We start from the raw sequence: 115,343 nt of genomic DNA, 5'->3' as shown, positions 1-115,343 counted from the left end.
GGGCTACGCGGTCGCGGCGCGGCAGGCAATCTGCTCGCGTCTCAAGACCGCGATCAAGGAACGCCCGCAAGTCTTCGCCGCGCTCCGTCAGGCGAAATATTTTGTCGCCCATAGACGTCTCGCCGGTGCATCCTCGCTCAGCCCGAAGCCGAGCCCCGAATTGTCGCATTAACTTCCAAGACATACGACAAGCACCGATGCTGCCGGGCGCGCATCGCGCAATAATCGCGCGACCTTGACCTTCCATGAACGCTACGACCCCAGCCGTTGGAAGACGTCGAGCCTGATCGCTCGCCCGGCACAAAGTAAAGCGTGCGTCGCAACACAAGTCGTTCGAAGGTTCGATTGACCGAAAGCTTCTCCGGCGCATAGATTTTCGGCGCGTTCACTTGAATCGCCCCTCGAGGAGGCAAAATGACAAAAGTATTTTCACTCGTTCTGGCACTGTCGTTTTGTGCAAGCACCGCCATGGCCGAAACCTGTCACTCCCGCGCGACCGATAAGAATTTGCACGGCGCCGCTCTCACAAGCTTCATGAAGAAGTGCGTGCGTGAAACGGGTGGCACGTGCAGCAGCCTGGCTGCAGACAAAAAGCTGCATGGCGCTGCCAAGACAAGCTTCGAGAATAAATGTCTTCGCGATAACATTGGTAACTAAGTCTCGCAGGCATTCAGGGGCAGTTCATCGGCGCAATCTATGTTGCGCCAAAATCATTTTCCGCGGCGCGGCGGACTTGCGCGCTCATCATGAGGAGGAATTTATGTTGCATCATGTTTGGCGCCCGGCTGCCGCTTTGGCTGGCCTCGCCTTTGCCGCCGGACTCGCCTTTGGCGGTACCGCGCAGGCGGAATCCGTCCAGAAGGAATGTAGCGTCAAGTATCAGGCGGCGAAATCGTCCAATTCGCTCAACGGCGAAACCTGGAACCAGTTCTACAAGCAGTGCGCGGCCGAACTGAAAGGCGGCGGCAGTGCCGCTGCGCCGGCCCCTACCACGACAACCTCGGCCCCGCCGCCGGCAACCACGACGACACAAGCTGCCCCAGCTCCGAAGAAGCATCATTGGTGGGCGGGCGGCGGCAGCAACGGCCAGGCCGGTACGGCTTCGGCGCCCCCGCCTGTGAGCGCGGGTAATATTGTCTTCCCACGTGCCGTTTCATCGCAATATTCCAACCTCAAACCCGGCCGCGCGCGCATGGAGACCTGCGTCGAGCAATATCGTGCCAACAAGGCCAATGGCGGCAACGGCGGCCTGAAATGGATCCAGAAAGGCGGCGGCTATTGGAGCGAGTGCAACAAGCGCCTGAAGGGCCTGTAAGCAGCCGCTTCATTGCAAGGGAAAAGAATTGGCCGGGTTTTTCCCGGCCATTTTTATTTTAGGGAATGAGCACCGTCGAGCCGGTCGTCGCGCGCGACTCGAGCGCCTCATGCACGGCAACGATGTCGGACAGCGGACGCGTTGTGTATGGGATTTTCACGAGTCCATCGGAAATGACGCGGATAAGATCGCGCGCCATCTTCTGCAAGTCCTCGTCCGCACCCGCGTAGGTGTTGAGCGTCGGACGCGTGACATAGAGCGAGCCTTTCTGTGCCAGCAGACCGAGATTGAAATTCTCGATCTGGCCTGACGAAGCGCCATAGCTCGCAAGCAGCCCCAAGGGCCGCAGACAATCGAGCGAGCCCGGATAGGTATCCTTCCCGATGCCGTCGTATACGACGTCGCAGAGCTTGCCCTTGGTGATCTTCTTCACCGCTTCGACAAAATTTTCCTGACGGTAGAGGATGACCTGTTTGGCGCCCGCCCTCTTGGCGAGTTTCGCCTTTTCGGGCGATCCCGCCGTGCCGATGACATGCGCGCCGAGAGCCTTGCCCCATTGGCAAAGGATGAGCCCCATCCCGCCCGCCGCCGCGTGGATGAGGATTGTTTCGCCTTTTTTGACCTTGTGCGTCTGCCGCAGCAGATATTGCGCCGTGAGCCCTTTCAACAGCATCGCAGCGCCGGTCTCGTAGGAAATCGATTTCGGCAATTTGACGAGACGGCTCGCCTTGACCGCGCGGGCTTCGGCATAGCCGCCAAGATGTGTGAGATAGGCGACGCGGTCGCCGATCTTGACGTCTTTCACGCCCTTGCCGAGCTCGATCACTTCGCCGGCCGCCTCATTGCCGGGAACGAACGGCACCTGCGGCACCGCATAAGCGCCCGAGCGAAAATAGGTGTCGATGTAGTTCAGGCCGACGGCGTGATTACGCACCAGAGCCTCACCCGGCCCGGGCTTCGGCATCTCAATTTCCTCAAGATGCATGACGTCGGGTCCGCCAACTTCATGCACGACAACTGCTTTGATCATTGCACTCTTCCTCGAATTTCCGGCCCGACCTTCCCGCTCAAAACAAGATTCGGCAAGACGATTGAGCACGCGGAATGATCGCGACCCCGGATATCCAGCCACGATAATTTGTATGGGCCCGCGGCCACTCTCACGCTCGGTCCGGCGCGCCCCCATGCAAACAAATCAGAAACCACATGCCTTCGCGGTTGATTCACCAAGCGCCGAGAGCGGCCGAAAATTCCAGCCGATCGATAAAATTCTAGCTTTTTGTTTCTGAGGCCAGCAAAGGGCCGCCCGTCAAATTCGACCCATGAAAGCGCGGGGAACGCCCCGCCTTCGGTGGGGCTGATAATGGGCATTAACAAGATCATCCGGACGTTCCGGGTCGCTGTGGCTCTTGCGGGATTGACATTTATCCACTCGCAGAGCCAAGCTATGGACCTTCGCGCGAGCACCGCGACGCTGACCGGGCCCACGTCGGTTCCTTATGGCTGGGTCGATTTTTGCGGTCGTGAGCCCCAGGAATGCAGCCAGCCAGTCCTGGCCGCCGCCGACCTCGATCTCACGCCCGCCATGTGGCGCCTGCTGAATTCCGTCAATCGTCACGTCAATGGTGCGATCGTCCCGATCTCCAATCTCGATCATTGGGGCACGCTGCTCGATCACTGGGACTATCCGAAAGACGGCAAAGGCGATTGCAAGATTTACGCACTATGGAAGCGCAAGCTCCTCATGGATGCCGGGCTGCCGCGTCAGGCGTTGCTGATGACTATAGTTCGCGATCTCGACGGCGAAGGTCACACGATCCTGACCGTCAAGACCAACCGCGGCGAGTTCATTCTCGACAATCTGCGCGACGACATTCGCCCCTGGGATACGACCGGCTATCATTTCCTGAAGCGCCAGTCGCAGGAAAATCCCAACATCTGGGTCGGCATCGCCGCAGCGAACGCGCGGGTTTCCAGCCTCAACTAATCGCGGAGGCGCGAGTTACTTCGCCTTCGCCGGCTCGTCGAGCACGAGCATGGCGGAAATCTCCGCCTCGCAGACAAGCGCGCCATCGACCAGCGCGCGGCCGCTGTACCACCAGATGGTGCGACGCCGATTAAGCTTCTGCATATGATACTCGATCCGATCGCCGGGCAGCACCGGCTTACGGAACTTCGCCTTTTCGATCGTCATGAAATAAACCAGCGGCGGCTTCACGCCGCCGCCGATGGCGTTGATGCAAAGCGCGCCCGCGGTCTGCGCCATGCCTTCGATCATCAACACGCCAGGCATGACCGGCCGTTCGGGAAAATGGCCCTGGAACTGCGGTTCGTTCACGCTGACGTTCTTGATCCCGATGCAGGACTCGTCGCCATTGGCTTCTATGATCCGATCGACCAGCAAAAACGGGTAGCGATGCGGCAGCGATTTCAGCAGTCGCTCAATATCATAGGCTTCGAGAACGCTTGCCACCTTCTCATCCATCGGCTGGTTTCACTCCGTTGAACCATGCCTATGCCGCCCCGCGGCTTCCCGCGCAAGCCAAGTCTCGCCCCGCAACCACATGCGAAGCGGGCGCGCCGGTGTCCCCCCCACGCGCGCCTTGGCTGGAAGGTCATCGTTGACGCCCGATTGCGCCGCGATCTGCGCACGGTTGCCGATTTCGAGATGTTCCGCAAAGCCCGCCTGGCCCCCGACACCGACGAAATCGCCCAATTCCGTCGAACCGGAAATTCCAACCTGAGCGACAATCAAACAATGCCGGCCGATCCTCACGTTATGGCCGATCTGAACAAGATTGCCGATCTTCGTGCCCTCACCGACAACCGTGTCGCGCGTCGCGCCCCGATCGATCGCGGAATTGGCGCCAATCTCGACATCGTCCTGCACGATCACCCGGCCGATCTGCGGCACTTTCAGATGGCTATTCGGCCCGGCGATAAAGCCGAACCCGTCCTGACCGATCTTGACCCCGGCGTGGATGATGACCCTGTTGCCGATCAGCGCGTTGGCGATCACCGCGCCGGGCCCGATGGCGCAGCCGCGCCCGATCCGCACATTCGGGCCGATGACCGCATTGGCGCCAATCATTGTGCCCGAGCCAATTTCGGCGTGCGGCCCAACGACGACGCCGGGATCGACGACGACGTCCGGCTCAAGCCGCGCCTCGGGATGAATATCCGCGCCGGGGCTTTCGCCTTTCGAATCGAACATCGTGCCGGGGGTGAGCGCGTCAGGATAAAGTTGTGCCAGCACGCGCGTCAGGTCGCGCGCTGGCGCCGACGTTAACAATGCGAGAGTCCCAGATGGTACAAGCGCGGCGAACCGCGGCGGCACAAAACATGCCAAAGCATGTGTGAGGGCCAGATCGTCGAGATATTTGGAATTGTCGCAAAATGTGAGCGACCCAGGGCCAGCTTCGTCAAGCGGCGTAACATTATCGACGAAAAGCGTGGCGAGATCAGCGGCAGTCGCCGGTGCGGCGCCGGTCCAGGCGACAACCTCGGCCAAGCTTGGGCGGATTGCGGGGCGAAAGAAAACTGGATCGGTCATAAGGTGAAAACCAACGAAGGCCCCGCCAGAGGCGGGGCCAGACGTGACACCCTAAACGATTTCGACGCGGACGTCGCGGCAGCAATCAGAACGTAGTGCCGCCGGTGAAATTGAAGATCTGTGTCTGATCGAATTGGTTCTTCAGCACAGCCTTGGCGAAGTCGAAGCGAATCGGTCCCATCGGCGAAGACCAGATGAGCGAGACACCCACTGAGGCACGGATATCGGTCGAATCGCCGCCGACTGTGATTGCGTCACCTTGGAACGAACAGCCAGCTCCGCAACCAGCAGGCGCACCCTTACTGACGATCGGGCTGGAAGCAAACTGCGGGAAGACAGTCGGCCCATTATAGCCCCAGAGCGCACCGAAATCGGTGAAGACGGCACCGCGCAGCCCAACCTCTCTCGGTAGATACGGGATCGGGAAGTCCGCTTCAGCCGAAGCACCCCAGAACTTGGTGCCGCCCAACGGGTTGCCTTCCGGATCGACGCCCGACGACACGTCGCGAGGACCGAGACCATCTGGCTGGAAGCCGCGGACCAGCTCGGGGCCCATATTAAAGTTGTCGACAATCTTGGTGCCATTCGAACCGAACGCGTTCAGGATACCACCTTGGAAATGCAGCACGCCGACGATTTCGTCGTAGATGGCATGATAATAACGCAGATCCGCGGTCGAACGGACATAGCGTTCCGTGCCGCCAGCCCCGGCGATGTCTTCACGCAATTCCGCATGAATGCCATCCGTCGGGCTGCGATTGTTGTCGAGCGAATTGTACGACAGCGTGAAGCCCGGCATCGACGTGAGCGTCGTGCCCTGCGCCTGTTTCAAAGCCAGCGAAGCTTCGCCGTTCGTCAAGCAGTTGAAGGTCGAAGAGGCTGTCGGAAAACCAATGACCGACGACGGACTCGGCGTAATGCCGGGGATTGGGTTTTGACAGTCGTTGTACGGGAACCAAGAATTGTTCGGGATCGAGATATACGATGAATAGATCGAATACCGCGGCGCAAAGGTGATCTCGTCCGTCACCGGCACACCACCGCGCAACGTGCCGCCGACCATGAAGTCGTTGTAGAAGGCGTATTGCGAGACAGAGCTGTTCTTGGCGAAGACATCGAAGCCCGCGGCGATGCGATGGCCGAGGAAATATGGCTCGGTGAAGGAGAAGGTCGCACCTTCAGCATACTGACCTAACTGCACGGATAAGCGGGCGAACTGGCCACGGCCCATGAAGTTCGATTCCTGCACCGCGACTTCGCCGATGATGCCTTCTGCCGTCGAATAACCGCCGGAGACAGAGAACGAACCCGTCGGTTGATCTTCAACCGTGACAACGACGACAACACGATCAGGCGCAGAACCCGGCTCGTTGGTGATCGTCACCTTCTTGAAGAAGCCAAGATTGTTGAGCCGGCGTTCGGCGCGGTCGACCAAAGCCTTGTTATAGGCGTCACCTTCGCCGATATCGAATTCGCGGCGGATAACATAGTCGCGTGTACGGGTATTGCCGCGGATATCGATGCGCTCGATATAGACGCGCGGCCCTTCGTCGATGACGAAGGCGACGCGCACAGTGCGCGAGACCGGATCGCGGTCGCCACGCGGGTGCACTTGAGAAAAGGCATAGCCGCGACGCAAAACCTGAGTCGTCAAAGCGTCGACGGTTTTTTGTACCTGGTCGCCGTTATAAATCTGGCCGGGCGAGATGCGCAGATAGGAATGCAGAGCACCGCCGTCGATCGCCGGGATATGGGATTCGATATCGACACCGGCGACGTGATATTGCACGCCTTCTTCCACGGTGATCGTGAGGATGTAGCCCTTCTGCGACGGATCGTAGTGGGCATCCGAACCGGTGACGTGGAAGTCGGCATAGCCGTTCTTCAGATAAAAGCGGCGGATGGTCTCAAGGTCCGAAGCGATCTTGTCCGGATCGTACACGTCCGACGACTTGAAGAACGACAGCCAGTCCATTTCCGTCGTCTGCATCAGGTCGCGCAACTTGCCTGATGAATAGACGTGATTGCCGACAAATTCGATCTTCTTCACGCCGGTTTTCGGGCCTTCGTCGATCTTGAAGACGACATCGACGCGACCGTTCGGCAAGTTGACGATTCGGTAAGTGACGCTCGCGGCGGCTTCGCCGGCGCGACGGTAAAGGTCCTTGATGCGCTCGACGTCGGCATCAACGATCGTCTTGTTGAATGGGCCGTGATCCTTGGATTGGATTTCGGTCGTGAGCTGGTCGGATTTGACCTTGCTATTGCCCTCGAAGGCGACGCGATTGATGAGGTTGTTCTCAGAGACGCGGATGATGACGCGGCCGCCCGCGTGCTCCACGTCAACGCTGGAGAACAGGCCGGTCGCATAAAGCGCCTTGACGCCGGTATTGACCGACGCCGGGTCCGAATTCGGAAAATAGGATGCGATCGTTTCGGCGTCGATGCGATGGTTGCCCTCAACCTCAACGCCAGCGGCAAGAGCAGGAATCGACGCCAGAAGCGGCGCCACAAAAACAACGGCGAGAAACCACCGGAACAGTTGACCCCGAATAAATCGCATCTACGCCCGGTCCCCGCGTTATCGACCTAACTTCTGCTGCGGAATCGGCTTCTTGAGCCCAGAAACCCGCAACACCCCACCCCAAGTCAGTTCTTCGGACGACCTCCGGCTCGCCAAGGGTCAGTCCCGGATTCGACCTCAGGCCGGACCCGCCGCGCCGGCGGCGCTTTCGCCGCCAGTCCCGCCAACCCAGGCTTCGCTTCTACAGGGTTTGATTTACCCTGCAAATGGCGTTTGCCAGAGCTGCGTCGTTTTCGGAACCGCGTGACGAGTAAGACACGCTTAATCCCGTGAGCGTCGCGTTAAGGGCAATGGTTAATTGCGCGTTTTGGCGCATGTATCCATTTACCGGCCGAGCATGGCCGGAACACCCCCATTTGGGCGCGCACCGAGGGGTGCGCGACGCGGCCTGGAATCACTTCGTCAGCCGCAAGATATCGTTGTACGTCGCCAAAATCATAAGGCCCAGCACGAAGGTCAGTCCGATTCGGAAACCGACTTGCTGGATCTTTTCGTTCAGCGCCTTCCCCCGCACAGCTTCGATTGCATAGTAAACCAGATGGCCGCCATCGAGCAGTGGGATCGGCAACAGGTTGAGAATTCCAATCGAAATTGACAAAACCGCGGCAAGATTAAGGAGAGCTGCGAATCCGACCTTGGCCATCTCCCCCGAAACTTCCGCGATTCGGATCGGCCCGGACAATTGTGCGGTCGATTCCCGGCCGAGAATCATACCGCGTACATAGGCACCAGTCTGTTCAACGATGTACCAGGTCTCGCTATTGGCGAGCTGAAATGATTTCACGAGACCGTAGCGTTGGATGTGCCAATTGGCTTGAACAGCTTTGGCTTCGACGCCGAGCACGCCGACGTCCGAGAGGCCCCCGCCGGAAGCGCCGCTGTGCTGCTGGGGTGTCGCAATGAGCGTAATGTCTTTGCCCTGCCGCAACACGGCGAAGCTCAACGCCCTACCGCTTGAGGCCTGAACCACCCGCTGCACATCCTCGAAGCTGTCGACTTTGTTGCCGTCGATCGAGAGGATGATGTCGTTGGGCTTGAAACCGGCGGCCTCGGCGGCACTGTTGTGACTGATCTTCTCGACCTCTGGCAGCAGGATGCCGCGGCCGTGGACGGTGAAAATTCCGGTGAAGATCACAATTGCGAGAATGAAATTGGCAATCGGCCCGGCGACGACGATCGCGGCCCGCTTCCAGACGTTCTGACCGAAGAAGGTCACCTTTCTCTCGGCGGCAGGCATGGCCGCACTCGCGGCATCGTCCGTCATCGACGCACCGTTGGCGTCGCCATGAAACTTCACATAGCCGCCAAGCGGCAGGAGTGCGAGGCGCCAGCGGGTGCCCCAGCGGTCGCTGAAATGCGCCAGCTCGGGTCCGAACCCCAGTGAGAACGTATCCACCTTCACGCCGCAGAGGCGGCCGACGAGGAAATGCCCAAGCTCATGGAAGAAGACGACGACGCTCAGAACGAAAAGAAAGGGCACGATCGTGCCGGCGGCAGAAGCAAGATGGGCGGAGATCGACATTTTACTCCTTTTTTGCGCCACAACGACCCGACAGACCGGTCAAAGGCGCAACAACACGAACTCGATGGCTAACCGATTTGGTTAGCGAGTCGTTAACATGCCGAAACCCTGCCCCTCCGCCAAGAGGGTCGCGGCGCTTTCTCTTGCAATATGGTCAACGGCCAACGCGTCCTCAACCGAGACAGGCTCTCTTGCGGTCCCGTCGCGGAGCGCGGCCTCGCAGCAGGCCTCGACGACCCGGGCGATATCGTGGAAGGAAATCAGCCGATCGAGGAACGCTGCGACGGCCACTTCATTCGCGGCATTGAGCACCGTCGGCAGGCCTTGCCCGGTCCGCAAGGCCTCTAGCGCCACGCGGAGGGCGGGAAACCGATCGAAATCCGGCCGCTCGAAGGTCAATTGGCCGACCGCCGCGAGATCAAGCCGGCGCGCCCCGGTCGTCAGGCGTTCGGGATACCCAAGGCAATGGGCGATCGGCACCCGCATATCCGGCGCCGCGAGACCCGCCGTCACCGAGCCGTCCTTGAAGGCGACCAGCCCGTGCACCACAGACTGGGCATGAACCAAAACATCAAGACGGTCCGCATCAATTCCAAAAATATGATGCGCTTCAATGACTTCCAGACCTTTGTTCATGAGTCCGGCTGAATCGATCGTCACCTTTGGCCCCATCGCCCAATTGGGGTGTTTCAGGGCCTGCTCCGGCGTCGCCTTGGCGATGGCTTCGGCCGTCCAGGCGCGAAATGGGCCACCGGAAGCCGTCAGCGTCATCATTTCGATTGTGTCGGATTCGGCGTCGCCCAAAGCCTGAAAAATCGCATTATGCTCGCTATCGACCGGAAGAAGCCGCGTTCCCATCGCCTTGGCCTGGCGCATGAAGGCGGCCCCGGCGCAAACGAGGCACTCCTTGTTGGCGAGCGCGACCGTGCGGCCCGCTGATAGCGCCGCATAGGTCGGCTCGACCCCGGCAGTCCCGGCGATGGCGCCCATGACAATGTCGGCGGGCCGCAGCGCCGCCTCGATGACAGCCTTGCGCCCTGCTGCGGCCTCGATGCCGCTGCCCTGCAACGCGTCCTTCAGGGCGCCGTAGCCGGACTCATCCGCCAAAGCGGCAAAACGTGCGCCCAGTTCGCGTGCGACCTTTGCAAGCGCCAGCGCGTCGCGGCCGCCAGCCACGGCAACCACTTCAAAAGCGCCGCCAGAATTGCGGATAATGTCGGCGGTCGAAGTTCCAATCGACCCTGTCGCGCCGAGCACGACTACGCTCCGCGGCGTCCGAGACGACGGGCGCGGAAGGCGCGTGTTTTCGAGTTCAAATCCGAGAGTCATTCTTTACATCCAATGAAACAGGCCTTCGGCTGGCGACGGAAACGCCCGCAACACGCCGAGAATGGCCGCGAAGACCGCGGTCGCGATGAAACCGTCGACACGATCCATGAGACCGCCATGGCCCGGAATCAAATGGCCGGAATCCTTGGCGCCGAAGCAACGCTTCATCCAGGATTCGAAAAGGTCGCCAAGCTGCGAAACGGCGGCAAGGATCAGTCCGAGAAGCAACAGGGCAAAGCTCGGCGCGATCGCATCGAACTGACTGAATCGTGCCGCGACTGCGAGAAAGCCGAGGCCGACGAGCGCACCAGTCACGATGCCGACGCCGGTTCCGGACCACGTCTTCGAGGGCGAGATGAGCGGCATAAACTTCGGGCCGCCGATCAGCCGCCCGGCGAAATAGGCGGCCGCGTCTGTTCCCCACACAATGGCGAACAGCAAACCAACCGCCCAACGTCCGAACGGAAATGAGCTGCGCAACGTCAGGACGGCGATGATCAGCCCGCCGGCATAGATCAGGCCACCCCCAAACCACGCGCGTCGCCCTGGCCCGCCCAACTGGCCGACCACCAACGCCATGACCAGAAGAATGAACACCCCCAGCGCCGGAATTTGGGAGCGGACCGCAATCGCTGCAGCGACGAGAGTCACCGAACCAAGAGCAAGTCGCGCCGTAAGTCGCTCGCCGCCGACGATACGTTGCCATTCAAAATGCACGACCAGCGCGGCGACCAGCCAGACAAAGAAAAAAACAATGCCGCCGAGCCACCAGGATATTACGGCAATGGCAATGAGCCCGGCGGCGGAGCCAAGCCGCGGGCCAAGATCCGCCAGCCGCGCATTGAGCGAAGACAGTCCCCGCCCAGCCGCCGCTTCCTCCCCGGTGTGCGGGGCGGATGGCCCCGACGCCTCTTTAGAATAGGTCATCGGCCGGATTTAGCATTGGCCGGTGATAAGGTCACGCCGCCGAAACGGCGCTCGCGGGCGGCAAACTCGTCGAGCGCCGCCGCCAGGGCCGCACGGTCAAAGTCCGGCCAATGGATCGGCAGAAAGACGAATTCGCTATATGCCGCCTGCCACATCAGGAAATTCGACAGGCGCTGCTCGCCCGAGGTGCGGATGATGAGGTCGGGGTCAGGAATTCCCGCGGTATCGAGATGTTGCGCGATGACCTCCGCATTGATCGATGCGGAATCGAGCGTGCCGGCGGCAACTTTCTCGGCGATGAGGCGCGCGGCTTCGGCGATTTCCTGGCGGCTGCCGTAGTTGAACGCGATAACAAGATTGAGTCCTGTATTTGCTGCCGTCGCAGTCTCGGCTTCCGCCAGCAGGGCCAGGATATCCGGATTGAGGTTGGCGCGGGTTCCAATGACCTTGATCTTCACGCCCGCATGGCCGAGTTCGGCAAGGTCGTTGCGGATGAAAAGTTTCAAAAGCCCCATGAGATCGCTGATCTCTTCGACGGGCCGGCGCCAGTTCTCCGACGAAAAGCTATAGACCGTCAGGTAATCGAGGCCGAAATCAATCGCCGCACGCACCGCCGCGCGCAAGGCCTCGACACCGCGCCTGTGTCCTTCAAGCCGTGGCAGGCCGCGGCTCGACGCCCAACGGCCGTTGCCATCCATGATGATGCCGACATGTCGGGGGACGCGGCCAAGCCGCGTTCCGACATCCGGAGCTTTGACTTGCGAAGACGCCGCTTTCGGGGTCGCCGCCTGGGCCGGCTTGACTTGCGCCGCAGTCTTCGCCCCGATCATCTCCGCATCATCCTGGCTGCAATCCATTGTGTTTTATCGATATGCGCTCGTCTCAGAACCGCACTGCATTTCCGATCGTAAGCGTAGAAATCCTTTTTATGTCCAAACGTGCAGCGCTCGCCAAACCAGCCGCTAAATCTGCATGATTTCTTGTTCTTTTGTCGCAAGCGCGACATCGATCTCGCCAACATGCTGATCGGTGACTTTCTGCACGTCCGTGGCGTGACGCTTTTCATCGTCTTCGCTGATCAGCTTGTCCTTCAAGAGACGCTTCAGATGGTCAATGCCATCGCGGCGAACATGGCGCACCGCAACCCGCGCCTCTTCCGCATAGCGGTGGGCGACTTTCACCATTTCCTTGCGGCGCTGCTCATTGAGTTCCGGGATGCGAATCCGCAGCGTCTGACCTTCGGTCACCGGTGACAGACCGAGATTCGAATCACGTATGGCGCGCTCGACGGCGCCGACGACGCCCTTGTCCCAGACCTGGACCGACAACATCCGCGATTCTGGCACGCTGATTGTCGCAACCTGATTGATCGGCATCGACTGACCGTAGACATCGACGTGAATGGGCTCGAGCAAGCTTATCGAAGCGCGACCCGTCCGCAGGCCGCCGAGCTCATGCTTCAGCGACGCGATCGACCCTTGCATACGCCGCTTCAAATCAGAAAGATCGAACCCGTCGCTCATCTTGAACCTTGCCTGAGGGAATTTCGCCGCCGGCCGGCGCGCCGGCATTCCGGCGCATCCTCACCTCCAGCACCTCTAATACGGTGTCTTTCCGGCGAGATTTGGCGATGGCGGCGGATATGATCACAGAATCTTTCGCTTTGCTATGCCATTTCAAGGGCCGCGCCAAGCCCACGTCCAAGTCCGCTAAGGCGTAACGAGGGTCGCGCGGCCAACGCCCTTCAGAACGGCGCAAATGGCCCCTGGCTCCTTGATAGAAAATACCAAAATCGGGATTTTCGTCTCCCGCGCCAGCGCAAAGGCGGCGGTGTCCATGATCGCGAGATTCTTGGCGATGGCCTCGTCATGCGTCAGCGTTTCATAGCGCTGCGCGTTGGGATCGAGCTTCGGATCGGCGGAATAGACCCCGTCCACCTGCGTCGCCTTGAGAATCACATCTGCCGACAGCTCCGCTGCCCGCAGCGCCGCGCCGGTGTCGGTCGTGAAGAACGGATTGCCCGTGCCGCCCGCGAGCACGACAACCCGGCCCTTACCGAGATGATGCAGCGCGGCCTGGCGCGAATAGGGCTCGCACAGCGAGGGCATGGCAACAGCGGATAGCGCACGCGCCGGCTGGCCCTGCTTTTCGATCGCATGTTCCATCGCAAGTGCGTTCATGACGGTCGCCAACATGCCGATCGAATCGGCGCGGGCGCGCTCGATACCGGTTTCTGCGCCGGCGATGCCGCGAAAGAAATTGCCACCGCCGACGACGACAGCGGTTTCGACACCGAGCCGGGCCGCACCTGCGAGATCGGCGGCGATCGCCTCAACTGTGCGGGCATCAAGGCCGTGACTCGCCTGCCCCATTAAGGCTTCACCAGAGAGTTTGACGACGATCCGCCGCCATTTCGATTTGCTGTCGCTCATGGATCGTCCATCTGCTGGTTTTCGCGGCGCCGTTCTAACGTAATGCAGCTTCATCCCGAAGCCGAAAACCGCGGAGTCCACCACACTTTCCAAATGGACGGGAAGTTATGCGCAAAGAATATGCGGGCACCGTACGGCAGACGGGCGGGCCAAGGAACCCTTCCCGCTTTGCCAATTTTGTTTGCTTTTTTATCCCGACAATATTGAGAATAATTCCCGCATCGATTGGATTTTTTCGTGCAATTCCAAAGTTTTAGGAAGTCTCTGTTGCCAACTTGCACTAGAGAGGCTGCCGATCATGTCCTATCGTTACAGATATAGTGAAAGACGAATCGGGCGAAATCGGCAAAAGCCGGCGACCGAATTTTGAGCATATCCGGGGGGACTGATGCTGCTAATTTCCAAGCGTTCTCGCATTCCGTGTCTATCGGCGTTTTGGATCGCCCTATCCTCCACGGTTTTCTATGCCCCGTATGCCGCCGCACAGCAGGCGGCGAGCGGCGAGCTTCCGACGGTCGATGTCGTTGCAACGACGCCCCTCGGGGCAGGTACGAGCGCGCTGGATGTGCCGAGCGAAACGCAGACGCTTACGAGCGAAGAAATCAGCACGGTGAATCAAACGACGCTGCAAGATGCGTTGGCGCGCCGGACGCCCGGCGTTTCGGTCACTGACGAGATCGGCAGCCCGCTCTCCGAATCGGTCGATTTCCGCGGTGAAACCGCGACGCCGGTGCCGGGCACGCCCGAGGGTCTGGCCGTCTATATGAACGGGGTCCGTATCAACGAATCCTACGGCGATGTCGTCAACTGGGATCTGATCCCGCCATCGGCGATCAGCACGGCGGACATCGTCACCGGCAATCCAGTCTTCGGTCTCAACGCCCTTGCGGGCGCCGTCGTCATGAAAATGAAGAACGGCTTCACCTGGCAGGGTACGGAAGTCGATCTCCAGGGCGGCATGGATTATACCGCCCAGGGCTCGGCCCAATACGGTGTCAACAAGGGCGATTGGGCCTATTACGTCGATGTCGATGGGGTTCGCACCAATGGCTTCCGCTATTTCGGCCAATCGGATGCCGAGCGCGCCTATGGCGACATCGGCTACCGTGCCTGGAACAGCGAACTCCATTTGAGCATGACAGGTGGGGCCGATGGGCTCGGCGTTGCCGGCACGACGCCGCTCGAACTCGCCAATGAAAATCGGTCCGCCGTCTTCACGACGCCGCAGACAACCAACACGACGGCGGAGATGATCACGCTGTCGGATGAAACGCATATCACCCCGACGCTGACGTTCAACGGCAACGCCTATTTCCGTAGCTACGCGCAGGCGCATCACGACGGCAACATCAGCGATTTCTACCATTGCACAGCCTCCTCCGGGGAGGCTGGCGATCACGTCTGTAACGATGGCGACCTTGTACCCGATCTCGCCGATCCGCTCGCGGGGACCGGCGCGCCTGACGGCCAGCCCTTGGGTGAGATCGACAGCAACTGGACGCGCACGCTGAGCACTGGCGCAACCGGGCAGCTCACCGACACCGACAAAATCTTCGGTCATAACAATACGATCACCGCCGGCGTCAGCGTCGACAATGGCTGGACGCATTTCACTGGCAGCAGCACGCTCGGTACATTGCCTGCCAATTTCGTCGTTCCGTTCACGAACGAATCCATCAACGAGCCGGACGACGACATTTCCCCCGCGGATGTCAGAACGCAGAACACCTATATCGGCATCTATGTGCTCGATAACTTCGACATCACCGACAGATTGAGCCTCCATGCCGGGGCGCGGTTCAACGATGCGATTATCTCATTGACCGACGAGTCCGGCGAAAACCCGGACCTGACCGGCTCGCATAATTTCAACCGTATCAACCCGGTCGTCGGCGCGACCTTTAAGATCACACCGGATATTTCGGTCTATGCGAGCTATTCGGAAGCCAACCGCACTCCGACACCGCTCGAACTCGGCTGCTCCAGCCCGGATCATCCTTGTCAGATCGACAATTTCCTCGTTGCCGACCCGCCGTTGCAGCAGATCGTCGCGCGCACCGTCGAAGCGGGCTTCAAGGGCAGCAACGCGATCAACTGGTCATGGGCACCTGGTCGGCTTGACTGGAGCATCGCCGGCTACCACACCGAGAATCAGAACGACATCTACAGCGTTCCGAGCCTTGTCACGGGCTTTGGCTCCTACACCAATGCCGGCGATACACTGCGCGAGGGTGTCGATGTCGGCGCCACCTATACGACGGCCCGCTGGGACGTTTACGCCAACTATTCCTACATTCAGGCGAAGTTCCTGACGCCGGTGCTCTTGTCCTCGCCGAACAATCCGTTCGCCGATGGTAACGGCAATATTCAGGTGGAATCGGGCGACAACCTCCCAGGCATCCCCACCAATAAGTTCAAGTTCGGCATCGATTACGAGGTTCTGCCGGGCTGGAAGGTCGGCGGCGACGTGGTCTATCGCTCGAGCCAGTATTATTTTGGCGACGAGATCAACGCGCTGCCGAAAATTCCCGGCTTCGCAACGCTCGATCTGAGGACATCGTACCAAGTCAACAAAGACGTCCAGATCTACGGTCTGATCAACAACGCGCTTAACTTCCGCGGCGCGACCTACGGGTCGCTGTACGAGACCGATTCGACCCAGAATCAGGTGAACGGCGCAGCGCCCGGCGTTTGCGACGCTGGCCTGTTCTGCTCCGCGGACGCGCGTGCGATCACGGTCGCGCCGCCGTTCGAAGCGATGGTCGGGCTGAAGATGACGCTGAACGACGCGCCGCCACCGTCCCCACCGCTCGTGGCCAAATACTAAGCCACGCTTATTAGACTTTAGGACTGGCGGACAACCCACCAGTCTTTCTTTAAGACGCCCGATGACGTGTTAAATTGACGAGCTGCCGCGCGCTGCGGCGGCTCGTTTGCTATATCGGGACGCGATGGCTTTCTTCTTCACCAGCGACACACATTTCGGCGACGCCCGCCGCATTCGCGTCGACAAGCGCCCGTTCAAGTCGATCGGCGAGCATGACGCCGCGCTGATTGCGCGCTGGAATGCCGTGGTCGGCCCCGACGATGACGTCTATCATCTCGGCGATTTCGCGGTGACCATGGACGCAACAGCCGTCGAATCGTGGCTCGCAGCGCTGAACGGCCGCAAACATCTCATCATTGGCAATAACGATTCGCCCGCGGTGACTGCCAGCAAGACGTGGGCGAGCATCTCACATTACGCCGAACTCGTAATCGACAACCGCTTCCTGGTGCTCTGTCATTATCCATTCCGGACATGGCACCGCAGCGCCAAGGGTGCCATCGACATTCACGGCCATTCGCATGGCAAGCTGAAAGAATTGCCGCGTCAATATGATGTCGGAATCGATGTCTTTGATTACCGTCCGGTCTCGCTCGCCGAGATTCTGGCGAGCCGCCGACGCGGCAAAAAAGCGATGATCGTTAAAAAGGTTGTGGCGGCAACACCGACGAAAACGCCGCGAAAGGTCGCGAAGAAAACGATCAAGCCTGTGAAGAAAAGGCCTGCAAAGAAAAAGTAAGGCGCGAACGCCTTACCCTTGGCCCGAAGCAGCGGCGACTTCAGCAGCAAAGTCCGATTCCTGCTTCTCGATGCCTTCGCCAAGCGCATAGCGCACGAAGGCCTTCAGCATCACTGGCGCAGCGGCCGCACCCTCCGCCTCTTTCAGCACCTGACCAATGGTCTTGTTGCTATGCTCGGCATGGATCGAGGGCTGTTCGAGCAGCGTGACCTCTTTGTAATAGGTCTTGAGGCCCGATTCGACGATCTTCTCCAGCACATGCGCAGGCTTGCCGGCATTCTTTTCGGCCAGCACCTTTTTCTCGCGCGCGACGACTTCGGGATCGATGCCCGATGCATCAACCGCGAGCGGGCTCGCCGCGGCGACATGCAGAGCAATCAGGCGCGCGAGCGGCGCCAGAACATCGGTCTTGCCGGAGGATTCGAGACCGACGAGCACGCCGATCTTGCCAAGACGGTCGGCAACCGGCGTATGCACGTAGGAACCGATGACGCCCTGGCCGACCTCGACCGCGGCGGCACGGCGCAAATTGATATGCTCGCCAATCGTTGCGACACCAGTGGTGATTGCCTCGGCAACGCTGCCGCCATCAGGATAGGCCGCCGCTTTCAACGCCTCGACATCGGTCAGGCCGCTCTTAAGCGCGACCTCGGCAATGTTGCGCGCGATCTTCTGGAAGTCCTCGTTGCGGGCAACGAAATCGGTCTCCGAATTGACCTCGACCGCAACGCCCTTATTGCCATCGACGGCAAGAGCGATCAGACCCTCGGCCGCGACGCGGCCGGACTTCTTCGCGGCCTTCGAGAGACCCTTCTTGCGCAGCCAATCGACTGCAGCCTCAAGATCGGCATTCGATTCCGAAAGCGCCGTCTTGCAATCCATCATTCCGGCGCCAGTCTTTTCGCGCAGCTCTTTCACCAGTGCCGCCGTGACATTCGCCATTGGCTTCATCCTTCAATCAATTCGATAAGAGCGAAGCAGACACGGAACACCGCATCTGCCTTGGTTGAAAGGGTCTCTTATTCCGCAGCGGTCAGGCTCTTCGCCTGCTCAATCCAACCGTCGCGCTCGATCTTGCCACTTAGCTTCAGGTCTTGATCGAGCTTCTTGGTCTCGTCCGGCGTGAGCGCGGCAATCTGCCAATAATGGAAAACGCCGGCGTCATTGAGCTTCTTGACCACCTGCGGGCCGACGCCATGGAGTTTCGCCAGATCGTCCGGCGCGCCGCGCGGGGCGGCGAGCAATTCGAAATGCTCGGTCTTCACATCGGCATCCGACGCGACGGGCTCCGGCAAATCCTCGGCGATCGGCGTCACTTCGGCGCCGATATCGAGACCCGACTCGCCGCGGCTGCGGGAAATGCCGTCGATAGCCGCGCGCGCGACGAGATCGCAATAAAGGGTGATGGCGCGCCCCGCGTCGTCGTTACCGGGAATCGGGAAGGTGATCCCGTCCGGATCGGAATTGGTATCAAGAATAGCCGCGACAGGAATATGAAGCCGCGCCGCTTCCTTGATCGCCAATTGCTCCTTGTTCGTGTCGATGACGAAGATCAGATCCGGCGTGCCGCCCATATCCTTGATGCCGCCAAGCGCCTTTTCGAGCTTGTCGCGCTCGCGCGACAGCATCAGGCGCTCCTTCTTGGTAAGGCCCTGCCCGCCCGTCTCAAGCGTCTCAGTGACCTTGCGCAGACGCTGGATCGAACCCGAGATCGTCTTCCAATTGGTCAGCATGCCGCCGAGCCAACGCGAATTGATGTAATATTGGGCCGAGCGCTTCGCTGCATCGGCGATGGCATCCTGCGCCTGGCGCTTGGTGCCCACGAAGAGCACACGGCCGCCGCGGGCTACCGTGTCCGACACCGCCTTCAGCGCCTGATGCAGCAACGGCACCGTCTGCGCGAGGTCGATGATGTGGATGTTATTGCGGGCGCCATAAATATAGGGCGCCATTTTCGGGTTCCAGCGATGCGATTGGTGGCCGAAATGAGCGCCGGACTCAAGGAGTCCACGCATGGAAAAATCAGGCAACGACATAGGTCTTCTTCTCCGGTTGAGCCGCCGCGGAAAGTCAGGCTGGCCGGCGTTGCCGCCGGAAGCCACCGGGTGCGGACCTTAAGGCAGGGCCGCGAATTCCGCGTGTGGAATGGGGGTGCTTATAGTGTCCCCGATGTGGGAAGGCAAGGCAGCAAACGCCAGAGCCGCTGCCGTTTTCCGTCTGCCCAAGAAAAGCAGCAGCCGCGGGGGGACGACCCGCGGCTGCGCGCCGCCATAGGCGGGCGGCTCACGCCGGTGGACTTCGGCAAAGTCCGGTCCAGCGTGGGGGCTCGTTGGCTACCCTTACGGGCGACCGAAATCAGGCAAGGTCAAAGCGATCGGCATTCATCACCTTGTTCCAGGCCGCGACGAAGTCATGCACGAACTTCTTCTGCGCGTCGGCGCTGGCATAAACCTCCGCAAGGGCACGCAGCTGCGCGTGCGAACCGAAGACCAGATCGACACGCGTGCCGGTCCACTTGACGTCGTGCGTCCTCCGATCGCGTCCTTCGAACACGTCGCTGGCGTCCGATACCGCCTTCCACTGCATGCGCATATCCAGCAGGTTGACGAAGAAGTCATTGGTCAGCAGGCCCGGCCGATCAGTGAAAACGCCGTGAGTGGAGCCGTCGACATTGATGTTGATCGCGCGCAGACCGCCGATCAGCACGGTCAGTTCGGGCGCGGTCAGGGTCAGCAGTTGCGCCTTGTCGATCAGAACCACCTCGGCGGGCACCGCAAGCCCGGCCTTCTCATAGTTGCGGAAGCCATCCGCGGCCGGTTCAAGTCCGGCGAAGGAATGGACATCCGTCTCCTCCTGCGAGGCGTCGGTTCGGCCGGGCGCAAAGGGAACCTTCACATCGTGTCCGGCATCCTTCGCGGCTTTCTCAATCGCAGCGTTGCCGCCGATAACGATCAGGTCGGCGAGCGAAATTTTCTTTCCGCTGGCCTGTGAGGCGTTGAACTCCTTTTGGATCGCTTCGAGCGCATGCAGCACCTTTGTCAACTGGGCCGGCTGGTTGGCCTCCCAGTCTTTCTGCGGTGCAAGGCGGATGCGCGCACCGTTCGCCCCGCCGCGCTTGTCGCCGCCGCGGAAGGTGGAGGCCGAGGCCCAGGCGGTACCGACCAGCTCGGACACGGTCAGACCCGAGGCAAGCACCTTGACCTTGAGTACGGCAGCGTCGGAGTCATCGATCAAGGGATGATCGACGGCGGGTACCGGATCCTGCCAGATCAGCACTTCCTTGGGCACTTCCGGGCCGAGATAGCGCGTACGGGGCCCAAGGTCGCGATGCGTCAGCTTGAACCAGGCGCGGGCAAACGCTTCGGCGAAGGCCTGCGGGTTCTCCAGGAAGCGGCGCGATATCTTCTCATAGACCGGGTCGACGCGCAGCGACAGATCGGTGGTCAGCATGGTCGGCTTGCGCTTCTTTGACGGATCGTGCGCGTCGGGAATGACCTCCCCGGCGTCCTTGGCCTCCCACTGGATGGCACCGCCAGGACTGCGGGTCTGAACCCATTCGTACTTGAACAGATTCTCGAAGAAGAAGTTGCTCCACTGCGCCGGCGTCTGCGTCCAGATGACTTCCAGACCGCTCCCGACGGCGTCTGCGCCGGACCCGGTGCCGTAGTCGCTGATCCAGCCCAATCCCTGCGCCTCCAGGCCGGCGGCTTCCGGAGCTGGCCCCTTGTGGGACTCGGGCGCGGCGCCGTGGGTCTTTCCGAAGGTGTGGCCGCCGCCGATCAGCGCGACGGTTTCCTCGTCGTTCATCGCCATGCGCTTGAAGGTTTCGCGGATGAATGCCGCCGCAGAAAGCGGGTCGCCGTTGGCGTTCGGACCTTCCGGATTGACGTAGATCAGGCCCATCTCGGTGGCGCTGAGGGGGTCCTTGAAGCTATCGAGCGGCCGGTGAGCCAGCCAGGTTGTCTCGGAACCCCAGTTGATGTCCTGATCGGGTTCCCAGGTATCTTCCCGACCGCCGGCAAAGCCGAACGTACGAAAGCCCATGGTCTCCAGCGCCACATTGCCGGTAAGGACCAGCAGGTCCGCCCAGGAAATCTTCTGCCCGTATTTCTGCTTGATCGGCCAGAGCAGCCGGCGATACCTGTCGATCAGCACGTTGTCCGGCCAAGAATTGAGCGGCGCGAAACGCTGCTGGCCGCGACCGGCACCACCACGGCCGTCACTCAGCCGGTAGGTGCCAGCACTGTGCCACGCCATACGGATGAAGGCCGGCCCATAATTGCCGAAGTCTGCCGGCCACCAATCTTGCGAGTCGGTCATCAGTTTGCGCAGATCGTTCTTCAGCGCCTCATAATCGAGCTTTTTGAATTCCTCACGGTAGTCGAACGTTTCGTCCAAGGGATCGGACGATGGCGAGTTCTGGTGAAGGATCTTCAGGTTCAGCTGATCCGGCCACCAGTCGCGATTGGACCTCTGCCGAGGCGTTGTGTGCGGGTACGGGCATTCACCCGCGCTGCTTTGAACTTTGTCGTCCATCTATCCCTCCGGCCTCGTTCGATAACTGTGGCGTAGCGCGAAACTAGGCGCTCGGAAGATATTGATCCAATCGATAATTCCATTTAATTTGATAGGCAGTGCCAATGGCGGTCAAAATAACTTCAAACTTCGTGGGGACACATGAACCTGCGTGATCTTCGCTACATCGTTGCCGTTGCTGACTTTGGCCATTTCGGCCGCGCCGCCGAGGCGTGCAACGTCAGTCAACCAACACTCTCGGGACAAATCCGCAAACTCGAGGAAGAACTCGGCCTCGCCATTTTCGAGCGTGTCGGCCATACGGTGCGCCCGACCGCGCCGGGCGGCCAAATTCTCGATCATGCCCGGCGCGCTCTGGCCGCCGCGGAAGACATCGTCTCTGTCGCGGCATCGGCACGCGATCCGCTGGCCGGGCCGCTGCATCTAGGCGTCATCCCGACGCTCGGGCCCTATCTCATGCCCTACGCGTTGCCGGCCGCGCAGCAGGGGCTGCGCGCGCTACGTCTCGTGCTCGTCGAAGACTTGACCGTCCGGCTCATCGAACTCGTCTCGGCAGGCAAGCTCGATGCGGCGATCATCGCCTCCGACCCTGAGACCCCTGCTCTCCAGACCGAGACGTTGTTCGACGAGGATTTCTGGCTCGTGCTCGACCAGGACAATCCGCTCGCCGCGCGAAACAAGATCGGCATCGCCGACATCGATCCGCAATCTTTGCTGCTTCTGACCGATGGCCATTGTCTGCGCGACCAGGCACTCGAACTTTGCGGACCACCGCGCGATGCCGAAGCCGCGATCGCCGACATGCGCGCGACGAGCCTGAAAACGCTGCTGCATATGGCGGCCGCCGGCTATGGCATGACGTTGTTTCCGGCACTCGCGCTGCGGCAGGAAGAGCCCCTGCCCGGCAACCTTGTCGCGCGACGGTTGAGCGGCACCAAGGCGCGTCGCCGCGTGCGCCTTATCTTCCGGCCAAGTCACCCGCGCCGCGCCGCGATTGCGGCGCTGTCAAAATTGATCCGTGCAAGCGTGAAAGACGTACTGGAAAAAGAAAATGAACCGGCGCTCGCCAGCGCTGAAAGTTAGAATTCCGAAACTATGTACGTATTGATCGTCTTGATAAGACGCGTATGTCGCTCAAAGATGCGGCATGCGCCATTTTACCAACATCGCGCGGGCGAAGGCCTTGGATTCGGAGTTCGATATTCAATGCCGACTGACAGGAAATATCGAAATCTACGATCTTTTACGAAAGTATTCGTCGAGCTGTGAGTTATTTAGGAACGAGAATCCCAAAAGAAAAAGATCTTTTTGGATCATGAAACCCTTTGAGACCGAGATAAAAGAAGAGAAAGGCATCAAACTTATTGTTAATGTTCTCGGTGGTCCCAAGGGGTGTCCCCTTCCCACCGCCTTGAAGCTTAAGGAATTTTGCGAATTCACCGAAGGGGACTTTGCATTTCTGCGATATCTAGGAAGTGCAGTGGTGAATCTCGAGCAGGAATTTGTTCCATATCGATCGTTTCTAGTGGCGCCGAGGCGCGTGGTGCAGGAAACGCTCGGAATGGTTCAAGCGGAAGAGTACGAGCTTGGCATGGTGCTGTTAGGAGATAGCAGCGACGCTTTTATTTGAGAAGCAAGATTGCAATATCAGCTACACGAATAATTTCGCTGAAGACTTCCGCCGACTTCTTCTCGTCAGTCACCATTTCGCGCGCATAGACAGCACGCGCGCGAATGTCGGAAAGGTGTACGATCTCGCCCTTGTCGTTCGCCCATTGCAATTGTGTTTTGAGAGGCAAAGTTAGCGGCAGCAATGCGCCATCGGCGGCTTCCCTCGCGTAATCGGCTTCGAAACTGTGACCTTGATTGCCGTAGACCTCCGGCGAGTCGCCCACGAGACTCTGAAAGACGACGCCGCCTGCCGCAATCGTCTGGTCTTCACCCCACGGCGCCATAATGACGAAATCCTCTTCCTGAAAGATCGCGCGGCCAAAATTCTTCGATCGATATTCGTTGGAATTACCGGGGTTGATTTCGAAATTGTTACTGAACTTCTTGGGAATGTAGGAATCGCCCGCGCTGCGGGTCACAATGGCGTCCCCAAGCTGGGCGATATTGATCGTCTCTGCGAATTGTCCGGCCGCTCCCGATTGGAGCGTGACGACTTTTTCGCCGCCCTTCCCAAACACGACACTCGCGACCGGGATCGTCGCGGTTTTCCGGAAAAGCGGCGCGCCCGTGAAATCGAAATCATTCGCCGTGACACGCTTCAAATCTAACCTCCCGAGAAAATTTTCTCGACAAATATATATTTAGAAACTCTTTCCGAGTCATTGCGATGCGGCCTAGCTTGGCCGCGCCATTATACTTCGTTAAAAAGTAGCGGACCCTCGCGAGACGAATTGCCATGCTCGATCTCACGGTCGCCATCGCGCATCATCTGCTCGTCTTCAGTCTCTTCGGCATCGTCTTTGCCGAATTTTTCGTGTTGCGCCCGGGCCTCGGCGGCGACGGCCTGACGCGTCTCGCGAGGCTCGATCTGATTTACGGGATCGTCGCCGGTCTGATTATCCTCGTTGGCTTCAGTCGCGCGATCTTCGCGGCGAAGGGCTGGCATTATTACGCGCACAACGGATTCTTCTGGGCGAAAATCGGCACATTCGCGTTAATCGGCTTGGCGTCGATTCCGCCCACCCTCGCCTATCTGCGCTGGCGCAAGGCCGGCACGCCGCCAAACGATGAGGAGATCAAGCGAGCGCGTTTCTACCTCCATCTCGAACTCGCGCTTTTTGTGCCGCTGCTCGGTTTCGCCGCGGCGATGGCCCGCGGCTACGGCGAATTCGGCTGATCATTTGAGCTTGTCGATCAACGCGCGCAGCCCGGCCGAGACGTAGTGGCGGCTCGGATAATAAAGAAACAGGCTGTCATCCGTCGCGCACCAATCCTCCAGGCATCGGATCAATGCGCCTGAGGCGAGATGCGGCTCGATGCGATAATCGAAAACAAAAGCGAGGCCACAACCTTGCAGCGCCGCTTCGATCATCAAATCCTGACTGTCGAGCGTAAGCGGCCCGTTCACTTCGACATGAACGAGTTCGCCGTCGCGTTCGAATTCCCAATTGAAGATTGCGCCGCTCGGGAAACGATAACGGATGCAGGAATGATCCTTGAGATCGGCCAGCGTATGCGGTTTCTTGCGGCCATTAAAATAATCCGGCGACCCCACAACAGCGAAGCGCAGCCGCGACTTGATCCGGACCGCGATCATATCCTGGCTTAGATTTTCGCCGAAGCGGATGCCGGCATCGAATCCATCCTTGGCAATGTCGACGAGCCTGTCGGTCGCAACAATATCGAGATTGAGGCCGGGATTTTCCTGAAGCAATGGGCCGATCACATCCTGCAACACGAAGGGCGCGATGGAATTGGGAATGTTCAGCCGCACCGTTCCGAACGGCGTGCCGCGGAAGGCGTTGAGACCTTCGAGCGCCGCATCGATCTGCTCGAACGCCGGTTGCAATTCTGCGAGAAAGCGTGCGCCTGCATCCGTGAGCGAAACGCTGCGCGTCGTGCGATGAAAGAGCCTTACACCGACCCGCGTTTCAATATTGCGGATGGAATGGCTGATAGCCGACGCCGCGACCCTGCGCTCGACGGCCGCCTTGCGGAAGCTGTTATGGCGCGCCACCGCCAGAAAGGCGGCAAGTTCGGCGAGTTCTGATCCGTGCATGGGTCGGAAATTGCTGTTCTAGGTTCATCACTATAGAGATGATTATGCATCTTATCGCATTTATCTGATGGCGCTAGATCGTACGCCAGCCGGCGGGAGCTTCCGCCGATCCACAATGTGGAGAACGCGATGAGCAACAATCCCCTGAGAACGCTCGACGGCAAAGTCGCCCTCGTCACCGGTGCAAGTTCCGGCATTGGACGCGCGACGACGCTCGAACTCGCCCGACGTGGCGCAAAGGTCGTCGCCAGCGCGCGACGCCGCGCCGAAATCGAAACGCTCGTCGCCGAGATCAAGAAAGACGGCTTCGAGGCGACCGGAATTGTCGCCGACATCAATAAAGAAAATGACGTGATCGACCTCGTCGCCAAGGCGGTCGCGACTTATGGCCGGATCGATGTTGCCTTCAATAACGCCGGCACAGAAGGCGCGTTTTCGCCGTTCGTCGATCAGACGAATGAAACCTATGACACGATCTTCAACGCTAACGTGCGTGGCGTCTTCTGGTCGATGAAACACGAAGCTAGGGCGATGCTCGCGCAAGGCCGTGGCTCGATCATCAACAATGCCTCGATGGGCGGTGTCATCGGCTTCGCCAATGCTGCGCTCTATATCGCCAGCAAACATGCCGTTCTCGGCCTGACCAAGACGGCCTCGATCGAATGGTTCAGACAGGGCGTGCGTGTCAACGCGCTCTGTCCGGGCCTCATCGATACGCCGTTTCAGGATCGCATCTGGCCATCCGAACAAGCCAAGAAAGATTTCGGTGCGGCCTCCGTGCCCGGCCGCACGGGAACATCCGAAGAAATGGCGAAGGTCGTGGCGTTTCTTGCCTCGGATGATTCAACGTTCGTGTCCGGTCACGGCCTTTTGGCCGATGGCGGCTATGTCGTTTCCTGACGAGCCAACGTCATCCGAGCGATCACGTCGCCGTGTGACGTCTGAAAAGCCGCACAATTGCTTCTAAGTTCGTGACAAGAGCGCAAGGTCAAAGGAGTTACCGATCATGCAAAAGCGTACCTTGGGAAAAAGCGGCCTCGAAGTCTCGGCGCTGGGCCTCGGCTGCATGGGGATGACCTGGGCCTATGGCGCCCCCGGCGACCATGCCGAGCTGGTCGCACTCATCCGCCACGCGGTCGAGATCGACGTCACCTTTTTCGATACGGCTGAAGTCTATGGCCCACTCACCAACGAAGAGCTGGTCGGCGAGGCTCTGGCGCCGCTGCGCGACAGAGTGAAGATCGCGACAAAATTCGGCTTCGCGCTCGATCCGCAAAGCGGTCGCCCCGTCGGGCTAAACAGCAAGCCCGCGCATATCAAGGAAGTCGCCGACGCGTCGTTGAAGCGCCTGCGCACCGATCATATCGATCTCCTTTACCAGCATCGCGTCGATCCCAACGTGCCGATCGAGGATGTGGCGGGCGCCGTTGCCGATCTCGTCAAGGCCGGCAAGGTGAAGCATTTCGGCCTTTCGGAGGCGGGCGCGGCGACGATCCGCCGGGCGCATGCGGTGCATCCCGTCGCGGCGGTGCAGAGCGAATATTCGCTTTGGACACATGGGCCGGAGAAAGAGGTACTCCCGACGCTCGAAGAACTCGGCATTGGCTTTGTGCCCTATAGTCCGCTCGGCCGCGGCTTCCTCGCCGGTACATTTTCCGCCGACACGCAGTTCGCCGATGACGATTGGCGCAAGACCAATCCGCGCTTCCAGGCTGATGCGCTGCGCAAGAATGCGCCGCTTGTCGATAGTCTCAAAGCCATCGCCGACGAGAAAGGCGCAACGCCGGCGCAGATCGCGCTGGCCTGGCTACTGGCGCAAAAACCCTGGATCGTGCCGATCCCCGGCACGACCAAGCGCACGCGGCTCGAGGAAAATATCAAAGCCGCCGACATCGCGCTGACACCGGCCGATCTCAAAGCCATCGAAACCGCCGTCGCTTCACATGCGGTCGCGGGCGACCGCTACGACGAGCGCGGCATGGCGATGGTCAATTTGTGACAGACGGATATGATGAAGTTGGCTTCCGTTGGCGGTCGGGCATGTCCTTCCGCAACGCAGCGTCGCGATGCGCCTTGCAGCGAAGTTTCTAAAAACTTTGTGGGACGAGTTTATCCAAACTTGAAGCTTTGAGCACGAAGAAATCCCTCATTTCGCTCCCGGCCGCTTTCCTCGAAGCCGCCGCCATCCCCTAGCGGCCCCTAAGCTCCCGGGCGGCTTCTAAATCCTGCGACAGCCCGGAGAATAGGCACTCACTCATACATATTGAGTGTAAGGTGTACTCACCGTGCCGCGCAGTCCTATTTGGGCGCGACAACAGCGGGAGTATGGGATGTATGCAATCCTTAAATTCGCCGTCGCCTTGACACTTGGCGCGGTGGCCATCGGCCCCGCCTGTGCTTACGAACAGTCTTCAGCAAAGTACGCCGCAAAAGTCCCTGCGTACATCACGACACCGAACACGGTACAGACGCGCATTGGAACGCTGAAATTTTTCGACGGCTTGCCCGACGCGCCGACCGTGCAAAAGGTCTATGACAACCTCGATTTTACGCGCGGCGTTGAGACGTTTCTGTCCGGCATACCTGCCGCGTCCGCTTACGCATTCTGCGAGGGCCTGAGCCAAGCAGGCATCAAGCGTAACGGTGGCATTTCCATTACGGAAAACCTGCTGGATGCACGCACGCTTATGCTGACACCGAATTCGACGACTGTGTATGTTTTCTTATGCATGGACCTTAAGGACAGTCCGGTTGTCGTTGACATACCGCCCGGCGTGCTCGGTCCTGTGAATGACGCTTTTTCCCGCTACGTAACGGACGTGGGATTGGTCGGACCGGATAAGGGCAAAGGCGGCAAATACCTGTTCGTTCCGCCTGGCTACACAGGTGAATTGCCGTCGCAAGGCTATTTCGTCGTAAGGCCGCGCACCTATGGCAACTTCATTTTCTTTCGGGCTTTCGTCAAAAACGGTGACATTGCGGCCGCTGCGCAAGGCGTAAAGGCAAAGGCGCGAGTCTATCCGCTATCCGAGGCAAGCAGTCCGCCGTCCGCAACCATCGTCAACACATCAGGGATGCAGATCAATACGGTTCACGCCAACACGTTTGAGTTCTACAATGAGCTGGATGCCGTCATCCAGCATGAGCCTGCCGATGCGTTTGACCCCGAACTGGTGGGTTTATTCGCATCAATAGGCATAAAAAAGGGTGAACCTTTCGCGCCGGACGCTCGAATGAAAGACATTTTGACCGGTGCTGTAGCGGTCGGCAACGCGACCGCCCGCGCAATTGTTTTCGCGCCTCGCGACAAAAGGGTGATGTTCTATCCTGATCGGCAGTGGGGAACACCGTTCATAGGTGGCGCATACGATTTCATGAACAATGGTGAGCGTATGCTCGATGCTCGGGCCCTCTTCCACTATTACGCCGCTGGCATTACGCCCGCGATGGCCTATTCGAAGCCTGGCACCGGATCGGCCTATGCATACGCGACGCGAGATTCTAAGGGCCGTTATCTGGATGGGGGCAAGACCTACAAGATCACCTTGCCAGCGCCGATCCCTGCCGCGCAGTTCTGGTCGTTTATGGTCTATGACGGACAAACCCGCTCAATGCTGGAGACCGACCAGAAAACCTCTGGCCTCGACAGCAATCAGAAGGGCATCATTAAAAATGCAGACGGATCGGTGACTGTCTGGTTCGCCCCGAAAGCGCCAGCAGGTCACGAAAACAATTGGGTGCAGACGATGCCGGGCAAAGGCTGGAACAGCCTGCTACGGCTCTACGCGCCCCTCGAACCTTGGTTCGACAAAACGTGGAAGCCGGGCGATTTCGAGTTGGTGGAATGAAGCGGCAAGGAGTGGGGCATGGCGGCGCGTTCAGCGCCCGCCAGTCCCCGGTATCCAATCCGTTCCGGCCAACGGCACACCGGCCATAGCGGCAGCCTCGACCGTCAACGCCACCAAGTCTTCCGGCTCGAGGTTATGGACGTGGCTCTTGCCGGCAGCGCGGGCAATCGTCTGCGCTTCCAGCGTCAGTACCGACAGGTAATTGGCGAGCCTGCGGCCGGCCGCGACCGGATCGAGCCGCTTCGCAAGATTCGGGTCCTGCGTCGTGATGCCCGCTGGATCGCGCCCCTCGTGCCAATCGTCATAGGCGCCCGCGGCGCTTCCCAGCGCCTCGTAATCGCTTTGCCAATGTGGATCGTTGTCGCCCAGCGCAACAAGCGCCGCAGTGCCGATCGAGACCGCGTCGGCGCCGAGCGCCAAGGCCTTCGCCACATCGGCACCGTTGCGGATGCCCCCGGAGACGATGAGTTGCACCTTGCGATGCATGCCGAGGTCCTGCAGCGCTTTCACAGCCGGACGGATCGCCGCGAGGATCGGGATGCCGACGTGTTCGATAAAGACTTCCTGCGTCGCCGCCGTGCCACCCTGCATGCCGTCGAGCACGATGACGTCGGCGCCCGCTTTCACCGCCAGCGCGATGTCGTAATAAGGCCGCGAGGCGCCGACTTTCACATAGATCGGCTTTTCCCAATCGGTGATCTCGCGCAATTCCTCGATCTTGATTTCAAGATCGTCGGGGCCGGTCCAATCCGGATGGCGGCAGGCTGAGCGTTGGTCGATACCCTCGGGCAACGTGCGCATCTGCGCGACACGCGGTGAAATCTTCTGGCCGAGGAGCATACCGCCGCCGCCAGGCTTGGCGCCCTGCCCGACGACAACTTCAATCGCGTCGGCCTTGCGAAGATCATCGGGATTCATGCCGTAGCGCGACGGCAGATATTGGTAGACAAGAATCTTGGAATGGCCGCGCTCTTCCTGCGTCATGCCGCCGTCGCCCGTCGTCGTCGACGTACCAACCGTCGAGGCGCCGCGCCCCAGTGCTTCTTTCGCCTGCGCCGACAGCGAGCCGAAGCTCATGCCGGCAATCGTGATCGGGATTTTGAGCTCAATCGGCTTTTTCGCGAACCGCGTGCCGAGCGTGACCGCCGTGCCGCATTTCTCGCGATAGCCTTCGAGCGGATAGCGCGACATCGACGCGCCGAGAAAGAGCAGATCGTCGAAATGCGGCAGATGCCGCTTCGCACCCGCGCCACGAATGTCATAGATACCAGTCGCGGCGGAGCGCCGAATCTCGGAAAGTGTGTAGGCGTCAAATGTCGATGAAAAACGCGGCATCGTACGTGGAGCTTTAACCTGCTCGTTCATCAATAAGCTCCCGCATTGTCGACATGGAAATGATAAAGCGTCCGCCCCGAGCCGTAGCGTTTGAATTCGCCGACATCGACTTCGCCCGCGAGGCCGAGCTCTTTGAATTTTTCGTAGAGCTCAGCGCGATGCTGATCGTCCATCTCCTTCTCGATGCAATCAGCGCCGAGGCTCGCAACGTTCCCGCGCGCATAAAGCTTCGCCTCATAGAGCGAGTCGCCGAAGGCTTCGCCAACATCGCCGAAGACGGCGAGCGTGCCCGCTTGCGCCATGAAGGCTGACATCGGGCCGATGGAGCCTTTCACGATAATATCGACGCCCTTCATCGAAATGCCGCAGCGCCCCGATGCATCGCCATCGATAATGATCGAACCGCCATGCGCCGTCGCGCCGACGGAATCGCTGGCATTGCCGCGAACGTGGATCAGGCCCGACATCATATTTTCGCCGAGGCCGATGCCGGCGCTGCCTTCGATGAGGATCGTCGCCAGCTGGTTCATGCCGCCGCAATAATAGCCGACGTCACCATCGATCTCGATCGTCACGTCCGCATCCACACCCGCCGCGATTGCATGAACGCCACGCGGATTGAGCACGCGAAATAAATTCGCATTGCTGCCTGGGTGGATCGCGTGCAGTGCACGGTTCAACTCGCGCACAGAATTCGTCGCGAGATCAAACGTGCGGGCATGGCCGAGATCGGTTTTGCCCGCAGCTTTCTTCACGGTTTGCGATTGAATGTTCATGCCGCGCGGTTCCAGAAATAGACGGTGGCGGGATTTGGCTCGAAAATCTTCGCGTTCTCAATGCCGGGCAGTGAACTCAGGGCGCGAAACTCGGTGCCGAAGGCGACGTATTGATCGGTCTCGGCCATAACGGCGTGTTTGCAGCCGATCGGATCGCGCAGAACGCCGAAGCCCGTGTCGGTGCCGACGACGAAAGTATAGAAACCGTCGAGGTCTTTCAGCGAGGATTCGAGCGCTTCGCCAAGACTATCACCCTGCGCAAGGCGCCAGGACACATAGCCGGCGGCCACTTCCGTGTCGTTCTCAGTCGCGAAGGGAATGCCTTCGCGGATCAGCTTGCGGCGCATCTGATTATGGTTCGACAGCGAGCCGTTGTGGACGAGGCATTGATCCTTGCCGGTCGAGAACGGATGCGCGCCCGCGGTCGTCACCGCCGATTCGGTCGCCATGCGCGTATGGCCGATGCCATGCGTGCCGCTCATTTCAGCAAGGTGGAATTTCTTGGCGACGTCGGCCGGCAGGCCGACCTCTTTATAAAGCTCCATATGCGTGCCGACGGAGCTGACCGTGAGCGTCGGAGCCTCGTGCTTGATCTTCTGCAGAACGCCTTCGACATCGGTTGTCGGCACGGAGACAACAATGTGGGTGCCGCGGCGCGTGACGCTGGCACCTGGCTCAAGCGCCTTTTCCAGGGCTCCGTAGCTTTCAAAGTCCGCCGGCGCGCGCAGAGTGATCTTGGTGCGGCTTTTCTCGCCCTCGCCATAGACGGCGAAACCGGCGCTGTCGGGGCCGCGCGCCGTCATCGTCTCCAGCATGACCGAGAGATGCTTGCCGAGATCCGGCTCCAGAGCTGGATCTTTAAAGAAGAGTCCAACGATGCCGCACATCCCACTGCCTCGCGTGTTTCCTGAACCTAAAGCAATTTTCCTATAAAGAAAATAGCAGTCGCGTGAAGAAACTGGAAGGGGATTTTGCGCTTTTCGTCAAAAAAATTACGTTGCGCTGCGGCACAGGCGGCCTTGCATAAATCCGGCCAAGCCTGGGCCTAGGGGCGCGCGTCGTAGCTGCGCTGGGCCGCCACAACTTTGACCATGCTGGTTTCGGCCCAGTCGATCATCGATCGCAACGCCGACAGCAGCTCCCGGCCGAGCGGCGTGATGCCGTAGGTGACCATAACGGGCATCGTCGGCGTGACCTCGCGTGTGACGAGACCGTCCCGCTCGAGCGAACGCAGGGTCTGACTGAGCATTTTCTGCGAAACGCCTTCGACGCGCCGCTTCAGACCGCCGAATCGCATGTCACCATCGCCCAAAATCAGGAGCACGAGCACGCTCCATTTGTCGGCGACACGATCCAGCAATTGCCGCGTCGGGCAATTGGCGGCGAACGCGTTTCCGCGATCAATCGGAGTTTCTTGCGAGGTTTCCTGGCGGTAATCAGGTGTCGAAAAAGTGCCGTCTTGCATGACTGGTTTCAATAATACACATGGTTGCCAATGGAAACCATGGAGGTGCAAATGAATGTCAGCGTCCTCGGCGCCAGCGGCCAGGCAGGTTCGGAAATCATCAAGGAGCTTGCCGCACGAGGCCACCACGTGCTCGCCATCGCCCGCAAGCCGGAAGCCATCCCGAAGGCGCCGGGCGTGATCGCGAAAGCGAGCGACGCCTCCGATCCTGCCGCGCTGGCCGCATTGATTCGCGGGACGGACGCCGTCATCAGCGCGCTGCATTTCGATATCCCCGCGGCGACCTTGCTTTCGGCGCTCAAACAAGCCGGAGTCAAAAGACTGCTGGTGACTGGTGGCGCCGCGAGCCTTGAAGTCGCGCCCGGCAAACTATTGATCGATACGCCCGACTTCCCCGAAGAATGGAAACCCATCGCCCGACCCGGAATCGTCTTCCTCGATGCACTTCGCAAAGAGAAAGAGATCGATTGGACGTTCTTCTCGCCTGCGGCACTCCTCTTCAAGGGTCCGCGCCTCGGCCATTTCCGGTTGGGTCGCAATCAACTCGTCACCGACGCCGCCGGCGAAAGCAAAATCAGCTTCGCGGATTATGCCATCGCAATGGTCGACGAACTGGAGCAACACCGGCACAGCCGGGCGCGTTTCACCGCGGCCTATTAGGGCCCGGTCTCAGCCTTCGCGCCAGACGAGTTCGCCCGCGACGATTGTCAGCTTCACCCGCCCCTGCATCCGGGCCTCGTCGAAAGGCGTGTTCTTGCAGCGCGAATGCAGCGTCACCGGATCGAGCACATAGGGCTCATCAGGATCGAAACGGATGAGATCGGCCGGCGCCCCAATCTCAAGCCGTCCCTGCGGCAGACCGAGGATTTCCGCCGGCCGCGACGACATCGCCGCGAGCAATCGCGGCAGTTCGATTTCCCCCGCATGGACGAGCCGCAAGCCGGCCGACAGCATCGTCTCCAGGCCGATGGCGCCCGGCTCGGCTTCCGCAAACGGCAGCCGCTTCGTCTCGACGTCCTGCGGATTGTGATCCGAGACGACGACATCGATCAGCCCTTCGGCCAGCGCCTCAACGAGCGCCAGACGCTCATCCTCGCGCCGCAGCGGCGGCGAAAGCTTCAGGAAGGTGCGGTAATCGCCGATATCGTTTTCGTTCAACGCGAGATGATTGATTGAGGTGCCGCAGGTGATTGGCAGGCCCGCGGCCTTTGCCGCGCGAATGGCATCGAGCGAGAGCGTCGTCGAGATGAGAGCGGCGTGATAGCGCGCGCCGGTCAGCGCAACGAGGCGAATGTCGCGATCGAGCATGATCGTTTCGGCCTCGCGCGGCACGCCCGGCAGGCCAAGGCGTGTGGCGAATTCGCCTTCGTTCATCACGCCGCCGGTGGCGAGGTCGGGATCCTGCGTGAAATGCAGGATCAGCGCATCGAAATCCTTGGCATAGGCCATCACGCGTCGCATGACGCGCGCGTTGCGCAGGGATTGCGGCCCATCGCTGAAGGCGACCGCACCCGCTTCCTTCAAAAGACCGATCTCCGCGATCTCTTCGCCGTGCAGGCCCTGTGTCAAAGCGGCGATCGGCAGAACCCGGACGATGCCGGTATCGCGGGCGCGCCGCTGTAGAAAATCGACCACGGCCGGTTCGTCGATCGGCGGATTGGTGTCGGGCCGCGCCAGAATGGTCGTGACGCCGCCCGCCGCCGCCGCCGCTGTCGCCGTCGCGATCGTCTCGCGATGCTCCGCTCCCGGCTCGCCGACAAAGGCGCACATGTCGATGAGGCCCGGCGCGACGACATCGCCGGCGCAATCGATGATATGCGCATGCGGCGGCAGTGACGCAGCCACGACCTGCGGCCCGAGATCGCGAATGATGCCGTCGATGATGAGGACGCCGCCGCGCTCCTCGGTTTCGCGCGCGGGATCGATCAGCCGTGCATTGACGAGCGCCAGCGGCTGGTGGGCGATGGCGCCGGTCGGGGCGTGTTTCATCGCGCCTCACTCATTGGGCAAATGCTCGGCGAGCGCCGCGAGAACGGCCATGCGGACCGCGACGCCCATTTCGACTTGTTCGCGGATCAGGCTCTGCGGGCCGTCGGCGATATTCGAATCGATCTCGACGCCGCGGTTCATCGGCCCCGGATGCATGACCAGCGAATCCGGCTTGGCGAAGCGCAGCTTCTCCTGGTCGAGGCCGAAGAAACGGAAATATTCGCGCGATGACGGCATGAACCCGCCGCTCATTCGTTCGCGCTGCAATCGCAGCATCATGACAATATCAGCGCCGGCGAGCCCGGCCTTCATGTCGTGAAAGGTCTCGACGCCCATGCGCTCAATGCCGACCGGCATCAGCGTCGAGGGGCCGACGACACGCACCCGCGCGCCCAGCGCCGAGAGCAAGATGATATTCGAGCGCGCGACACGCGAATGCATGATGTCGCCGCAGATGGCGACCGTGAGACCTTCGATCGGACCTTTGTTGCGACGGATCGTCAGCGCATCAAGAAGAGCCTGCGTTGGATGTTCATGCGCGCCGTCGCCAGCATTGATCACCGCGCAATCGACCTTGCGGGCGAGAAGATGCACCGCGCCCGCCTGGGCATGGCGCACGACGATAAGATCCGGGCGCATTGCATTGAGCGTCACGGCCGTGTCGATCAGCGTCTCGCCCTTCTTCAGGCTTGAGGTCTGGACCGACATGTTCATGACATCGGCGCCGAGCCTTTTGCCGGCGAGTTCGAAAGACGATTGCGTGCGCGTCGAGGATTCAAAGAAAAGATTGATGAGCGTCCGGCCGCGCAGCGTCGTGCGCTTTTTCTCGATCTGCCGCGAGACTTCGACTGCCTCTTCGGCACGGTCGAGAAGAATCATAATGTCTTCGGCCGAAAGCCCTTCGATCCCGAGCAAATGGCGGTGCCGAAATTTTTGGCGGGGCTGGGGAGCGGACATTAAAGTGGTTCTATACGGGTGAACCTGCGGCGTCGGCAAGCCGCGCTCGAGGGATTTCCCGGCCTTTTCGATGCACTGGTTACCGCGATTTGGAGCCGGACGTCTGAGGCCGGGATTTGGGCCGGGATTTGACACCACGCCTCCCCTACCCCATGTTCCGCCACAATGAGCGGCGGCCCAGAGACGCGCCGGGAGCTCTTCACGGCTTGGCCGATTTCCAAAAAATGTAGCGTCTTCAGCCGCTTAGCACGGAGCTAAGAACGCATGAATCTCGTCATCGTCGAATCGCCCTCCAAGGCCAAGACGATCAACAAGTACCTTGGGCGTGACTATGAGGTCATCGCCTCGTTCGGCCATGTGCGCGATCTGCCGCCCAAGGATGGGTCAGTTGATCCGGAGCAGGATTTCACCATGCTCTGGCAGGTCGACGCCAAGGCCGCCAAGCGGCTCAACGACATTGCCGCCGCCGCGAAGACGGCCAAGAAGCTGATCCTGGCGACCGATCCGGACCGCGAAGGCGAAGCTATCTCCTGGCACGTTCTCGAAGTCCTCAAGAACAAGAAGGTCTTGAGGGACATTCCGGTCGAGCGTGTCGTCTTCAATGCGATCACCAAGACGGCCGTGCTCGACGCGATGAAGCATCCGCGCCAGATCGATGCGGCGCTGGTCGATTCATACCTCGCCCGCCGTGCGCTCGATTATCTCGTCGGCTTCAATCTCTCGCCGGTGCTGTGGCGCAAATTGCCGGGCGCGCGCTCGGCGGGCCGTGTGCAATCCGTCGCTTTGCGTCTGGTCTGCGACCGCGAGCTCGAAATCGAGCAATTCGTCACGCAGGAATATTGGACGCTGCTGGCGCATCTGAAGACCAAGGCCGGCGCGCCGTTCGTCGCCCGGCTTGTCGGCGCCGACGGCCAGAAGATCGGCCGTCTCGACATCGCGACGGCGGACGAAGCCGCCAGCCTCAAGACCGCACTAGAGAACGGGCAGTTCTCGGTCGTCAGCGTCGAGTCGCGTCCTGCCAAGCGCCATCCCGCCCCGCCGTTCACGACCTCGACGCTGCAGCAGGAAGCCTCGCGCAAATTGGGGTTTGCCCCGGCTCGCACGATGCAGATCGCGCAGAAGCTCTACGAAGGCATCGATATCGACGGCGATACAGTCGGCCTCATTACTTATATGCGTACAGACGGCGTCGACGTGGCGCCGGAGGCCATCGCCGCCGCGCGCAAGGTGATCGGCAAGGAGTACGGCGAGCGCTACGTGCCGAAAGTGCCGCGCAAATATACGGTGAAAGCCAAGAACGCGCAGGAAGCGCACGAGGCGATCCGCCCGACGGATATGTCGCTGCTGCCGCCGCGCATCGGCCGCTCCCTCAACCACGACGAAGCGCGGCTTTACGAATTGATCTGGACGCGTGCTGTCGCGAGCCAGATGGAATCGGCCGACCTCGAACGCACGAGCGTCGACATTTCAGCGGTCGCCGACAAGCGCAAGCTCGATCTGCGCGCCACCGGCCAGGTGATCCGTTTCGACGGTTTTCTGAAGCTTTATCAGGAAGGCCGCGACGACGAAGAGGACGATGAGTCCAGCCGCCTGCCGCCGATGGCAGCGGGCGAGCCGCTGACCAAAGACAGGATCGAATCCTCCCAGCATCGCACCGAGCCGCCGCCGCGCTTCACCGAGGCGAGCCTCGTCAAGCGGATGGAAGAACTCAGCATCGGCCGGCCCTCGACCTATGCTTCGACGCTCGCGGTCTTACGCGAACGCGATTACGTCAAACTCGAGAAAAAACGGCTTTATCCTGAAGACAAAGGCCGCGTCGTCACCGCCTTTCTCGAAAGCTTCTTCACCCGCTACGTCGGCTATGACTTCACCGCCGGCCTCGAGGAAAAGCTCGATCACGTCTCCAATCATGAGCTCGATTGGAAGCAGGTGTTGCGCGACTTCTGGGCGGATTTTTCGAGCGCGATTGATGCGACCAAGGATCTGCGCACAACGCAAGTTCTCGATTCGCTGAACGAGTTGCTCGGCCCGCACATCTTCCCGACGAAGGAAGACGGCTCCAATCCCCGCGCCTGCCCGTCCTGCGGCAATGGCCAATTGTCGCTGAAGCTCGGCAAGTTCGGCGCTTTCATCGGCTGCTCCAATTATCCCGAGTGCAAGTTCACCCGTACACTCGCCGATACCAAGGCCGAGAGCCTTGGCGACAGCGACCGGCCTGGTGTGAAAGTTCTCGGTCAAGATCCGGAAACCGGCGACGAGATCACGTTGCGCGACGGCCGTTTCGGCACCTATGTGCAGCAAGGCGAAGGCGAGAAGCCGAAACGCTCGTCCCTACCGAAGACGCTAAATCCGTCCGATTTGACGCTCGAGCAGGCGCTGGCGCTGTTGAGCCTGCCGCGCGAGGTTGCAGTCCATCCCGAAACCAAAGCGCCGATCGTTGCCGGCATCGGCCGCTACGGGCCTTATGTGCAGCACGGCAAGACCTACGCTAATATCGGCAAGGACGAGGACATTCTTTCGATCGGCGGCAATCGTGCCATCGATCTTATCGTCGCCAAGGAGAGCGGTCTCTCGGGACGGCGCTTCGGCGCGCAGGCATCGAGCGCGAGCCGCGAATTGGGCGATCATCCGCAAGGCGGCGCCGTGGTCATCAAGGCCGGCCGGTTCGGGCCCTATGTCAATTGGGGCAAGATCAATGCGACGCTGCCACGCGAGTCCGATCCGACGACCGTAACCCTCGACGACGCGATCGCCCTGCTCGCCGCCAAGGCGCAGGGCGGCGGCGGCGGCGGTGGCGGGACGCAGGGCCGCGTGCTTGGCCAGCATCCGTCCGGTGGTGATGTCGTTCTGCGCGAGGGACGCTTTGGTCCTTATGTCAGCCTCGGCAAGATCAATGCGACGTTGAAGAACGGCGTGGCAGCGGATTCGATCACACTCGAAGACGCGATCCAATTGATCGACGCCAAGGGCGGCGTCCCGACGAAAAAGAAGACTGCCGCGAAAGCCAAGCCCGCCAAAACTACAGCGAAGGCCGCGCCCAAAAAAGCTGCGGCGAAGAAGGCCGCGACCAAGGCGCCCGCACGGAAGGCGAAGAGAGCGTGATCAAGAAAGCCGGCTCGGCAAAAGCCGGCCCGCCCGGCGCGAAAGCCGAACGACCGAAAGGCGCTTTGCCTTCGAAGGCAGAGATTCTCGCCTTCATCGGCCGCGAACAACCAAACAGCCCCACCAAAATTGGCAAGCGGGAAGTCGCCCGCGCCTTCTCGATCACCGGGGCGGATCGCATAGGATTAAAGAAAATACTCAGAGAACTCGAAGCGGAAGGCGCCGTTGGGCGCAACCGCAAACAATTACATAAGGCCGGTCAATTGCCGGCTGTCGTCCTCGCCGATATCGCCAGCCGCGACCCAGACGGCGAATTGATTGCCCAGCCCGTCGAATGGGACAATGAACAAGGGCCGATCCCGAAAATTCTCATCCAGGTTGGCAAGCGACGCCCCGGCCAGCCGGTGCCCGGCGTCGGCGACCGCGGGCTGATTCGCGTCGAACCGGCGCACGAAGCGGGCCCGAACGATCCCGCCTATAACGGCCGCGTCATCAAACTTTTCGACCGTGCCAAGACACAAGTGCTCGGCATCTATCGCGCCGATCCATCGGGCGGCGCGCGTGTCGTGCCGATCGACAAACGCAACGCGCGCGTCGGTGAATTCACGGTCGCCGAAGGTGGCCACAATGGCGCGCAGGAAGGCGATCTCGTCGCCGTCGATGTTTTGCGCACCGGACGTCTTGGTCTTGCACCCGTGCGCGTACGCGAAAAGCTCGGCAGCCTCGCGAGCGAAAAGGCGATGAGCCTCATCGCCATCCATTCGCACAGCATTCCCAATGCTTTCAGTTCGGACGCTTTGGCGGAAGCCTCCCACGCAAAGCCGGCGACGCTCGCCGGGCGCGAGGATTGGCGCGACATTCCCCTGATCACCATCGACCCGGCCGACGCCAAGGATCACGACGACGCGGTGTTCGCGCAACCTGATCGCAACCCCGATAACGACGGCGGCCATATCATCCATGTCGCTATCGCCGATGTCGCGGCCTATGTGCGGCCAGGCTCTGCGCTTGACCGCGATGCACTCCAGCGTGGCAATTCGGTCTATTTCCCGGATCGCGTCGTGCCGATGCTGCCCGAGCGCATCTCCAACGACCTTTGTTCACTGCGGCCCAATGAAGATCGCGCCGCGCTCGCCTTCCGCATCATCATCGCCAAAGACGGGCGCGCGCTCTCGCACAACGTGCATCGCGTGCTGATGCGATCGGCGGCGAAGCTTGCCTATCAGCAAGTGCAAGCCGCCTGGGACGGAACGCCCGGCGAAGAAACGCAGGCGCTGTTAAAGCCGGTGCTGAAGCCGCTCTTTGCCGCTTATGAATCATTGAAACTCGCGCGCGAAAAGCGCAACCCGCTCGATCTCGATCTGCCGGAACGCAAGCTTCTGCTCAAGCCCGATGGGACCGTCGATCGCGTGATCGTGCCGCCGCGGCTTGAAGCGCATCGGCTGATCGAGGAATTCATGATCCTCGCCAATGTCGCCGCGGCAGAGACGTTGGAAAAAGTGCATCAGGCCCTGATCTATCGCGCGCATGGCGAGCCGACATTCGAGAAGCTTAATGGGCTCGCTGAATTCCTCGCCTCGATCGACATCAAGATCGCGAAGGGCCAAGTGCTGACGCCGCGCCAGTTCAACGGCATCCTCGCGCAGGTCAAAGGCACCGAGCACGAGAACATCGTCAACGATGTCGTGCTGCGAACGCAAGCGCAGGCGGAATATGTCGCCGAAAACTACGGTCATTTCGGCCTGCATCTGCGCCGCTACGCGCATTTCACATCGCCGATCCGCCGCTATGCCGATCTGATCGTTCATCGCGGCCTGATCCGCGCGCTACGTCTTGGCAATGACGGTCTGCCGGACATGACGGGCGAGCAATTGGCAGAGATCGCCGCGCAAATTTCCGCGACCGAGCGGCGCGCCATGGCGGCGGAGCGCGAAACCGTCGACCGTTTGATCGCGCAATTTCTGAGCGAACAGGTGGGCGCCACGTTTGAGGGGCGGATCTCCGGGGTTACGGGCGCAGGGCTTTTCGTCAAACTTGCCGAGACCGGCGCCGACGGATTTATCCCGATCGCGACACTCGGCGACGATTATTTCAACTATGACGAGAGTTCGCATGCGTTGATTGGTCGCCGCAGCGGCGTGACGCATCGCCTTGGCGACGAAATTGCGGTGAAACTTGTCGAAGCGGCGCCCTTCGCAGGCGCGCTACGCTTTGAATTGATGTCCGGTGCGGGCGGCGCCCGTTTACGTAACGTCAAAACTCAGGGGAAGCGTGGGGGACGCCGCGACAACGGGTCGGATGGCCCCCGCGCGTCGGCACGTTTAAAAAAACTGCGGAAGTCGAATAATTAAATCTAACGACGACTAGGTTCGGCATGGCTATCGACACGGCAAATATGTCCATTGTGCCCCTCTCTGGCGGCAAAGCCTCGCTCGACGATAGCTTCGCACGGCCCAAGCGAAATGCATGGCTCGCAATCCGGCGCGGATTTTCCGGCCATTGCCCCTCCTGCGGCAAGGGTGCGCTCTACAGCAAATATCTCAAGGTCAACGACCGGTGCGCGGTCTGCAACACCGAATTGTTTCATCAGCGGGCTGACGACGCGCCACCCTATCTGACGATCCTCGTCGTCGGCCACATCATCGGCGCGATGATGCTTTCGGCCGATACAATGTTCCCGGATTTTCCGATTCTCTATCAGATGATCCTGTGGCCGCTACTGACCGTCGCCATGTCGCTGATCCTGCTGCCGGCATTCAAGGGCGGCCTCATCGGCTATCAATGGGCGTTGCGCATGCACGGATTTGACTCAGCGCCGGACGCATCTTCGGCGGGCGCCGTGCCGAATGGCTGACGGCGTCTCTGCGCCGATTATTTCGTCCACGCGATCCGTCAAGCCGAAAGCGGCTTCCAGTCTCATCCTTGTCGATACGACCCAATCCGTTCCGCGCGTCCTGATGGGTCGGCGCAATGCCAGCCTGCGTTTCATGCCGGACAAGTTTGTCTTCCCCGGTGGCCGCGTGGAGCGCGAAGATCGCGACATCACGGCAGCCGATACCCTCAACGAGTCCGTTGCCACCCGGCTCGGCAAACGCAACCGTCGCGATGCGCCGGAGCCCCGCACGCTCGCCTTGGCCGCCATTCGCGAAACATTTGAAGAAACAGGCCTCCTGATCGGCGAGAAGGCCACGCCTTCCAAGACCCCGGTGCCTCAATCCTGGCGCGCTTTCGTTGAGCTTGGCTTTCTGCCGAGGATCGGCGATTTGCGCTTTCTCGCCCGCGCCGTGACGCCGCAACATCTGCCGCGCCGGTTCGATACACGCTTCTTCATCGCCAATGCGGCTTCCATCGCCTACCGCGTCGAGGGCGTAGCACATGCGGATGCAGAGCTTGTCGAACTTCGCTGGCTGCCGATCGCCGAGGCATCGGAACTTGACGTCGGCAACATCACCAGTTCGATCTTGCGCGAGGCCGCGCAACGCATTACCGCAGGGCTGACAGCCGATCCGCCTGCGGCGTTCTTCACTTATCGGAATCGCCGCTTCTCCCGCGACGAACTTTGAAAACACCTTCAGAAACGCGCGTATTCGTCGTCGCCGCGGCCATCACGACGGTAATGATCGCCGCTATCGGCCTGTCGCTGTCGGCGACTTTGATCGCGGTGCGGCTGGCGCAGGCCGGCTATTCCGCACGCGCTATCGGCCTCCATCCCGCCGCGAGCAGCCTCGTTGGCCTCGTCACGGCGGTTTATGTGCCTTGGCTCGCGCACATCATCGGCGTCCGGCGGCTCCTGATCTCCGCACTATTGCTGGGCGCCGTCTGCCTTGCCGGCCTCGCGCTCACGCACGGCTATTGGCCCTGGCTTGCGATGCGGTGCATCTATGGCATCGCGCTGACCATCCTCTTCATTCTTGCCGAATTCTGGATCAGCGCGATCGTCTGGCCGCGCCGGCGCGGTCTGGTGATGGGGATTTACGCGACAGCCGTTGCAGCTGGATTCACAGCGGGACCTTTCGTTCTCGCCGCGACCGGTCCCTCTGGCGCGACGCCGTTTATGATCGCCGCCCTGCTCTCACTGGCAGCCATCGTGCCGATCGGGCTTACAGGGGTGGAGGCGCCGGCTCTGGAAGAAGCGCAGCCGCTACCCTTCAGGGCGATCCTGCGCGCCGCGCCCGCAGCAACGGCGGCGGCTCTCATCTATGGCGCGATCGAAGCCGCGGCCTTTGGCCTATTTCCGGTCTTCGCCTTGCGCGAAGGCTGGGGCGCCGGCGCGGCCGCTGTCGCCACCGCGATCTTTGCGCTGGGCAACGCATTGTTCCAGATCCCAACCGGCTTCGTGGCCGACCGTTTTGGCCAGCGCCGGCTGCTGATCCTGATGGGCGCGCTTGGCACCATCGGCGCACTGATTTTGCCGCTCGCCGCGCGCTCATCCTACGCAAGCTATGTCATGCTGCTGTTCGCCTGGAGCGGGATTGTCGGGGGCCTTTACGCAGTAGGCCTTACAAGCCTCGCCAGCCGCTATCCGGAGGCCGGAGCGCTGGCACGTGCCAACGCAGCTTATATCCTCCTGTATACTGCGGGGAGCCTCGTCGGGCCGCCGATTTTCGGCTTCAGTCTCGACCTCGCACCCTCCGGTCTCTTCTTCAGTTTGGCTGTCGTTCTGGCGCTCTTCTTCACATTGGCAATGAAGCGCGATGCCAATCCTTGACAAGCCAATCCTTGACAAGCGAAGGCCGATCCTTAAGGTGCGCCCACTTTCGCGCATCGTCAGCATTTAACGCGTCGGCGCTTTTCGCCACGCGACGCGCTCAGGTTTGAAGGAAGCCGCAGATGGCCAAGGCCGCAATGATCAAGATTAAGCTCCAGTCCTCGGCAGACACGGGCTATTTTTACGTGACCAAGAAGAACGCCCGCACGAAGACCGAAAAGCTGTCGTTCAAGAAATACGACCCGGTCGCGCGCAAGCACGTCGAGTTCAAAGAAACCAAGATCAAGTGATTCGGAGCGGACGCGATTTAGCAGTCCGCTCAATAAGATAATCTATTTTCTTAATTTAATTTATGAGGCGTGCGACTCACCACCACCCTTGTCCTTCGACAGGAAGAATGGTGGCCGGCGGCAAATGGTATCTCGAGGAGGCCACTCCTAACCATCTGCGCGCCGGCCGACCCCACGGACCCAGGAGATGCGGCGGACCTGAGCACTCCGTAGGGTATTCTGTTGAAATATTTAGTATTCGCGACCGAGGCGTCATTCGCGTAACGCAGCGGAGCCGTCACCGAGGTGTTTAAGTTAGCGTGCGGCTCGCGAAAAGAAAACTGCTTAATTGTAGAGACGTCCCGCCTCCGTTTATTTACCTAAATATCTAATCTTTTTGGCCGCGGGCTTGCCAAAACGATTCAGGCGGCGTCCGCCGAAACGCGGTTGCGGCCGTTGGATTTGGAGCGATAGAGCGCCCGGTCCGCGCGGCTGAAAAGGCCGTCCGGAAGGTCATCGTCACCCCGCTCAGCCAAGCCGATCGAAACCGTGATGCCAACTGCCGCGCCGCTATGGGGCACGACGAAACGCTCCTGCTCGATCTCGGCGCGGACGCGCTCGGCGATGCGCGCGGCAACCTCCATATTCGTATCCGGCATAACGACGACGAATTCCTCGCCGCCAATACGGCAGATGACGTCAGGAATGCGGATCACCTTGCGGACGCGCTTCGCGAAGCCCTTCAGGATCTGATCGCCCGTCGCGTGTCCGTAGGTGTCGTTGATGCCTTTGAAATGATCGATATCAAGGATCATCATGGAGAGAGGCCGGTCGCAATCAACCGCCTGCTTTACGAGAATCGAAAGATGCATCTCGAAATACCGGCGGTTGTTGAGCCCGGTCAGCGGATCGACCACCGCGAGTTCGAGCGAAGCTTGCACGTTGTCGCGCAGCTTGTCGGCATAGCGCTTGCGCCGCAGATTGCTGCGCACGCGCGCGATCAACTCGTTGCCGTCAACGGGCCGCATGAGGAAATCGTTGACGCCGAGATCGAGCGCGCGAAGCACGCGCGTGCGGTCTTCCATCTCGGCCAGACACAAGATCGGCAATTGGCGCGTGCGCTCCTGCGAACGGAGTTGGCCGCACAGGCGTAGAGCGTCGAAGCCCTGAAGCCCGAGACTGACGATCAACAGGTCATACGCGCCGCTGGCAACTTTCGCCGCGACGTCATTCGGATTGGGCTCGATTTCGACGATATATTTGTCGCGCAACATAAAGGCGAGTTGCGCTGCTGACGCGGGACGGTCGTCAACAAGCAGAATGCGGCCACCGAGGCCGTCTTCCGCCAGGGCTGCAGTGAAGGGGTCAGGCATACCCAAAGCTACGGCGGTCGAAGCGCGATTACGCAGATCGTCGAGCACCACCTTTAACCGGGTGAGCGAACGTACGCGCGCGATGAGCGCGATTTCATCAATCGGTTTTGTCAAAAAATCATCTGCACCGGCCTCGAGGCCCTTAACCCGGTCGCTTGGCTGATCGAGCGCCGTTACCATGACGATTGGCAGATGCGTCGTCGCCGGATTTTTTTTGAGCCGTCGGCAGACTTCAAATCCGTCCATGCCCGGCATCATCACGTCGAGAAGAATGAGGTCGCAATCATCCTGCGCGCAAACCGCGAGCGCCTCGGCGCCATTCATCGCCGTCGTCACATCGAAATATTCCGCCGTAAGCCGCGCTTCGAGAAGCCTCACGTTCGGCAAAATATCATCGACAACGAGAATCTTGGCCGTCATCAGAAACGTTCCCCCGCCGGATTATTCGGCGATGTAACTGCGCACCGTTTCGAGGAATTTCACCACCGAAATCGGCTTCGACAGGTAAGCCTCGCAGCCGCCCTGACGAATCTTTTCTTCATCCCCCTTCATCGCGAAAGCCGTAATAGCAATCACCGGAATGTGGCGCAGATTTTCGTCGTCTTTAATCCACTGAGTCACTTGCAGCCCGGAGACTTCCGGCAACTGGATATCCATGAGAATTAAATCGGGACGATGCGTTCGGGCGAGTTCGACTGCTTCCACACCGCTTCTCGTTTGGACCGTCCGGTAGCCGTGTGCTTCCAAGAGGTCGTTGAAAAGCTTCATGTTAAGCTCATTATCTTCGACGATCAGAACGCTCTTTTGCATTTGTTGGGAACCTATAGCCTCCAAGGGCGCGGACGTTCCTGCCGTGAGACCCAAGCATGAACGTAACTATTACCAGATAGAAATTTACGAAATGAAAATTGGATCGCAGAAACAAGAGCGCATATGACGTAAGTCACCGTCCTCTGGAGCGCAAAATTTGGGCGTGCCAAAGGGATAGGCACAGACCATAGGCGGAACAGGTTCTTCGCGCTATTTTGTGCAGGGCGGCGTGGGCAACAGTTTCAGGCTAACCATCTGCCCGGCGAGAACAAAATCGCCGTAATCAAGCCGCAGCGCGCGTGAAATGCCGTTCTCGTAAAGGTCGAACGCGAGTGTGTAGTTCGGCGCCTCGTCCTTCCGGCCGTCGTCGAAATAGCTGATCGATACCGGCCAACGGCGCATATGTTGGAGCAGCGGAATTTGCGCCGCGGCATCGGGCGCGGGCGTGTCGATCGCGTGTCCAATGAACGTCGTCGTGTCGTAGATTTTATCGCCGCTGTCAGAGCCGTCGTAGACTTTGACTTCGAGCGCATTTTCGCCGGCTTTCGCCGCCGCCAGAATGTATTTTATGTGCTCTGTTGGGAAGAGAACATCGCGTCCGAGCGCGATCTGCTCAGGCTTCGGCTTGACGAGATCGACACCCACGACGCCGCGCTTCATCCGCTCGGCGCGGCCATCCACCTGATCGGATTGCGCATCGTCGACATTGGTTTCCATCTTGAACGAAAAGTTCTTGCCACCGCCATCCTCGAACGTCGCCGAATGCATATCGGAAATCCGAGTCGGCCCTTCCGCCGGCTGCAGCTCCGTCAACTGACGAAAATTCTGCACATAGCCATCGCACGCCGAACCCGAAAAATCGAAGGCGATACGGCCGCGCGCGCCCGTTGGGCTTTTGGTGCCCACCGCCTTGAGCAAAGTGAGGTCATAAACGGCGCGATGTGAAGCGAGCGGAATGGCGTCGACAACGCCCTGCAGAGACGCCGGCGTCGCCTGCAAAAGGCCACCTGGATCACTCGCCGCATCCGCGGGCGAAAACGCCAGACCAAAAGCAGAAATAGCTGCCAAAAGCCCTACCCGCCGCGCCGCCCGCAGGCCCGCAGCCTCGAAAGGGTATTTGACCATGAATCAACGCTCCTTGCGCGCCGCCCGCCATTAAACTGTTAGAATGAGGCCGCGCGGCTGGCAATAAAAATGGTAAAAGCCGCCCGTCCGCCACCCGCGGACGACTTTAAGTCCAAGCACAAATTGGAGTTTTGGTGTGGGCGCTATCGAAGACCGTTTGAAACATTTGAACATCGACCTGCCGGCCGCGGCGGCGCCTATCGCCAATTACGTGCCTTGCGTCATTTCCGGTTCCTGGCTCATCGTTTCCGGCCAGCTCGCCTTCGGCCCTGACGGCAAACTCGACCCCGGCCATACGGGTAAAATCGGCGCCGGCGTGTCGGCGGAGGCAGGCCGCGCGGCTGCACGGCGCTGCGCAATCAACATTCTGGCCCAGGCCAAAGCGGCCTTGGGCGATCTCGACCGCATCCGACGCTGCGTCCGACTTGGCGGCTTCATCAATGTTGCGCCGGGCTATTCGCAAATTCCGCCGATCATGAATGGCGCGTCGGATCTTATTGTCGAGGTTCTCGGTGATGCGGGGCGTCACGCGCGCTCGACCGTCGGCGTCGCCGAATTGCCGCTCGACAGCGCGGTCGAAGTCGAGGCTCTATTCGAAATCGCGCCTTAACCAAAGACGCAAACCACAATTCAAACAGCGGCTTGCCGTCGGGTCTCGGCGCGCGCATGAATCGCGCCGAGATCATGTGAGGTGGCTTTGATGCTGAAGAAACTCGTCCTCGCCTTCGCCGCCGTGAGCGCGTGGGCAAGCCCCGCGGCGGCGCTGAGCCGCGATTATTATGGCCAATATCATACCTATTGGCGCCCCTGGCACGCGTACCCGAACGACGTCACCCGTGTGCCCTATGGCTGGCCGATGATCGCGTATTCGCGCGCCTATTCCTATGTGCCGGGTGCGTCTCACCCCGTAGCAGTCAGGGTCTATTACATCCCGCAGACGGAACCGCGCTACAACGTGCCGCCTTATGCGGTCGTCGCGCCTTACTGAGCGCGTTTTATTGAGCGCGTTTTGGCCGGGCGTTGCGGACGCGCGGCCGTTCCTCGACCTTGTCCCAGCGCGTCGCGAAAACCGTGTCGCAAATGCCGGGACTGCCGAAGCCGTCGCTGAAGCTGACAACGCCGCGCGTATGATGCTGGCCGTGCGCGTGGCTCGAGACGAGCGTCTCCAGAATCGCACCGAACCAAGGGACCGATTTGAAGAAGCGCGTTTGCCGCAACGGCGCGGCAAAATCGTAGCCCGAATGTTCGTAAAGCCCCCCAAAAGCCCCAAGACCGGCGACGAGCAGATGAAATAAAATATCGCTGCCGCCGCCACCGAGGACGACCAGCGGCAAAAGATAGGGCAGCACGATCTCAAGGAAAAAGTCCGCCGGCGCCATGTAGAGCGCGCTGATCGCCTTGCTCGCCCCCGTCATGTGATGGACGGAATGGCCTAATGGCCGCAACAACCGCGGATTGTGCAGCACATAGCGGTGCGTGACATATTGGACGACGTCGTGGCCGATCGCCATGCCGACCAGCATCCCGAGGAAGCGCCAGACGCTGAGATGCGCGGGCCCGACAAAGGCCCATCCGAGCCATTGCACCAGCACCATCGCCGGCAGCAGCACGAAAACCTGATTGAACAACGCCCGCGGCAAAAGCTGCTGATAGGTGAGCTTATCGGCCTGGCGCACCTTGGCGCTTTTGAAAAGCCCGACACGGTCGCAATATTCGAACCCATAACCGATGCCGTGGAAGACCACCATCACGACGATCCAGGTGAGGACCGAGAGTGGCATCCATGCCGGCAAGGAGGCGTTGGTCATGCAAATTTACCCGTTCGCGGCGAACCGCACTGCATTCCTATGGCCGCTTGCCGCCCGGCGGGCAAGCCATAGAACGACGCCGATTGAGGATAGCCGATCACGAATGATTTTCGACTGAAACACTTTAGAATCATCATGATCTGCCGCAAGTTTTGTCAAATTCGGTCGGCCGCCCGGCGTCTTCCAGTTTCCCGACCATGCCCTTCGCGCGGCGATATCCGCTGGAAATCGCCATTTCGGGGTTGACGCTCCGCCCTGCAAAAGCGACGACGATTTTCCCTCTTTGGAATGGTCTCAAGCATGTCGCTGGTTTCGCCGGAAAAGCAAAATATGGCCCGCCAGACCGCGCGCCTCCTCCTCGAAGTGGCGGCCATTTCGGTCAATACCGAAAGGCCCTTCATTTTCACGTCGGGCTGGGCGAGCCCCGTCTATACGGACATGCGCAAAATCATCGCCTACCCCCGTCTGCGACAGACCCTGACGGAATTTGCCGCCCACACCATTATCGCCGAGATCGGCTGCGAAAGCCTCGACATCATCGCCGGTGGCGAGACGGCGGGCATCCCCTTTGCTGCGTGGCTGGCCGACCAGCTGATGCTGCCTATGCAATACGTACGCAAGAAGCCGAAAGGCTTCGGGCGGCAAGCGCAGATCGAGGGCAATCTGATCGACAACGGCCGGGCTTTGCTCGTCGAGGATCTCGCAACTGACGGGCGCAGCAAGGTCAATTTCTGCGAGGCCTTGCGGAACGCCGGGCAGCGCTGCGACCATGCCTTCGTTTATTTTTTCTACGATATTTTTCCGCAGGCCCGCTCGCTGATGCAGGAGATCGGCGTCAATCTGCATTACCTCGTAACCTGGTGGGACGTGCTCGAAGCGGCGCACCGCGACGGCTCTTTACCGCCGTCGGTCCTCAGCGAAGTTGAAAAATTCCTGCACGAACCGGCGGCCTGGTCGGCCGCGCATGGGGGCGTTTCCGAATTCAAGCCAGCTTAGGCTGAGGGATTCCTGCAACAGCCGGGGCAGAATTTCTTGCTGCCCTTTTTCGGCATCGGTCTTGCCTAGGTCTTGACGCAATATTTGCGTTCCATTCTCGCGTCGCAGAAATCTGGCGAGACTTTGATGGCCGAAACTTCGAAAATCTTCTCGTTTTTTGGACCGGGCGTGACGCAGCGTGGCGTTCTCATCTCGGGCAGTCTTGCTTTGGCAGGCATGGTTTTAAGCTTTGCGCCGATTTTGCCGCAGCCAAACCTCTGGCAGGTTTTGGGCACGCCCGCAGTCGCGCCCGCTCATGCATCGACGCCGAATTCAACCTGGGCCGGCCATCTCGAAAGCCCCGGCACGAGCGGCGCGGATGTTGGCGCGAGCCATGCGCTGACCTCGGCCTCTTACACGACTGGCTTCGATAGTGCCGCTGCCGCTCCGTTGCCGGCCCCCTCGCTCAAGATGGCGGCCGTCGATCCCAGCGCCTGCCCCAACGATCTCAACTGCACCTTCCGGTCCAAGGCTGGCGCGACTTTGCCCCCGCCGCACGCACGGATGGCGTCTATCGGATCGTCCCGCACACACGCTGGCGCCGCTCATCAGGATTTGAAGAAACCCACGGGTCTCGCGGCCCTGCTGCCAAGCTTGCCCTCGACGCATACGCTCCTGAAGCCGTTCGCCTTCGTCGCGAATACGTTCGGCGGCCTGATGCACAGGCTCTGAGTTCAGCCGGGAGATTTCAGGAATGGTCTCTCGGCGGCGGTCCAGCGTCGATCTTCATCTTGTAGATAAAGACGGGATAATGGACCTTCTGGCGCCCGGCATTGAGCCCGGGCGTCAGATTCAACTGCGTCGCGGGAATCCATAGGTAGCCATCGCGGTCGATCCACATGGCGTCGACCCAGATAAGCCGCGGGTCGGAGATCAGGGTTGAAACCTTCCCGTCGGGGCTGATCGTCAGAATACGCCGCTTATTCACGTCGCTGAGATAGATCGTGCCATTGGCGTCGATCGCCGTACCGCCGGTCGTCGGCGTATCGACCCAGTTTTTCTCAACGTGCGAAGCGAGGTCCTTTGCCGAAAAGTGCGGATCGTCAAGATAGCGCGTATCGACCCGCGCCAGCGGCCCGGACGCAGGCTGGAAATAGAGATATTGGCCGTCGGGCGAGACTTCGATCTGGTCGGCCTGGATATGCAGCGGCTTGCCATCCGCGGTGCGGATCAGTTTGCCATCGGCGTACATCGGCCGCTTGTCGGTCACCGAAGAATCGCCGTCGAGCACACGCCGCGCTTCGCCGCTTTCGAGATCGAGCACGATCAACGCCGGCGCGCCGGCATCGGTGAGATAGGCCATGCGGCCATTGAAGCGGATGTCGTCGATATAGCTTTGCGGGGTGACGGCAGCCGCGAGCGAATAGACCCGCGCAGGTTTGTTATCGTTGAGCGTGAAACGGAAGATGCGTGCGGCGCCTGGAACGCCAGGTTTGCCGAAGCCGGGCGCGCCAGCATCGACGATCCAAAGCGCGCCGTCCGGCCCGATCCGGAGCGCGTTGACGTGGACAAAGACGTTTGCGGGATCTTGCCCCGGCTGCCAATTGTTCCAAGCGGCATCGGGATAAGGTTTGCCTTGCCCGTCCGGGCTTAGCTCCTCGACCTCCGTGCCAGGACCGTCCGCGCCGGGGAAGCCGACGAAGGCGCGCCCATCATGCGTTGTCGTAACCGCATTCCATACGCGGTTCGACTGGAAGATCGGCTGCAGCCGGGCATCTTCCTTCGTCGGCAAGTTTGCCGCCATGAGCTGCACGAACGCGAGCGATGACGCGACGATGGCCCAGAAGAAATAGATGCGGCTGCGCATCCTCACGTCCCCGATTGCATGACTATAAGGTGCACTATCACAATGCAGATGAACCGCGCCCATCTGGCAAGCTGGGCGTCATCTGAAATTTTGGTGAGGGCCGTCTCCTCGGCTCACCGCGTCAAGTTCTCACGGCGCTGCAACAAAAAGCAATAACAAGCTCAAATACAACATAATATTTGATTCTTCGTATGACTGGCGTGGCTCTTATCCGAAGCCCGGCTCTGGCCTGGCAGCACGAGCACATCCCGCCTTCGGCACTATCAGCCGAATCGCCCATGCGATATGGTCAATCATCGAGTCACAGGCGGCCATATTCACAATGACGAACAACACGCAGATTAAAGTCCACGTCGACGTTGCCAAGCTCAACATCGTCTTCGAAGCTTGGCTAAATGGCGCCCCCACAGGCAGCGTGACGCTGTCCGCAGCCGACACCGACACCCTCATCCGTGAACTTGGCAAAAACCGGGCGCAACTTGTTCAGCCCGTCGCGTCCGACCTTGACGAAGCTGCGATCGAGCCGGTCATCGACCCGGCCTGGCAAACGCCGGAAGTTCGCTACCAAGAGGGTCGTATGCTCTCCATCCGCGATCCGGGATTGGGCTGGCTCAGCTATATTTTCCCGGATCAAGAAGCGGCGGACGTCGCCGCGTGGCTCACCAAAGATTTGCCGCTCCAGCAGGGCTGACGCACCCCGGTGAAAACCGCAACGACAGCGCATCGACCTAGTCGATGTGAGGCTTACTCGTTCGCGCTCGACGACCAACTGGCGAATGAGACGAGCGGCGATGTCTCCAACTCATTCGCGACGGCATCGAGTTCAAGCGGATCGACCGCCGTGCTGACGAGCGTCGCAATAATTTCCGTCGCATCAGGCGAACGATCTTCGACCTCGATCTGCCGGATCGGATAACTCGCTTTTTCAAGCGCCTCCGTCAGGAGATCGCGCACTTCGCCGACTGTGTCAGGTCCGGTGACGACATGAATCTCATAGACCGCCTCCGAACTCAGCTCATCCACCGGGGCCCGATTGATGGCGTTCACGAGAGGACGCAGGAGCGTGTTGCCAGCGAGAACGGCGACAGTGAGAACCGTCGCCTCCGCCGCATATCCCAGACCCGATAAGGCGCCGACCGCGGCCGAACACCAGAGCGTCGCCGCGGTGTTCAATCCCTGGATTCGCGTGCCATCCTTCAAGATGACGCCGGCGCCGAGAAAACCGATCCCGGACACGACATAGGCCGTGACCTGTGCCGCGCCCGCCTGCCCGTTGATACGCATGCCCAAAGAGACGAAGGCCGCAGCGCCAACGGCAACCAGCACATTCGTCCGCAGCCCTGCACTTCGCTGCCGCCATTGGCGCTCGGCACCGATCGCTGTGGCGAGTACAAAGGCGACGAAAACCCCTATCGAGAGATCGATCAGCTGAGCGAGGTCGAAATGCTTCATGACGAGCATTGAACAACCTCTGCCAAGATAGCGCCCAAGCCAGCTTCTGATCTCACGAAAGGGCGGTTAACGACGCTAGTGGTATTGGCCCAAGCCAATCCCAAGGATGCCAGCCCGACGGCGAAGCGCGCCGACCGTGCGTTTCATCTCCTTGGAGATTTTTGCAACTGGCGTCCGTGCCTTGGAATGAGCCTTGAGGCTCCGGACATCCTCTTTCGTCCACGGCTTGATGACGCGACGTGCCGCCTTCTTCGCCACAGTCTTCTTTGCGACGGCCTTCTTCGCCGCGATTTTCTTCGTTGCCACCTTCTTCACCATTCTCGATCCTCCTATTGAAAGATCGGTATATAGACACTTTGTGTTAGTATCAAACTAACGTCACAACCTTTTGGTCGCGGACGCTCAAAGGACATTTTTGATATCGCCGTGAAGTTCGCTCCATCCCTGAGGAAAATGAATTTTGGTAACGCGCGCCGTGCGGATCGCTGAATTTACGACAGATAAAGAACCGGAGCCCGGCATAGCTTTGGAATTGCTGTGCCAGGACCACAATGGCACTTACACGCTTCCGTTTCCGTGCCGCCGTGTGGGAAACGAATGGCACAATCAGGACACCGGGGAGGTGATCGAGGCTGAAATCCTTGGTTGGCGCGTCTGGAAGGGCCGTTGAAGTTTGCACCCGCTATTGCTTGTTGCTTGCAGGTTGAAGAGAGAAAATCATGCAGATCACGCGAACTGGATCGCGATCTATTACAAAGGGTTCGGCCGATTATTTCAGCGGTAGCGTAAATGTTGAGCCGCTTGTTCAGGCGACGCCACCTGCCACCGTCCGCGCTGCAAACGTGACATTCGAACCGGGGGCGCGCACGGCCTGGCACACACACCCACTTGGCCAAACCTTGATTATCACGTCAGGTCTCGGATGGGCGCAATGCGTTGGCGGCCCCGTTGAGGAACTTCGACCCGGTGACGTGGTCTGGTTTGCACCGGGCGAAAAGCATTGGCATGGCGCAACGCAAAAGAGCGCAATGACCCATATCGCTATTCAAGAGGCACTCAACGGCGAGGTCGTTACCTGGATGGAACAGGTCAGCGACGAGCAATATCGTGCGGGGCCTTAGGCCGACAGCTTTAGAGGATTGGCACTCATCCCCGCGGCGCAAACCCGGTTTCGGCCGGAGGCTTTGGCGGCATAGAGGGCCCGATCAGCTTCATGGAAGAGCCGCATTGGCTCGCCACCCTCCCGCGGACGCGCGGTGGCCGCACCTATGCTGATTGTTACTTTTGACGCCGCACGCGACGTAGCAGCAATATCGAGAGTCTCAATCATCAAACGCATCTGTTCGGCGACATAGAGCGCGCCGAGTTCGTCCGTATCAGGCAGCAACGCCGCGAACTCCTCGCCGCCGTAACGTGCGATAAAATCCGGCACCCTCATCTTTTTTGACTGGAGGCACTTTGCGACCCCCGAAAGCGCGATATCGCCTGCCTGATGGCCAAAACAATCATTGTAGGACTTAAACGCATCGACATCGATGAGAAGGACGCTAAGGGCGGACGAGTCCCTGACTGCACGAGACCATTCAGTGCTAAAACGCTCATCGAATTGGCGGCGATTGGGGATACCTGTGAGCTTATCGGTCGTCGCCAAAGCCGCGAGCTCTGCTTCGAAGCGCGTGCGCTGCTGGAGTTCTTGATAAGTGCGCGCCGCCAGAATGAGGATGACAGTCGAGAGCGCGGCGAGGCTGAGGCAGATAATAAGACTGTGAATTTCCCAATCTGCGAAAAGGTCTCGCGCGGAAACACCCGCTGTTATGACTAGCGGCAAGCCGCCTATTTTATAAGACGAATAGATTCGTTCCATGCCGTCCAAACCGCGCGCTCTAAATGTTCCAAGGTCGTAGCTCGAGCCCACATGAAGGTTCTTGAGCGACGGCAACGCGTGCCCGACGAACGATGGCAGCGGTGGATAGCGGGCTATAAGCACCCCGTATTCATTCGTCAGCATGATCGAGGCATTCTGCGCCCACCTCGCATTCGCCAGAAGCCGGTCGAAATAAGAGAGTTGAATTGAGCCAGCGACAACGCCGGCGAAGGCCCCATCTGGCTTCGATAGGCGGCGGCTTATCGCGATCATCCAGACGCCGGACGCAAGCCGGCTGTGAAACGGACGGCTGACGTAAAGCCCCACATTGGAAGCGTTTTTATGGACCTGAAAATAATCTCGATCGGCGAGATTTATCTTCGGTGGCGGCGTCCTGCGGGAGTCAAGGACGACGGCGCCGTCCTCATCGAGAACGAGTATCGAGCCAAGCCCTTGCGCGGTGGCGGACCTGTCAAACAACGTCTCCTGCCGTAGAGACGGCTCCAGAGCCATGATCTTCGGATTATGAAAGCCGTCGACCACCGCCTGCAGCGAGAGATTAAGGGCGTCTATCTCGCGCGAAATATCCTCATCAATAAGTGCTTCTAGGGTTTCCGAACTCTGAATCGCGAGGCTTTCAGTTGAGCGATATGAGTCATAGATCGCAAAGCCGACCAGCCCGGATATGCAAATGATGCAAAGAATGGCGCTCGCGAATATCCATCGCCCCCTGTAAAGTAGCGGGAGCGCGGGCGGCCGGACGCTTTGGAGCGGGCGAGTAGCCAATTTAGTGGGCCTTCAATGTCTCCTTGGACATTTGCGCGCCTCTCTTTACAAAGCGTTGCCTTCAGCCAGACTCGGGGCCGGCGGCGCCCCTCGAAGTCAAAAAATCTTGGCCTGTCGGGTCTCTTTTGCGGCGCGGGATTTTCCCTGGTCTGACCACAAGTTTCTCTTTGTCGCCTTCGTCGGCCGCCTATTCTTGACGATCACGCTCATGCGTTTCGCCCGGTGGCGGGTCAAAGGACCTAGAATTGCGGTCAAACCTGAGATTGCGCCAAATCAATGTACGGTTGAGTAGATCGATGCCTCATTTTACCTAATTATTGGTATCCAAAGTTGGCTCATCCGGTCCATGCCCCGCGCGCAAGCTTTAAAAGACATGATAAAATCAAGCGATCGGATCGCACCGCTTCCAATGCGTGAACGCAGGTTCTTTGAGAATGTCCTTACAAACGACAATGCAGGGCGATCGATTGAACGTCGTTGCCGAGGGATCTTGGACCGCCGGACAGGCCGCCACGCTGGAGCCGCTGATTGATGCGATCGCGACTCCGGCCACCGCCAGCGGCATATCGCTCGATCTGCACAACATCGCGGAGATCGATACATTCGGCGCCTGTTTGCTCGCGCAATTGATGCAAAGCTGGCGGGATAGCGGAAAAGAGGCGCAGGCGAGCGGGCTGCCGGAGCGTTTTCGCGGATTGGTCGCTGAGGTCGATCGGGCGGAGCATGAGATTTCCAGGCCAATTCCCAAAAAGGTGGCCCGATTCGTCTATTTGGAAACGATGGGCCGCGCCATCATCGATTCGGGCCGCTACATGGTTACGTTTACGGCCATGCTCGGCGCGGTTGGTGACGCGCTTTTTCGCGTCTGCGCCGACCCGCGCCGCTTGCGCCTCACGTCCTTTGTAAGCCAGCTCGATCGCGTCGGGCTGCGCGCGGTGCCGATCATTCTTCTGATCACCTTCCTCATCGGCGGCATCATCGCGCAGCAAGGCATATTCAATTTTCGAAAATTCGGTGCCGAAAGCTATGCCGTCGATCTCGTCGGCATTCTGGTCCTGCGTGAAATCGGCGTCCTCATCGTCGCCATTATGGTCGCGGGGCGCTCCGGCAGCTCATATACGGCGGAGCTCGGCTCCATGAAGATGCGTGAGGAGATCGATGCCTTACGCACGATGGGGCTCGATCCGGCAGAAGTGCTGATCCTGCCGCGTGTGGCGGCGCTCATCTGTGCCCTACCGATTTTGACCTTCCTCGGGTCGCTGGCCGCCCTCTTCGGAGGCGGAATCGTGGCGTGGCTTTATGCCGGCATGAGCCCCGCAATATTCATTGCACGCTTGAAGGACGCGATTTCAATTACGCATTTTGAAGTCGGCATGATCAAAGCACCTTTCATGGCGCTGGTGATCGGCATCGTGTCCTGCGTCGAAGGATTGAAGGTGAAGGGCAGCGCCGAGTCGCTCGGCTTCCAGACGACCTCCTCCGTCGTTAAATCTATTTTTCTCGTGATCGTTCTCGACGGATTCTTTGCCATCTTCTTCGCCTCGATAGGAATGTAATGGATGGAAGCCGCGAACGGTCCTGTCGTGATCGAGGTCAAGAACCTTACAGTCGGATTTGGCGATCAAGTCGTTCTCGACAATCTGTCGCTCGACGTTCGGCGCGGCGAAATCCTTGGCGTCGTCGGCGCGTCCGGCGGCGGCAAAACAGTCCTGATGCGAACGATCATCGGGCTCATCCATCAACGCCGGGGGAATATCAAGATTTTAGGCGTCGACCGCGACACGGATTCTGCGGATGCTGTTCGCGAGATCGAGCGCCGCTGGGGCATTCTGTTTCAGCAAGGCGCCTTGTTTTCTTCGCTGACGGCGCGCCAAAACGTTGAATTTCCGATGCGCGAACATCTGCACATTTCGGAGAAGCTGCGCGAGGAAGTCGCGAAAGCGAAACTCGGCATGGTCGGTCTGAGCGCTGAGGACGCGGAAAAATATCCGGCCGAACTCTCCGGCGGGATGACCAAACGCGTCGCTCTAGCGCGGGCGCTCGCTCTCGATCCCGAAATCGTCTTTCTCGACGAGCCGACCTCTGGGCTCGACCCAATCTCAGCAGGTGATTTCGACAGCCTGATCCGGACGTTGCAGCAAACGTTGGGGCTGACGGTCTTCATGGTTACGCACGATCTCGACAGTCTCCACGCTGTCTGCGATCGCATCGCGGCGATCGCGGACGGAAAGGTCGTCGCGGAAGGATCGATGCCGGTCATGCTTGCGTGCGAGCATCCGTGGGTAAAATCTTATTTTCAAGGTAAGCGCGCCATCGAGCGCGTCGCCAGCCTGTCCAAACAATAAGGCCACGCAAATGGAAACGAGAGCGCGTTACATTCTGGTCGGGCTGTTCGCGCTCGTCGCCATCGCCGCGGGTTTTGCGTTCGTCTACTGGCTGAACAACACAAGCGGGCTTGGCAAGCGCGATGTCTATCAGATTCGATTTCTCGGCGCCGTCTCCGGATTGCAGATTGGCGCGGCAGTTCAGTACAACGGCATTCGTGTCGGCGAGGTTACGAGTCTAGCGCTCAACCGCGATAATCCGGGAGAGGTCGATGCGACGATTGCGATCGAAAGAGGCACGCCGCTTCGCTCGGACACAAAAGTCAGCGTCGATTTTCAGGGCTTGATGGGCTCACCCCTCATTTCCCTCAAGGGCGGCACATCAGCTTCTCCCGTTTTGACAGGTTCGCAAGGATCACCGCCGACACTTGTGGCGGACCCGTCAGCAGGTGAGGATCTGACCCAGACCGCGCGCGGCACCTTGCGCCAGGTCGACGAAATCCTCGCCGACAACAAGCAGTCGCTGAAGGAAACGATCGATAATTTGAAAGCATTTTCGGGCGCGTTGGCGCGCAACTCCAATCGCGTCGACGGGATCATGGCCGGGCTCGAGCGCATGGCAGGCGGCGGCCCCGCCGAAAAACCAAAGCCGGTTTACGATCTGACGGTGAGCCTTCCCGCTTCCAGCAAGCTCCACGGCCAACTCGCAATTGTCGAGCCGACGACTGTTGTCGCTCTCGATACGCAGCGGATGCTTTCGCTTTCGAGCGACGGCCAAATATCCCAAATCGGCGACGCGCAATGGAGCGATTCATTGCCGAAACTTGTTCAAGCGAAGATTGTGCAGAGCCTGGAAAACGCTGGGCTGAACGCAATATTGGCAGAAGCAGCGGACGGCCCCGCGACGGGCAACCAACTTCAGATCGATCTTCGGAATTTCGCGATGACGGGCGGCGTTTCGCCGGTCGCGGACGTTGCATTCGCCGCCAAAATTGTCGCCGCCGACGGCCATGTCATCGGCATGCGGCTGTTTCATGCGACAGCGCCGGCAAATGGAAGCGATACGCCAGCCCTCGTAGCAGCCTTCAGCAAGGCCTTTAGTGAAGCCGTTGGGAATCTCATTACCTGGATGGCAGCAACGATCTAAAGCTCCGCGCCGCCACTCGCACTCAAGCGGCGAGATGCTGTCCGCCATCGACCGGAATGATCGTGCCCGTGATCCGACGCGCAGCATCGCTGACAAGGAAGGCAGCGAGATTTCCGACATCCGCGATATCGACCAGTTGATGCTCCGGCGCGCGCGCGGCCGCAGAGGCCAGCAAATCGTCGAACCGGTCGATTCCGCTCGCCGCGCGTGTGCGAATGGGGCCCGGCGAAATGGTGTGCGCGCGAATGCCCTTCGGCCCAAGTTCGGCCGCGACATAACGCATGCTGCTTTCAAGCGCCGCCTTCACCGGCCCCATCAAATTGTAATTCTCGACGACGCGCTCCGAGCCGTAGAAGGTAACGGCAAGGAGGCAACCGCCGCCCTGCATCAAAGGTTCGGCCAGATGCGCCATCCGAATGAACGAATAGCATGAGATGTTCATCGCGATGTCGAAACCCTCAAGCGAGCAATCCGTGACACGCCCCTGCAGATCCTCGCGCGGCGCGAAAGCAATCGAATGCAGGAGAAAATCGAGCCCGCCCCACTTGGCCTTGACCTGCGCGAACACATCCTCGAGCTGCCCAGGCTCCCGCACATCGCATGGCAGAACAAGTTCGCAGCCGAGTTTATCCGTCACCGCACGAACGAAAGGTTCTGCCTTGGCGTTCAAATATGTCGCGGCTAAACGAGCGCCAGCCTTCGAAAACGCCTCGGCGCAACCTGCCGCGATACTATGCTCATTGGCGATGCCGATGACGAGGCCACGCTTTCCACGCAAATCAACGAGCGGCGCGGCCGCCGGTACTACGGTTGCATTTTCCATTTCATATTCCTCTGAGCTTGATGTCTGATCCAATCACGCGACGGACGCGGGCACGCCGATCGTGTCGAGCGCGTGCTGCGCGATCATCGCCTCTTCGTCGGTCGGGATCACATGGACGGAGACACGGCTGCCGGGACTGCTGATCAACGCGGTGTTGCGATCGTTCGCTTCCATATCGATCTCCACCCCGAGCCATTTCAGCAATGCGCAGGCGCGGGCGCGAATCTCAGGCGCATGCTCGCCGATCCCCGCTGTAAACACGAGACCGTCGAGACCACCGAGCGAGCTTGTCAACGCGCCGATTTCACGCGCGATGTGATACACGAAAAGATCGACCGCTTCCTTTGCGTGCAAATCTTCGCTGGCGAGAAGAGTTCGCATGTCGCAGGAAATCCCGCCCGAAACAGCTAAAAGGCCGGATCGGCGATAGAGAATATCTTCGACCTCTTTGGGGCTTAATCCGCGCTCTTCTTCGAGATAGAGGACGACGCCGGGGTCTATGCTGCCACAGCGCGTTCCCATCACGAGCCCATCCAGGGCGGTGAACCCCATGCTCGTGTCGATGCTGCGTCCGTCCCGCATAGCGCAAACGCTCGCGCCGTTGCCGAGATGCGCGGCGATGACGCGGCCCTGCGCAATCTCGGGCGCGACGGCGCGTAACTGACGCGCAATATATTCATACGACAGACCGTGAAAGCCGTAGCGTCGCACGCCCGCCGCCTCGTATTCGCGCGGCAGCGCGAAGCGCGTCGCGACAATCGGCATCGTGTGATGAAAGGCGGTATCGAAACACGCCACTTGCGCGAGTTTCGGCCTCACAACGGCAATGGCACGGATGGGCGCGAGGTTGTGCGGCACATGCAGCGGCGCCAGCGGCGTCAGACGATCGAGCGCGGCGAGGAGATCGGGCGTCACCAATTCGGGCCGGTCATGGTCCGGGCCGCCATGCACTATGCGATGGCCGACGGCGATAAGTCGGTCATTTTCGAGATAGTTTTCTGTCCAGCCGATCACCGTCTCAAGAAGCGCCTGAAAGTCGGGCTGCGCGCCCGTCCAACGCCGCTCGGCCAGAACATCGCCCTTGGCTCCATGTACAAAAAAATGCGGCGCCGAATCGATCCCTTCGACTTCGCCTTTAAAAGCAAGGCTCAGGCGATCCGGGCTCGAAAGTTCAAAGAGCGAGAATTTGATGCTCGATGACCCGGCATTGAAGGTCAAGACAGCATCCGCCACGGCTCAAACTCCAATCGCTTTCTGCGGTATGGCCGCTTGGCTCCTGGCGATCAGCACTGCAACAGCGCAGGATGCCATGCGGGTGCGCTCGGCATCGGCGCGGCTCGTGAGGATGATCGGCACGCGCGCGCCAAGCACCACGCCGGCAGCGTCGGCGCCGGCGAGAAACGTGAGCTGTTTGGCCAGCATATTGCCCGCCTCAAGATCCGGGACAACCAGAATGTCAGCCTGCCCTGCGACTTTGGAGACAATCCCCTTCTCCGCAGCCGCGGCAGGACTGACAGCGTTGTCGAAGGCAAGCGGCCCATCCACAAAACCGCCGGTGATCTGGCCGCGATCCGCCATCTTGCAGAGCGCCGCCGCATCGAGCGTCGAGCGAAGTTGCGGACTTACGGTCTCCACGGCCGACAGGATTGCCACCTTGGGACTTGCAATCCCCATCACATGGGCAAGATCGATAGCGTTTTGTATGATGTCACGCTTCTGTTCGAGGTCCGGACTGATGTTCACTGCAGCGTCGGTCAGCAGCAGCGGGCGCGGATAGCCTGGCACGTCCATCAAATAAACATGGCTGAGGCGCCGCGCCGTGCATAAACCGCTACCCGGTGCGAGCACGGCATGCAAAAATTCGTCGGTATGCAGCGATCCCTTCATCAAAAGCGTCGCCTCGCCCGAGCGCACGAGCGCAACGGCTGCCGCGGCGGCGGCATCGCTGTGCGGCGCATCGACAAGCCGAAAGGATGAAATGTCGAGCTTGGCGTCTTCGGCCGCCTTGAGAATTTTTGCCCTCGGTCCCACGAGAATCGGCGCGATGAGCCCGGCGTTTGCTGCTTCGACTGCCGCACCAAGCGCATTCGCATCGCAAGGATGGGCGACAGCGGTCGGCAGAGGTTCTTGGCCCGCTGTCTCAGTGAGAAGCGCATTAAACCGGGCATGACGCGTCAACCGAACCTCGGGTAGTTCGACACGCGACACCCGCACCTTCTCTTTGGGCGCGCGCACATGGGCCGTGCCGCTGATGACCTCCACCCCGCTCTGGTTGCTGCAATTGCAATCAAGCACCAGATCGCCCTTCTCGGGATGCTTTTCGGTTACGGTCAACGTCGCGGTAATCGTGTCGCCGATGTCTACCGGACGCAGAAATCGTAATTCCTGGCCGAGATAGATCGTGCCGGGGCCTGGGAGCTTCGTTCCAAGCACGTTCGAAATCAGACCGGCACCCAACATCCCATGCGCAATGACCCGGTGAAAAATGTCGGTCTTCGCATAGACCGGGTCCATATGTGCCGGATTCACATCGCCCGAAACGACTGCGAAGAGGTCGATGTCTTGCTGCGTCACGGTGCGAGAGAGGGATGCCTTTTCGCCGACCGCGATCTCGTCGAACGTCCGGTTTTCGATCACCGAATCAGGTGAGGCTATCTTGCCAGCATACATGCGCCATCCCTCCGCTTAGGTCTCGCGCACGTAAGTTCCTGGCGCGTCGGCAAGCGCCGGATAGCCTTTCGCCGGATCGGCAAGAGGCGGCGGCGAAACCCAATCGCCGGACCGCTCGCCCAGCCATGCAGCCAAAGCCGGCCACCAGGAGCCTTCATATTCCGGCGCCGCGGCCTTCCAATCCTCCGGCGCCATATAGGGACCCTGGCTCGGACGGCGCGCGAGGCGATAATGCCGGCGCGGATGGCCCGGCTCGCTGACGATTCCCGCGTTGTGGCCGCCGGATGTAAGGACCAGAGTGATATCGCCTTGGTTCAGCAGAAGGATTTTGTAGACTGATCGCCACGGCGCAACATGATCCGTCTCGGTCGTCACGGTAAACATCGGCGCATGGATCTCGGAGATCGCAATCGGCCGACCGTCGACACGATAGCGTCCCTCCGCCAAATCATTGTGCAGGAACATCGCGCGCAGATATTCGGAGTGCATCCGAAACGGCATCCGCGTCGCATCCGCGTTCCACGCCATGAGATCGAACGGCTTTTCGCGTCCCCCGAGAAGATAAGTCTTGATGAGACGCGACCAGATGAGTTCGTTGGACCGAAGAATTTGAAAGGCGCCGGCCATCTGGGTGCTATCCAGATAGCCTTGCTGCCACATGACATCGTCGAGCAGCGCCAGCTCGCCCTCATCGGTGAAGAGTTGCAGCTCACCCGCTTCGGTAAAATCGGTTTGCGCGGCGAGCAAAGTTACGGTCGCAAAACGATCGTCTTTGTCGCGCGCCATCGCCGCTGCGGCGATCGAAAGCAACGTCCCGCCGAGGCAATAACCGCAGGCATGTACCTTCTTGGCGCCCGAGATGGCAGTGACCGCATCGAGCGCGGCCATCACCCCAAGACGCCGGTAATCGTCAAACGACGTATTGCGAAGCTCCGGACCAGGATTGCGCCAGGAAACGCAGAAGACGGTAAAACCCTGGGAAACGAGATAGCGGATGAAGGAATTGTTCGGCGACAGATCGAGGATATAATACTTCATGATCCAGGCAGGGACGACCAGGATTGGTTCCGGCCGAACCTTCCCGGTCGTCGGCTCATACTGAATCAATTCCATCAGTTCGTTGCGGAACACCACCTTGCCGGGCGTGACCGCAACTTGTTCTCCGACCGTGAAGCCTTTGACTTCGTCCATGGGAAGACCGCGTGCGATCCGCTGCGCGTCCTCGTTGAAATTCCGATAGCCCCTGATGAAATTCCAGCCGGACTCCGCCGCCGTTGCCCGCAAGACTTCCGGATTGGTCCAAGGAAAATTGGAGGGCGAATAAAAATCCAAAATCTGACGCGCCGCGAAGGATACAACGGCACTGTGCGACTTCGCCACGCCCGGCAGGCACGCGGTCGCCTCATTCCACCATTGCTCAGCCAGGATTGTAGCCTGCGCGAAAGTATTGAATGGCGGATGCGCCCAACTTTCGTCATCGAACCGATGATCCCCAGCTGTCGGCTTCGCCCACAAATCCTGGCTCAACAAACGCGCCCACTGACGCGAAGCGCTTTCGGCTAAGGTGATACGCCGCCCCGGCGCATTAGCGAGGTGCAGACCCCAATCCAAAAACGCCAGCGTCAACGATTCAAGCGATTGCGAGAAAGTGAAACGCGCCTCACGTGCATGCAACAGACGATCGAGCGAATCTTCCGTTTCGCACGGCGCCTCAGCGACGCCGGCGACCTTGCTCATTTGAGTTGCGTTTTCGTTTGCCACGGCGATCGCGCTCCGGGTTCTTTCCGGATTTTCTTCCGGGTTTTTCGTTGAGGCATCAGTCGTGCCGCTTTTAGCAAGGCCTGTTCTCAACATGCGTAACTCCTTCGACGTCGATGCCCCAAAGCCATGACAACGAGATGAACATCTCAAACCGGCTTTTCAACCGCATTGGATGATATTCAGGAACCGTCGCGAGCGAATTGATGCCGATCAATCGAGGGGGTGCCCCCTGCGCCAAACGACCTCGGTAATATCTCCAAGACACTTGATCGAGATCAAAGCCTTCTATTCATGTTCGCCTATGGTTTCATCAGGCAACTAAACGCCTCACAATCTTGGAGGACGACATGCTCGACAAAGCAAAATCTGAAACCGGGATTACGGAGTCCAGGGAACAAGCACAATTTCCCGTCAACTTCGTCGAGGCTCAAAAGAGAACGGCAAGATTATTCGCCGAGACGAGCGAACTCGCGGCCAAGGCTACGCGGGAGATTATCGAGCATCAGACCGAATTGTTGAGACTCGAGACCGAACAGATCGTGGAGGCCTTTGCACCGCAAAAGATCGGAGAAGATTCGGGCGCGACAGCAGTCGCTCGTTTCGATCGATGGCAGGAGCAAACCGATCTCATGCTTGCTCAAGCGCGGCAACTCAATGACATCGTTCGCGATTACGGTTGGCAGATTCTGAAACTATATGTCAGCGGGTATCATAAAGGCGCGCGTTCGCTTTGGGAAACGCGGTAGTAGCCGTTTCTCTTAACCTCAATCTACGGCCAAATGTCTTCGGTCGGTCCACGCACACCAAAATGCACCGCGAGATGCCGTCTATCATGATGCTGAGTTAGCAAGACAAGTTAGCAAGCACATGCACTTTGGACTATGTATCCAGATTAAAATGTATATATTCTAATGACGATCTTAGAAACTGGTGCGTCGTGGCAGCGCGGGGGCGCGATATCATGATCATGAGGGGAATATCCGCCTTCTTATGCGCCATTTCCGTATGCGCGACTGTGATGATTGTCGCGACGCAGGCTGAGGCCGGAACGGATCCGGTAGCAGAGCGAGTTTTGGCCTGCGCATCCTGTCATGGCGCGCAGGGCCAGGGAACAGATGACCAGTATTTTCCTCGGCTCGCCGGCAAACCTGCTGGTTATCTCTATCATCAATTGGTCGCGTTTCGGGACAAGCGGCGCAAATATCCGCCGATGAATTATCTGCTTGAATTTCAGCCTGACGAGTCGCTCAGGCAGATGGCGGATTATTTCGCGTCCCAACATCCGCCACTTCCGCCGCCCGCGGCGCCCACCGTCAGCAACGAAGTTCTGGACCAAGGCCATGCGTTGGTTACGCAGGGCGATCCGCAGCGGGGAATCCCCGCGTGTGAGCGCTGCCACGGCCCGTCCTTCACCGGCATGGAGCCGGCCATTCCGGGTCTCTTGGGACTGCACGCCCGTTACATCGCCGCGCAGCTTGGCGCATGGCGTTATGGCACCCGGACTGCGGCCGCGCCCGACTGTATGCAGATTGTCGCCGGACATCTGACCGAAGCCGACGTTACAGCGGTCGCCGCCTGGTTATCGTCCTTGCCCGCGCCGGCCAACGCACTCCCCGTGCCCCAGGGCAGCCTTGCGATGCCGCTGAAATGCGGAAGCGAACCGAACTGAGGGCCGACCTTTGGACAGGATGTATTCACTCATGAAGCCGCGCTGGACTTGGGCTTGGTTCGCCCTTCTGATTGCTCAGGCGCAATTCAGCTTCGCCGAGACGCCGACACCGCCGCAAACATCACTCGTGGCAAAAGGCGAATATCTCGCACGCGCCGGAGATTGTATTGCCTGCCATACGACGCCTGGCGACAAGCTGTTCGCCGGCGGACGCGCGATGCTGACGCCGTTTGGCACTCTTTATACCTCGAACATCACGCCAGACCCGGAAACTGGAATCGGCAATTGGACAGCCGACCAATTCTATGGAGCGATGCACACCGGCCGGTTTCCCGACGGCGGCTTGATGTATCCTGCGATGCCCTTCGGCTCTTACACAAAAGTCACGCGCAGCGACAGCGATGCGATCTTTGCCTATTTGAAGACAATTGCGCCCGTGCAGCGCGCCAACCGACCGCACGATCTGACGTTTCCTTACAACAATCGCTCGCTGATTCTCGGATGGCGGACCCTCTATTTCAACGAGGGAACGTATCAGCCCGACTCCACCAAATCCGCCGATTGGAATCGCGGCGCCTATCTCGTCAAAGGTCTGGGGCATTGCGCGATGTGCCACACCGCCATCAACGCGCTGGGCGGCAGTTCCGATTCGGAGGCCTTTCAAGGTGGCCTCATTCCGATGCAGGAATGGTACGCACCTTCGCTCACGTCGAATAAGGAAGCGGGTCTCGGCGACTGGACCATCAAGGATATTTCAGATCTGCTACGGACCGGCGTATCCAGCCGCGGCGCCGTCTATGGACCAATGGCGGAGGTCGTCTACAACAGCCTGCAATATCTCTCCGAAAGCGATATTCGCGCGATGGCCATTTATCTCAAGAGCCTCGCTGAAGGCAGCCCGTCGCGAACCTCTACGGTGGCAGTACCGACCGATGAAAGCAGTCTGCTGATGAGCCTCGGCAAGACAGTCTATGATTCCCGCTGCGCTTCCTGTCACGGCGCCGAGGGCGCGGGCAAGCCACCGAACTACCCTCCGCTTGCCGGCAATCAGTCGATCGAAATGGAATCCGCCGTCAACCCGATCCGCATGGTGCTTAACGGTGGCTTCCCCCCGGGCACGAAAGGAAATCCCCTGCCCTATGGCATGCCGCCCTTCGCGCAGATCTTGTCCGACGACGAGGTCGCGGCTGTCGTCACCTATATTCGCCAATCCTGGGGCAATAGCGGCAGTGCCGTCTCCATCCAACAAGCAAACCAACTGCGTTCGGCTCCCCTCAACTGAGTTCATCGCATGATCAATTCGTTCCCTCCCCCCGAGACCTCATCAGCGTCAGAGGAAGAATCCGTCGAAACCATCCTGCGGGCAGGTCCTAATGGTGCGCTTGTCGTTGCGGGGATTGCCTCGCTTATCGTACTCGCACTGTGGTTCGCGTTTTACTTCCTTGTTTTCTTGCCGCGCGGGGGACTGCAATGACGCTGGCGCCTGAACCGGATCATGGTACCGGCGCGGCCACGGCGGCGCGTGTCGAGCGCAGATGGGCCGTGGTTGCTGTCGGCATCGTCACGCTGATGATCGTCGTCGCTGCATTCTCCGGCCTTCACTACACAATCATGCCACAGGCGCGGGTGGAGACGGCCAATCCGACCACTTTGCACCTTTCGGGCGAGTTCATCGAAAGCAACCTCGGCAGCGCTGTCGAGCCAGGCGGGTCCGTCACGGTGCGCGCCATCGGGCAACAATTCTCCTTCACGCCGCAGTGCATCGTGGTCCCGACCGATACGACGATCACACTGCGCGCCACCAGCGCCGATGTCGTGCATGGGCTTTTGATCGAAGGAACGAACGTCAACACAATGCTGGTACCCGGCTACATATCCGAACTCCAGATGCGCTTCGACAAACCCGCCGAACGTTTGATGCCCTGCCAAGAGTTCTGCGGGATCGGCCACCAGGGCATGTGGGGCAAGGTCAAAGTGATCGACAAGGCAGCCTTCCTCGAACTGGCGTCTAAACAGCGGAGACTGACCTGTGTTGACAAATAAGCGGCTTATTCTCGCGCATTTTTCGCTGGCGTTTGCGCTCTTCGGTCTCGCGTTGCTGCTCGGCGCCTGGCAAATGTTCGTCCGCAGCCCTCTGAACATCTGGGACATTCCGCCGGAGCTTTATTATCGTTCCGTCACCGCGCACGGTTCGGTCATGGGGTATGTCTTCCCGACGCTCGTTGCGATGGGCTTCGGCTATGCAATCACCGAACTCGCGCTTGAGAAGCCGCTGGTCGGGCTGCGCTGGGCCTGGGCTGGTTTCATTCTTGTGGCCGTCGGCGCCGTGACGGCGATGATTCCCGTCTCTCTGGGGCTCGCCTCGGTCCTTTACACCTTCTATCCGCCGATGATCGGCCATCCGCTCTACTATATCGGCGTCGTCCTCGTCGTGGTCGGTTCGTGGGTCTGGGTCGGTCTGATGTCGGTCAACCTCGCGATCTGGAAGCGGGACAATCCCGGCAAGCTCGTGCCGCTCGCAATGTTTGCCAACGTCGCGGGCTCATTGCTGTGGGGTTGGACTGCCGTCGGCGCTGCGATTGAGATTCTCTTCATGATTCTGCCGGTCGCGCTTGGATGGCGCTCGACGATCGACGCCGGCCTCGCACGCGTTTTCTTCTCATGGACGCTGCATGCCATCGTCTATTTCTGGCTGATGCCCGCCTATATCGCCTATTACACGATTTTCCCGCGCGCGATCGGGGGCAGGATTTACAGCGATCCGATGGCGAGAATCTCGTTCATCCTGTTTCTCGTCGTCGCCATGCCGATCGGCGTGCATCATCTCTTCGCCGACCCCCAGGTGGGCGCCGGTTTCAAATTCATGCATTCCGTGTTCACGGCGCTCGTTTCGGTGCCGACGCTACTGACGATTTTCACGATCTGCGCTTCGGCGGAAATCGCTGGCCGGCTGCGCGGCGGAACCGGCACATTTGGATGGGTCGCAGCTTTGCCGTGGAAAAACCCGATCATGCTCGCGACCGTGCTGTCGCTTGTCATGTTGGGGTTTGGCGGCGTCGGCGGCCTCATCAACATGACCTACCAGCTCAACACCAGCATTCATAATACCCAATGGGTGACGGGCCACTTCCATCTGATCTTCGGTGGCGCGATCGTCATCATGTATTTCGCGATCGCTTACGACCTCTGGCCGCATTTGACAGGGCGCGCACTCGACGACGGCGGTTTGATCCGCACGCAATTGTGGCTGTGGTTCATCGGCATGATCGTGACGACCTTTCCCTGGCACTACGTCGGCATTCTCGGAATGCCGCGCCGGATGGCCTTTTTCGACTATTCAAATCCCTTGCTGGCGGCAGATGCCCTCGCGGTTGAGATCTCGACCGTCGGCGCGTTGATCCTCGTCATATCGGGCTTCCTGTTTCTCGCCGTGCTGATCCGGAACGCAAGCGGACGGAAGATCAATCCTGGCATTTATCGCTTCAGCATCGCGGCGCACCAGCCGACTTCATTGCCGATCGCGCTGAATAGCTTCGGGCTTTGGGTTGCCCTGATGATCGGCCTGACCGTCGTGAATTATGGCTTTCCCATCGTGCAGTTGATTTCGAAAGGGTCGGCGGTGCCTGCCGTTTATGCCGGAGAGGAGCAATGAGCGACGAGCGTCTTTTTTCCCTCCGCAATAAATGGTTCACGACGAGCGTCAGTGCGACGATCTTTGTCGTCCTGATATCGGCGTTCGCCGGCCTGATTTGGTTTCCCTTGGCGCAAACAAATCTGAAACTGAACGGCATCTGGGATGCGATCTGTAGTGCTGCGGGCGTTGCGCGCGCGCCGTCGAGTACGGCGCCCGTATTGTCCGCGTTTACGACATCTGGCGTCATCGTCACGACACATGTGCTGGAACATTTGAGCGCGTCCGCCATCGGCGAAGGTGCGACGCTTGCGCAGCGTTGCGCGATCTGCCATGGGCCGGAAGGCATGAGCGGCGCCAACGCCCCCAACCTTGCAGGCCAGCATGCGATCGTGATCTACAAGGAACTGAACGATTTCCAATCCGGTGCGCGGACCAATGGCGTCATGACGCCTTTCGCGGGCCTTATCAGCAAGCCGGAAGTTCTGGAATTAGCGGCTTACTATTCGCAGCTGCCACCGCCTGCTGTAGCCGGTACGCCACTTCCCCCGCCGAAGATCGTCGTCGAAGGCGAGCCAATGCGCGATATCGCGCCCTGCGAAGCTTGCCACGGCGGCATGGCCGAAAAAGTCGGTGCGCCGCGGCTTGACGGACAGCCGGCCGCTTACATTAAGGAGCAATTGCTCGCCTTTGCATCAGGCGCCCGCCATAACGACATCAGCGAGCAAATGCGCAATATCGCCCGTCAGATGACGCCCGATGAAATGGATATTGCTGCGCATTATTACGCATCACTGCGCTGAGCGACTACCACATACGCTGTCGCTCAGCGCCTGCTCTGTGAGCGGGCGATCGGCTAGTCGATCCACTGAAGAAGCGGAGGATTGCGCGGGACAGGTGGTGGTGTTTCGCGCGCATAGCCGACGATAATCGGTGCGATCGGGATATAGATCGAGTCGAGTTCGACCGCGCGCTTGCCTTCAGGCGTTTTGAGCCAAGGCTGTGCAAATCCGATCCAGCACGTCCCCAACCCAGCGGAATGAGCCGCGAGCATAAGATTTTCCGCCGCGAGGCCGACGTCCTCGACTGCCCATTCGCTTTCTTTTCCCGAGATCAGGATCATTGCCGGCGCATGATAAAAGACATGGAAGTCGGGATTACTTAGATGTTCGCGGATTCCATTCGGCGTTGATTTAGGATTCAGCATACTCAGCATGTAAGGTTTCGCGGCGGCCGATATGCGATCAAGAAGCGCCAGATTTCGTATAATTGTAAAATGCCATGGCTGGGCGTTGAACGCACTCGGTGCCTGGATCGCGGCATCAACAAGCTTCGTCAGAATATCGGCGGCGACGGGCGCGGTCGTAAAATTACGTGTTGCCCGCCGCCCATAGATGGCCTCCGTGACGTCCATTGAGAGGCCCTGCTCCGGGGCGTGTGACAAGTTGCTCATGCATTGAGCTCCCTAAGGGCGGACGGATTTTTGAGACGAATCTGGCGTGCGGCCGGAATTTCGATGAGCGCATCGCGCTCCAGTTGCGACAAGGTGCGCGAGACGGTTTCGATCGTCAGCCCGAGATAATCGGCGATGTCTTGCCGCGTCATCGCCAAGTTGACGATTTTGCCACCGTTTGATTCATCGATGCCATCGATGAGAAACGCAGCGACCTTCTCGGTTGCGCTCCGGCGCCCAAGAAGCAACGCGTGTTCCTGCGCCCTTGCCAAGCTCTGCATCGCGTAAGAGAAAAGCTGGGCGAGCAGCCCTTCGTCATTTGCTGCGAGCGCTTCAAGCCCGCGACGACGATAGGAAATCAATGTGCAATCGCAGACGGCCTCGGCTGAGAAGCCATGCGAGCCGCCCGGTTCGAAACCGAACACGCCGCCAGCCTTATAGAAAGCATCAATCTGCCGGCGGCCATCACTCAGGAATTTGCAGGTCCGCACGACGCCCGAGACAACTTTGAAGAAGAGATCGGGCTCAGCACCTTCGCTATAAATCTCCCGATCCTGCCCAAAATGCAGGACTGCTCCAGCCATGCCCAGCGCAGAACCTCGCTCCGACCGTTCGCCTGGCGTCTTCGTCCAAGGGCTACGTGCCACCACCGCGGGAGGAAACGGCGTGGCATGATCAACCGAATAGGCTAACTGCGTCGACATCGGGAAGCTCCATCTGCGAGAACGTTCCTTATGTCTATCGGCCGGTTTACGGGCCGGATATTGAGTTACCTCCTAGGGGATTCTACGTAGAGAAACGGATGGGATCGAAGATCACCTACGACGAAATGCCTAAAACGTCGTGGATGTTCTCTAGCAGGACACTGTCCGAGAGCGGCTTTTCCACGACGTGGCGGACGCCAGCCTTCGACGCACGCTTACGAAGCGCGTCGGTTGCAGCGCTCGTGATGAGAATGACCGGGAGCGCGACTTGTAAGGCGTTGAGGCGCTCCATCACCTCAAATCCGTCGATCACCGGCATTCGATAATCCAAAATAAGACAACGCGCTCGCGAAAGATCGGGATGCTCCAAGAGTTCCATGCCGCTGCCGCAGGCATGCACCACGAGTCCCTCAAGCTCGAGCACAAACTTGAGCGATTCGCGCACGGCCAAATCATCGTCGACCACTAAAATAATATCCGACCCACTATTCATTTCACGGAAACTCCGCCCGGTAAATGAAATGTGAGCGCCACGTCGCACCGGCGCCTTGATGTAGCGCAAGGGGCGCCAAGCTCGATCATCCCGTGGCAGTTTCGGAGGATCGGGCGCGTTCAGCCGGTGGGCAGCACCTTTGCCTGCACGGCCATCCGCACAAGGCCGGAGAGGCTGTCCGCGCCCATTTTCATCATGACGTTGGCGCGATGCACTTCAACGGTCCGCGGGCTAAGCTTCAGGTCATAAGCAATCGTCTTGTTGGGATGCCCCGCCAGCAGGCCGTCCAGCACCTGCCGCTCCCGCGGCGAAAGAGATTGCAGTTTTGCTTGAATCTGGACGACTTCCGTCTCGTGATGGCCAAGCTCGTTGTAACGGTCGAGCGCGACGCGAATAGCAGAGAGAAGCAGCTCATCGTCAAACGGCTTTTCGATAAAGTCGACGGCGCCAGCCTTCATGGCTTCCACGGCCAGCGGAACATCAGCATGGCCGGTCATGATGATCATCGGCAGATGAACGCCGAGAGTCTTCAGGCGGCGTTGCAATTCCAGCCCGTCGATGCCCGGCATCCGTACGTCACTGACGATGCATCCCGGTTGTAAAGTGCCGAGCGCGGCAAGAAATGCGACACCCGATTCATAGACGCGGACCGCCAAGCCGGCGGTCGCCAAGAGAAATGCCAACGACTGACGCACGCCATCATCGTCATCGATCAAATGCACGACCGAATTACTCATCACCGAGATCCTCCCCGGCGATGGTCTTGAGCGTCAGATGGAAGACGGTCCCGCCATCCGCATCCGGCTCCGCCCAGAGGCGACCGCCATGCGATTCGACAATCGTCCTCGAGATTGACAGCCCCACGCCCATGCCTTGGCGCTTTGTGGTTATGAACGGTTGAAAGAGCTGATGCACAATCTCCGGAGCGATACCGGGGCCTGTATCAAGGACATCGATCCTCACGGTCTCGTTGTCTTCCTTATATGTGGAGACGGTCAATTCACGCCTCTCAACCTCTTGCATTGCCTCGACCGCGTTGCGCATCAAATTGAGCAAGACTTGCTGAATCTGAATCTTGTCGGCAAGGACGAGCGTCGAACGCGATTCAAAGAGAAATGAAACGCGTACCCCGGTTTCCTTAATACCCACAAGCGCAAGCGCGCTCGCCTCCTCAATCAGCCTGACGAGATTTTCGATCCGCCGCTCGCTTTCGCCGCGCGCAACGAATTCCCGCAGGCGTCGAATGATCTGCCCAGCTCGCAGCGCCTGGTCCGCCGCACGATCCATGGCCTCACGGGCCATCGGAATGTTATCGCTATTGCCACTCTCCAGGAGCCGTCTGCCGCCCCTTAAATAATTCGCGACTGCGGTGAGCGGCTGATTGAGTTCATGCGCCAGGGTGGAGGCCATCTCCCCTAGCGCCGTAAACCGCGACATGTGGATGAGTTCAGACTCCAATTCCTGCAACCGTAGCTCCGCCTCTTTGCGCTCGGTAAGGTCGCGCACAAAGCCAGTGAAAAAACGCCGCTCACCCGAGCGCATCTCGCCGACGGACAGTTCCATGGGGAACGTCGATCCATCTTTCCGGCGCCCGACGACCAGCCGACGAATACCAATGATACGGCGTTCGCCCGTCGTAAGATAACGGCCGAGATAATTATCATGCTGCTCCTGATACGGCGGCGGCATCAGAATTTTAACGTTTTGGCCAATCGCTTCCGCGGCCGAGTAACCGAAGAGCCTTTCCGCGGCGGTGCTGAACGATTGCATGATCCCTTGGACATCGATGACGACCATCGCATCTGGAACTGTATCGAGGACGGATTGCAAATGAGCTTCGCGTTCCGCAAGCGCGGTCTGCGAACGTTTGGAGGCGGTAATATCACGCGCGACCTTCGAGGCCCCGACGAGCCGCCCCTGGCCATCATGCAGAGGCGCCGCGCTCAGGGATACATCGAAAATCTCGCCACTCTTACGCCGACGGTACGTTTCGAAATGTTCGACGCGTCCGCCCTCCTTAAGGCGTGCCAGAATTTCGTATTCTTCGTTCTCGCGACCACGAGGCAGGATGAGAGAGATGGATTTGCCGACGATCTCGCCGGCAGAATAGCCAAAGATGGTCTCGGCGCCTCGGTTCCAATCTGTGACGATTCCATCCAGGGTCAGGCCCACGATAGCGTCGTCGGAGGACGCGACGATGGCGGCGAGGCGGCCGTTCGTCTCGTCGGCGGCGCGAAGAATGACGTCGACGAGAATGCCCGTGACAGCAGTCGGCGCCCCTTCGGAAGGGCATGCCCCGCCCCGCATGCGAAACCAGCGATCTTTGCCATCGACGGGAATGGTGCGGAAGGCAATATCGTGCGCGTCGCCCGTGAGACTCCGGCGTAGGGCGCGATCAGTCCTCTCCCGATCGTCAGGGTGGAGCCGTGCAAGGAATTCGGAATAATCGAGGGAATCGCCTGGCGCATCGAGAAGCTCACATGCGCGTGATGACAGGCTTAAAGCATTCGTCCCAATATCCCAGCGCCAAATCCCGATGCGCGCGGCTTCAATCGCGAGCAAGCGGTCGTTCGCAGACGCGGCAGTCGCATCAAGACGTATTGCCATTCGAACAATATAACCTTGTAACAGCCTAAGTATAACTGCCACGCCGGATCTTTTGGAAAAAATATTAGCCGCGCTCGGAATTGCACGAGCTGCGATCTCACGCTGGGTCCATCAGTGGCCGAACAGCATCGTCGTTCTCCGGATGCCCCATCATTTGTCGCCGATTGTCATCCGGCCTGACTGAGATGGTTACGAACAGCTATTGCATAAGAACTCAGGACGGCTTGTCTTTACAAAGAACATGTCAATCTGCCAAAGCGAATCGTCCCTCTGCCGCCATAACGGCTCCGACATATCAATGACGCGGAAACCTCGCTCCGACATGTAATTAATCATCTCAATGAACAGCGGGGCTGTTTCGTGGAGTTTGAAAAAGTACGTCTCGATGATGACCAAATCCGTCATCCCGAGCGTTGCCTTGGCACCGTTTAGAATTTCGCGCTCAAAGCCATGCGTATCGAGCTTTATGAGACACGGACCGCGCAAATTCCGATTTAACACTTCATTGCCGAAAATGTGGCCTGCTCCGGGGTCGGATCAACTCGGGATTCCGGTTTTGCGATGACCCGACACACAGATGCACGGGCCGAACGGACACAAGAGCTCGAACATGGCGGGCGTGTATGCGAAACCGATGCTCGATCAGCGCCGCGATTCGAGAACGGAAAAAAGAGCATTTGTCGGAATGGCTTCGATTGACGGCTTATAAGTCTTTGAGATGATTGGTGAGCGCGTCGGGGATCGAACCCGAGACCTCCTGATTAAAAGTCAGATGCTCTACCGGCTGAGCTACGCGCTCTCAAAGGAAGGTTGCTGCACCTAACCGCATCGGCCGGGCGGGTCAATAGAGCGAGGCGGGATTTGGCGCCGCTTATGCCGCGCCCCAGCCGCAAAGCCACAGCACGACCATCAGGACACCAAAGACGATCAACGAGGCCACCGTCGTCAAAAGCGCTTTTTTTAACAATTGCGGATTGACCGGCGCGCCGGGATCGGTGCCTTCGACATAGGTGCCGGACTCCCGTTGGGAGTGAATTCCTATCGGCAGAATCGCAAACAGCACGACGAACCAGATCGTGATGAACATCGGCACGGCAAGCTCAAAAGAAACCGGCATCTCGAACCTCCTGAAATGGGGCGTTCGCGTCAGTATAAGCTATATATCTCGATGTATAGCTCGCGTATTCCAAAGATATTATTTCTCGCCGGGGCGGTCTCGACTGAGGCTTTTGGCGTCGAGTTCAGCAAGATATTGCGCCCATTTTTCGGTCTGCCGCGCGCCAAGTTCGTAGAGATAGTCCCAAGTGTAAATGCCGGAGTTATGCGAATCGTCAAAGCTGAGCCTGACAGCATAGCTGCCCACTGGCACGATCTCGGTGACGGCAACATTCCGCTTGCCGCCCAAGGTCTTACGCTCGTCCGGCATATGCCCCTGCACCTCGGCGCTGGGGCTCATGACGCGCAAATATTCCGCCGGCAGATCGAAACCGCGGCCGCTCTCGAACGAAACCTTGAGCACCTTCCCGGCCCCTCCCAGGCGAAGCTCACGCGGCCATTGCCGCGGCGCTAGAGGTTGGCGAAGCTCTGACGTCATTGCACCAAACTTTCTTTGGTCCTATTCAAGCTTTTACTTTCGTGGACTATATCAAACCAATGAACCAGTCCTGCACTGATTTGAAACCGGCGCTGCTCCCGCAAAAGCTTGAAGCGCAAGCGCGGCCGCTGGTCGATCCGTTCGGACGGGCAATTTACTATCTGCGCGTCTCGGTGACGGATCGGTGCGACTTCCGCTGCGTCTATTGCATGTCGGAAGATATGAGCTTCCTGCCAAAAGGCGATTTGCTGACGCTTGAGGAACTGGACCGGCTCTGCAGCACCTTCGTCGCGCGCGGGACGCGAAAACTGCGGCTGACCGGCGGCGAGCCGCTCGTGCGGCGGAATATCTTGCAGCTTTTTCATAATCTCGCCCGCCATCTCGATTCGGGCGCCCTCGATGAATTGACACTGACGACCAACGGCTCGCGCCTCGCCTTTTTCGCGCCGGAGCTGGCGGCCTGCGGCGTGCGGCGCATCAATGTCTCGCTCGACAGCCGCGATCCGGAGAAATTCAAGGCGATCACCCGGCGTGGCGACCTTGCGCAAGTGCTGCGCGGGATCGACGCGGCGCAGAGCGCCGGCATCGACGTCAAGATCAACATGGTTGCGCTCAAGGGCGTCAACGAAGGCGAGATCGTTCCGATGATCTCCTGGGCGCATGCGCGGGGCATGGATGTCACGCTCATCGAAGTGATGCCGATGGGCGCTATCGAGCCGGATCGGCTCGATCAATATCTGCCTTTGAGTGACGTGCGTGCCGAGATTGCCCGGCATTTCACCCTGCGCGACCTTGCCTATCGCACCGGCGGCCCAGCGCGCTATGTCGAAGTCGCGGAGACCGGCGGCCGGCTCGGCTTCATCACGCCGCTCACACACAATTTCTGCGAGAGCTGTAACCGCGTCCGGCTCACCTGCACCGGCACGCTTTATATGTGCCTCGGCCAAAACGATGCCGCCGATCTGCGCGCACCGTTGCGTGAATCGGCCAGCGACGATGCGTTGAATGCGGCGATCGAGGAAGCCATCGCCCGCAAGCCCAAGGGTCATGATTTCATGATCGACCGCGCTCACACCGCCCCCGCCGTGCCGCGCCACATGAGCGTGACGGGCGGCTAGGCCTCTACTCGATCACAATCTTTGGCGCGGGGCGTACTTGCGCGCCGACAAGCCCTGCTTGCACCCGTGCAGCGATGTCGCGATAGGCGGCGGCATAGGCGCTTTCCGGCGCTGCGACGACGATCGGCCGGCCATCGTCGGAATGGGCGCGAATATCAAGCGCCAGCGGCACCTCGCCGAGAAACGGCACGCCCAGCCTTTCCGCCTCATGCCGCGCCCCGCCATGGGCGAAAATATCTGAGCGCTCGCCGCAATGCGGGCAGAGAAAATAACTCATGTTCTCGACGATGCCGAGCACTGGCACGTTGACCTTGTTGAACATGGCGATGCCGCGCCGCGCGTCGATCAGCGCCAGATCCTGCGGTGTCGAGACGATGACGGCCCCGGCCAGCGCGACGTTTTGCGCCAGCGTCAATTGCGCATCGCCGGTGCCGGGCGGCATATCGACGACGAGGCAATCCAATTCACCCCAGGCGACATCGCGCAGCATCTGCTGCACGGCGCCCATCACCATCGGACCGCGCCAGACGACAGGCTCTTCTTCATCGAGCATGAAGCCGATTGACATGGCTTTCACGTCGAAGGCTTCGAGTGGCTGGATGCGGTGGTCGACGACCTCCGGCTGCTTATGAATGTTCAGGAGCCGGGGCAGCGATGGACCATAAATGTCGAGATCGAGGATGCCGATGCGCCAGCCAAGTCCGGCGAGGCCAAGCGCCAGATTGACCGCGGTCGTCGATTTGCCGACGCCACCCTTGCCCGAGGCAACAGCAATGATGCGCTCGACACCCGGCACGGTAATGCTGCGCGGCGGCGTTGAAGGTCCTGAGCGGCGCTGCGGCGGCGCACCGGCTGGTGGCTTCTGCGCCGTGAGATTGACAAGCACGGCGCTAACGCCCGGCAGACGCCGCACCGCCTGCTCGGCGGCAAGCCGCATGCTTTCGAGCGAAGCCGCCTGTTCCGGCGCGACGGACAGCGAAAGATAGACCTTATCATCGCGAATGGTGACGCCGGCGATCGTCCCCGTCTCTGGCAACGGTGTCTTGCCGTCCGGCCCGGCGACCGACTTCAACGCCGCGTAAACGTCCTGTTCGCTGATCATGATCATTCGCCTTGGCTGTTGGTAAGCAGCCTATCCCAGTCTCTGTAGCGCCGCTGCAAGCTTTTCGGCGCGCGATTGCGCCTCGACCAAACGCTCGCGGTTTTCCTCGACGACCTCTTCCGGCGCACGCGCGACGAAGTCGGCATTGCCGAGCTTGGCCTCGATCTTCTTCGCCTCGGCGTGGAGCTTTTCAATTTCCTTGGCGAGACGAATCTTCTCAGCCGCGAAATCGATGATGCCCGCCAACGGCAGCGCGGCGAGCGTGCCGCGCGAAATCATCTGCGCCGCCTGTGCTGGCGCCTCAGTCGCGAAAGAAATATCCGAGAGCCGCGCGAGCCGCTTGAGAACATCCGTCCAAGTTTCGGCGCGGCTCCGGGCGGCCGGATCGGCACCGACGAGGACAAGCGGCACCTGCGCACCGGCCGGCACATTCATCTCCGAACGCACGGAGCGAATTTCCGAGATCAGTTCAACAACGAAGCCAATTTCGGCCTCTGCGTCAGGGAAGCTCAATCCCTCAAGCGAAGGCCATTGCGCGAGCGCCAGTACGGTTTCGCGCCGCGCATTCGCCCACAACTCCTCAGTGATAAATGGCATGAACGGATGCAGCAGCTTCACCACCTGATCGAGGATGAAAGCTGTGGTGGCCTGCGTCTCCGCCTTCGCCACTTCGTCTGCGCTCTGCAGCAAGGGCTTGGCGAGTTCGAGATACCAGTCGCAGAAAATATTCCAGACAAAACGATAGGCAGCGTTCGCCGCATCGTTAAAGCGATAGGCCTGGATCGCCGTCGTCACCTCGCCAATGGCTTTTGCCGCCTCGCCGATGATCCATTGATTGAGCGTCACCCGCGCCGTGCGTGGATCGAACGCAACATTGCCGACGCAGCCGTTGATCTCGGCGAAACGCGCCGCGTTCCATAGCTTGGTTGCGAAATTGCGATAGCCTTCGACGCGCTGCGTCGAGAGTTTGATGTCGCGGCCCTGCGCCGCCATTGCCGCAAGCGTGAAGCGGAGGGCATCGGCGCCATATTCGTCGATGAGGCCGAGCGGGTCGATGACGTTGCCTTTCGACTTCGACATCTTGGCGCCCTTCTCGTCGCGGACAAGGGCGTGGATGTAGACATCGTGGAACGGCACATCGTCCATGAAATGCAGGCCCATCATCATCATCCGCGCGATCCAGAAGAAGATGATGTCGAAGCCTGTGACAAGCGCGTTGGTCGGATAATAACGCTTCAGTTCCGGCGTCTCGTCCGGCCACCCGAGCGTCGAGAACGGCCAGAGGGCGGACGAAAACCAGGTGTCGAGCACGTCTTCGTCGCGCGTCAGCGCAACATCATCGCGTCCATAATGCGCGCGCGCCTCAGCGGCCGCGTCCTGCTCGCCTTCCGCGACGAAGATCGTACCATCCTCGCCATACCACGCCGGTATTTGATGACCCCACCAGAGCTGGCGGGAAATGCACCACGGCTGGATGTTGTCGAGCCATTGAAAGTAAGTCTTCGACCAATTCTCTGGGATGAACTTTGTTTTCCCGTCGCGCACGGCGGCGAGCGCCGGTTGCGCAAGAACCTTAGCATCGACATACCATTGGTCGGTCAAGCGCGGCTCAAGTACAACGCCCGAACGATCCCCATGCGGCACAGCATGTTGCGTTGGCTCAATATTGTCGAGCAGGCCACGCTCTTCCATCATTTCGACGACAATCTTGCGCGCCGCCTCGCGGGACTTGCCATCAAGCGCATCAATTGCCGCGTTCAGGTCGCTAGTCTGCCAGTTGACGCCATCGAGAAACGACAGATTGCCTTGAAGCTGAATGTTAGCTTCGGCGTCGAGCACATTGATCAGCGGCAGATTGTGCCTTTTGCCGACCTCGAAATCGTTGAAGTCATGCGCGGGCGTGATCTTCACCGCGCCCGTTCCCTTCTCGGGATCCGAATAGGTATCGGCGATAATCGGAATCAGCCGACCGACAAGCGGCAGCCGCACCTTCTTGCCGACGAGATGCGTGTAACGCTCATCGTCGGGATGCACCGCGACGGCGGTATCACCGAGCATCGTCTCGGGGCGGGTCGTCGCGACAACGATATACTCGCCGGTCTCTTTGCCCGCGTCGTCGACGACCGGATATTTGAAGTGCCAAAGGCTGCCCTTCTCTTCCTTCTGCACGACCTCAAGGTCGGAGATCGCCGTGAGCAGCTTCGGGTCCCAATTGACGAGGCGCTTGTCCTTGTAGATCAGCCCGTCGCGATAGAGCTGCACAAAGACTTTCACGACGGCCTTCGACAGGCCCTCGTCCATCGTGAAACGCTCGCGCGACCAGTCGCAGGACGCGCCGAGCCGCTTCAATTGCGCGACGATGGCGCCACCCGATTCTTCTTTCCAGCGCCAAACTTCTTCGAGGAATTTCTCGCGGCCGAGTTCGCGGCGCCCCGGCTGCTGGCGCTCCGCCAATTGCCGCTCGACCACCATCTGCGTCGCAATGCCGGCGTGATCCGTGCCCGGCTGCCAGAGCACGTCCCTGCCGCGCATGCGCTCGAAGCGGCAAAGAATGTCCTGCAGCGTGTTGTTGAGCGCGTGGCCCATATGCAGCGAGCCGGTGACGTTCGGCGGCGGGATGACGATCGTGAAGGTCTCGGCCTCGGCCCGATCCGGCCGGCCGGCGCGGAACGCACCTGCCTCTTCCCAAAGCGCGGAAATCCGCCGCTCGACATGCGCAGGGTCGAAAGTCTTGTCCATCATCCCGAAAAAACCAGAGAGCCGGCGCGCCAAGCGCCAGCGAGAGCGCCTAAAAGCCCAAGCGGCGGCGCGAAGTCAACGCAGGTCTGAAAACCGGAAGCTCAGCGGCCGCCGCGCGCGACGCGCTCGATTTCGGTGCGGACTAACCGTTCCACAAGAATCGGCAGATTGTCGTCGAGCCAGGCCTTGAGCATGGGCTTGAGCATATCGCGCACCATTTCGCCAAGCACATCGTTCGATTGCAGGAAACGGCTGGCGATCAGCGTATTGAACGCTTGGGAGACCATGGCGTCGGTGGCCGGCGATACGAGCGCCTCCTCCGTCACGACCGGAGCCGGAGATGCAACTGAAGTTGACGGCGCGGAGCGCGGACCCGGCGCCAGGCGGCGTGGATTCTCCCGGCGCTCGACCGGCGACTCTACAGGGCGCGGCGCAGCCTCGCGCGAAAAAGCCGGACGCTCGGCAACGGGCGTACGCGCCGCTAGCGGACGATATTCGCGCCCCGGGACAAAATCGAAACCGCTGCGGAGCGGCGGTGTCGGTTCCGCGGGCGCGGGCTGTGGCGCGGCCGGAATATCCGTCCAGCCTTCGACCCGCTCGGCCTCATAATCCCGCGTCAATTCAATCGGCGCCTCAGTAATGAGCGGTGGCTCTGGTGCGATCTCGGGCGGCGAGGCCGGCATCAACGGCTCGGCCGCAGCTTGCGGCGGCGCTGCATGGTCGTCGGCGATGATGCGACGGATCGAGGCAAGAATCTCTTCCATCGAAGGCTCGTAGGCCTTTCTATCGGCCGCAATTTTGTCTTGCGAAAGGGCGTTTGGCGCGTTCATGCCCTGGGCACTTTCAAAATCGAGCGGATCAGTCCGCGAATCCCCGCGAGCTTTCCACCTCAAATCAGATTCGTGCAATTAGACCGCAAGTCGCCGTTTTTCGATAGAGGCGATTTCGTTATTCACATCGATCGAAGCGGCTCAATCTCAAGCGTTCGTGACTCAGCGCCCGTCCGGTGTCCGCAGTCCGAACCACTTGTCCTTGACCTGGTTGAAATGGACCGTCGGATCGTAGCGCACGATATCGAGGCCGAGTTGATCCGACGACAATTCGCCGACTGATGCGAGGGTTGCATAAGACGCAACGACACGGTCGCGCTGCGCTGAGACGAGACTGACGCGCGCGTTCAGAAGCGTCTGCTGCGCATTCAGCACGTCGAGCGTGGTGCGCTGGCCGACGCGCGCCTCTTCGCGCACGCCTTCGAGCGCGATTTCTGCCGATTTCACTGCCGAATCGTCCGAGATGATCACCGCCTTCGCAGTGTCCAGCAGCCCCCAGTTTGAGACGACAGAGGCGCGCACCTGCGTGCGTTGCAGATCCATCTGCAGCTCCGCCTGCGACAGCTGTTCTTTGGCCTGCCGAACCTGGGCATCAACCAAGCCGCCTGTGTAGATCGGCACAGAGACCTCGCCGAGCACCGTGCCGTTAAAGAGTCGGAAGCCTGGCTCACCCTGGTCATTGTAGTTTTGCGACACTGAACCGTTGATTGTCACGGTCGGCATCAGCGCACCTTCTTGGATCTTGACCTGCAACTCGGCAGCATCGACCTGATGCAAAGCCGCCTGCACTTCCGGATGTTCGTGCATGGCGACGAGGATCGCGGAATCCAAGGTGTGCGGTAGCAGCCCTTCAACGGAGCGGGCCGGTTCGAGGCGGTTCGGATCGATACCGATGACCTCATGATAATTGGCGATGCTCGTTTCGAGATTGGCCAGCGCGGTAAAATAGTCGGATCGCGCCGAGGCAAGGCTCGACGCCGCCTGGGCGACGTCGGTACGTGTCACTTCACCCACGTTGAAGCGATCGCGGGTCTGGCGCAATTGCTCTTCGAGAACGATGATATTGTTCTTGCGCAGATCGAGAATGGCCGTGTCGCGTAACACGTCCATGTAGGCGGTCGCGCCATTCTGCAGAACGCTTTCCTCGGTATTGCGCAAGGTCTCGCGCGCGCCGAGCACATTGCTCTCCGCCTGACGTACGCCGTTGTAATTGCGGTTGCCGTTGAAGATCGTCTCGGTCATCGTTGCGCCGATGTTGCCGGTGTCGGTCGAGGCCTTGAAATTCCCGGACGTGATTGCACCTCCGGCGCCAAGCCCCCCCAACGACGAAACGCCGGTGCCCGGCTCGTGCGCCGAGAGGTTGCTGTAGCCGAATTGCCCCGTCGCCGTCACAGTGGGCCGGTAGGCCGCGGTCGCTTGCGGGACTGTTTCGTCCGTTGCGCGCACACCCGCGCGTTGCTGATTCAAGTCCGGATTGGTGCGATAGGCCCGCGCCAACGCATCGGACATCGTTTCCGCATGGGCGTTGGTGAAAGCGAGAGACGCGGCGAGGAGCGCCGCGACATTTAAAGCAACATTCGCCGGCGCGCGTGCGCCAGCGTAAGAGGTCGGGCGGCTCCGGCGCAGACAGCACCGGCCGGTTCGAAACCAGCTTTCGCTCAAACCTTGAAACTCCACATTCCACCGACACAGCGCGTCGTGACGACGCCACCGTCGATTGCGGACCTTTGCGTATGCACAAAGTCCGGCGCCTTTGGTATTAAGCCCCTCCCCCCGTCAGCGCCAAGCCTGCGGCGCTAGAAACTGACCGGGTGGAGCAAAAATGCGACACATTCACAAGGCGGTACGGATAGCGGGGCTTGTCGCAGATGTGGATAAATCGCCCCGCCTTGAAGCGGTGCGTCGGCCTAGAAAACGAAGGCAGGTTCCGCGCGAAACGCATCAAGCAGCGGAGCTGGGGCATCGAACAGGCCGCGCCGTGAAATTTCGCCGGAATTCTTCTCGAAAAGAACCGCGCGGCTTGCATGCTGGTTTGCCGGGTTGGCCGATCGCAGGATCGTAAGAAGCCGGCCATTGTCGCGCAATTGCGCGAATAGGGCGTCGAGATGCGCTTCGACGGCGCCATTGACTAAAATGACGTCGAACGGCGCCGCGGAGGCCACGCCCTCATTGAGCGGGCCCTCGAAAACCGGCAACCCCGATGTCGCCAAAGCCGCCTTCGTCGAAGCTGCCAGATCAGGGTCGGATTCGAGCGCGACAACATTCGGCGTCAGGCCGGCGAGGATCGCCGTGGAATAGCCAGTGCCGGGTGCAACGTCGAGCACACGCTCCCCCGGCCTCACAGCCGCCGCCTGGAGCAGGCGCGCCAGAATCATCGGCGCCAGCAGACGGCGCTCCGACCTGCCGGGCTTCGACGGCGCGATTTTCAAGGCAATATCCGAATAGGCCAGATCGCAGAGCTGCGGGGGGACAAACTTTTCGCGTTCGACCGCAAGAAACCGCTCGATGACCGCCCGATCGGTTACGTCGAACGTGCGGATTTGGCTATCCACCATCGTCAGGCGCAGGGCCGCGAAAGCGTCCGTCGTTATATTTGATTGAAGCGTCATACTCTGAGTCCGCCGCCTTGCTGCCGCGCAACATCAGCGCGGCTTATAGGGCGCGTCGTCCACGCTGTCCATTGTGCCGCACCGATACCCTCCGCGAAGTTGCAAAGCTGAGGCCAAGATGCGACACCCGCCGCAATCTGAATCGCCGATCTACGCGAGGGAATTTGATGTCCGACGTTGAGCCGACCGAACATTTCGAACACGCCGAGCACGCGGAACATGCCGCCCATTCCGGCGATCCCTTTCTGCCGATCGTCGCCATCACGATTGCGATTCTGGCGGTGATCGCGGCCTTTATCGGTAGCCTCGAAACGATTGAGACGGCGGCGACCATCGACTCCAAGAACGAGGCCGTACTTTTCCAGGATAAGGCGACCGACACCTGGAATTTCTACCAGGCGAAAAGCCTTAAAAAGAATCTCTATGAGATCGCCGCCAGTCTCGCCGGCCCGGGCCCCAAGGCGGATGGCTTCAAGTCGCAGGCGGATAAGTACGATTCGGACCAGAAGGCAATCCAGCTTCAGGCCAAGACCGAAGAGGATATGACCGAGCAAAAACTCCGGTCGAGCGAGAAGCACGAGCACCGGCACCAGATTTTGACGGTGGCGGTCACCCTCCTCCACATCTCGATTGCCATCGCGACGATTGCCATCGTCCGGCCCGGAACGCGCTGGCCGTGGTATGCGGCCCTCACCCTTGGCGCTCTGGGATCGCTCGGCGCGGCCTTCGCCTATAGCTGAGCCACTTCCGGGATCGGATCTGGGCCGGTAGCGACCGCTGGCCATAATAAATCCTGCGAAAACAGATGGTTGGGAAATTATCTCGACCCTATGACCGTTCCATTTGGACGCCGCACATGTGCGCCAAGGCCCATCGCAACGTGATCGGCCTTGGCGGCGTTGACGGGTGCCCTCATATTCTGGGTGCCCGGCGTCACGCACGTCGGTGCCTAATGGAAAGTGAGCTGATCGATGTCGCTCTTCGAACGCCCGAAAGAGTCAATTGCGATTCCGGTCGTCCTGCCCGACGCGCTGCCGCCAGAGGATATGGCTGCGCTCGCCCGCGCGGTGAGCCAGCTTGAACATAAGGGCTTTGCCAGCCGGCTCACCAATGCGCTCGGGCACGAGATCGAGCGTCTAGGCCGTATGGTGCCGGCGAATATTACCGATGTCGTCGATCGCGCCGGCGAAAGCGCGATCCGCACAGCGTTCAATACGGCTCTTCGCACTCTCAGTCCACGCAGCTCGACGGATCAGCGCATCGCGCATAAGGCGGTCGCGACGCTTTCAGGCACGGTCGGCGGCGCCTTCGGCCTGGCGGCGCTGCCCATCGAACTGCCATTTTCCACCATCGTGATGCTCCGCTCGATCGCTGCCATCGCACGCGCTTCCGGCGAGGACTTGTCGCAACCCGAAGCCGCGCTCGCCTGCCTTCAGGTTTTCGCGCTCGGCACAGGCAGGGAAAATCAGCTGGCGCTGGAGAGTAGCTATTTTTCCGTGCGGGCCGTGCTCGCCAAATCGGTCTCCGAGGCGGCGCGTTTTGTCGTCAATCGCGGCCTTGCCGACGAAGGCACGCCGGTGATCGTCCGCCTGGTCTCGCAGATTGCGACGCGGTTCGGAGTCGTCGTCTCGCAGAAGGTCGCGGCGCAAGCCGTTCCGGTCATGGGCGCGGTCGGCGGAGCAGCCGTCAATTATGCCTTCATCGATCATTTCCAATCGATCGCCGAAGGGCATTTCACTGTTCGGCGACTGGAGCGCGCTTACGGGCCGCAGATTGTCCGCGCCGAATACGATCGGCTGCTAGCGGAAACGCGCGCGAAAAATTAGCGCGGCCAGAGCCAGGCGGCGCCGCGCACACCACTCGAGTCGCCGTGCTCGGCCTGCAGCACGCGCGTCGTCATGACGTCCGAATAGATGTAACGCGCGAGCAACGGCGGTAGAAGATCGTAGAGTTGCGGGATCTTCGAGACGCCGCCGCCAAAGACGAAGGCATCCGGATCGACGATTTTCATCACGACGGCCAGCGCGCGGGCCAAACGATCAACATAGACTTCGAGCGTGGCCTGCGCGGCGCCATCGCCGTTGGCCGCCGCCTCGGCGATCGAGGTGGCGCTCATGTCCTTGCCCGTCCGCTGGCGATGTTCCGCAGAAAAAGCGCCGCCGGATAAAAAGGTTTCGACGCAATCGTCCTGGCCGCAGAAGCAACGGCGTGGCGGCATGCGGCGCTCGACCTCATTGAGAGGCAACGCAATATGGCCGACTTCGCCGGCGATCCTGTTGCGGCCGGGGACGAGTTTGCGATCGATGACAAGACCGCCGCCGACACCTGTGCCGAGAATGATTCCGACGACGCAGGCTGCGTCCGCGGCGGCACCGTCCACCGCCTCGGATAGCGCCAGACAATTCGCGTCATTCTCCGTCCGCACCTCGCGGCCGAGCACCTCGCCGATATCGTGTGCGAACGGCTTGCCGTTCATCACCAGCGCGTTGGAATAACGCATGAGGCCAGTGCCCGGCGAAATTGTTCCGGGCATCGCAACACCAACCGTCGCGGTGTCGTCGATATCGGCCTCGAGGCCGCGCACAAGCGAGCTGACCACATCGAGGATCGATTGATAGTCACCGGTCGGCGTCGGCTTGCGTCGGCGGTCGATGATCTTGCCATCATCGGCGAGCGCAATTGCCTCGATTTTTGTGCCGCCGATATCGACGCCGATCCGCATGTTTCCTCCGCTTGGCCGGATTTATCCGGTCTATATGGCCCGCGACAGGCTTTGGAAAAGTGATAAGCCGCCTTTATCCGCAAGCAAGCGTGGCCGTCATCGCGCAGCGGGAAAACGGCCGCAGGGCCCTATTTACACAGCGACATTATCGATGAGCCGCGTCGCCCCCAAGCGCGCGGCGGCGAGCAGCCGGATCGGTCCATCGGCCGCGGAAGCGACCGGCGCGAGCGTCACCGCGTGACACGCCGCAACGTAATCGATGACAAAGTCCATGACCGTCAGCGCCCCTTCGGCACGCGCGACAGCGGTAGCAATTTCCTCGCCCGCGAGGATCGCCTTGCGGCAACGCTCAAGCGCGCCGTGAAGCAGCGGCGCCCGCGCACGCTCCTCGAGCGTGAGGTAGACATTGCGAGACGAGAGCGCGAGACCGTCCTTGGCACGCACAGTCGGCACACCGGCGATCTCGGATTCGAGATTGAGATCGCGCGCCATCTGACGGATGACCGCGAGCTGCTGGTAATCCTTCTCGCCGAAAAGCGCGACATCGGGCTTGGCCATGATCAGCAGTTTCGCGACCACCGTTGCAACGCCGGCGAAATGGTCCGGCCGGAATTTATCCTCAAGGCCCGCAATTGCCGGGCCGCCCAGGCTGATCTTGGTGACGAAATCCGGCGGATAGACTTCCCCAATTTCCGGCGAGAATACGAGATCGCCGCCCGCGGCAGTAAAAGCTTCGACGTCTTTTTCGAATGTCCGGGGATAGGCGCCAAAATCTTCGTTCGGTGCGAATTGCGTGGGGTTGACGAAGATCGACATCACGACACGATCAGCGCGCCGCTTCGCGTCCGCGACCAGCGACAAATGTCCCTCGTGCAGTGCTCCCATCGTCGGCACCAGAGCGACGCGCAGGCCTGCCGCCCGCCAATCCATGACAAAGGCGCGGAGCGATGCCACATCGCGCGCAATCTCGACGGTCAATTCAAATACCCTCTGCCTTGATCGCGCGCCAACGCGTGCCCGGTCCGGCTTGTGGACCGCCGAACGACGCGAGAAACGCGATATAATTTTCCGGCAAACCGTTTTCCTTTGCGCCGGTCAGAATACCGTCGAGATAAGCCGCGGTGGGTTTGCCGTCTTCCGTGCTCGCACCGACATAAACGAGCGCGCGCGCTGCCGCCGCACCTTCGCGCAAAACCGGCTGGACGACTTTTGTGTAAAGCCCACGGCCGACTTCTTCGTAACGGTCGAGCGTCGGCACATCCGACAAGGCCAGATCGAAGAGCACGCCATGCACATCCGCATGCGGATCGCGCCGAACTGATGCGAAACCCGATTTCATGATGAAGAACTTATGCCGGGCCAGACGCGCCCGGCCCAGCACGCGCGAATTTGGTGCGCGCAGACGCATGGCATTTGGGTCCATGTTGGCGCCATAGGCAAAATAAAGCGGCATGTGCGGTCCGGACAAAAAGCGTCCGGACCCTATAATCTACCGGCAAGGCCTTTGTCAGAATTTTTGCGTCAGGCCACCGAAGAAGCCGCGCCGTGGCCCGAACTGGGGCGCAAAGACACCGATGCCCGAGCCGTCTCTGATCTCATAGACGTTGTCCAACAGATTCACGATATCGAAGCGCGCCTCGAGCGGCCCAAGGCCCGAATTTCCCGGCAATTGGAATTCGTGCGAAACGCCGAGATTCACCTGCGTATAAGGCGCAACCGTCCCCGTATTGGCGAAGCCATTGCGCAACCCGCTGCCGTAGATGAGATCGGCACTGAATCTCGTCGCCTGCCAAAGATAGGACGCGCCCGCCGAAGCTGTGAGCGTTTGCGCGTGGTCGGTGTAGATATAATGACCGGCGATAAAGGCGAGCTCGTCAGGATCGAACAGGAACTGGTTCGATGAGACTTGCGTCGCGCGCTGCCGCGCCCAGGCGAAATTGCCGTAGGCCGAGAAATCACCGATCTGATAATTCGTTTTGAACTCGACGCCGGTGTTATAGGCCTTCGCGTAGTTGAAAGCCGTCAGCACCAACGCTTGGCCGAATTGCCCATCATCGAGCAGATTTCTCGCGCGCTTGTAATAGGCATCGACACCAGCTTCGAGTCCGGGAAAGAGCTTCTGCGTCACGCCGGCATCAAAATAGTCCGAACGCTCCGGCCGCACAGGGCTCGCCTCGTTGACCGCGGAGGCCGCCGACGTATTGGCGAAGGCGCCGAGATTGGTCGGCGCCGAGAGCACTTGCTCCGGCGGCGTGAAATAGCGCGCGTAGCCGGCATGAAATGTCGTCGATTCGAACGGCTTGTAGGTCAGGCTGAGACGCGGGCTCAATTGATTGGTCGTGACATATTGCGCCATCTGATCGAAACGCAGGCCACCATTGATCGTCAACTGGTTCGTGATGCGCCATTCGTCCTGTGTGTAGAACGACCCAAGCCAGCCGAGTTTATTGCTCGAATTGTCAACCGAGAACGGCGCCCCCGAGCCGCTTGCCGGAAGGACGAGATCGTTATCGACCGCGTCTGTCGATTCACCGCTAACCTCGAAGCCGAAACGAATGGTATGTGCGCCAAGGTGATAGGCAGCATCGCCCTGCAAGCCATTCAGCAGGCTGTTGCGCTGAACATCCGACGCCACACCATTGAAAAGCAGATCGCCAACCTCATCCGGGACGAAATGAAGTGTCGAATAGCGCGAAAAAAAAGCGATTTGCGCGTCGAGATTGCCGATGGTTTTTTGCCAGGCTGCGACATTGTAGAATGTGCGCTCGACCTGATTTTCGTTCAGAGTCGACGAATTGAAATCGCTATTGCCGTTCTCCGTAAAGGCCGTGTCCTCGCCAGGTGAATTGGGGATCTGATACGAGGTGACGGACGTGCCGCTGATGATGCTGAAGCGGCTGCCATCGTCGAGGATGGTCGAGACATAGCCAAAGAATTTGCCCTGCGCCGTCGTGTCGTGGATCGCATCGTAATCGCTGGTCGGATTTTCGATGCCGACATTGTCGGTGAGCAGCCGGCCGCTGACATAGAACTGCGTCTTGCCGATCGTTCCGCCGTCATTGAAAGTCGATGTAAGCGTCCCATGGCTTCCGCCATAGACTCCCATGCTGCCGCTCGGCTCATAGGTGCCGCTGCGCGTCTGGATATCGACGATGCCAGCGGTGTGGAGACCATATTCTGCCGGCAACGCGCCATCGAGCAATGTGAGCGAGCTGATGAAGCTCGTTTCAATCACTTGGCCGAAGCCTGAAACACCGTCCGGCAGCAGAATGCCGTTGATGCGAAATTGCACGTTCGCGTGTTCGTTACGAATGTGGAAATCGCCGCTTGCTGCCGAATCCTGCGCCACGCCGGGGGCCTGCAAGAGCACCTTTTCGAGCGGCGTATTTTCGGCCTGCGGCAGGTCGTCGATCGCCTTTTCATCGATTTCGTAGCTGTTGGCGCCCGTGGGCGTAAAGATATTCGCACGAGCGGCATCGAGAGCCTGTGTCTCGACAAGCACCGGCTGGCTTGGCGCCAGAGGCGAATTGCTGTTCGGCGTTGCCGTCACGTTGATCTGCGGAAGCGCTTGCTGCGCCTGTGCTGCATCCATGCCGGCAAAAACCGCGGCCGTCGCCGCAAGTGAAAGAAGATAACGCACCAAGTTGCCCCGCCCATTGTTAGATATGTTATACTGTTACATATCGCGGGTAAGAATTGTCAACTGGTGCTGGGACTGTGTGACGGCGTTGTCGATCTTCAGTCCGGGGACGTCGCCAATTCTGCGAGCCCGATCTTGCGCGACGCGGAGAATCGTCTCGAAAAGCGATCTGATGGTGAATCAGGCGAAGTTACGCCGGACCTCTGGAGGATCGCATGAAAGCCGCGATCCCGGCGACGGCGCACCGATCTCACCCCTTGCCGTGCGCCGCTATTTTGGGCGCGCACCCGTGAGAAGTGCGCGCCGCGCGGGATTTTGAGACTACGACTTCACCTTTTCGAGCGCATCGAGCGCCTGCGCAAAACCGCGCAGCGAGAATTGGACGGCGAGATTGCGGCCGACCGCTTCGGTGAATGTAATGCGCCCTGTGTCGGCCTCGACCGCACGCCAGGCCTTGATCTCCGCAGGCGGGATCGCCGCTTCGGCGAAGCAGCCGCCGGAGAAGCACCGCTGCCAGACGAGTGGCACGCCGGGATCGCCATCTTTCGCGTGGATGCTGGGTGCGGTCGGAATGAAGATATTCGGCGGGAAAATCACATTGACCCGCAACACCCCTTTTTCCGTATCGAGCGGATGCACGATGCCAATATGGGCGATTGGGTTTTGCTGGTCTTTGGGAACGACGGATTCCTCGACTTCGCAGAGCTTCTGACCTTTAGCGACATCGGCGCGGCGTTCGCAACGCAGCGTCCAGGCGCCAAATGTGGCTGTCGTCGTTTCCGGCTGCGAGGCGACCGGCGCCGGCTTGTTATTTTGGGCGAAAGCGACGCCGCCGACGAATTGTGTCAAAGCGCATAAAATTGAAATCGTTCTAATACGGCTCACGATCATACTCCCGAAACTGCGCCCTGCCTTTAGGCGCCGCGCACCGGTCGGTCAACATAAGTCAGCGAGAAATATTCCCGACAGCCGTTTAGTCGCGTTCATCCGTCGCATCGATGAGGAGTTCGCGCGCCAGACTCCGCGTCACAGCGCTGCCGCGCGCGAGCGCGACGCGATCGATCAACTCGACGAATGCGCGTGCGACCTCGAGCGAGCGGTCGATATGCAAGGCGATGAAATCGATGACGGAAGGATCGACCAGCAATTGCCGATCCCGGAAAAGTTTTCCGAGCACCGATTGCAGCAGCGCATCGTCCGGCGCGCCCAGTTCGACGACCGGCGCAAGCCGCAGGCGCGAGAGAAGATCGGGCGTCTTGAGGCTCCAGAGATCGGGGCGGCGCTGCGCCGTCAATAGCAGGCTTCGCCTGCCCTGCCGCGCAAGATTGAGGAGATGAAACAAGGGCGCTTCGGCGGCGCCGATTTCATCTACAGCGTCGATCACCAGTGCCGGCATTTCTGCCAGCGCTGCAACGTCTGCACTCGCCAGCGACGCTCCGGAAAAAATCTCCGCCCGCGCCTGCGCAGCCCATATTGCCGCGAGATGACTTTTGCCGCTGCCCCGCTCACCGATGAGGAGCAAAACAGACTCCGGCCAATGCGGCCACGCCTCGATCATACGCAGCGCGTCGGCATTGGAATTCGAGATCAGAAAATCTTCGCGCGAAAACTGCGGTTCGAGCGGCAGTTCGAGGCCGATCTGCTGCCAGCGCGAAGGATAGGTCCGCGCCATTCAGTGCTCTTTGGGCGCGTTTACCGTCTCCGGCAGGATGAGCGTCTGCCCTTGTGGCAGGTTCATGAAAAGATGGCTTTCGCGATATTTCTGCACGGCGAAGCGCATGATGACGCCGGTTGCCGCGGCAACCGGCACGGCGATGATGAGGCCCGTAAAACCGAACAGACTGCCGAAGGCGAGCAAGGCAAACATCAGCCAGACCGGATGCAGACCAACATTATCGCCGACGAGCTTGGGCGAAATAACATTTCCTTCGAGAAATTGCCCGACGACGACAACGCCGATTGCCTCCGCAAACAAGGTCCAGTGCGGCCAGCCTTGAACGATTGCAATAATCGCCGCCGCGACCAAAGCCGTCATCGAACCGACATAGGGAATGAAGCTTAAGAACCCTGCGGTGATGCCAATCAGCAGGCCGAAGTTCAAGCCGACCAGCGACAGACCGAGGCCGTACCAAAGTCCAAGAAATAGACAGACCAGCGATTGCCCACGCAGAAAGCCGGACATCGTCCGGTCGATCTGATGTGCAAGCTGATGCACGATGCCCCGATAGCGCGGCGGGATGAGGCCATCGACCGCGGCGATCATGCGGTGATAATCAACCAGCATGTAGAAGGCGACCACCGGCGTTACGACGACAAGCGACATCAGGCTGATGAGAGCCGCGCCGTGCGCGACGAGCGAATTGAGAACGCCGACGAACCACCCGGCCGCCTGCCCCGCAATATCGCCGACGCTCGCCCGCATTTCTGGAACGCTCGGGCTATGATAGCCGAGCTTGCGTAGCACAGGCTCCGCATATTGTGCGTTGAGTTTACCAGCCACGCCGGAGACCAGACTCTGCAATTTGTTCAGCAGGCCGGGCAAAGCCTGGATGAATGCCACCGACTGATGCGCCAGCACCGGAACAACTAAAACCAGGATCAGCGCGAGGACAAAGACGATACCGAAGAGAATGAAGAGTGTCGCCGCAAGCCGACTCATCCCCCGCCGCTGTAGATAATCAGCGAGCGGGTCCATCAGATACGCAATGACGAAGGCAGCAGCGAACGGCATGATGACGCCGTTGAACAGCCACAGCAGCAGGCCGATGAAGGCGAGCGCCGCAGCCCAGAACACGATTTGCCACTCGATCCGCATCAGGTGACCTCACCGCATCTTAAAGCAAAATCTCAAAGGCTCATGTGCCGGGCCCAGAGCGCCAGATAGGCCGCGAGCGAGGCCAAGGTCAATGCCGCTACGGCGACCGCGGAGACGATAAACCACGGCCCAAGCGTGAATTGAAACGCCTTAGCGCCGAGCACCGCCGCGGCGAAAGCGATCTGCGCCGCCGTATTGGCCTTCGATATCCACAAGGGACGAATGGCGACCGGCTTGTTCATCAGCCAGGAAATGATCAGGGCACCGATGATCATGACGTCGCGCGCGACAACCGCGATCGTCAGCCACGATGGCACCGCGCCGTAGACCGAGAGCGCCACGTAAATCGAGACGAGCAAAGCCTTGTCGGCGACGGGGTCGAGATAGGCGCCAAGTTCGGTGCGCAGATTGAAGGTCTTCGCCAGCCAGCCATCGACCGCATCGGACAGCCCGGCGATAATGAAAATCAGGCAGGCAATCGGCCAACGGCCGGCGGAAATCATGGCGATGACGACCGGAACAAGGCCGAGGCGCGCCAGCGTGATCAAATTCGGCAAACTGTTGTAGACGGTCATAATCCTCCCTATCGCGGCCGCTTGGTGCCGCAATCTAGCTTTATTGCGGCAATTCAGCGACCTGCGCGCCGTCCCCGGCGCGGTGCTTGCCTTGGACGGAGCGAGACGCTAGGCGTTGGAAACGGGGCAAAAATGGCGTCTAAAAAGCAAGTGACCTATGCCGAGGCCGGCGTCGATATCGAGGCCGGCAATGCGATGGTCGAGAAGATCAAACCGTTGGTGCGCGCGACGCGCCGGCCGGGCGCGGACGCCGAAATCGGCGGCTTTGGCGGCCTCTTCGATTTGAAGGCTGCGGGATTTCGCGATCCGATCCTCGTCGCCGCCAACGATGGCGTCGGCTCGAAGGTGAAGCTCGCCGTCGAAAGCAATATCCACCACACGATTGGCATCGACCTTGTCGCCATGTGCGTCAACGATCTCATCGTCCAGGGCGCTGAACCGCTGTTCTTCCTCGATTATTATGCGACCGGCCGGCTTGATCCGGCCGTCGGCGCCGAAATCGTCGCCGGGATCGCGGAGGGATGCCGGGAGGCCGGCGCGGCCCTCATTGGCGGCGAGACGGCCGAAATGCCCGGTCTCTACGCCGGGCGGGATTACGACCTCGCGGGCTTTTCTGTCGGCGCCGTCGAGCGCGACGGCCTTTTGCCGAAACCCGGTGTCGCAGCGGGCGATGTCGTTCTTGGACTGAGTTCGTCGGGATTGCATTCGAACGGTTTTTCCCTGGTGCGGCGCATCGTGGCCGACGCGGGCCTCTCGCTCGGCGGCCCGGCACCCTTCGCCTCGCAGATTTCGCTCGCCGAAGCGCTGCTGATTCCGACGCGAATTTACGTCCGCCCGATCCTGCAGGCCTTGCGTGCTGGTGCGCCGATCAAGGCGCTGGCGCATATCACTGGTGGCGGTTTCCCGGACAATCTGCCGCGGGTTCTTCCCGAAGGCCTCGGCATCAGTCTCGATCTCGACGTCATCCCCGTGCCCCCTGTCTTCCGCTGGCTTGCCGCCGAAGGCCCGGTGGCGGAAGCAGAAATGCTTCGCACCTTCAATTGCGGGATCGGCATGATTGTCATCGTTGCGGCGGAGACGGCTGACGCTGTCGCAGCGGCCTTGCGCGGCGCCAGTGAGGAGCCGGTCCGCATCGGCGAGGTCATCTCCGTCGCATCCGGTCCCCGCGTACTTACGAACGGGCGGTTGGCGCTGTGAGCCGCAAGCGCGTCGCGATTTTCATTTCCGGTCGTGGGTCAAATATGCGTTCTCTGGTCGAGGCAGCCAAAGCCCCCGACTATCCGGCCGAGATCGCGCTTGTCTTCTCCAATCGGCCCGAAGCCGAGGGTCTCGCCTTCGCGAAAGCGCAAGGAATTGCGACCGCTGCCGTCGATCATAAAATCCATGCTGGGCGTGACGAGTTCGAGAAGTCGGTGCAGATCCTTCTCGATCTGCACCGGGTCGAATTGATCTGCCTCGCCGGTTTCATGCGGCTACTGACCGCGAATTTCGTTCGCGCCTGGGAGCACAGGCTCATCAATATCCACCCGGCTCTTCTGCCTGCTTATCGCGGACTACACACGCACGAACGCGCTCTCGCCGATGGTGTGAAAATCCACGGATGCACGGTACATTTTGTTGTGCCCGAGATGGATCAAGGGCCGATTATCGCGCAAGCCGCCGTCGCCGTCCTCGATGACGACACATCGGACACACTCGCCGCGCGCGTGTTGAAGCAGGAGCATTTGATTTATCCCGCGGCGCTGGCCCGCGTTGCGAGCGGTAAATTAAAAATTTCCGGCAATCGCACATATGACGACGCCTCCACGCAGGATTTTTCGCCACTGCGCGTGCCCGAAATAGACGACGTTTGAATGTTTTAATGGCGTCTCGCGACGGTTAAAGCGTTCTTCACGCGTTATGCAAGGATGCCCGTCGCTCTATCTCGTGGCTTCGCTTCGTGTTTTCGATAGTGCTCTTTTGTGAAGCCGAAATTTCGAAACACGCACCGTCCGTGGCTTCGCCAAGCCTAAGCGACAACCCATGCATTTCCACGATTGTCGCGGCCATGCTCAGCCCCAGCCCATTGCCCGGCGCATGGTTAGTGGCGGCCGAGCGGAAGAATCTCTTGAAAATCCTGTCGCGTTCGTTGGGCAAAACGCCCGGCCCGTTGTCGCGAATTTCAACGCGCGGTCCTTGAGCGCTATTTTCGACCGCCATCTGCACAACGCCTCCCCGCGGCGTGAACTTGATAGCATTATCGAGAAGGTTCATCAGCGCTTCACGCAGGAGATCGGCGTCGCCGACAAGAGGAACTCTATTTTGAGCACGGAGTGTCATCTTGATCGACTTGGCCTCCGCGAGCGGCGCATAAAAATCGAAAACGTCACGACAAAGTTTGGTCAGGTCGATCTGCGCGAAGGCGCCGCGCTGGAGCCCGCTTTCGATTTCTGAGATGCGCAGCAGCGCGGTCACCGTCGTCACTGCGCGATTGAGATCATCAACAATTTGCCGCGTTGTCGCGCGCAATTGGTCTTCAGGTTCTTCAAGCGCCCGCTGAAGCCTGATATGCGCGACGGTCAATGGCGTGCGCAGGTCATGCGCAATATTGTCGCCGACTTGCTTGAGCTGATTCATGAGGCGGGTGATTTCGTCAAGCATCCGGTTGACCGAGCGCACGACCTCATCAATGCCATCCGGGATTCGATGTGATGGCAGACGTTCGTGCAGATTGCCTTCGATCACCCGGTCAATGGCAAGATGAATAGCGTTGAGCCGACGCGTGGCGCGCAGGCTCAGAACGATGCCGGCGAGCAGAGCAACGAGGATCGTCGGACCGATGCCGATCGCCAAGGCGCGCACGACGGATTGCTGAAGCGCATGAATCTCATAGAGGCTGCGCCCCAACACCAGGGCGCCGCCGCCGGGCCGGGGGCGCCCGACGAAGAACGCCGATTCCTGACCAGTCCCATCGAGCGCCGTCGTCCAGATCGTATGATAAACACCATCAAGCGGGATTGGCGGCAATGTCTGCACATTGCCATAGATATGCTTGCCGTTCGCATCGAATAGGCCAACATATTCGATTTGGCGCAGGTCACGCGTCAGGCGCCGCTGAAGCTCGGGCATCAGCTGCGTAGCGGGCTCGACTGAGGCCGTGGTGACTTCATCGGCAAGCGATATCCGCGCTCGCATCATATCGGCATTGGCGACGTGCCAATAAACGAATCCGAAAACAATCGTCGTCGAAAGCGTGACGACAACCGCAAAAGCAACGGCGAGGCGAAAAGCCGCCGATCGAAGAAGTTCACCGATCCCCATGCAGCATAAATCCTGCCGCACGGACCGTCTCGATCAACGCGACTTCGCCGGGGCCATCGATTTTGCGACGCAGCTTGCCGATATGCACGTCGACAACATTGGTTTGCGGCAATGTTTTAAAGTTCCAGACATCGGTCAGCAGCATGGCGCGGGTGATGACCAGGTTCGGATGGCGCATAAAATATTCGAGAAGCTCGAACTCGCGCGGTAGAAGGTCAAGTTCCCTGTCGGCACGGCGGACGACGCGTTCGATCAAATCCATGGTCAGCGGCCCGACGCGCAACACGGATATGCGCGCGTCTGCTGTGCGCCGTCGCAAGACTTCGACCCGGGCGATCAATTCCTCGAGCGAGAAAGGCTTGATGAGATAATCGTCGCCACCGGCTCTGAGGCCACGGATGCGATCGTCGACTGAGGAAAGTCCACTGACGACAAGCACCGGCACATAATTGCCCTGCTCGCGCCAGGCTTCGATCATCGGCAAAACGTCGGTCCCATGCAACATGCGGTCGAGAATCATGACGGCCGGCGAATGCAGCCGGATCGCATCCGGAACTTGCTGTATCGAATCAGCGATTCGAACAGCATATCCCTGCCGCTCGAGGAAGAGTGAGACTTCCTGCGCTGTTTCGAACTCATCCTCAATGAGCAAGACCGGCGGACAATCTTCAGGTTCGAATTTGCCGGCAGTCATCGTCATCATCTCGCTAAACATCTCGAAATTTGCTCCGCTTCCCCGGTGACGCCGCGGTCGGAAAGGAGGCCGCAAATTACATTAAAACCGCCCAAGGAGGCCAAAAAATACTGAGACAAATCAGCCAAGTACATAAAAAAGCATTTAATATTTGCCGGACACGCTCTGTTGATCCAGACGCCCGTTCCTGCCTCATAATCAGAGATTTAGCAGGGCAAGGTTAAATGAAAAAAGCGGGCCGGAGCCCGCTTTTAGCATGTCTGTGTTGCGTATCGCGATCAGTATTTCGCGATGACCGGCGGAGCCGCCGGCGGCGGATCGAACGGATAGTAGCGGAACGAGGCGTAAACCTGGTTGTCGCTGTAGTGGACCGAGCTGCCAGCCGCTAAGCCACCGGGCAAGGCGCTCTGCGTGTGACCCGATCCGGAGAAGAGACCGTCCTGCACGTAGGAATATTGCAGGCCGACGCGAACCGAACCAAAAGAGCCCTGGTAGACCTTGTCCCAGAAGCCGCCGGTAATTTCCCAAGCGTCACGGACGTTGCCGGTGCAGGTTCCGCCGATGATGCCACAACCCGAATTGTCAGCCGTTGGGCTGCCAAACGAGATGCCCGTCACGCCCGGCGTAAAGTCGGAGGACAGGATACGCTCTTCGCCACCGTAAGCGTAGATATCGAGGGCCGGAGTCGCGTGGACGACAGCGCCACCCAAGAACATGAGTTCCGGCAGAGCGTCGAGCGATCCGTTCGGGTTGAACGTCGCAGCCTGAAGCTGCGAAGAACCGTAGCGGCCGATACCGCGGCCAATCATGGCAGAACCCTGCACATCGACCCAATGCGGAAGGAGGCCGAAGGTAAAGCCGCCGCCAGCACCCCAACCGGTCGTGTCGTTGTGGGCGCCCACAATTCCAGTCGCCGGCGTTCCAACCGTCGCATAATCATACAGATCGGTGTAGAGGCCAAAACCTTCGACGTGAACTGCATGACCGTCGAAGTTTCCTTCGTAGGCCGCCTTAAGAACGAAGTCCGGAATGTGGTTGAGCGAATATTTGTTGGTCGAGTTCAACAAACCGGAGCCGCCGCTCGTAACCTGCGAGCAGGTAGCCATCGTCGCACCGACAGCCGTCGGCGGAATCGCGGTATTAACACCGGTGTTGCCGCCTGTGCAAGGCGTGCCAGTCTGTGGCAACTCGGCCGACGCGGCGAGCCAGAAGTTGTCGCCGAAGTTCTTGACGAGGCGCAATTGCGGCGTCCGCAACCAAGCGAAGCCAGCGACGTACTGCGCGTCAATCGTCAGCGGGATGTCTTCGTTGCGCGGCGTGATGCCCTTCTGGTTCATCGTGATCAGCGACCAGGTCTGACCAGCGAGAAGGTGGAGGCCTTCGCCCGCCCAATCAATCGTCGCGTAGAGATGACGCACGCGCGGCTGATAGGAGTTCGACTCAGTCGAATTGGCGGTAACGCCAGCGCCGAGGAAGTCGAATTCGCCGTAACCCGAAATCAGGGTGTCAGGATCGTAATTGCCCTGAACCAAGAGCGAGAAACGCGACTGGCGCGCCGTGCCGCGGATTTCGTTCGAATGAGCCGGAATATTGGTGGAGTTCGGGAAGCTGCCGAAAGCCGGGCTGAAATCGCCGCCCGTGTCATGCGTCCGGTAAACACCTTCCATGGCGAGGAAGCCGCCGGGGGTGATGGTGATACCGTTCATGTGGAACTTCTTGTCCCAAGGCACCGGCGGCTCATAGGGCGCAGCGGCATTCGCCTGATAGGTGTTGGCCTTGACTTGCACGGCGTGGATCTGAACCCGCTGCTTCTCGACACGATTTTCGAGATGATAGAGCTGTGCCTTGAGGGCATGAATTTCAGCGGCGAGTTCGGCGTTCGATTCGTCAGCCTGAGCAGCAACGCTGCCGGTGACGAGCAGAGCGGCGAGAGCGGCCCCGCCCAAAAGTCGGCGGCCAAAGCCACCGAGCGAACGTACGGTCCTGGCTGGGCCCGAACCGGGCGGCAGCGCAGACGCGTCGTCGCTGAAAGTAGAGACGTTTTTCACTGGATAACCCCCGAGAAGGTTTACGAGCCGTGTTCCTGACGGCAGGCTCGTTTCAACCGCTCTCGTGGTTATTGGTCCGAGGCTGGACTTTTGTGACAGTTCGGTGCGGCTCTTCTAAAGATAATTTTATAAATGCCTGCCGCGCGATGGATAACAAATTGTTATCGCTTGATTTTCTTTGATCTTGCACGCTACAGCGCACGGCCACGCCCATGTTCGTTTGCCGCGCGCTGTAGCTCAGGTGCAACAGCTATATGTCACACGTCACTGGAATGGATAGTAACGCAAACTCGTCAGAAGAATGTTGTCTGTCGTCTTCGCGCCGAGCGGTGCCGATCCGGCCGGAAGGCCACCGCTACCCGCAAACAGCTCGCGCTGGGTGTAGGAATATTGCACACCGACGCGGACGCTTCCGAAATCGCCCTGATAAACCCGGTCCCAAACACCCCCGGTGAGTTGCCAAATATCTTTGGTGATGCCGTTGCAGGTGCTGGCAGCCGCCGTTTCTGTATTGCACCCCGTGTTGTTGGCGAGTGGCGAGCCTGGCCCGTTTACGGTGCCACCGGAGAAGTAGTCCCCATATTCGTGCTCGATGCCGGCGGCCGCCCAAAGATCGATCTGCGGCGTCGCATGCAATGTCAAGAAACCGAGCGCGATCGTTTCGGGAATCGGCGACAATGAACCATCTGCATTGAAGGTTGCGGTCGGCAGCGTTGAGACGCCATAGCGGCCGATGCCGCGGCCCGTCATTACGTTGGCTTCGAAGTCGACCCATTTCGGTAACACCGAGACGACGACACTGCCACCGGCGCCCCAACCTGTCGTATCCCGGCTCGTGAAATTGCCGCCCGGATATTCGACGCGATCGTAGAGATCGGTGTAGAGGCCGAAGGCCTCGAAATGCATCGCGCGATCGCCGAATGTCGGATCCCAGGCGACTTTTGCGATCGCATCGGGAACGCGGTTGAGCGAGTAGTTGGTCGCAGTGTTGAAGAAGTGCGAACCCGCCTGCTGGCAATAAACGCTGACACCATTGCCAATTGCTCCATAGCCGCCAATTCCTGGACAGGCCGGCGCGAACGTCGTCTCCGGCTGTTCAGCCGAGACCGCAGCCGTGAAGTCACCAAAGTTCTTGGTGACGCGCAGGCCCGGTTGACGCGTCCAGACCGAGCCCGGAATGAAGTTTCCGTCGATAAACGGCGCAAAGATTTCCGTGCGCGGCTGGATACCCTTGCCGTTCGTTGTCGCCAGCGTCCAGGATTGGCCGCCCAGCACGCTCCATCCTGTGTCCCTCCAATCCAAAGTCACATAAAGATTGCGAATGCGCGGCGTATAGGAATTGCTGTCGATCTGATTGGCCGTGCCGGCCGCAGCAAGAAAATCGAATTCGCTATAGCCGGAAATAAGCAGCGCAGGATTGACGTTGCCTTGCGCTAGCAACGAGAAGCGGCTCTGACGCGCATCGAAGCGGAATTCGTTGGTGTGCGCGAGCGGCGAATTTCCCATCGGAATGGCATTCCAGTTCGTATCGATGCCGGTCGAATCGCCGCGTGAACGCCAAACGCCGCCCGCCTCGATGAAACCGCCGGGCGTCAGGGTGATGCCAAAGAGGTGAAACCTCTTGTCCCATGGTTGCGGTGGGACGTATGGCTCCGGCCCTTTGACGACAGGGCCAGCGAAGACCGGCTCGTTCGCTGCCATGCGTACGTGTTCAAACTCGTGCTGCGTATGGCGTTTCTCAACGTGCATTTCGCGCTTGAGCTCGCTGACCTCGCCCATCAAAGCGTCGAGCTTGGCTTCAAGGCGCTTTTCGTTAGCCGAATCCGCCCGCGCCGGGCTTGCGAAACTTGCCGCGGTGATCGCGGCTATCGCTGTGGCCGCGGCGAGTGTCATATGCCGCGACCGCCAAGATGCATGTGTGCCGTCGGATGAATCCTTCATGCCTTCCCCCTGCTCCGTTTCGGCTAACGCCCTGCGGTTTTTGAAGATTTCTTGTCGGCGAATGCTCGCCCCAAAGGATTGCCGCTCCCTGGAGGGAGCCGTCATTTATTTGCAATAGGGGGAGGCTATGCGCGCCAGGAGCAAGTCGTAAACAGACTATATCAATCCAACTGAAATATAGTTATAATATTAATATCAGTGTTGCGTTTATATCATAAGTAAATATAGATCTAACCTTCAACGCTATTTCAATCTTGAGGCGTTGCATATTAAATATATGTTATTAAACATATTTTTATACTTGCAGTTGGTTCATATAGCGGAAAAATAAAAAGGCTGCGCAAAGCGCAGCCTCGATCACCGGAAGCTAACTTTAAAACGGACCGGGTTTTGAAACGGGTCAGGAAAACAGGGCCCGTCTGACGCGCGCTTAGGGCGTCCAGGCTTCGTAATCGCCCGTTGCAGGCGGCCGCACGCCGGAGGCAAGTGTCGAGCCCGGTGGGCGCCAGGCGAGCGGCGTGCCGGTCATATTCGGCTCATGCGGCAATTGCCATTCGCGCGGCTTATAATTGTCGTCGGGCGGCGCGATATCAGTTGTGTGATGTAGCCAGCCATACCAGCCGGGCGGCGTCGCCGAGCCTTCGGAATAGCCCTTATAAATGACCCAGCGGCGCTGGAATCCCAACGTCGGATCGATGGCGCCGCCACGCGTGCGATAATAGCGGTTGCCGAATTCGTCCTCGCCGACGAGCTCGCCCGTACGCCAGGTGTAGAAGAGCGTGTTGATCGTCGCGCCCTGCCACCAGGTGAAAATACGCATGAGGCCAGCCATGAGGTCGGTTTCCCTGCTTCGACGCGGCGCAATATGCCAGCCGGGCTGAAATTGTCCACCTTGCTTGCGCAAGCCTCAGTCATGTTTGGCGTCGGATCGTCGGCGCCCTATCCGGGCAACCTGTGGATGATTCCCGGGCCGCCTGTTGATGTTGGGGATAGCGCGGATGGCCGGTGCGAAAGCCCCGGGAGCCATTGCGGCGCACCTCCCTCGGGGTCAAGATTGCGTTAAGAGCGCGGCCTTGAATTTTAACTCTTTGCACAACATTTTGTATCTAGGCTTCGCGCGCCTACTAGGATTAGGCTTATTCAACAGCGCGCGAGTCGGACGGTTCCCGCGCTTCGATCTGAGGGGCGCGGTGTGGAACAGCCACCCGCGCGGGGCATTCTCGCAACATCGGGGGCAGACATATGCGAATCGAGCGGCGCTATACAAAAGAGAACCAATCGCCCTACGAGGCGATCGAATTCCGCGCGACTCGCAGCGAAATCCGCAATCCCGACGGGTCGATTGTTTTCGGGCTCGACGGCATCGAAGTGCCCGCAAGCTGGAGCCAGGTCGCGGCCGACGTTCTGGCGCAGAAATATTTCCGCAAGGCGGGCATCCCGGCCCGGCTGAAGCCCGTCGAAGAGCCGAACGTCCCCGAATTTATCTGGCGCCGTGCCGCCAATGACGAGGCGCTGGAAGAACTGCCGAAGGCCGAGCGTTTCGGCTCGGAAATCTCCGCCCAGCAGGTCTTCGACCGGCTCGCCGGCGCCTGGACCTATTGGGGCTGGAAGGGCAAATATTTCGACACCGAAGGCGACGCCCGCGCCTTCTACGATGAATTGCGCTACATGCTGGCGAAGCAGATCGCCGCGCCCAATTCGCCGCAATGGTTCAACACCGGCCTGCATTGGGCCTATGGCATCAATGGGCCGAGCCAGGGCCATTATTACGTCGATTTCGAAAGCGCCAAGCTCGTCAAGTCCAAATCGGCTTACGAGCATCCGCAGCCGCACGCCTGCTTCATCCAGTCCGTCGCCGACGATCTGGTCAACGAAGGCGGCATCATGGACCTCTGGGTCCGCGAGGCGCGGCTCTTTAAGTACGGCTCCGGCACCGGCTCGAATTTCTCGAAGCTGCGCGGTGAGAACGAGAAGCTTTCGGGCGGCGGCAAATCCTCCGGCCTCATGTCCTTCCTCAAGATCGGCGACCGCGCCGCGGGCGCGATCAAGTCGGGCGGCACGACGCGCCGCGCCGCCAAGATGGTCGTCGTAGATGTCGATCATCCCGACATCGAGGCCTACATCGACTGGAAGGTGAAAGAGGAAGAAAAGGTCGCGGCCCTCGTCGCCGGCTCGAAGGTCGTCAAAAAGGCGCTGAAAGCCATTCTGCGCGCCTGCGTCAATTGCGAAGGCCCGAACGGCGATTGCTTCGAACCGGAGAAGAACCCCGCGCTCAAGAAAGAGATCAAGCTCGCCCGCAGAGCCTCCGTGCCGGACGGCATGATCAAGAAGATCATCCAGTTCGCGCGCCAGGGCTATAAGGACATCGCCTTCGAGACCTACACGACCGATTGGGATTCGGAGGCCTATCTCACCGTTTCCGGCCAGAACTCGAACAATTCGGTGCGCGTCACCGACGACTTCCTGCGCGCCGTCGATGCCGACAGCGACTGGAACCTGATCCGCCGCACCGATGGCAAGCTGCACAAGACGCTGAAGGCCCGCGATCTGTGGGAGAAGATCGGCTATGCCGCCTGGGCCTCGGCCGATCCCGGCCTGCAATATCATACGACCATCAACGACTGGCACACCTGCTCGGCCGCCGGCCCGATCGTCGCGTCGAACCCCTGCTCCGAATATATGTTCCTCGACGATACGGCCTGCAATCTGGCCTCGCTGAACCTGCTGCCGTTCCGCGATCCGCAGACCAAGGTTTTCGACATCGAAGCCTACGAACATGCCGTGCGGCTGTGGACAATCGTGCTCGAAATCTCGGTGCTGATGGCGCAATTCCCGTCGAAGGAAATCGCCCGGCTCTCGTATGAATACCGGACGCTCGGCCTCGGCTACGCCAACATCGGCGGCCTGTTGATGTCGTCCGGCATTGCCTATGATTCCGACGAAGGCCGCGCCATCTGCGGCGCACTTTCGGCGGTCATGACAGGCATCGCTTATGCCACTTCGGCCGAGATGGCGCGCGAACTCGGCGCCTTCGCCAATTTCGCTGACAATCGCGAGCCGATGCTGCGCGTCATGCGCAACCATCGCCGCGCCGCGCGTGGTGAAGCCGCAGGCTATGAGAAGCTGGCGATTGCACCGGTGCCGCTCGATCCGTCCGCGCTGCGCGATGGTGCGCTCGGCGAACATGCCATTGCGGCCTGGGAAAAGGCCGTGAGCCTCGGCGAGCAGCACGGCTATCGCAATGCGCAGGTTTCGGTCGTCGCGCCGACCGGCACGATCGGCCTTGTGATGGATTGCGACACGACCGGCATTGAGCCGGATTTCGCGCTCGTCAAATTCAAGAAGCTCGCCGGCGGCGGCTATTTCAAGATCATCAACCGCGCCGTGCCGGAAGGTCTGCGCGCGCTTGGCTATCGCGAATCCGAGATCGCCGAGATCGAAGTCTATGCTGTCGGCCACGCGTCGTTGAAACAGGCGCCGGCGATCAACCCCACCGGCCTGCGCGCCAAGGGCTTCACCGACGAAAAGATCGCATTGGTGGAAAAGGCGCTGGCCTCGGCCTTCGACATCAAATTCGTCTTCAACAAATGGACGCTGGGCGCCGACTTCCTGGTCAACAATCTGAAAGTGCCGGAAGACAAGCTCGATGACCCGGCATTCGATCTTCTGACCTTCCTCGGCTTCTCCAAGGCCGATGTCGAAGCCGCCAATCTGCATATTTGCGGCGCGATGACGGTCGAAGGCGCGCCGCATCTGAAACTCGAACATTATTCGGTGTTCGATTGCGCCAATGCCTGCGGGCGAATCGGCAAGCGCTATCTCTCGGTCGAGAGCCACATCCGTATGATGGCGGCGGCACAGCCGTTCATCTCGGGCGCGATCTCGAAGACGATCAACATGCCGAACGACGCGAGCGTCGAGGATTGCAAGGACGCCTACATGCTCTCCTGGCGCCTCGCGCTCAAAGCCAACGCGCTTTATCGCGACGGCTCGAAACTGTCGCAGCCGCTCAACAGCCAGTTGATTGCGGATGAGGAAGACGACGAGGACGAAGCCGTCGAGACACTCATCGCCGCCAATATGCCGGCGCGCGCGACCGTCGTCGCGGAAAGGATCGTCGAGCGCATCGTCGAAAAGGTTGAGCGCCTGCGCGAGCGCGAGCGCCTGCCCGACCGGCGCAAGGGCTATACGCAGAAGGCAGTCGTCGGCGGCCACAAGGTCTATCTGCGCACCGGCGAATATCAGGACGGCCGGCTCGGCGAAATCTTCGTCGACATGCACAAGGAAGGCGCGGCCTTCCGCTCGATGATGAACAATTTCGCCATCGCCATCTCGGTCGGCCTGCAATATGGCGTGCCGCTCGAAGAATATGTCGATGCCTTCACCTTCACCCGCTTCGAGCCGGCGGGCCTCGTGCAGGGCAATGACGCGATCAAGAACGCGACGTCGATCATCGACTATGTGTTCCGCGAACTGGCGATCTCCTATCTCGGCCGCAACGATCTCGCCCATATCGATCCGAGCGAGATCGGTCATGACGTGATCGGCAAGGGCGAGGCGCAGAGCCGCGCGCCGGAAAACTCGCGCTTTGTCTCGAAAGGCTTCGTGCGCAACAAGGCCGACAAGCTGATGCTGGTGCAAGGTGCCGGCGGCCCGGCCACGGCGCTGAAGCAGAATATCGAAAACGAGATCGAAGCCGAACTCGGCAACCTCGATTGGTCTGCGGCCCCAGAGCAAACGGCGGTCGCCGACCGCCGCAGCGAAGCGCGGATGAAAGGCTACACCGGCGAAGCCTGCCCCGAATGCAACAACTTCACGCTTGTGCGCAACGGGACATGCTTGAAGTGCGATACGTGTGGCGCGACGACGGGGTGCAGTTGAGTTGAACCATCAGTGTTGTAGTGGATACCAAAGATTGTCCGCTGTGAACGTATGTGTGTCCGCAAATCCAAGGAAAGCTTGTCCGCAGGAAAAATGCCCCGAACTCACAGTTCGGGGCATTTTTGCGCTAGGGACAAAGCGAATGAACTTACAGCGACTCGCCGGGCTTCGACCGGTTAACAAGGCTGCCGCATTAGCCATCTCGAGAAGCCATCAATTTCCCTCGGCTAAGAAAATCAGCCAGGTCCATACGGACCTCCCTCTACCGATTCGCACCAACCTGCCGAGCGACGTACCCGAACTGACTGGTAGAAAATTCGGCCGGTTCAAGGTCATCGGAGCCCATGCCTCGTCTCCCCCGCTCCGCTGGGTTGTCCGATGCGTTTGTGGGCGCTACGAAACGCGAAAAACTAGGGCTGTCACGAACCCGGCAAATAGCGCGGACAGCTGCCAAGAATGCCGCCATCTCCAATCTTTGCGAAAAGCGTCAAGCCGCATGCAACGCGGCAACGCTTAACAGCTCCCTGTAGGCTTCGATCGCTCTCCTTCGACGCCGAGGTAATTGGAATCGGAACCATTGAAACCGTAATTCAATTGCATTACATTGTTCTGAAATAATCTCCCGGAGGCTTGCATGACCGAATCCGCCCTCGTTCAGACCCGAATCGACCCAGAAATCCGTGACCAGGCCGCGGCGGTATTGGCCAATATGGGACTCACAGTTTCCGACGCCGTCCGCATCCTACTAACTCGGACGGCAAATGAGGGCGCTTTGCCGCTTGAACTCGTGACAAATAGCGAAACCCACGACTCTTGGTTTCGCGCCAAAGTGCTTGAAGCACTTAACGACAAAAGCCCTGACATTCCCGCTGGAGAGGTAGAAGCGCACTTCGCCCAGCGGCGATCGGCGGCGCGACGTAAAGCCGGCCTAACCAAACCATGATACTTTTCTGGTCGCGCCTCGCACTCGACGACCGCGATCTAATCTTCGACTACATTGAGGCTCATAATCCAGAGGCCGCCGAAACCCTCGATCAGCGCATCGTAATCGCGATAAATCGACTCAATGAGTTTCCCGAGAGCGGAAGACCGGGCCGGATAAATGGAACACGAGAACTCGTGATAAGCGGCACCCCATACATCGCCGCCTACACCTTGACGCCCAAGGGCATCAGAATCCTGCGCATACTACATGCAGCACAACAATGGCCCGGTGCCTTCCAGAAGTAAAAATAAGATCTTGCTCGTGAGAAAGACTTTCCTTGCATTTGCGGACACACTCGCCGGTTCAGGCGGAGCCGCCGGGCTGCGAAATCAATTATTTAGACAAACGGCTGCGGACAAACTTTCGTATCCGTTACAGGTGGACACCAAAGATTGTCCGCTGTGAACGTATGTGTGTCCGCAAATCTAAGGAAAGTGTGTCCGCACGAAAAATGCCCCGAACTCTGAGTTCGGGGCATTTTTTGCGCTAAGGACAAAGCGAATGAACTTTCAGCGACTCGCCGGGCTTCGGCCGGTCAACAAGGCTGCCGCATTAGCCATCTCACGAAGCCATCAATTTCCCTCGGCTAAGAAAATCAGCCAGGTCCATACGGACCTCCCTCTACCGATTCGCGCCAACCTGCCGAGCGACGTACCCGAATTGACTGGTAGAAAATTCGGCCGGTTAACGGTCATGGGGGCCCATGCCTCGTCGCCCCCGCTTCGCTGGGTTGTCCGATGTGTTTGTGGGCGCTACGAAACGCGAAAAACTAGGGCTGTCATGAACCCGGCAAATAGCGCAGACAGCTGCCAGGAATGCCGTCATCTCCAATCTCTGCGAAAAGCGTCCAGCCGCATGCAACGCAACAACGCTTAGCGGTCACAGGGCGTGAAGGATGGACCGTTTGGCCGCTGCTTCGCGTTCCGCGACCCGTTTGGCTACACGATCACGCCCCACACGGTCGCGCAGTCATGAGCGTCGAATGAGTCCAGATGCGCAAGGCGTTCTCAGACCGTCCCGCGCGAACCGCGCGCGTATAGCTCACCCTCGTCAGTCACAAGACGGATCGGAACAGGTGCTCGTAGGCGTATCGGACGCCCCGGGTGTTATAGCGTCCGCAGGATTCCGTGGCGGTGCCTCCACAGTGTAGGACACCAACCCCTCATACACCCAACCGACAACTTGCCCGCTCCGACTCACCTTGAGCCATCGGCCTTCTTTGCTCACTCGCAGCAAAACTTCACCAATGTGACCGCGCCCCACTACCTTGCCTGTTATACTCGGGTCCGACCTGATGTTTGCCGTCGCGTTGAGTCGGACGGTGTATCCTTCTTCAGGTTGCAGGCTTCCAGTTGGCGTAAGATCGGGGAGAACATTGATAGGAGCGCTTAGTTTAGGCCACGTCTGGTCGGTAGCGGCCGCCAACGACCGGTATGAGGGCATTGCTTTCAGCGGCGAAATATCGAGTGGCTGGGAGGCCACGGGCCTCGGCAGGCTCGAAACCCTCGTTGTAGGAGCAGTCGTGAAGTTCTCAGTCGGCCGCGGGCTTAGAAAAACCCCCAAGCCCAGCGCGCCAATGACGAGCAACGCGATCTGAGCGCTGCGATTACCGGCGGCCGCATGTGCGACCAGATTGATCAATCCCCCGATCAACAGGCCGAGAAGCAGATCGCTACCGCCCTTGGAGGTGCCCCGGTAGGACAGACCCGACCCGGGAATACCGACCGTGCTGGTAACTCCGCGGCGGCCTAAGTTGATCGTGCTGCCGGGACGGCCAAAAGAAACACTACTGAGGCCGCGCTTTGAAATGTTTAGTCTGATGCCCCGGGAAAGACGAACCGATTTTCGATATTGCCACCCCATCCCTTTGTAGCTCTCAAAAAAATAAACTGGGTCGCAGAGCCTTTCCAAGCCTGGCCGATCCTAACGCCCGTTACCTCCGTCCGCAAGATCGTTACCTCTGCCCCGCAATCGGGAGAAAAGCTCCTAACTTTTCGCTCGCTTTCTCCATTATCTCCGCCCTATAGACGAATAAGAACGGCCCATGAGTTCAACCATAGAGCGGAGGAAGCCTTGTCGGAATTTGAACAAATCCCTTTCGGCGCAAGCGACTTCGCTGATAATCCCGAGCCCCGGTGCCCCTGCCTCCTCCTGCTCGATACCTCGGGCTCCATGTCCGGCAAACCAATTCACGAGCTAAATGAAGGGTTGTTACAGTTTCGGACGGAGCTCTCCGGCGATGCACTCGCCATGAAGCGAGTTGAAGTGGCCGTGGTCACCTTCGGTCCCGTTCAGGTGATGGCAGATTTTCAAACGCCGGATTTCTTCACACCCCCGAGCCTAACGGCTTCCGGCGATACCCCCATGGGCAACGCTATCTGCACAGGGTTGGATCTCCTGCGTCAACGAAAAGACGCCTACCGGGCGAATGGCATTTCCTACTACCGGCCTTGGATTTTCCTCATTACCGACGGCAGCCCAACGGACAGCTGGACGAAGGCGGCGGCGATGGTTCGCGAGGGCGAGGCGTCTAAAGCATTTTCCTTTTTCGGGGTAGGTGTCCAGGGCGCTAACATGGAGACGCTTTCCCGCATTTGTCCGGAAACCCGTCCGCCCGCACGTCTTTCCGGCCTAAAATTTCGCGAGTTGTTCTCCTGGCTCTCCTCGTCCCTATCGGGTGTGTCCCAATCACAGGTCGGGGAAACCGTCATGCTGCCTGCTCCCACGGGCTGGAGCCAAGTGTAAGGGTTCGTGGATGGCCGGGGGCTGGACTGTCGCGAGCGCCTGTTCAAAGGGAAGCTCACACTCCAAAATTGGGACGCCGTGCCAGGATAGCGCGCAGGTCTCCTTCATCGAAACGCTGGAAGGTGAATTGCTCATCGCTACGGTCAGCGATGGCGCGGGAAGTGCCGGACATTCGGAAGTCGGCAGCAAATTGGCCGTCGAAAATCTCGCCGCTCTCGTCGAAGAGTATTTTTCAGACGGAAGTCGATTAGAGGACCTCGACCGCGAGATCGCTGCTCACTGGATGCTACATATTCAAGATGCCCTTTGCGCCGACGCTGCGAGAGCTGGCCGGCAAGTCCGCGACTACGCGTGTACTCTGATCGGCGCCATTGTCGGACCCCAGTCCGCGGCATTTTTTCAGATTGGCGACGGCGCCATCGTCGCCGCTCACGACACCGACGAATGGGATTACGTTTTTTGGCCGCAGCACGGCGAATTTGCTAACTCAACCAACTTTGTTTCTTCGCGCGATGTGCTCACTATTTTAGATTTCCAATTCAGCCATCGCCGTGTTGACGAGCTCTGCCTGTTCACGGATGGACTTGAGAACTTACTCCTCCACCAGGCGTCAAGGACAGTTCACAAACCCTTCTTTCAGAGTATCTTCAAACCACTGCGCCAATCAGAACGCTGCGGTGTCGATGATGAGCTCTCGCAGGCGCTTAATCGCTATCTCTCCTCAGACCAAATTTGCGAAAAAACCGACGATGATAAAACTCTGGTCTTGGCGAAGAGACTATGAATTATCAGTTCAAAGACAGCGCAGGTCGGCCGCTCCGCCTCAAGGATGAACTCGGCAAAGGCGGTGAAGCAAAGGTATTTGCCCTCCCTGATGAAAACATCTGCGCAAAAATTTATCACGAACCGCTTCCGACAGAGCGTGCGGCGAAGTTACTGCTCATGTCTCGAATGCGCGAGAGTGGTTTAGAGACGATTGCGTCCTTTCCAAAAGAGCTCGTTCTCAACGACGCCGGGCGCACGGTCGGCTTCATCATGCCACGCGTCAACGGCAAGAAGGATATTCATAAACTTTACAGCCCAAAGAGCCGAAAGATCGATTTCTTACGAGCGGACTGGCGTTTTTTGATCCGGGTTGCCGCTAATACGGCTAGAGCCTTCGCAAGCGTTCATCATGCCAATCTTGTCATCGGCGATGTCAATCACGGCAGTGTTCTTGTGGGCCAAGATGCTCGTGTCACGCTCATCGATTGCGACAGCTTCCAAGTTATTTTCGAAGGTCAGCGTTTCCTCTGCGAGTTAGGTGTCGAAACCTATACACCACCTGAATTGCAAGGTCATTCCTTCAAAGGCGTGGTTCGCACGCCCGATCACGATAACTTCGGACTCGCCATCCTGATTTTCCACCTCTTGATGATGGGGCGTCACCCATTCTCCGGACGCTTTCTAGGTGTGGGCGAAATGCCCCTGGCTCGCGCTATCAAAGAAGAGCGGTTTGCCTACGGAGCTCGCGCCGAACAGCTGCAGATGCAACGCCCGCCCGGGGCGCCCGCCCTTTCTGTCTTAGGCTCTGAGGTCAGCCAGCTCTTCGAATCGGCCTTTCACAGACCACAACATGGAAGGCCTTCATCGAGCGCGTGGGTGGACGGCCTCGGCGATCTCGAGCGAAAGACAATTCAGTGTCGCGCGAACGAAGCTCATTGGTTTTTGCCGAGCTCGAACGGATGCCCCTGGTGCCGAATGGAGCAACAGACAGGCACCGCCCTCTTCCCGGTGATCGTCCAGGCCACCCCTCAGAGCGTCGGGATTGATCTTGGGACGTTGATACAACAATTGAGCGGATTGTCGCTGTCGCCCAATCCCCCCGAGCTCTTGAAACCGACAGTCAAAGCGTCGCCTGCAGCCAAACAACTCCAAAATCGTCAGCATTTGCAGGTCGCCGGACTGTTCCTTCCGAGCGCGATCGGCATCGTGGCATTCTTCGCAATCGGGCTTCCACAAGTCTCTATCGCGATCGCCATCGCTGCCTTCGCCGTCTATAAAGTTCTACAAAAAGCAAACAAGAACATCAGCAATCTGAACAGCGCACTGAAGGATGCGGAACGCCATTGGAAGCATGCCGAAGCAGAATGGAAGCGCCGAACCTCAGGAGCAGATTTTGAAGCCAAGAAACGGATGTTTTTCTCGCTGAAAACGGGCTGGGATCGCCTCCCCCAGGAACGCAACAAGAGACTAGAAAAACTCCAACAAGACAAACATCGCCTCCAGTTGGAGAAGTTCCTCGACCAGTTCAGAATTGAGGAGGCTTCAATTTCAGGTATCGGCCCTAGCCGCAAAGCCACCCTCGCATCCGAAGGTATAGAGACCGCGGCGGACATCACGATGCCCCGATTGCAAATTCCGGGGTTTGGTCCGGCAATGCGACAGAAGTTGCTCGATTGGCGCGCAAACCTCCAACGGCAATTCGTTTTCGATCCCAGCAAGCCGATCGACGCCAACGACTTTGCAAATCTTGAGCGCGAAATGCTCCTCGAACGCAGAAAGCTTGAAGAACGACTTCGTACCTGTGGTCAGGACGCTCTTCGCGAGCATACGCGCGTGTCCGCCGCACGAACGACCCTAAGGGAAAGTACCGAGGCGGCGCTTTTAAATTATGCGCAGTCAGAAGCAGACCTGAAATTGGTAATGTGAAAGTCGGAGGCGTCAATGACGCTTGCTATATTTGTTCTCGCGTTAATAGCGATTGTTGCATTCGTCTTATTTATGCAAGCCCGCGCCACAAAGCGTAGGAGAGCCGAATTGTTCTCAAAATACGGGAATCTCGAGGTTGTGGAAGCCATAATGGCCCACAGATACTGGCAAGGGATGACACAAGATCAGCTTTTAGATTCTCTAGGCAGACCGGCGGACATCGGAACCAAGGTGTTTAAATCCAAGACAGTGCACACCTTCAAATATCAACAGACGGGCCGAAATCGGTTTGGCTTAAGAATCCTGCTGGAAAACGGCTCGGTGACGGGATGGGATCAGAAGTAGATCGCTAAGCGAATTCTTAATTTGTTAGCTGCGCCGCGCTCGAAAGAGCACGCGGCATGTTACTTATCTTTATGTCCACGATGGAACTTTCGCTCAGGAGTTTATTCTTTGCGCCGTCGCTACGACGTGCTGCACGTCCACGGCATTCGCGGCCAGCTGTACGATTATTTCCTCCCATGTCCTGGACATGGCCCAGTCCACAACGGCGCCAGGCCGCGCGGCCCCGACCTCAGCACTCGGGCTTCCGTCCAGATCGGCGAGGCTATCCAGCCCGTGGAGGCCCGTGCTGGCTGCCGTCCACGCGGGGAGTAGCCTAAAAAGTCCCACCAGATGCATGACCCGGGCGTGCACCAGCTGGATGGTTGCTTCCGGCGAGAGCGCAGCGTTAAACTTTGGCAGCGTGGAAGGACCGATGTAAGAGCGGGACCACTTCGCCCGCCACCTGGGACCCCGGGGATGTCCAGCGGTGGCAAATGCGAGCCCTGGGTCTTGTATAACGCGCCGCAGCGACGTCCAGGCAAAAGCTTCAGCCCGACACCGATGGCCGCCACGAAGGCGTGCCCGCATGTAGAGGCGCGTTGTCTCCGCTAAAACTTCGTCTCCATCATTTGCCCATTCGCGCCGATGACCTCCCCAAGCGAAATAGTCGGACAAGCGCATTGCTGCGACCTTGTCGTCGACTAC

The 115,343-nt window shown here is 59.7% G+C and carries 105 protein-coding genes and 1 tRNA gene (1 of these 106 running past the window's edge); 47 read left to right on the top strand and 59 right to left on the bottom strand.

Annotated elements, in window-relative coordinates; genetic code table 11:
- The 3 genes from WDN02_RS13670 to WDN02_RS13660 all read left to right on the top strand — a co-directional run.
- Window positions 1-172: the 3' end of a GNAT family N-acetyltransferase gene (locus WDN02_RS13670; protein ID WP_337294024.1), read on the top strand. 1,100 nt of this gene lie to the left of the window's left edge; 172 of the gene's 1,272 nt are visible here — the last part of the coding sequence; the start codon falls outside the window, past its left edge; the stop codon is at window positions 170-172.
- A gap of 242 nt (window positions 173-414) precedes the next feature.
- On the top strand, window positions 415-657 hold the full coding sequence (locus WDN02_RS13665) for a hypothetical protein (protein WP_337294023.1): 243 nt from the start codon (window positions 415-417) through the stop codon (window positions 655-657).
- Between the two features lie 103 nt (window positions 658-760).
- Complete coding sequence (locus tag WDN02_RS13660) at window positions 761-1,315, top strand: hypothetical protein (RefSeq protein ID WP_337294022.1); 555 nt, start codon at window positions 761-763, stop codon at window positions 1,313-1,315.
- 58 nt (window positions 1,316-1,373) lie between these two features.
- Here WDN02_RS13660 and WDN02_RS13655 read toward each other — a convergent pair whose 3' ends face one another.
- On the bottom strand, window positions 1,374-2,345 hold the full coding sequence (locus WDN02_RS13655; RefSeq protein ID WP_337294021.1) for a quinone oxidoreductase: 972 nt from the start codon (window positions 2,343-2,345) through the stop codon (window positions 1,374-1,376).
- Between the two features lie 333 nt (window positions 2,346-2,678).
- Here WDN02_RS13655 and WDN02_RS13650 point away from each other — a divergent pair, with 333 nt between their 5' ends.
- Entirely contained in the window at window positions 2,679-3,302 is a 624-nt protein-coding gene (locus WDN02_RS13650) for a transglutaminase-like cysteine peptidase (RefSeq protein WP_337294020.1), read from the top strand.
- 15 nt (window positions 3,303-3,317) lie between these two features.
- Here WDN02_RS13650 and fabZ read toward each other — a convergent pair whose 3' ends face one another.
- The 9 genes from fabZ to pyrH form a co-directional block, all read right to left on the bottom strand.
- Window positions 3,318-3,800: a 3-hydroxyacyl-ACP dehydratase FabZ gene (gene fabZ, locus WDN02_RS13645; protein WP_337294019.1), complete on the bottom strand. Its 483-nt coding sequence runs from the start codon at window positions 3,798-3,800 to the stop codon at window positions 3,318-3,320.
- A gap of 9 nt (window positions 3,801-3,809) precedes the next feature.
- Complete coding sequence (gene lpxD, locus WDN02_RS13640; RefSeq protein ID WP_337294018.1) at window positions 3,810-4,868, bottom strand: UDP-3-O-(3-hydroxymyristoyl)glucosamine N-acyltransferase; 1,059 nt, start codon at window positions 4,866-4,868, stop codon at window positions 3,810-3,812.
- An 85-nt stretch (window positions 4,869-4,953) separates the two neighbouring features.
- The gene (bamA, locus tag WDN02_RS13635; protein ID WP_337294017.1) at window positions 4,954-7,431 is read right to left on the bottom strand and encodes an outer membrane protein assembly factor BamA; all 2,478 of its coding nucleotides are present in this window, start codon (window positions 7,429-7,431) and stop codon (window positions 4,954-4,956) included.
- Window positions 7,432-7,846: 415 nt separating this feature from the next.
- Window positions 7,847-8,974 carry an RIP metalloprotease RseP gene (gene rseP, locus WDN02_RS13630; protein ID WP_337294016.1) on the bottom strand — a complete coding sequence of 376 codons (1,128 nt, stop codon included), beginning with the start codon at window positions 8,972-8,974 and terminating at the stop codon, window positions 7,847-7,849.
- Window positions 8,975-9,055: 81 nt separating this feature from the next.
- Entirely contained in the window at window positions 9,056-10,303 is a 1,248-nt protein-coding gene (gene dxr, locus WDN02_RS13625; protein WP_337294015.1) for a 1-deoxy-D-xylulose-5-phosphate reductoisomerase, read from the bottom strand.
- A gap of 3 nt (window positions 10,304-10,306) precedes the next feature.
- Window positions 10,307-11,230, bottom strand: a complete 924-nt coding sequence (locus WDN02_RS13620; RefSeq protein WP_337294014.1) for a phosphatidate cytidylyltransferase — start codon at window positions 11,228-11,230, stop codon at window positions 10,307-10,309.
- On the bottom strand, window positions 11,227-12,060 hold the full coding sequence (locus tag WDN02_RS13615; protein WP_337294013.1) for an isoprenyl transferase: 834 nt from the start codon (window positions 12,058-12,060) through the stop codon (window positions 11,227-11,229). Before WDN02_RS13615 ends, WDN02_RS13620 begins: the two co-directional genes overlap by 4 nt.
- A 132-nt stretch (window positions 12,061-12,192) precedes the next feature.
- On the bottom strand, window positions 12,193-12,753 hold the full coding sequence (frr, locus tag WDN02_RS13610; RefSeq protein WP_337294012.1) for a ribosome recycling factor: 561 nt from the start codon (window positions 12,751-12,753) through the stop codon (window positions 12,193-12,195).
- 186 nt (window positions 12,754-12,939) lie between these two features.
- Window positions 12,940-13,662 carry a UMP kinase gene (gene pyrH / locus WDN02_RS13605; protein ID WP_337294011.1) on the bottom strand — a complete coding sequence of 241 codons (723 nt, stop codon included), beginning with the start codon at window positions 13,660-13,662 and terminating at the stop codon, window positions 12,940-12,942.
- Window positions 13,663-14,050: 388 nt separating this feature from the next.
- Between pyrH and WDN02_RS13600 the strand changes: the two genes are divergently transcribed.
- Window positions 14,051-16,489, top strand: coding sequence for a TonB-dependent receptor (locus WDN02_RS13600; RefSeq protein WP_337294010.1), 2,439 nt, complete (start codon window positions 14,051-14,053; stop codon window positions 16,487-16,489).
- Window positions 16,490-16,595: 106 nt separating this feature from the next.
- On the top strand, window positions 16,596-17,228 hold the full coding sequence (locus tag WDN02_RS13595; protein ID WP_337294009.1) for a hypothetical protein: 633 nt from the start codon (window positions 16,596-16,598) through the stop codon (window positions 17,226-17,228).
- A 12-nt stretch (window positions 17,229-17,240) separates the two neighbouring features.
- Here the strand turns inward: WDN02_RS13595 and tsf are convergent, their stop codons facing one another.
- From tsf to katG, 3 genes are all read right to left on the bottom strand, one after another.
- Window positions 17,241-18,170 carry a translation elongation factor Ts gene (gene tsf, locus WDN02_RS13590; protein ID WP_337294008.1) on the bottom strand — a complete coding sequence of 310 codons (930 nt, stop codon included), beginning with the start codon at window positions 18,168-18,170 and terminating at the stop codon, window positions 17,241-17,243.
- Between the two features lie 77 nt (window positions 18,171-18,247).
- Window positions 18,248-19,264 carry a 30S ribosomal protein S2 gene (locus WDN02_RS13585; protein WP_337294007.1) on the bottom strand — a complete coding sequence of 339 codons (1,017 nt, stop codon included), beginning with the start codon at window positions 19,262-19,264 and terminating at the stop codon, window positions 18,248-18,250.
- 319 nt (window positions 19,265-19,583) lie between these two features.
- Window positions 19,584-21,764 carry a catalase/peroxidase HPI gene (gene katG, locus WDN02_RS13580; RefSeq protein WP_337294006.1) on the bottom strand — a complete coding sequence of 727 codons (2,181 nt, stop codon included), beginning with the start codon at window positions 21,762-21,764 and terminating at the stop codon, window positions 19,584-19,586.
- 141 nt (window positions 21,765-21,905) lie between these two features.
- Here katG and WDN02_RS13575 point away from each other — a divergent pair, with 141 nt between their 5' ends.
- Both WDN02_RS13575 and WDN02_RS13570 read left to right on the top strand, forming a co-directional pair.
- On the top strand, window positions 21,906-22,847 hold the full coding sequence (locus WDN02_RS13575; RefSeq protein WP_337294005.1) for a LysR substrate-binding domain-containing protein: 942 nt from the start codon (window positions 21,906-21,908) through the stop codon (window positions 22,845-22,847).
- Window positions 22,848-22,911: 64 nt separating this feature from the next.
- Window positions 22,912-23,394, top strand: a complete 483-nt coding sequence (locus WDN02_RS13570) for a hypothetical protein (protein ID WP_337294004.1) — start codon at window positions 22,912-22,914, stop codon at window positions 23,392-23,394.
- Here the strand turns inward: WDN02_RS13570 and WDN02_RS13565 are convergent.
- On the bottom strand, window positions 23,387-24,037 hold the full coding sequence (locus tag WDN02_RS13565; protein WP_337294003.1) for a hypothetical protein: 651 nt from the start codon (window positions 24,035-24,037) through the stop codon (window positions 23,387-23,389). The genes WDN02_RS13570 and WDN02_RS13565 overlap by 8 nt on opposite strands.
- A gap of 134 nt (window positions 24,038-24,171) precedes the next feature.
- Between WDN02_RS13565 and WDN02_RS13560 the strand changes: the two genes are divergently transcribed.
- Window positions 24,172-24,612: a DUF2214 family protein gene (locus tag WDN02_RS13560; RefSeq protein ID WP_337294002.1), complete on the top strand. Its 441-nt coding sequence runs from the start codon at window positions 24,172-24,174 to the stop codon at window positions 24,610-24,612.
- Here the strand turns inward: WDN02_RS13560 and WDN02_RS13555 are convergent, their stop codons facing one another.
- Entirely contained in the window at window positions 24,613-25,494 is an 882-nt protein-coding gene (locus tag WDN02_RS13555) for a LysR family transcriptional regulator (protein WP_337294001.1), read from the bottom strand. It lies immediately after the preceding gene.
- A 129-nt stretch (window positions 25,495-25,623) separates the two neighbouring features.
- On the opposite strand from WDN02_RS13555, the gene WDN02_RS13550 reads away from it, so the two are divergent.
- The 3 genes from WDN02_RS13550 (at window position 25,624) to WDN02_RS13540 (ending at window position 29,342) form a co-directional block, all read left to right on the top strand.
- Window positions 25,624-26,394, top strand: coding sequence for a glucose 1-dehydrogenase (locus tag WDN02_RS13550; RefSeq protein WP_337294000.1), 771 nt, complete (start codon window positions 25,624-25,626; stop codon window positions 26,392-26,394).
- Window positions 26,395-26,500: 106 nt separating this feature from the next.
- Window positions 26,501-27,493 (top strand): aldo/keto reductase, encoded by a 993-nt coding sequence (locus WDN02_RS13545; protein ID WP_337293999.1) that lies wholly within the window; start codon window positions 26,501-26,503, stop codon window positions 27,491-27,493.
- A 331-nt stretch (window positions 27,494-27,824) separates the two neighbouring features.
- Entirely contained in the window at window positions 27,825-29,342 is a 1,518-nt protein-coding gene (locus WDN02_RS13540) for a DUF1254 domain-containing protein (RefSeq protein ID WP_337293998.1), read from the top strand.
- Window positions 29,343-29,372: 30 nt separating this feature from the next.
- Here the strand turns inward: WDN02_RS13540 and WDN02_RS13535 are convergent, their stop codons facing one another.
- The 4 genes from WDN02_RS13535 to WDN02_RS13520 all read right to left on the bottom strand — a co-directional run bounded on the left by WDN02_RS13535 (window position 29,373) and on the right by WDN02_RS13520 (window position 32,858).
- Window positions 29,373-30,707 (bottom strand): FMN-binding glutamate synthase family protein, encoded by a 1,335-nt coding sequence (locus WDN02_RS13535; RefSeq protein ID WP_337293997.1) that lies wholly within the window; start codon window positions 30,705-30,707, stop codon window positions 29,373-29,375.
- Entirely contained in the window at window positions 30,707-31,453 is a 747-nt protein-coding gene (locus tag WDN02_RS13530) for a protein glxC (protein ID WP_337293996.1), read from the bottom strand. Before WDN02_RS13530 ends, WDN02_RS13535 begins: the two co-directional genes overlap by 1 nt.
- Window positions 31,450-32,340, bottom strand: a complete 891-nt coding sequence (locus tag WDN02_RS13525) for a glutamine amidotransferase family protein (RefSeq protein ID WP_337293995.1) — start codon at window positions 32,338-32,340, stop codon at window positions 31,450-31,452. Before WDN02_RS13525 ends, WDN02_RS13530 begins: the two co-directional genes overlap by 4 nt.
- Before the next feature lie 158 nt (window positions 32,341-32,498).
- A complete protein-coding gene (locus WDN02_RS13520) occupies window positions 32,499-32,858 on the bottom strand; it encodes a helix-turn-helix domain-containing protein (RefSeq protein WP_337294944.1) in 360 nt (119 codons plus the stop codon).
- Between the two features lie 111 nt (window positions 32,859-32,969).
- Between WDN02_RS13520 and WDN02_RS13515 the strand changes: the two genes are divergently transcribed.
- A complete protein-coding gene (locus WDN02_RS13515) occupies window positions 32,970-33,578 on the top strand; it encodes an NAD(P)-dependent oxidoreductase (RefSeq protein WP_337293994.1) in 609 nt (202 codons plus the stop codon).
- Window positions 33,579-33,587: 9 nt separating this feature from the next.
- On the opposite strand, the gene WDN02_RS13510 is transcribed toward WDN02_RS13515, so the two are convergent.
- Both WDN02_RS13510 and WDN02_RS13505 read right to left on the bottom strand, forming a co-directional pair.
- A complete protein-coding gene (locus WDN02_RS13510; protein ID WP_337293993.1) occupies window positions 33,588-34,907 on the bottom strand; it encodes a dihydroorotase in 1,320 nt (439 codons plus the stop codon).
- A gap of 6 nt (window positions 34,908-34,913) precedes the next feature.
- Window positions 34,914-35,864, bottom strand: a complete 951-nt coding sequence (locus tag WDN02_RS13505; RefSeq protein ID WP_337293992.1) for an aspartate carbamoyltransferase catalytic subunit — start codon at window positions 35,862-35,864, stop codon at window positions 34,914-34,916.
- Between the two features lie 264 nt (window positions 35,865-36,128).
- Here WDN02_RS13505 and topA point away from each other — a divergent pair, with 264 nt between their 5' ends.
- The 6 genes from topA (at window position 36,129) to rpmG (ending at window position 43,964) form a co-directional block, all read left to right on the top strand.
- Entirely contained in the window at window positions 36,129-38,966 is a 2,838-nt protein-coding gene (gene topA / locus WDN02_RS13500; protein ID WP_337293991.1) for a type I DNA topoisomerase, read from the top strand.
- 65 nt (window positions 38,967-39,031) lie between these two features.
- Window positions 39,032-41,317 carry a ribonuclease R gene (rnr, locus tag WDN02_RS13495; RefSeq protein WP_337294943.1) on the top strand — a complete coding sequence of 762 codons (2,286 nt, stop codon included), beginning with the start codon at window positions 39,032-39,034 and terminating at the stop codon, window positions 41,315-41,317.
- A gap of 44 nt (window positions 41,318-41,361) precedes the next feature.
- Window positions 41,362-41,820, top strand: coding sequence for a DUF983 domain-containing protein (locus WDN02_RS13490; protein ID WP_337293990.1), 459 nt, complete (start codon window positions 41,362-41,364; stop codon window positions 41,818-41,820).
- Window positions 41,813-42,529, top strand: a complete 717-nt coding sequence (locus WDN02_RS13485) for an NUDIX hydrolase (protein ID WP_337293989.1) — start codon at window positions 41,813-41,815, stop codon at window positions 42,527-42,529. The genes WDN02_RS13490 and WDN02_RS13485 overlap by 8 nt, the downstream gene beginning before the upstream one ends.
- Window positions 42,526-43,674 (top strand): MFS transporter, encoded by a 1,149-nt coding sequence (locus WDN02_RS13480; RefSeq protein ID WP_337293988.1) that lies wholly within the window; start codon window positions 42,526-42,528, stop codon window positions 43,672-43,674. Before WDN02_RS13485 ends, WDN02_RS13480 begins: the two co-directional genes overlap by 4 nt.
- Before the next feature lie 122 nt (window positions 43,675-43,796).
- Entirely contained in the window at window positions 43,797-43,964 is a 168-nt protein-coding gene (rpmG, locus tag WDN02_RS13475; protein ID WP_115836423.1) for a 50S ribosomal protein L33, read from the top strand.
- Between the two features lie 401 nt (window positions 43,965-44,365).
- On the opposite strand, the gene WDN02_RS13470 is transcribed toward rpmG, so the two are convergent.
- The 3 genes from WDN02_RS13470 to WDN02_RS13460 all read right to left on the bottom strand — a co-directional run bounded on the left by WDN02_RS13470 (window position 44,366) and on the right by WDN02_RS13460 (window position 47,251).
- Window positions 44,366-45,736: a PleD family two-component system response regulator gene (locus tag WDN02_RS13470; protein WP_337293987.1), complete on the bottom strand. Its 1,371-nt coding sequence runs from the start codon at window positions 45,734-45,736 to the stop codon at window positions 44,366-44,368.
- Between the two features lie 21 nt (window positions 45,737-45,757).
- Complete coding sequence (locus WDN02_RS13465; protein WP_337293986.1) at window positions 45,758-46,126, bottom strand: response regulator; 369 nt, start codon at window positions 46,124-46,126, stop codon at window positions 45,758-45,760.
- Window positions 46,127-46,336: 210 nt separating this feature from the next.
- Complete coding sequence (locus WDN02_RS13460) at window positions 46,337-47,251, bottom strand: cell envelope integrity EipB family protein (protein WP_337293985.1); 915 nt, start codon at window positions 47,249-47,251, stop codon at window positions 46,337-46,339.
- Between the two features lie 136 nt (window positions 47,252-47,387).
- Here WDN02_RS13460 and WDN02_RS13455 point away from each other — a divergent pair, with 136 nt between their 5' ends.
- On the top strand, window positions 47,388-47,861 hold the full coding sequence (locus tag WDN02_RS13455) for a RidA family protein (protein WP_337293984.1): 474 nt from the start codon (window positions 47,388-47,390) through the stop codon (window positions 47,859-47,861).
- 90 nt (window positions 47,862-47,951) lie between these two features.
- Window positions 47,952-48,239 (top strand): hypothetical protein, encoded by a 288-nt coding sequence (locus tag WDN02_RS13450; RefSeq protein WP_337293983.1) that lies wholly within the window; start codon window positions 47,952-47,954, stop codon window positions 48,237-48,239.
- A 7-nt stretch (window positions 48,240-48,246) separates the two neighbouring features.
- On the opposite strand, the gene WDN02_RS13445 is transcribed toward WDN02_RS13450, so the two are convergent.
- A complete protein-coding gene (locus tag WDN02_RS13445; RefSeq protein WP_337293982.1) occupies window positions 48,247-49,059 on the bottom strand; it encodes a sterol desaturase family protein in 813 nt (270 codons plus the stop codon).
- A gap of 300 nt (window positions 49,060-49,359) precedes the next feature.
- Between WDN02_RS13445 and WDN02_RS13440 the strand changes: the two genes are divergently transcribed.
- Window positions 49,360-50,055 carry an orotate phosphoribosyltransferase gene (locus tag WDN02_RS13440; protein ID WP_337293981.1) on the top strand — a complete coding sequence of 232 codons (696 nt, stop codon included), beginning with the start codon at window positions 49,360-49,362 and terminating at the stop codon, window positions 50,053-50,055.
- A gap of 126 nt (window positions 50,056-50,181) precedes the next feature.
- Window positions 50,182-50,766, top strand: a complete 585-nt coding sequence (locus WDN02_RS13435; protein ID WP_337293980.1) for a hypothetical protein — start codon at window positions 50,182-50,184, stop codon at window positions 50,764-50,766.
- A 16-nt stretch (window positions 50,767-50,782) separates the two neighbouring features.
- On the opposite strand, the gene WDN02_RS13430 is transcribed toward WDN02_RS13435, so the two are convergent.
- Window positions 50,783-51,901, bottom strand: coding sequence for an L-dopachrome tautomerase-related protein (locus tag WDN02_RS13430; protein WP_337293979.1), 1,119 nt, complete (start codon window positions 51,899-51,901; stop codon window positions 50,783-50,785).
- Between the two features lie 322 nt (window positions 51,902-52,223).
- On the opposite strand from WDN02_RS13430, the gene WDN02_RS13425 reads away from it, so the two are divergent.
- Window positions 52,224-52,592 (top strand): hypothetical protein, encoded by a 369-nt coding sequence (locus WDN02_RS13425; RefSeq protein WP_337293978.1) that lies wholly within the window; start codon window positions 52,224-52,226, stop codon window positions 52,590-52,592.
- 53 nt (window positions 52,593-52,645) lie between these two features.
- On the opposite strand, the gene WDN02_RS13420 is transcribed toward WDN02_RS13425, so the two are convergent.
- A complete protein-coding gene (locus WDN02_RS13420) occupies window positions 52,646-53,362 on the bottom strand; it encodes an MgtC/SapB family protein (protein ID WP_337293977.1) in 717 nt (238 codons plus the stop codon).
- A 66-nt stretch (window positions 53,363-53,428) separates the two neighbouring features.
- Complete coding sequence (locus WDN02_RS13415) at window positions 53,429-53,671, bottom strand: hypothetical protein (protein WP_337293976.1); 243 nt, start codon at window positions 53,669-53,671, stop codon at window positions 53,429-53,431.
- A 142-nt stretch (window positions 53,672-53,813) separates the two neighbouring features.
- Between WDN02_RS13415 and WDN02_RS13410 the strand changes: the two genes are divergently transcribed.
- Window positions 53,814-54,023: a hypothetical protein gene (locus tag WDN02_RS13410; RefSeq protein WP_337293975.1), complete on the top strand. Its 210-nt coding sequence runs from the start codon at window positions 53,814-53,816 to the stop codon at window positions 54,021-54,023.
- A gap of 49 nt (window positions 54,024-54,072) precedes the next feature.
- A complete protein-coding gene (locus WDN02_RS13405) occupies window positions 54,073-54,474 on the top strand; it encodes a cupin domain-containing protein (RefSeq protein ID WP_337293974.1) in 402 nt (133 codons plus the stop codon).
- Here WDN02_RS13405 and WDN02_RS13400 read toward each other — a convergent pair.
- Entirely contained in the window at window positions 54,471-56,003 is a 1,533-nt protein-coding gene (locus tag WDN02_RS13400; RefSeq protein ID WP_337293973.1) for a sensor domain-containing diguanylate cyclase, read from the bottom strand. The genes WDN02_RS13405 and WDN02_RS13400 overlap by 4 nt on opposite strands.
- Before the next feature lie 434 nt (window positions 56,004-56,437).
- Between WDN02_RS13400 and WDN02_RS13395 the strand changes: the two genes are divergently transcribed.
- From WDN02_RS13395 to WDN02_RS13385, 3 genes are read left to right on the top strand one after another with little or no spacing between them, the layout of a single operon-like run.
- Window positions 56,438-57,559: an ABC transporter permease gene (locus WDN02_RS13395; RefSeq protein ID WP_337293972.1), complete on the top strand. Its 1,122-nt coding sequence runs from the start codon at window positions 56,438-56,440 to the stop codon at window positions 57,557-57,559.
- 3 nt (window positions 57,560-57,562) lie between these two features.
- Window positions 57,563-58,348: an ABC transporter ATP-binding protein gene (locus WDN02_RS13390; protein WP_337293971.1), complete on the top strand. Its 786-nt coding sequence runs from the start codon at window positions 57,563-57,565 to the stop codon at window positions 58,346-58,348.
- A 10-nt stretch (window positions 58,349-58,358) separates the two neighbouring features.
- Window positions 58,359-59,474: an ABC-type transport auxiliary lipoprotein family protein gene (locus WDN02_RS13385; protein WP_337293970.1), complete on the top strand. Its 1,116-nt coding sequence runs from the start codon at window positions 58,359-58,361 to the stop codon at window positions 59,472-59,474.
- A 22-nt stretch (window positions 59,475-59,496) separates the two neighbouring features.
- Here WDN02_RS13385 and fabI read toward each other — a convergent pair whose 3' ends face one another.
- The 4 genes from fabI to WDN02_RS13365 are packed head-to-tail and all read right to left on the bottom strand — an operon-like array spanning window position 59,497 to window position 64,704.
- Window positions 59,497-60,297 carry an enoyl-ACP reductase FabI gene (gene fabI / locus WDN02_RS13380; RefSeq protein ID WP_337293969.1) on the bottom strand — a complete coding sequence of 267 codons (801 nt, stop codon included), beginning with the start codon at window positions 60,295-60,297 and terminating at the stop codon, window positions 59,497-59,499.
- Between the two features lie 33 nt (window positions 60,298-60,330).
- On the bottom strand, window positions 60,331-61,530 hold the full coding sequence (locus WDN02_RS13375; protein ID WP_337293968.1) for an acetate/propionate family kinase: 1,200 nt from the start codon (window positions 61,528-61,530) through the stop codon (window positions 60,331-60,333).
- Window positions 61,531-61,533: 3 nt separating this feature from the next.
- The gene (locus tag WDN02_RS13370) at window positions 61,534-62,967 is read right to left on the bottom strand and encodes a bifunctional enoyl-CoA hydratase/phosphate acetyltransferase (protein ID WP_337293967.1); all 1,434 of its coding nucleotides are present in this window, start codon (window positions 62,965-62,967) and stop codon (window positions 61,534-61,536) included.
- A 15-nt stretch (window positions 62,968-62,982) separates the two neighbouring features.
- A complete protein-coding gene (locus WDN02_RS13365; protein ID WP_337293966.1) occupies window positions 62,983-64,704 on the bottom strand; it encodes an alpha/beta fold hydrolase in 1,722 nt (573 codons plus the stop codon).
- Between the two features lie 371 nt (window positions 64,705-65,075).
- Between WDN02_RS13365 and WDN02_RS13360 the strand changes: the two genes are divergently transcribed.
- The 6 genes from WDN02_RS13360 (at window position 65,076) to WDN02_RS13335 (ending at window position 70,831) form a co-directional block, all read left to right on the top strand.
- Complete coding sequence (locus tag WDN02_RS13360) at window positions 65,076-65,474, top strand: hypothetical protein (protein WP_337293965.1); 399 nt, start codon at window positions 65,076-65,078, stop codon at window positions 65,472-65,474.
- Window positions 65,475-65,746: 272 nt separating this feature from the next.
- Window positions 65,747-66,397 carry a c-type cytochrome gene (locus WDN02_RS13355; RefSeq protein ID WP_337293964.1) on the top strand — a complete coding sequence of 217 codons (651 nt, stop codon included), beginning with the start codon at window positions 65,747-65,749 and terminating at the stop codon, window positions 66,395-66,397.
- 31 nt (window positions 66,398-66,428) lie between these two features.
- Window positions 66,429-67,679, top strand: a complete 1,251-nt coding sequence (locus WDN02_RS13350) for a cytochrome c (RefSeq protein WP_337293963.1) — start codon at window positions 66,429-66,431, stop codon at window positions 67,677-67,679.
- Window positions 67,680-67,873: 194 nt separating this feature from the next.
- Window positions 67,874-68,440, top strand: coding sequence for a cytochrome C oxidase subunit II (locus tag WDN02_RS13345; RefSeq protein ID WP_337294942.1), 567 nt, complete (start codon window positions 67,874-67,876; stop codon window positions 68,438-68,440).
- The gene (locus WDN02_RS13340) at window positions 68,427-70,049 is read left to right on the top strand and encodes a cbb3-type cytochrome c oxidase subunit I (RefSeq protein WP_337293962.1); all 1,623 of its coding nucleotides are present in this window, start codon (window positions 68,427-68,429) and stop codon (window positions 70,047-70,049) included. Before WDN02_RS13345 ends, WDN02_RS13340 begins: the two co-directional genes overlap by 14 nt.
- Entirely contained in the window at window positions 70,046-70,831 is a 786-nt protein-coding gene (locus tag WDN02_RS13335; RefSeq protein ID WP_337293961.1) for a c-type cytochrome, read from the top strand. The genes WDN02_RS13340 and WDN02_RS13335 overlap by 4 nt, the downstream gene beginning before the upstream one ends.
- 53 nt (window positions 70,832-70,884) lie before the next feature.
- On the opposite strand, the gene WDN02_RS13330 is transcribed toward WDN02_RS13335, so the two are convergent.
- The 8 genes from WDN02_RS13330 to WDN02_RS13295 all read right to left on the bottom strand — a co-directional run bounded on the left by WDN02_RS13330 (window position 70,885) and on the right by WDN02_RS13295 (window position 76,804).
- Complete coding sequence (locus WDN02_RS13330) at window positions 70,885-71,481, bottom strand: nitroreductase (RefSeq protein ID WP_337293960.1); 597 nt, start codon at window positions 71,479-71,481, stop codon at window positions 70,885-70,887.
- Entirely contained in the window at window positions 71,478-72,185 is a 708-nt protein-coding gene (locus WDN02_RS13325) for a helix-turn-helix domain-containing protein (RefSeq protein ID WP_337293959.1), read from the bottom strand. Before WDN02_RS13325 ends, WDN02_RS13330 begins: the two co-directional genes overlap by 4 nt.
- A 115-nt stretch (window positions 72,186-72,300) precedes the next feature.
- On the bottom strand, window positions 72,301-72,678 hold the full coding sequence (locus WDN02_RS13320; protein WP_337293958.1) for a response regulator: 378 nt from the start codon (window positions 72,676-72,678) through the stop codon (window positions 72,301-72,303).
- A gap of 119 nt (window positions 72,679-72,797) precedes the next feature.
- The gene (fixJ, locus tag WDN02_RS13315) at window positions 72,798-73,418 is read right to left on the bottom strand and encodes a response regulator FixJ (RefSeq protein WP_337293957.1); all 621 of its coding nucleotides are present in this window, start codon (window positions 73,416-73,418) and stop codon (window positions 72,798-72,800) included.
- A complete protein-coding gene (locus tag WDN02_RS13310; RefSeq protein ID WP_337293956.1) occupies window positions 73,408-75,285 on the bottom strand; it encodes a PAS domain S-box protein in 1,878 nt (625 codons plus the stop codon). Before WDN02_RS13310 ends, fixJ begins: the two co-directional genes overlap by 11 nt.
- Window positions 75,286-76,008: 723 nt before the next feature.
- Window positions 76,009-76,084 (bottom strand) — tRNA-Lys (locus tag WDN02_RS13305).
- 72 nt (window positions 76,085-76,156) lie between these two features.
- Window positions 76,157-76,402 (bottom strand): DUF1467 family protein, encoded by a 246-nt coding sequence (locus WDN02_RS13300; protein ID WP_337293955.1) that lies wholly within the window; start codon window positions 76,400-76,402, stop codon window positions 76,157-76,159.
- 78 nt (window positions 76,403-76,480) lie between these two features.
- A complete protein-coding gene (locus tag WDN02_RS13295; RefSeq protein ID WP_337293954.1) occupies window positions 76,481-76,804 on the bottom strand; it encodes a DUF971 domain-containing protein in 324 nt (107 codons plus the stop codon).
- A 203-nt stretch (window positions 76,805-77,007) separates the two neighbouring features.
- On the opposite strand from WDN02_RS13295, the gene moaA reads away from it, so the two are divergent.
- Window positions 77,008-77,997, top strand: a complete 990-nt coding sequence (gene moaA, locus WDN02_RS13290; RefSeq protein WP_337294941.1) for a GTP 3',8-cyclase MoaA — start codon at window positions 77,008-77,010, stop codon at window positions 77,995-77,997.
- A 4-nt stretch (window positions 77,998-78,001) separates the two neighbouring features.
- Here moaA and WDN02_RS13285 read toward each other — a convergent pair whose 3' ends face one another.
- The 5 genes from WDN02_RS13285 to WDN02_RS13265 form a co-directional block, all read right to left on the bottom strand.
- Entirely contained in the window at window positions 78,002-79,105 is a 1,104-nt protein-coding gene (locus WDN02_RS13285; protein ID WP_337293953.1) for an Mrp/NBP35 family ATP-binding protein, read from the bottom strand.
- Window positions 79,106-79,129: 24 nt separating this feature from the next.
- Window positions 79,130-81,841: a valine--tRNA ligase gene (locus WDN02_RS13280; protein ID WP_337293952.1), complete on the bottom strand. Its 2,712-nt coding sequence runs from the start codon at window positions 81,839-81,841 to the stop codon at window positions 79,130-79,132.
- A 98-nt stretch (window positions 81,842-81,939) separates the two neighbouring features.
- Window positions 81,940-82,602 carry a DUF2497 domain-containing protein gene (locus tag WDN02_RS13275; protein ID WP_337293951.1) on the bottom strand — a complete coding sequence of 221 codons (663 nt, stop codon included), beginning with the start codon at window positions 82,600-82,602 and terminating at the stop codon, window positions 81,940-81,942.
- Window positions 82,603-82,830: 228 nt separating this feature from the next.
- Window positions 82,831-84,330 (bottom strand): TolC family outer membrane protein, encoded by a 1,500-nt coding sequence (locus tag WDN02_RS13270; protein WP_337293950.1) that lies wholly within the window; start codon window positions 84,328-84,330, stop codon window positions 82,831-82,833.
- Window positions 84,331-84,575: 245 nt separating this feature from the next.
- Window positions 84,576-85,277 carry a protein-L-isoaspartate O-methyltransferase gene (locus WDN02_RS13265; RefSeq protein ID WP_337293949.1) on the bottom strand — a complete coding sequence of 234 codons (702 nt, stop codon included), beginning with the start codon at window positions 85,275-85,277 and terminating at the stop codon, window positions 84,576-84,578.
- Window positions 85,278-85,444: 167 nt separating this feature from the next.
- Here WDN02_RS13265 and WDN02_RS13260 point away from each other — a divergent pair, with 167 nt between their 5' ends.
- Together WDN02_RS13260 and WDN02_RS13255 are read left to right on the top strand one after the other, a co-directional pair.
- Complete coding sequence (locus tag WDN02_RS13260; RefSeq protein ID WP_337293948.1) at window positions 85,445-86,017, top strand: DUF4337 family protein; 573 nt, start codon at window positions 85,445-85,447, stop codon at window positions 86,015-86,017.
- Between the two features lie 306 nt (window positions 86,018-86,323).
- Window positions 86,324-87,103, top strand: a complete 780-nt coding sequence (locus tag WDN02_RS13255) for an EcsC family protein (protein ID WP_337294940.1) — start codon at window positions 86,324-86,326, stop codon at window positions 87,101-87,103.
- Here WDN02_RS13255 and WDN02_RS13250 read toward each other — a convergent pair.
- The 8 genes from WDN02_RS13250 to WDN02_RS13215 all read right to left on the bottom strand — a co-directional run bounded on the left by WDN02_RS13250 (window position 87,100) and on the right by WDN02_RS13215 (window position 95,029).
- Window positions 87,100-87,999: an ROK family protein gene (locus WDN02_RS13250; RefSeq protein ID WP_337293947.1), complete on the bottom strand. Its 900-nt coding sequence runs from the start codon at window positions 87,997-87,999 to the stop codon at window positions 87,100-87,102. The genes WDN02_RS13255 and WDN02_RS13250 overlap by 4 nt on opposite strands.
- A gap of 132 nt (window positions 88,000-88,131) precedes the next feature.
- On the bottom strand, window positions 88,132-88,977 hold the full coding sequence (panC, locus tag WDN02_RS13245; protein WP_337293946.1) for a pantoate--beta-alanine ligase: 846 nt from the start codon (window positions 88,975-88,977) through the stop codon (window positions 88,132-88,134).
- 1 nt (window position 88,978) lies between these two features.
- Window positions 88,979-89,452: a gamma-glutamylcyclotransferase family protein gene (locus tag WDN02_RS13240; RefSeq protein ID WP_337293945.1), complete on the bottom strand. Its 474-nt coding sequence runs from the start codon at window positions 89,450-89,452 to the stop codon at window positions 88,979-88,981.
- A 54-nt stretch (window positions 89,453-89,506) separates the two neighbouring features.
- A complete protein-coding gene (locus WDN02_RS13235; RefSeq protein ID WP_337293944.1) occupies window positions 89,507-91,639 on the bottom strand; it encodes a TonB-dependent receptor in 2,133 nt (710 codons plus the stop codon).
- Between the two features lie 321 nt (window positions 91,640-91,960).
- Window positions 91,961-92,524 carry an invasion associated locus B family protein gene (locus WDN02_RS13230; RefSeq protein WP_337293943.1) on the bottom strand — a complete coding sequence of 188 codons (564 nt, stop codon included), beginning with the start codon at window positions 92,522-92,524 and terminating at the stop codon, window positions 91,961-91,963.
- A gap of 88 nt (window positions 92,525-92,612) precedes the next feature.
- Window positions 92,613-93,311 carry a DnaA/Hda family protein gene (locus tag WDN02_RS13225; protein ID WP_337293942.1) on the bottom strand — a complete coding sequence of 233 codons (699 nt, stop codon included), beginning with the start codon at window positions 93,309-93,311 and terminating at the stop codon, window positions 92,613-92,615.
- Window positions 93,312-94,454 carry an AI-2E family transporter gene (locus WDN02_RS13220; RefSeq protein ID WP_337293941.1) on the bottom strand — a complete coding sequence of 381 codons (1,143 nt, stop codon included), beginning with the start codon at window positions 94,452-94,454 and terminating at the stop codon, window positions 93,312-93,314.
- 32 nt (window positions 94,455-94,486) lie between these two features.
- On the bottom strand, window positions 94,487-95,029 hold the full coding sequence (locus WDN02_RS13215; RefSeq protein ID WP_337293940.1) for a CDP-alcohol phosphatidyltransferase family protein: 543 nt from the start codon (window positions 95,027-95,029) through the stop codon (window positions 94,487-94,489).
- Between the two features lie 132 nt (window positions 95,030-95,161).
- Between WDN02_RS13215 and purM the strand changes: the two genes are divergently transcribed.
- Together purM and purN are read left to right on the top strand one after the other, a co-directional pair.
- Window positions 95,162-96,226, top strand: coding sequence for a phosphoribosylformylglycinamidine cyclo-ligase (gene purM, locus WDN02_RS13210; RefSeq protein ID WP_337293939.1), 1,065 nt, complete (start codon window positions 95,162-95,164; stop codon window positions 96,224-96,226).
- Complete coding sequence (gene purN / locus WDN02_RS13205; RefSeq protein ID WP_337293938.1) at window positions 96,223-96,882, top strand: phosphoribosylglycinamide formyltransferase; 660 nt, start codon at window positions 96,223-96,225, stop codon at window positions 96,880-96,882. Before purM ends, purN begins: the two co-directional genes overlap by 4 nt.
- Window positions 96,883-96,919: 37 nt before the next feature.
- Here purN and WDN02_RS13200 read toward each other — a convergent pair whose 3' ends face one another.
- From WDN02_RS13200 to WDN02_RS13180, 5 genes are all read right to left on the bottom strand, one after another.
- Window positions 96,920-98,329 (bottom strand): HAMP domain-containing sensor histidine kinase, encoded by a 1,410-nt coding sequence (locus WDN02_RS13200; protein ID WP_337293937.1) that lies wholly within the window; start codon window positions 98,327-98,329, stop codon window positions 96,920-96,922.
- Window positions 98,316-99,032: a response regulator transcription factor gene (locus WDN02_RS13195; protein WP_337293936.1), complete on the bottom strand. Its 717-nt coding sequence runs from the start codon at window positions 99,030-99,032 to the stop codon at window positions 98,316-98,318. The genes WDN02_RS13200 and WDN02_RS13195 overlap by 14 nt, the downstream gene beginning before the upstream one ends.
- Before the next feature lie 269 nt (window positions 99,033-99,301).
- Window positions 99,302-101,071, bottom strand: coding sequence for a hypothetical protein (locus WDN02_RS13190; protein ID WP_337293935.1), 1,770 nt, complete (start codon window positions 101,069-101,071; stop codon window positions 99,302-99,304).
- Window positions 101,072-101,335: 264 nt separating this feature from the next.
- Window positions 101,336-103,012 (bottom strand): hypothetical protein, encoded by a 1,677-nt coding sequence (locus tag WDN02_RS13185; RefSeq protein WP_337293934.1) that lies wholly within the window; start codon window positions 103,010-103,012, stop codon window positions 101,336-101,338.
- 430 nt (window positions 103,013-103,442) lie between these two features.
- Window positions 103,443-103,844 (bottom strand): NADH:ubiquinone oxidoreductase subunit NDUFA12, encoded by a 402-nt coding sequence (locus WDN02_RS13180; RefSeq protein ID WP_337293933.1) that lies wholly within the window; start codon window positions 103,842-103,844, stop codon window positions 103,443-103,445.
- A gap of 410 nt (window positions 103,845-104,254) precedes the next feature.
- Between WDN02_RS13180 and WDN02_RS13175 the strand changes: the two genes are divergently transcribed.
- The 7 genes from WDN02_RS13175 to WDN02_RS13145 all read left to right on the top strand — a co-directional run bounded on the left by WDN02_RS13175 (window position 104,255) and on the right by WDN02_RS13145 (window position 114,659).
- Entirely contained in the window at window positions 104,255-107,893 is a 3,639-nt protein-coding gene (locus WDN02_RS13175) for a vitamin B12-dependent ribonucleotide reductase (RefSeq protein ID WP_337293932.1), read from the top strand.
- A gap of 634 nt (window positions 107,894-108,527) precedes the next feature.
- Entirely contained in the window at window positions 108,528-108,836 is a 309-nt protein-coding gene (locus WDN02_RS13170; protein ID WP_337293931.1) for a type II toxin-antitoxin system RelB/DinJ family antitoxin, read from the top strand.
- A complete protein-coding gene (locus WDN02_RS13165) occupies window positions 108,833-109,123 on the top strand; it encodes a type II toxin-antitoxin system RelE/ParE family toxin (RefSeq protein WP_337293930.1) in 291 nt (96 codons plus the stop codon). The genes WDN02_RS13170 and WDN02_RS13165 overlap by 4 nt, the downstream gene beginning before the upstream one ends.
- 1,828 nt (window positions 109,124-110,951) lie before the next feature.
- Window positions 110,952-111,623: a VWA domain-containing protein gene (locus WDN02_RS13160; RefSeq protein ID WP_337293929.1), complete on the top strand. Its 672-nt coding sequence runs from the start codon at window positions 110,952-110,954 to the stop codon at window positions 111,621-111,623.
- A gap of 10 nt (window positions 111,624-111,633) precedes the next feature.
- A complete protein-coding gene (locus WDN02_RS13155; RefSeq protein ID WP_337293928.1) occupies window positions 111,634-112,407 on the top strand; it encodes a PP2C family serine/threonine-protein phosphatase in 774 nt (257 codons plus the stop codon).
- Window positions 112,404-114,314 carry a hypothetical protein gene (locus WDN02_RS13150; protein WP_337293927.1) on the top strand — a complete coding sequence of 637 codons (1,911 nt, stop codon included), beginning with the start codon at window positions 112,404-112,406 and terminating at the stop codon, window positions 114,312-114,314. The genes WDN02_RS13155 and WDN02_RS13150 overlap by 4 nt, the downstream gene beginning before the upstream one ends.
- Window positions 114,315-114,329: 15 nt before the next feature.
- Complete coding sequence (locus tag WDN02_RS13145) at window positions 114,330-114,659, top strand: hypothetical protein (protein ID WP_337293926.1); 330 nt, start codon at window positions 114,330-114,332, stop codon at window positions 114,657-114,659.
- Window positions 114,660-115,343: the final 684 nt, after the last annotated feature.

The organism is Methylovirgula sp. (assembly GCF_037200945.1).
Taxonomy (GTDB): Bacteria; Pseudomonadota; Alphaproteobacteria; order Rhizobiales; family Beijerinckiaceae; genus Methylovirgula.
The sequence above is the reverse complement of the archived record's forward strand: the minus strand, read 5'-3'. Positions and strand labels throughout refer to the sequence as shown.

Coding starts and splice junctions, on each gene's coding strand:
- rseP (WP_337294016.1), bottom strand. CDS start 8,974: ATGTCGATCTCCGCCCATCTTGCTTCTGCCGCCGGCACGATCGTGCCC.
- WDN02_RS13225 (WP_337293942.1), bottom strand. CDS start 93,311: ATGGCGCGGACCTATCCTTCGCGCTGGCAGCAGATCGGCCTCGAACTG.
- WDN02_RS13465 (WP_337293986.1), bottom strand. CDS start 46,126: ATGCAAAAGAGCGTTCTGATCGTCGAAGATAATGAGCTTAACATGAAG.
- WDN02_RS13405 (WP_337293974.1), top strand. CDS start 54,073: ATGCAGATCACGCGAACTGGATCGCGATCTATTACAAAGGGTTCGGCC.
- WDN02_RS13185 (WP_337293934.1), bottom strand. CDS start 103,012: ATGAAGGATTCATCCGACGGCACACATGCATCTTGGCGGTCGCGGCAT.
- WDN02_RS13285 (WP_337293953.1), bottom strand. CDS start 79,105: ATGATCATGATCAGCGAACAGGACGTTTACGCGGCGTTGAAGTCGGTC.
- WDN02_RS13665 (WP_337294023.1), top strand. CDS start 415: ATGACAAAAGTATTTTCACTCGTTCTGGCACTGTCGTTTTGTGCAAGC.
- tsf (WP_337294008.1), bottom strand. CDS start 18,170: ATGGCGAATGTCACGGCGGCACTGGTGAAAGAGCTGCGCGAAAAGACT.
- WDN02_RS13170 (WP_337293931.1), top strand. CDS start 108,528: ATGACCGAATCCGCCCTCGTTCAGACCCGAATCGACCCAGAAATCCGT.
- WDN02_RS13310 (WP_337293956.1), bottom strand. CDS start 75,285: ATGGCAATACGTCTTGATGCGACTGCCGCGTCTGCGAACGACCGCTTG.
- WDN02_RS13505 (WP_337293992.1), bottom strand. CDS start 35,864: ATGTCCGCTCCCCAGCCCCGCCAAAAATTTCGGCACCGCCATTTGCTC.
- WDN02_RS13585 (WP_337294007.1), bottom strand. CDS start 19,264: ATGTCGTTGCCTGATTTTTCCATGCGTGGACTCCTTGAGTCCGGCGCT.
- WDN02_RS13180 (WP_337293933.1), bottom strand. CDS start 103,844: ATGGCTGGCCTCATGCGTATTTTCACCTGGTGGCAGGGCGCGACGATC.
- WDN02_RS13335 (WP_337293961.1), top strand. CDS start 70,046: ATGAGCGACGAGCGTCTTTTTTCCCTCCGCAATAAATGGTTCACGACG.
- WDN02_RS13275 (WP_337293951.1), bottom strand. CDS start 82,602: ATGGAAGAGATTCTTGCCTCGATCCGTCGCATCATCGCCGACGACCAT.
- WDN02_RS13355 (WP_337293964.1), top strand. CDS start 65,747: ATGATTGTCGCGACGCAGGCTGAGGCCGGAACGGATCCGGTAGCAGAG.
- WDN02_RS13330 (WP_337293960.1), bottom strand. CDS start 71,481: ATGAGCAACTTGTCACACGCCCCGGAGCAGGGCCTCTCAATGGACGTC.
- WDN02_RS13555 (WP_337294001.1), bottom strand. CDS start 25,494: ATGCACGGATCAGAACTCGCCGAACTTGCCGCCTTTCTGGCGGTGGCG.
- WDN02_RS13440 (WP_337293981.1), top strand. CDS start 49,360: ATGTCGCTGGTTTCGCCGGAAAAGCAAAATATGGCCCGCCAGACCGCG.
- WDN02_RS13145 (WP_337293926.1), top strand. CDS start 114,330: ATGACGCTTGCTATATTTGTTCTCGCGTTAATAGCGATTGTTGCATTC.
- WDN02_RS13570 (WP_337294004.1), top strand. CDS start 22,912: ATGCGCCATTTTACCAACATCGCGCGGGCGAAGGCCTTGGATTCGGAG.
- rpmG (WP_115836423.1), top strand. CDS start 43,797: ATGGCCAAGGCCGCAATGATCAAGATTAAGCTCCAGTCCTCGGCAGAC.
- lpxD (WP_337294018.1), bottom strand. CDS start 4,868: ATGACCGATCCAGTTTTCTTTCGCCCCGCAATCCGCCCAAGCTTGGCC.
- WDN02_RS13325 (WP_337293959.1), bottom strand. CDS start 72,185: ATGTCGACGCAGTTAGCCTATTCGGTTGATCATGCCACGCCGTTTCCT.
- WDN02_RS13650 (WP_337294020.1), top strand. CDS start 2,679: ATGGGCATTAACAAGATCATCCGGACGTTCCGGGTCGCTGTGGCTCTT.
- fabI (WP_337293969.1), bottom strand. CDS start 60,297: ATGGAAAATGCAACCGTAGTACCGGCGGCCGCGCCGCTCGTTGATTTG.
- WDN02_RS13560 (WP_337294002.1), top strand. CDS start 24,172: ATGCTCGATCTCACGGTCGCCATCGCGCATCATCTGCTCGTCTTCAGT.
- WDN02_RS13200 (WP_337293937.1), bottom strand. CDS start 98,329: ATGGGGATCGGTGAACTTCTTCGATCGGCGGCTTTTCGCCTCGCCGTT.
- WDN02_RS13615 (WP_337294013.1), bottom strand. CDS start 12,060: ATGATCGGGGCGAAGACTGCGGCGCAAGTCAAGCCGGCCCAGGCGGCG.
- purM (WP_337293939.1), top strand. CDS start 95,162: ATGGCGTCTAAAAAGCAAGTGACCTATGCCGAGGCCGGCGTCGATATC.
- WDN02_RS13155 (WP_337293928.1), top strand. CDS start 111,634: ATGGCCGGGGGCTGGACTGTCGCGAGCGCCTGTTCAAAGGGAAGCTCA.
- WDN02_RS13620 (WP_337294014.1), bottom strand. CDS start 11,230: ATGACCTATTCTAAAGAGGCGTCGGGGCCATCCGCCCCGCACACCGGG.
- WDN02_RS13250 (WP_337293947.1), bottom strand. CDS start 87,999: ATGCGGATCGGCGTCGATATCGGCGGCACAAAAATCGAGGCAATTGCG.
- WDN02_RS13515 (WP_337293994.1), top strand. CDS start 32,970: ATGAATGTCAGCGTCCTCGGCGCCAGCGGCCAGGCAGGTTCGGAAATC.
- WDN02_RS13660 (WP_337294022.1), top strand. CDS start 761: ATGTTGCATCATGTTTGGCGCCCGGCTGCCGCTTTGGCTGGCCTCGCC.
- WDN02_RS13260 (WP_337293948.1), top strand. CDS start 85,445: ATGTCCGACGTTGAGCCGACCGAACATTTCGAACACGCCGAGCACGCG.
- WDN02_RS13420 (WP_337293977.1), bottom strand. CDS start 53,362: ATGCTCGTCATGAAGCATTTCGACCTCGCTCAGCTGATCGATCTCTCG.
- WDN02_RS13425 (WP_337293978.1), top strand. CDS start 52,224: ATGACGAACAACACGCAGATTAAAGTCCACGTCGACGTTGCCAAGCTC.
- WDN02_RS13150 (WP_337293927.1), top strand. CDS start 112,404: ATGAATTATCAGTTCAAAGACAGCGCAGGTCGGCCGCTCCGCCTCAAG.
- fabZ (WP_337294019.1), bottom strand. CDS start 3,800: ATGGATGAGAAGGTGGCAAGCGTTCTCGAAGCCTATGATATTGAGCGA.
- WDN02_RS13280 (WP_337293952.1), bottom strand. CDS start 81,841: ATGATGGACAAGACTTTCGACCCTGCGCATGTCGAGCGGCGGATTTCC.
- WDN02_RS13220 (WP_337293941.1), bottom strand. CDS start 94,454: ATGCGGATCGAGTGGCAAATCGTGTTCTGGGCTGCGGCGCTCGCCTTC.
- WDN02_RS13350 (WP_337293963.1), top strand. CDS start 66,429: ATGAAGCCGCGCTGGACTTGGGCTTGGTTCGCCCTTCTGATTGCTCAG.
- WDN02_RS13525 (WP_337293995.1), bottom strand. CDS start 32,340: ATGTGCGGCATCGTTGGACTCTTCTTTAAAGATCCAGCTCTGGAGCCG.
- WDN02_RS13195 (WP_337293936.1), bottom strand. CDS start 99,032: ATGATGACGATGACTGCCGGCAAATTCGAACCTGAAGATTGTCCGCCG.
- WDN02_RS13445 (WP_337293982.1), bottom strand. CDS start 49,059: ATGACCAACGCCTCCTTGCCGGCATGGATGCCACTCTCGGTCCTCACC.
- WDN02_RS13460 (WP_337293985.1), bottom strand. CDS start 47,251: ATGGTCAAATACCCTTTCGAGGCTGCGGGCCTGCGGGCGGCGCGGCGG.
- topA (WP_337293991.1), top strand. CDS start 36,129: ATGAATCTCGTCATCGTCGAATCGCCCTCCAAGGCCAAGACGATCAAC.
- WDN02_RS13320 (WP_337293958.1), bottom strand. CDS start 72,678: ATGAATAGTGGGTCGGATATTATTTTAGTGGTCGACGATGATTTGGCC.
- WDN02_RS13370 (WP_337293967.1), bottom strand. CDS start 62,967: ATGTATGCTGGCAAGATAGCCTCACCTGATTCGGTGATCGAAAACCGG.
- WDN02_RS13470 (WP_337293987.1), bottom strand. CDS start 45,736: ATGACGGCCAAGATTCTCGTTGTCGATGATATTTTGCCGAACGTGAGG.
- WDN02_RS13575 (WP_337294005.1), top strand. CDS start 21,906: ATGAACCTGCGTGATCTTCGCTACATCGTTGCCGTTGCTGACTTTGGC.
- WDN02_RS13165 (WP_337293930.1), top strand. CDS start 108,833: ATGATACTTTTCTGGTCGCGCCTCGCACTCGACGACCGCGATCTAATC.
- WDN02_RS13490 (WP_337293990.1), top strand. CDS start 41,362: ATGTCCATTGTGCCCCTCTCTGGCGGCAAAGCCTCGCTCGACGATAGC.
- WDN02_RS13450 (WP_337293983.1), top strand. CDS start 47,952: ATGCTGAAGAAACTCGTCCTCGCCTTCGCCGCCGTGAGCGCGTGGGCA.
- WDN02_RS13550 (WP_337294000.1), top strand. CDS start 25,624: ATGAGCAACAATCCCCTGAGAACGCTCGACGGCAAAGTCGCCCTCGTC.
- WDN02_RS13655 (WP_337294021.1), bottom strand. CDS start 2,345: ATGATCAAAGCAGTTGTCGTGCATGAAGTTGGCGGACCCGACGTCATG.
- WDN02_RS13385 (WP_337293970.1), top strand. CDS start 58,359: ATGGAAACGAGAGCGCGTTACATTCTGGTCGGGCTGTTCGCGCTCGTC.
- WDN02_RS13530 (WP_337293996.1), bottom strand. CDS start 31,453: ATGAACATTCAATCGCAAACCGTGAAGAAAGCTGCGGGCAAAACCGAT.
- WDN02_RS13395 (WP_337293972.1), top strand. CDS start 56,438: ATGTCCTTACAAACGACAATGCAGGGCGATCGATTGAACGTCGTTGCC.
- WDN02_RS13265 (WP_337293949.1), bottom strand. CDS start 85,277: ATGACGCTTCAATCAAATATAACGACGGACGCTTTCGCGGCCCTGCGC.
- WDN02_RS13535 (WP_337293997.1), bottom strand. CDS start 30,707: ATGAACGAGCAGGTTAAAGCTCCACGTACGATGCCGCGTTTTTCATCG.
- WDN02_RS13240 (WP_337293945.1), bottom strand. CDS start 89,452: ATGCCGCTTTATTTTGCCTATGGCGCCAACATGGACCCAAATGCCATG.
- WDN02_RS13215 (WP_337293940.1), bottom strand. CDS start 95,029: ATGACCGTCTACAACAGTTTGCCGAATTTGATCACGCTGGCGCGCCTC.
- pyrH (WP_337294011.1), bottom strand. CDS start 13,662: ATGAGCGACAGCAAATCGAAATGGCGGCGGATCGTCGTCAAACTCTCT.
- WDN02_RS13540 (WP_337293998.1), top strand. CDS start 27,825: ATGTATGCAATCCTTAAATTCGCCGTCGCCTTGACACTTGGCGCGGTG.
- WDN02_RS13365 (WP_337293966.1), bottom strand. CDS start 64,704: ATGAGCAAGGTCGCCGGCGTCGCTGAGGCGCCGTGCGAAACGGAAGAT.
- WDN02_RS13430 (WP_337293979.1), bottom strand. CDS start 51,901: ATGCGCAGCCGCATCTATTTCTTCTGGGCCATCGTCGCGTCATCGCTC.
- WDN02_RS13600 (WP_337294010.1), top strand. CDS start 14,051: ATGCTGCTAATTTCCAAGCGTTCTCGCATTCCGTGTCTATCGGCGTTT.
- WDN02_RS13300 (WP_337293955.1), bottom strand. CDS start 76,402: ATGCCGGTTTCTTTTGAGCTTGCCGTGCCGATGTTCATCACGATCTGG.
- WDN02_RS13485 (WP_337293989.1), top strand. CDS start 41,813: ATGGCTGACGGCGTCTCTGCGCCGATTATTTCGTCCACGCGATCCGTC.
- WDN02_RS13390 (WP_337293971.1), top strand. CDS start 57,563: ATGGAAGCCGCGAACGGTCCTGTCGTGATCGAGGTCAAGAACCTTACA.
- WDN02_RS13175 (WP_337293932.1), top strand. CDS start 104,255: ATGCGAATCGAGCGGCGCTATACAAAAGAGAACCAATCGCCCTACGAG.
- dxr (WP_337294015.1), bottom strand. CDS start 10,303: ATGACTCTCGGATTTGAACTCGAAAACACGCGCCTTCCGCGCCCGTCG.
- WDN02_RS13255 (WP_337294940.1), top strand. CDS start 86,324: ATGGCTGCGCTCGCCCGCGCGGTGAGCCAGCTTGAACATAAGGGCTTT.
- WDN02_RS13545 (WP_337293999.1), top strand. CDS start 26,501: ATGCAAAAGCGTACCTTGGGAAAAAGCGGCCTCGAAGTCTCGGCGCTG.
- WDN02_RS13415 (WP_337293976.1), bottom strand. CDS start 53,671: ATGGTGAAGAAGGTGGCAACGAAGAAAATCGCGGCGAAGAAGGCCGTC.
- frr (WP_337294012.1), bottom strand. CDS start 12,753: ATGAGCGACGGGTTCGATCTTTCTGATTTGAAGCGGCGTATGCAAGGG.
- WDN02_RS13360 (WP_337293965.1), top strand. CDS start 65,076: ATGCTCGACAAAGCAAAATCTGAAACCGGGATTACGGAGTCCAGGGAA.
- WDN02_RS13435 (WP_337293980.1), top strand. CDS start 50,182: ATGGCCGAAACTTCGAAAATCTTCTCGTTTTTTGGACCGGGCGTGACG.
- bamA (WP_337294017.1), bottom strand. CDS start 7,431: ATGCGATTTATTCGGGGTCAACTGTTCCGGTGGTTTCTCGCCGTTGTT.
- katG (WP_337294006.1), bottom strand. CDS start 21,764: ATGGACGACAAAGTTCAAAGCAGCGCGGGTGAATGCCCGTACCCGCAC.
- WDN02_RS13510 (WP_337293993.1), bottom strand. CDS start 34,907: ATGAAACACGCCCCGACCGGCGCCATCGCCCACCAGCCGCTGGCGCTC.